This is a genomic window from Rhodococcus sp. 2H158 (assembly GCF_053764755.1).
Window position 1 is genome coordinate 55,060 of the sequence record NZ_JBSNCE010000002.1, and the last position, 115,343, is coordinate 170,402.

The window sequence follows — 115,343 nt, forward strand, 5'->3', positions numbered from 1 at the left end:
CCGACTCCGATCGGTGCCCGGGTCGGTAACGACGGGAACAGTGCTGCGCCTTCGGGTCCGCTCGCTCGGGTGCCGTCCGGTCGGCGAGGGTGGCGGGCATGAGGATCTGGATGCTCGTCGACCTCGAACCCGGCTACGAACGGCTGCACGTCGGGGACACGATCGAGGGCACGACCGAGTGGTGCCTGCCGCACATGCTGCCGCCGGAACTGATCAGCCGGAACCTGCCCGCTCGCGTCGAGCGGGTCCCGGCGAGCACGCCGGGTGGGTTCGACCGGGTCGCGCACCTCGGGGACGGGGTGTCGGCGCTGCTCCCGCCCGGATATCCGGAGGACGGGCAGGACACGGTCTCCGGCTGTCTGCTCTACGACCGCTACCTCGGTGTGTTCCACCGCACGGTGCCGACCGCGCGGGGCCGGATCGTGCGCCGGGGCTGGATCACCCAGCTCGCGAATCGCACGCCGACCCGGTATCCGGGCTGGTATTCGGTGCACCCGTCCGGGCCGCCGACGCTGTGGGAGGGCGGTGGCCGTATCCCGGCGGAGCGGACCGTCACGTGGGACTGTGTCCTCCTCGACACGCAGGGGTGCTGAGCGGCCGGTGCTACGGCTCCGGGCCGGCGACGATCTGCTCGACCCGATCGTGGAAGACCCGCCAGCGCCGCTCGTTCTCGTGCGTCAGCACCGCGCTCTGCGCCGCGAGATCGGCGGCGTGGTCGATCATTTCCGCGGCCGAGAAGACGTAACGTGGCGCGATGCGGTCCCCGGCGAGGTCCGCGCGCAGGGCGGCTGCGGTGAAGTCGATGCGTCCCAGGATCGCGACCGCCCGATCGAGGTTGCGGGCGACGAGTTGGGCCGTCGTCGCGCACTGCCAGTCGTTGGTGACGATGCGGTGCCGTTCGGCGAGCAGGTCCGCGAGGCCCGGGTAGGCCAGCAGCGCCTCGAGTACGTCCCAGGCGGTCGCCATGGCGTCGGCGAGCCACTGCCCGGTCGTCCGATTCGCCTCGGCGAGCGTCCCGAGGTCGGCCTTCAGTTTGGTGATCTCGGCGGGTTCGTCGCCGCTCTCCATGAACAGGATGCCGAGCGTCTCGGTGGCCCGATCGTCGTTGAGGTCGGGCGCGCCGGCGAACGGGCTCGGCGACGTCCGTTCGAGCGGTGCGACGACCGACCACCGCTCGGCGAGCGCCTTCAGGGCGCGTGAGCTGCGGTGCAGCCGGATCACGTCGTGGAACGGCGATTCGGAATAGAACTTCTCGTGCTCGCGGTGGAACCGGGCGAGGTTACGCACCGTGAGCAGCAGCTGGTCCCGCTCCGCCTCCATGGCACGAGCGTGACACAGCGCGAGGACGCGCTGCCGGCGAATCGGAGACCTTCCGCCGGCAGCGCGTCGTGGGTGCGGGCCTCAGCGGGGGCTGAACCGCCGCAGTCGCAGGCTGTTGCTGACCACGAACACCGAGCTGAACGCCATCGCCGCGCCGGCGATCAGCGGATTGAGCAGCCCGAGCGCCGCGAGCGGCAGGGCCGCGACGTTGTAGGCGAACGCCCAGAACAGGTTGCCCTTGATGGTGCGCAGGGTCGCGCGGGCGAGCCGGATCGCGTCGGGAGCGGCCCGCAGGTCGCCGCGCACGAGGGTCAGGTCGGAGGCCTCGATCGCGACGTCGGTGCCGGTGCCCATCGCCAGTCCGAGGTCGGCCTGGGCGAGGGCGGCCGCGTCGTTGACGCCGTCGCCGATCATGGCGACGACCCGGCCCTCGTCCTGCAGCCTCTTGACCACGTCGACCTTGTCGGCGGGCAGGACCTCGGCGAAGACCTCGTCGATGCCGACCTGCTTCGCGACGGTCTCGGCGGCGCTGCGGTTGTCGCCGGTGAGCAGCACCGGCCGCAGGCCGAGTTCGCGCAGTTCGGCGATCGCCGACGCGGAGGTGTCCTTGATCGTGTCGGAGACGACGACGATCGCCCGGATGCGCCCGTCCCAGGCGATCCACACCGGTGTGCGGCCCTCGGCTTCGGCGGCCCCGGCGCTCCGTCGCAGCGGTTCGGGCGCGGTCAGCGACCACTCGTCGCGCAGCCAGGACAGCCGGCCCGCGAGCACGGCGTGGCCGTCGACGACACCGGAAACCCCTCGTCCACCGTGGTTTTCGAAGCTCTCCACCGGCGAGAGAGCGCCGGTGGCGGCGGCCCGCTCGGCGACGGCGCGCCCGATGGGGTGCTCGGAGGCGTGCTCGAGCGACCCCGCCAGGTGCAGTGCCTCGTCCTCGGAGCCGCCGTCCGCCGCGTGCACCGCGGCCACGGCCATGCGGCCGGTGGTGACGGTGCCCGTCTTGTCGAGCACGACGGTGTCGACGCGGCGGGTGGATTCGAGGATCTGTGGTCCCTTGATCAGGATGCCGAGCTGGGCGCCGCGGCCGGTGCCGACGAGCAGTGCGGTCGGGGTCGCGAGGCCCAGCGCGCAGGGGCAGGCGATGATCAGTACTGCGACGGCAGCGGTGAACGCCGCGGTCACCGAGTTGCCCGTGAGGAGCCAGCCGGCGAGGGTGAGCAGCGACAGCCCGATGACGATCGGGACGAACACCGCCGACACCCGGTCGGCGAGCCGCTGCACCTCGGCCTTGCCGTTCTGCGCCTCCGTCACCAGCCGCGCCATCTGAGCGAGCTGGGTGTCGGCGCCGACTCGGGTCGCGCGGACCACGAGCCGGCCGCCGGCGTTGACGGTCGCGCCGACGACGGGGTCTGCGGGCCCGACCTCGACCGGCACGGGTTCGCCGGTGAGCATCGACGCGTCGACGGCGGAGGTGCCGGAGACGACGACGCCGTCGGTGGCGATCTTCTCGCCGGGCCGCACGACGAACCGGTCGCCGACGGCGAGCCGGCCGATCGGGATCCGGGTCTCGGTGTCACCGTCGCGTAGCACGGCGACGTCCTTGGCGCCCATGTCGAGCAGTGCCCGCAGGGCCGCGCCCGACTGCCGCTTGGCGCGGGCCTCGAAATAGCGCCCCGCGAGGATGAAGGTGGTGACGGCGGCGGCGACCTCGAGATAGATGTGCGGCTCGGAGCTGCCGGTGGGCAGCAGATCGAACGTCATCCGCATCCCGGTCATACCGGCGTGGGTGAAGAACAACGCCCACAGCGACCAGAGGTACGCGGCCGTGACGCCGACGGAGATGAGGGTGTCCATCGTGGCGGCGCCGTGCCGGGCGTTGGTCCAGGCGGCGCGGTGGAACGGCAGCGCCCCCCACACCACGACGGGGGAGGCCAGGGTCAAGGTCAGCCACTGCCAGTTGTCGAACTGCAGCGCCGGGATCATCGACAGCAGCACCACCGGCACGGTGAGGACCGCGGAGACGGTCAGGCGCTGACGCCAGGCGGCGGCCTCGTCCGGTTCGGGGGCGGCCTCGGTGGTCTCCTCGGCCTGCGGCGGGGCGGGGAGCGCGGCGGTGTAGCCGGTCGCCTCGACCGTCGCGACGAGGTCGTCGGGGGCGACCCCGTGCGCATAGGTGACCTTCGCCTTCTCCGTCGCGTAGTTGACGGTGGCGGTCACGCCGTCCATGCGGTTGAGCTTCTTCTCGATGCGCGCCGCGCAGGAGGCGCAGGTCATGCCGCCGATCGAGAGTTCTACCTCGTGCACCATCTCACCCGTGGTCATGGGCGGGTCCCTTCTCGAGTCGGCGGGTCACTGCGGGGCGAGGCGGTAGTCGCCGGCCTCGTCGAGCGCGGTGGCGACGGCCTCGCCGTCGATGCCGTCGACGCTGGTCACCGTGACGGTGGAGACGCCGCCCGCGACCAGTTCGACGTGTACGTCCTCGACGCCGGGCAGGGCGCGCAGTTCCTCGGTGACGGCGCCGGCGCAGTGGCCGCAGGTCATGCCGACGACGGGGAAGGCCTGGGTGTTCATTCGGGGGTCCTCACTGCTCGGTCCGGTCGGTTCGGTGGGGTGGCTGCCGCAGCGGCAGCCGCTGGCCGTGTCGGTCAGGGGCAGGAGCCGGGTCATCGCGATTCTCCTCTGCGTGGGTGCACCCCATTTATACCCCCTAGGGGTATAAAACCGCCAGGGCGGGACTTCCTCTTCATCGAATCTTCAGGAATGTCGCGTGCCGCCCGGGTGGGACAAGGCCCGGAAGCGGCGGGCCGGCCCGCCTTATCCTGAGAACCTCCGACAGGACCGACGGCAAGGATGTGAGGCGACACCGAGGTGAACGACGAGACTTCGGCCCACGCCCTGTTCCCGGGACCGGATCCCACCGCGACCGCCCACCGCCACGCCGACTGGGTGTCGACCGCGCTGGGGCCGATCGACACCTGGCCTCCCGAACTGACGGCGGCCGTGCGGACCGTCGTTCCGTCGCGGGTGCCCATGCTGTTGTGCTGGGGAGCAGAGCGGGTGCAGATCTTCAACGACGCCTTCCGGCCCTTCCTCGGAGAGAAGTTCCCGGCGGCGGTCGCCCAGCCGGCCTCCGAGTGCTGGGGCGAGATCTGGGACGTCATCGGCGCCCTCTTCGCCCAGGCGCAACGCGGTGAGCCGACCCTGTCGGAGCGGATGCAGTTGTTCATGCACCGCTTCGGCTACACGGAGGAGACGTACTGGACGTTCTCCTACAGCCCCGTCCGGGCCGCCGACGGCACCGTCGCGGGCATCTTCGTCGCCACCACCGACGTCACCGAGCAGGTGCTCGCCGAGCGCCGGGCCGCCGTCCTGCGGGAACTCGGCCAGCTCTCGATGACGGAGACCGACACCGCCGACGATGCCTGCCGGGCTGCGCTCGGCCTGCTCGCCGGCCACGAGGACGATCTGCCGTTCGGCAGTGCCCACCTGTGCCGCGACGAGGTGATGGCGACGGTCGCCGAGTTCGGCACCGCTCCCGGCGCCGCGTCGGACCTGTCGGAGGTGATCGCCCGGGTCGCCGAGTCCGGCAGGACCGAGACGGTCGCGGACCTCGGTCCCGACGGCGACACCGCGGTGGTACTGCCGCTCCCGGTCTCCGGTGGTGGCCCGGCCGGCTCTCTCGTGCTCGGCATCAGCCGGTTCCGCGAGCTGAACGAGCAGTACCGGGTGTTCCTCGATATGGTCGCGGTCCGCGTGTCCACGGCCCTGTCCGATGCGCAGGCCTACGAGGCCGAACGCCGGCGGGCGGCCGAACTCGCCGAGCTCGACGCCGCCAAGAGCCGGTTCTTCGAGAACGTCAGCCACGAGTTCCGCACCCCGCTGACGCTGCTCCTCGGGCCGCTGCAGACCCTGCTCGACGAGCACGCCGCCGCGCTGCCACCCGCCCAGGTCGACGCCGTCGCGGCGGCGCGGCGGGCCGCCCTGCGCCTGCAGCGGCTCGTCGACATGCTGCTCGACGTCGCGCGTGGGGACGCCGGCCGGCTCGACGCCCACACCGAGCCCACCGACATCGTCGCGGTGACGCGCGAGGCCGCCGAACTGTTCCGCGACGCCGCCGACCGTGCGGGCCTCGCGCTCCTCGTCGACGTCGACAATGTGCCGAGCCGGTACGTGGCGACCGACCGGGCGATGTGGACACACATCGTGCTGAACCTGCTGTCCAACGCGATCAAGTTCACGCCGGAGGGCTCGGTCGCCGTGTCTCTGCGGGGTGACGGAGCGAACCTGGTGCTGTGTGTCGCCGACACGGGCACGGGCATCGCGGAGGCCGAGCGGGGCAAGATCTTCGACCGCTTCTACCAGATCGGCGACCGGTCCGGCCGCAGCCGCGAGGGCTCGGGCATCGGGCTGTCTCTCGTCGCGCAATTCGTTGCCGCCCTGGGCGGTTCGGTGTCCGTCGACGCCGTCGCCCCGCACGGTTCGGTGTTCACGGTGACGGTGCCCGTGGTGCCGAGCGCACAGCCGGCACCACGCGCCGCGGACGACGTCGTGGCGTCCGCCGGCGCGGCGTACCTGGGGGAGGCCGAGGCGTGGCGGCCCGTCGCGACCCCCGGCGCCGGACCACGCGAGGGGCAACCGTGCCTCCTCCTCGTCGAGGACAACGCGGACATGCGTGACCATCTCGTCGACCTGCTCGCCGCGCAGGGCTGGCACGTCGATGTCACCGCCGACGCCGAGTCCGCGCTCGAGCGGATCCGGACCGAGGTTCCCGACCTGCTCCTCAGCGACGTCATGCTGCCCGGGCGCAGCGGGTTGTCGCTGCTGCGGGAGGTGCGGGGCGACGAACGGCTGGCGCGGCTGCCGGTGATCCTGCTCACGGCCCGGGCCGGATCGGAGTCCGCCGTCGAGGGACTGCGGGCCGGTGCCGACGACTACGTCGTCAAGCCGTTCCACCCCAGTGAGCTGATCGCCCGGGTCCGCGTGCACCTGGAGATGTCACGTCTGCGGGAGGAGTTGCTCGCCGCCGGCGAGCGCGAGGCAGCCTCGCTCCGGACCGCCTTGGACACACGGAGTGTCACGAGCCGGGCCGTGGGCCTGCTCATGGCGGCGCACCGGGTCGACGCGGACACCGCGTTCGCGCAGCTGTCGGCGATGTCGCAGGCGACGAACGTCAAGGTTCGCACCCTCGCGGCCGAGATCGTCGAGAACTTCACGGCGTCGCTCGCCGAGCCGGAGCCGCCACAGCCGTGACGGGGCCGCCGGCGTCGGGCCCTGCCGATTCCGGACCGGCTCGGGTCGGCCGGTAAACTGCGGGCTGTCCGGTGTCCGTCCCCGGGCGCCAGCACTACTACCGAGGAGCAGCACGTGGCTCGTGTCGTCGTCGAAGTCATGCCCAAGGCCGAGATTCTCGATCCTCAGGGCCAGGCCATTGTCGGGGCGCTGTCGCGACTGGGCTTCGCGGGCGTGTCCGACGTCCGTCAGGGAAAGCGCTTCGAGCTCGAGGTCGACGGCAGCGTCGACGACGCCGAGGTCGAGAAGATCGCCGAGGCTCTGCTCGCCAACACGGTCATCGAGGACTGGACCGTGCGGCGGATCGACGGTGACGCATGAGTGCACGCGTCGGAGTCATCACCTTCCCGGGCACGCTCGACGATATCGATGCGGCCCGCGCCGTCGAGCTCGCCGGCGGTGAGGCCGTCAGCCTCTGGCACGGCGACGCCGACCTGAGGGGAGTCGACGCGGTCATCGTGCCGGGTGGCTTCTCCTACGGCGACTACCTGCGCTGCGGCGCCATCGCGCGGTTCGCCCCGGTCATGGGGAAGGTCGTCGAGGCCGCTCGGGGCGGGATGCCGGTGCTCGGCATCTGCAACGGCTTCCAGGTGCTGTGCGAGGCCGGTCTGCTGCCGGGTGCCCTCACCCGCAACGAGGGCCTGCACTTCATCTGCCGCGACCAGTGGCTGAAGGTGGAGTCGAACACTACCGCGTGGACCACCCGCTACGAGGCCGGTGCCGAGATCCTGGTGCCCCTCAAGTCGGGTGAGGGCCGGTTCCAGGCCTCGGAGAAGGTGCTGGACGAACTCGAGGGTGAGGGCCGCGTGGTGTTCCGCTACTCCGGCGACAACCCGAACGGCTCCCAGCGCGGCATCGCGGGCATCTCGTCGGCGAACGGCCGCGTCGTCGGCCTGATGCCGCACCCCGAGCACGCCACCGAAGCGCTCACCGGTCCCAGCGACGACGGGCTCGGCATGTTCTACAGCGTTCTCGACGCGGTCGTCTCCGCCTGATTCCCGTTCGTGGGCAGGGTCAGGTCGAAGCGGGCGCCGCGCCCCGGCCCGTCGCTCGCGGCCGTGAGATTGCCGCCGTGGGCGCGGGCGAGACTGCGCGCGATGGTCAGGCCCAGGCCGCTGCCGCCGGGGCTGCGGGCCGGATCGATCCGGTGGAACCGCTCGAACACCGCGTCGAGCTGATCCGCGGGGATGCCGTCGCCCGTGTCGCGGACCCGCACCCGCACGGCCGCCCGGTCCGCGCGCTCGCACGTGACGACCACCCGGCCCCCGGCCGGCGTGTGCCGCAGGGCGTTCTCGAGCAGGTTCGCCAGGATCTGCGCCACGCGCTGCGAATCGAACCGGACCGGCGGCAGCGCCTCGGGCAGCTCCGTCTCGAGCCCGACCTGCTTGTCGGCGAACCGCGGTGCCGCGGCCGAGACCGAGGCCGTCACCGCCGCGGCGAGGTCGCCCTCCTCGGGGTGCAGGGCGAGCGCGTGCTCGTCTGCGGCGGAGAGGTCGGACAGGTCCGACACGAGACGCCGCAGCCGGTCGAGCTGGTGGTGCATCACCTGCCACGAGGTGGCGTCGGCGGGCAGTACGTCGTCCTCGATGCCCTCGAGGTAGGCCTCGAGCGTGGCCACGGGTGTGCGCAGTTCGTGGGCGAGATCGTCGAGCAGCCGGCGTCGTGAGAGCTCCGTGCTGTGCAGGCGGCCCGCCATGTCGGCGAAGGCGTTCTCGAGCCGGGCGAAGTCCGCGTCGCCGGACCGGGTGATCGGCACGTCGTAGCGGCCGCGGGCGACGTGGCCCGCGGCGTCCACCAGCCGGCCCACCGGCGCGGTGATGCGGCGCACCAGGACCACGGACGTGATCGCCGCGGCACCGAGCGCGACGGCTGCCCCGGCGGCGAGCGCGACCGCTCCGGCCTGCGCGAACGCCTCCTCGGTGTGAAGGCGGACCTGCGTGTCCTCCACGCCCGCGTGGGCGAGGTGGTAGTGGAACAGCGGAGCGGCCACCAGCGCCGCGACGACGGTGAGCGTCGCGGCCCCGACGAACAGCACGAGCAGTTGCGCGATCAGCAGCCGCCCACGCAGTCCCAGCCGGTTCACCGCGCGGCCTCCATCGCGTACCCGACCCCGCGCACGGTACGGACGAAGCGCGGGGCGGCGGCATCGTCGCCGAGCTTGCGGCGCAGCGCACGGATGTGGACGTCCACGATGTGCTCGTCGCCGAACCAGTTCGGCCCCCACACCTCGTCGATGATCTGCCGGCGCGAGAGCGCCGCCGACGGTCGAGACGAAAGTGTCAGCAGCACATCGAATTCCGTACGCGTCAGCTCCACCGGCGCGTCGTCGACCGAGACGGTGCGGGACACCGGATCGACGACGAGCCCGCCGATGCGGCGCGGTGCCTCCGCCGCGGTGCCGCTGCGGGGCCGGCGCAGCATGGCGCGCACCCGGGCGACGAGCTCCCGTGGCCCGAAAGGCTTCACGACGTAGTCGTCGGCGCCCACCGACAGGCCGATCACCTTGTCCACCTCGTCGCCACGGGCGGTGAGCATGAGCACGTACGCGTCCGAGAAGGTCCGCAGCTGCCGGCACACCTCGATGCCGTCGAAGCCCGGCAGCATCAGGTCGAGCACCACGAGCACCGGGTCCGTCTGCCGAGCCAGCGCGACGGCCGTCGGTCCGTCGTAGGCGAGCGCGACCTCGAAGCCCTCCCGTTCGAGATAGCTGGCCACCACCTTCGCCAGGGCGGCTTCGTCGTCGACTACGAGGATGCGGGGGCCGGGGGTGTGCACGCGGCCAGGGTACCCAGCACTCGCGGCCGTCCGTTCCCTGTCGCGGGTCGGGTGTACAACTGGGTGGCCCTGTCCGCCGACCGAGGAGATCGCATGCCCAGCGCGGACAGTGTGCGCGCGATGATGCTGGCGCTGCCCGAGGCACGTGAAGTGGTGGTGGACAGCTGGGGTGACCAACCCACGTACCGGGTGCGGAACAAGATGTTCGGCCTCCTGGGTTACGGTGCGGCCACGGTCTGCCTCAAAGCCACCGTGGACACCCAGGCGGCCCTGCTCCACGAGGATCCGGACGTGTTCCGCGCGGCCCCGTTCTTCGGGCGCTACGGCTGGATCGACGTGGTTTTCGCCGCGGTAGACACGGTCGAGTTGGCGGAACTGATCGAGGATGCGTGGCGGCTGACCGCGCCGAAGCGGGTCGTCGCGGCGTTCGATGCCCGCCGGGAACATCGCTGACGAGCGAGTGCCGGAGGGTGCCGACCATGCCGCGGGTGACCATGCCGCGGGTGACGAGGGCCGGGCGCACCCGGCTGCCCGCCACTCGGGTTGCGGCAGAGAATTGTTCGGTGACCCGTCGACGACGGACCGGATCGCGGTGACCCCGTGAACGCGCTGCATCGCGTATCGAGCAGGCGGATCTATCGACGCGTCCGTCGCGGGGACCGCGCGTCCAGTTCGTCGCGCAGGGCCCGGTAGGTTGCGACGTCGATCTCGCCGGAGGCGAGCCGCCGGTCCAGGATCCGGCGGGCGTCGTCGCCGGGATCCGGTGGCGCCGCCGCCCGGACCACCGCCCACACCACCACCCCGGCGAGCAACAGCCAGAACACACCCATTGCGAGGGTGGCGGCCCAGCCTGCGCCGCCGTACCAACCCATCATCGCGCACCTCCTACGACGAGTGTGCGCGCCGCCGCGTGTGGGCGGGCGTTGCGGCCGATGAAGTTTCGATGAAGGACCGGCCGGGGCGGGGCTGCGGCCCCGGACTCGGCCGATCCGGCGGGTACCGTCGAATCATGTTGTGGAACAAGAGAGTAGTAGCGGCAACGGCGGCGGTTCCGCTCGCCCTGGTGATCGTGGCGTGTGGCAGCGACGAGCCGCAGCAGCAGGCGGGGACGGCGACTCCGGGCACGTCCCAGACCTCGGCTCCGGCCGGGCAGGCACAGTTCGTCGACGCGGACGTCGAGTTCCTGCAGGAGATGTATCCCCATCACGCGCAGGCCGTGCAGATGGCCCAGGCCGTGCCCGAGCGCAGCGACGATCCGCAGCTCATCGACCTCGCCGCCCGCATCGAGGCCGCGCAGGAACCCGAGATGGAGCAGATGGTGTCGCTGCTCGACAGCTGGGGGCAGGAGGCGCCGGACGAGGACGGGATGGGTCACGGCGGCATGGGCATGCCCGGCGGGATGCCGGGAATGATGTCCGACGACGAGTGGGACTCCATGATGGGTGCCCGCGGCATGGACTTCGACCGCATGTGGCTGACCATGATGATCGTCCATCACGAGGGCGCGATCGAGATGTCGCAGACCGAACTGGCCGAGGGCGTGAACCCGGAGGCGCGGCAACTCGCCGAGTCGATCATCGCGACGCAGCAGGCGGAGATCGACGAGATGCGCGCCATGCTCGAGCGGTAGTTGGTGTCGTGACCGGATCGTGACCGCCCCACCCCTTCCATTAATACCCCCAGGGGGTATCAATGGAGGTGTCCACGGAAACGGAAACGGATCGAGGCGAGAGCCATGACAGAGCTCGCACACCACGGACACGCTGCCCACACCGCGCCGCCCGGAGCGCGCGACGCCCACCGCGCCCGGGACCGGCACGCCGGGCACGGGCCGCACGGTGAGATCTTCCGTCGCAGATTCTGGGTGAGCCTGGTCCTCGCGGTTCCGATCGTGGCGTTCAGCGCCATGTTCGCCGACCTGCTCGGCTACGCGCTGCCAGACGCCGCGTGGGCCGGATGGGTCTCGCCCGTCCTCGGCACGATCGTCTTCGCCTACGGCGGCAGTCCCTTCCTCGTCGGCGGGTGGAACGAGCTGCGGGACCGGCGGCCCGGAATGATGCTGCTCATCGCCATGGCCATCAGCGTCGCGTTCGCGGCGTCCTGGGTGACCACGCTCGGGCTGGGCGGGTTCGACCTCGATTTCTGGTGGGAACTGGCGCTGCTGATCGTGATCATGCTGCTCGGGCACTGGCTCGAGATGCGGGCGCTGGGCTCGGCGTCGCGCGCGCTCGACGCCCTGGCCGCGATGCTGCCCGACACCGCCGAGAGGGTGACCGCGGACGGCGTCGTGCAGGTCGCCCTCGCCGACCTGGCCGTCGGCGACGTCGCGCTGGTACGCGCCGGGGCGCGCGTCCCGGCCGACGGCACGGTCGTCGACGGGCGCGCCGACGTGGACGAGTCGATGATCACCGGCGAGTCCCGCGCCGTGCCCCGCGCGGTCGGCGACACCGTCGTCGCCGGCACGGTCGCCACCGACAGTGCACTGCGCGTCCGCATCTCCGCGGTGGGGGAGGACACCGCGCTCGCCGGCATCCAGCGCATGGTCGCCGACGCGCAGGCCTCGTCCTCGCGGGCCCAGGCGCTCGCGGACCGGGCCGCCGCCTTCCTCTTCTACTTCGCCACCGTCGCCGGCGTCCTCACCTTCGCGGTGTGGACGCTGCTCGGCAACGTCGACGAGGCCGTCGTCCGTACCGTCACGGTCCTGGTCATCGCGTGCCCGCACGCGCTGGGCCTGGCCATCCCGCTCGTGATCGCCATCTCGACCGAGCGCGCCGCCCGCGCCGGCGTACTCGTCAAGGACCGGCTGTCGCTGGAGCGGATGCGCGGCGTGGACGTCGTCCTGTTCGACAAGACCGGGACCCTGACCCAGGGGCGGCACGTCGTCACCGACGTCGTCGCCACCGCCGGCACCACCGAGGACGACCTGCTGACCCTGGCCGCCGCGGTCGAATCCGACAGCGAGCACCCGGTGGCCCGCGCCGTCGTCGCCGCCGCGGGAGGACGAGTCATGTTGCCGACGAAGGATTTCCGCTCCCTGCCCGGACGCGGGGTGCGGGCCGTGGTGGACGGGGCGACCGTGTTCGTCGGCGGTCCGGCCGTGCTCGCGGACCTGCGGGCGCACGTTCCCGCCGACGTCGCGGCCGCGACGGACCGCTGGGTCGCCCGCGGCGCGTCGGTGCTGCACGTCGTGCGCGACGGCACGGTGCTCGGAGCCGTCGCGCTCGAGGATGCGGTGCGCGAGGAGTCGCGGCAGGCGATCGACGCCCTGCACGCGCGCGGGGTGAAGGTCGCCATGATCACCGGGGATGCGCGGCAGGTGGCCGACGCCGTCGCCGCCGACCTCGGTATCGACGAGGTGTTCGCGAACGTGCTGCCCGAAAACAAGGACGCGAAGGTCGCCGAGTTGCAGGCCCGCGGGCACCGCGTCGCGATGGTCGGTGACGGGGTCAACGACGCGCCGGCGCTGGCGCGGGCCGACGTCGGCATCGCGATCGGCGCGGGCACCGACGTCGCCGTCGAGTCGGCCGGCGTGGTCCTGGCCGCGGACGATCCGCGCGCCGTGCTATCGGTGATCGCACTGTCGCGGGCGAGCTACCGCAAGATGTGGCAGAACCTGGCCTGGGCCACCGGGTACAACGTCGTCGCGGTGCCCCTCGCGGCCGGTGCGCTGGCCTTCGCCGGGGTGGTCCTGCCGCCTGCGGTCGCTGCCGTGCTCATGTCGGTCTCCACGATCGTCGTGGCACTGAACGCGCAGTTGCTGCGCCGGCTGGAGCTGGATCCGGCGAAGGTCGCAGCCCGGAGCTGAGACGACCGTCGCGCGACGCGACGAAAGGGGCCCCGCCGCCGTCCCGATCAGCGGCGGGGCCCCTTCTCCTGCGGTCCGGAGCGCGGCCCCCAACCGGCTCCGGCGGGCACCGCCGAATCCCCCGATCGGCCGTGCCGGGCACCACTATGCCGCACGTCGTCGCCGTTGTCTCGAGTAGCATTACGCATCTTTGCCGGGGCCGTTCGGCCGTCCCCTCCCGGGCCGGGAAGCGCGTGAGCGCGACGGCTCGCCGTGAATTCCGTCTTTCACCGGCGCGAGCGCGTCCCGGCGTGTCACGCTCGAACGATGAAGACCAAGACTGCTGTGGTGGCGGCGGTCGCCGCCCTCTTCCTTCTCACCGCCTGCGGATCCGACGACGAGACGTCCGCGCCCGAGAGCACCACCCGCCCGGCCGGCAGCGTCGCCTCCAGCGTCGTCCAACGTGCCGTCGACGCAGCGAAGTTGGGGACCTTCGTCGCAACCTTCCGGACGGGATACCCGAACCTGGCCGACGGTCGGGACGACGCCTCCATCGAGGCGATCGTCACCGAAACCTGTCCCCTGATCGACGACGGCGCACGCGACGAGGAGATCAACAGCCGGGTCGCCGAGCTGTCCGCCAACGGTGCGGTCACCCCCACCGATCAGCAGGTGGACCGCATCACCCAGCTCGTCCGCGCCGCCTGCTGACGGCGAACCCGGTGCCGTTACGGCACACCCGTGTCGGTCCCGTCCGCTACCGTCCCGGCCATGGCACTGAACATCGGCATGATCACCTTCGACAGCGCCGACCCCGGCCCGCTTGCCACGTGGTGGGCCGAGCAGACCGGCGGCCGGATCGAACAGGACAACGACGGCTGGTTCTACATCGTCGGAATGCCCGGCACCGCACAGAAACTCGGGTTCCAGAAGGTGCCGGATCCGACCCCGGGCAAGAACCGGATCCACCTCGACCTGGTGGCGCCCGATCTCGACGCCGAGGTGCGCCGGCTCGTCGAGGCGGGCGCGAACGAGGTGCACCGCCAGGACATGGGCGGGTTCCGGTGGGTGACGCTCACCGACCCGGACGGCAACCAGTTCTGCGTGGCGGGAGGGCACTGAGCGACGCCGGCAGCGCGGCCCCGGGGGCGGGATTCGATCCCGCGCCCGTCGGGGCTGTCGACGGCGTCGCATCCGAACCGACCAGGCGCCGGGCCACCGTCGCCAGGGGGATGTTCGACTGCTGCGAAACCTTCTTCAGCAACTCGAACGCGCCGTCCGCGGTCAGGCCGTGCCGCTCCATGAGGATTCCCTTGGCCTGGCCGATGGCGTCGCGGGTCTCCAGGGCACGGTGCAACTGGCGGTTCTCGGTCGCCAGGGCACGCTGTGCCTGCCGGTAGCGTGGCAACGCGGAACCGAACGCGCGCAGGGCGTGCATCTGTTCCTGCGCCGACACGGCGTCCCCGGCTGCGATCGCCCGCGACAGCGCGTCGAGTGTGTGGTCCAGTTCGGTGATGTCCTCGACGGTCTGCACCACACCGAGCACGCTGTCGCCGTCGACGACGGGGGAGTTGACCGGGCTCCAGACCCTCGGGACGAACCGGTCCGGATCCAGGGGATCGGCGATGTCGTACCGCTGCACCCACATGTTGTGTGTGCGCCGCGACCGCATTGCCCGTTCCAGGGACGTGGCCAGATTGCGGGTACCCGACGCGTCCGGGTCCCCGGGGTTGTCCGGGAACGCCTCGTACACGTAGCGGCCGAGGAGGTCGTCGCGCTCGCGCAGCGCCACCTTCTCCAACGCGGTGTTGACCGCCCGGATCCGCAGGTCGGTGTCCAGCAGCATGTGGGGCGTGGCCGACGCCTCGGGGACCACCCGCTCCGCGAGCCGAGCGAAAGACCATTGTTCGCGCACTGGGCGTCCCTTCCGGCGTCCGACCTCGTCGCCCGGTGGCCGGCAGCGGATCGGTTCGCTTCCGGACGTGTCCTGTGAGTATCCACTGTGTCCGGGACCCGGCGACGGGTCACGCCTCTCGCGGGGGACGGCCCTGGACGCGGCGCGCTCGCGGAGATGCTCCCGGTCGAGCATCACGGACTTGCCGACGCCCGGGGTGCAGGGGCGCGGCCGGGGTGTGTCGAGGCGGGTGCGGTGCGAGGATGCAGCCATGCCTACGACCACGCCTGCCGACGCCCAGGGCCTGTGCAACTTCGTCGATCTGTCGCCGTCGCCGTTCCACGTGTGCGCGACCGTCGCCGCCACCCTCACCGACGCCGGCTTCACGCAGCTCACCGAGACCCAGGTGTGGCCGAGCGAGCCCGGCCGCTACTACCTGCTGCGGGGCGGCTCGTTGATCGCGTGGAGCACCGAGGGCGCCGACGGCGACCCCGCCCGCCCGTTCCGGATCGTCGGCGGCCACACCGACAGCCCCAACCTGCGGGTCAAGCAGCACCCCGACCTCGCCTCGGCGGGCTGGCAACTGGTCGGTCTCGAACCGTACGGGGGAGCATGGCTGAACTCGTGGCTGGACCGCGATCTCGGCGTCTCCGGCCGGCTCACGGTGCGGGCCGGCAACGGTGCCGAGGACGTCCTCGTGCGCGTCGACCGGCCGATCCTGCGCGTCCCCCAGCTCGCCATCCACCTTTCGGAGGACCGCAAGGGCGTGCAACTGGATCCGCAGCGCCACGTCAACGCCGTGTGGGGAGTGGGCACCGCGCCGCGGTCCTTCCTCGCCTTCCTCGCCGAGGCGGTCGAGGTCGAGGCCGACGCGATCCTGGGCTGGGAGCTGATGACCCACGACCTGGCCCCGTCCACCCTGATCGGGGCGGACGCGGACCTCGTCAGCGCGCCGCGGCTGGACAACCAGGGCACCTGCTACGCCGGGACCGCGGCGCTGCTCGCCGCCGTCGGCCACGTCGCCGAGCACGGCGGCCCGGTGCCGCTGCTCGCCCTGTTCGACCACGAGGAGGTCGGCAGCATGTCCGACCGCGGCGCGTTCTCCGACCTGCTGAACACCGTGCTCGAACGGGTCGTGCTGGCCCGCGGCGGGGGCCGCGAGGACTTCCTGCGGACCATGGCCGGCTCGGTGGTGGCCTCCGGCGACATGGCTCACGCCACCCACCCGAACTATCCGGACCGCCACGAACCCGCCCACCGCATCGCGGTCAACGGCGGCCCCGTGCTCAAGGTCAACCAGAACCTGCGCTACGCCACCGACGCCGCCGGCGCCGCCGCGTTCGCGCTCGCCTGCGATCAGGCCGGGGTGCCGCTGCAGCGCTACGTGCATCGCGCCGACCTGCCGTGCGGCTCGACGATCGGCCCCATCACCGCCTCCCGGACCGGACTGACGACCGTCGACGTCGGGGCGCCGCAACTCGCGATGCACTCGGCGCGCGAGCTCATGGGAGCGAAGGACGTCACCGCGTACGCCCGCGCTCTCGGGGCGTTCCTCACTCCGGCGAACTGACCGGCACGGCCCGGCATCCGGTGCCAGACTGAGGGGACAATTCGCCCGACCGCGAACGGTGGTGATCCTGTGACCGGCCCGTCGTTCCCCGACCATCTGCTCACGCTCGCCGAATGGACGGAACTGCCCGAATACGAGCAGTTCCACGTCGAGGTCTGCGAAGGGGTGCTGTCGGCGTCGCCGCGGCCCGGATACCTGCACCAGCACGTCGCGTTCGGGCTCGTCGCTCAGCTCGCCGATCAGCTGCCGAAGGAACTGGCCGTGCTCGGCGACGTGGAGGTGCTGCTCACCGAGTCCCCGCTGACGGTGCGCTGCCCGGACGGCATCGTCGTCGACCGGGCGCTGGTGGACGCCGACCCCGACCGCGCGACGGCCGCCGACGTGCGGCTGGTGGTGGAGGTCATGGCCGAGGGCAGCGTCCGCACCGATCGCGTCACGAAGTTCTCCGAGTACGCCGAGGCGCGCATCCCCGCCTACTGGATGGTCGACCTCGTCGAACCCGCGACGCTGGGGGTGTTCGTGCTCGACGACGGGTGGTATCGCTACGACGGGGAGTACACGGGCAAGGTGACGCTTCCGGCCGCGGGTCACCGGGTGAGCGTGGACCTCGACGCGTTGACGGCGGTGCGGCCGCCGCGGGGCGTCGCACCGGTGGACGGTGCCGGGCGTGCACCCGGATAGACTGGCCGCGGCAGCGCGCGCCCGGCCTGCCGTTTCGATCCCAGAGTGAAGGGACCCGACGCCCAGTGTCACCGCAGGTGGATACCGTCACCCACGCCGCCGAAACCCCCGATGTCGCCCAGCCCTCCCGCGAGCTGGGGCTGAAGGACGACGAGTACGCCCGCATCCGCGAGATCCTGGGCCGCCGTCCCACGGACGCCGAGCTGGCCATGTACTCGGTGATGTGGTCCGAGCACTGCTCCTACAAGTCCTCCAAGGTGCACCTGCGGTACTTCGGGGAGACCACCACCGACGAGATGCGGGCCTCGATGCTCGCGGGTATCGGTGAGAACGCCGGCGTCGTCGACATCGGCGACGGCTGGGCGGTCACCTTCAAGGTCGAATCCCACAACCATCCGTCCTACGTCGAGCCGTACCAGGGCGCCGCGACCGGCGTCGGCGGCATCGTCCGCGACATCATGGCCATGGGCGCCCGCCCGATCGCGGTCATGGACCAGCTGCGCTTCGGCGCCGCCGACGCGCCCGACACCCGTCGCGTCGTCGACGGCGTGGTCCGCGGCGTCGGCGGCTACGGCAACTCCCTCGGCCTGCCCAACGTCGGTGGCGAGACCGTCTTCGACGCCTCCTACGCCGGCAACCCGCTCGTCAACGCGCTGTGCGCCGGAGCGATGCGCAAGGAGGACCTGCACCTGGCGTTCGCGTCCGGCACGGGCAACAAGGTCATCCTGTTCGGTGCGCGCACCGGTCTCGACGGCATCGGCGGCGTCTCCGTCCTGGCGTCGGAGACCTTCGAGGGTGACGAATCTTCTTCCGGCCGGAAGAAGCTGCCGGCGGTGCAGGTGGGGGACCCGTTCACCGAGAAGGTGCTCATCGAGTGCTGCCTCGACCTCTACCGCGAGAAGCTCGTCGTCGGCATCCAGGACCTCGGCGGCGCCGGCCTCGCCTGCGCGACCTCCGAGCTGGCCGCCGCCGGCGACGGCGGCATGCACGTCGCACTCGAGCGGGTCCCGATGCGCGCGAAGGGAATGACGCCCGCCGAGGTGCTCTCGAGCGAGTCCCAGGAGCGCATGTGCGCCGTCGTGACCCCCGAGAACGTCGACGCCTTCATGGCCGTGTGCAAGAAGTGGGACGTGCTCGCCACCGTGATCGGCGAGGTCACCGACGGCGACCGGCTCGTCATCACCTGGCACGGTGAGACCGTCGTCGACGTGCCGCCGCGCACCGTCGCGCACGAGGGCCCGGTGTACCACCGTCCGGTGCAGCGCCCGGAGTCCCAGGACGCGCTCGTCGCGGACACCACCGCCGGACTGCAGCGCCCGCAGACTCCCGAGGAGCTGAAGGCGACCCTGCTGAAGATGATCGGCTCGCCGCAGCTGTGCAGCCGCAAGTGGATCACCGAGCAGTACGACCGGTACGTCCGCGGCAACACGGTGCTCGCCGAGAACGCCGACGCGGGCGTGGTCCGCGTCGACGAGAAGACCGGCCGCGGCATCGCGCTGGCCACCGACGCGTCGGGCCGCTACACCCAGCTGGACCCGTACGCCGGCGCGCAGCTCGCCCTCGCGGAGGCCTACCGCAACGTCGCCGTCACCGGTGCCACCCCCAAGGCCGTGTCCAACTGCCTCAACTTCGGTTCGCCGGAGGATCCGGGCGTGATGTGGCAGTTCCAGCAGGCCGTGCGCGGTCTCGCCGACGGGTGCGCGCAGCTCGGCATCCCCGTCACCGGCGGCAACGTCAGCTTCTACAACCAGACCGGGGCCACCCCGATCCTGCCGACCCCGGTCGTCGCCGTGCTCGGCGTGATCGACGACGTGCACCGGCGCATCCCCACCGGCCTCGGCCTCGAGCCGGGCGAGACCCTGATCCTGCTGGGGGAGACCCGCGACGAGTTCGACGGCTCGATCTGGGCGCAGGTCGAGCACGACCACCTCGGCGGCGTGCCGCCGAAGGTCGACCTCGAGCGGGAGCGGCTGCTCGCCGAGATCCTCACCGCCGGTTCGCGCGACGGCCTGATCTCCGCCGCCCACGACCTCTCCGAGGGCGGCCTCGCGCAGGCGGTCGTGGAGGCCGCGCTGGCCGGCGAGACCGGCTGCCGGATCCTGCTGCCGGAGGACGCGGATCCGTTCGTGACCCTGTTCTCCGAGTCCGCCGGCCGGGTGCTGGTGGCGGTGCCGCGCACCGAGGAGACCCGCTTCACCGGCATGTGCACGGCGCGCAACATGCCGTGGGTGCGGATCGGGGTCGTCGACGAGGGCTCCGACTCCGTCGAGGTGCAGGGCCGGTTCTCGGTCTCGATGGCCGAACTGCGAGAGGTCTACGAGGGCACACTGCCGGCGTTGTTCGGGTGAGCGATGGTCGGATCCCAGGTCGATCGGCTGGCGTTGATCGAGGCCCGGCAGGGCCGGATCATCGACGCGGTCACCGAATTCGGTGACCGTCATCCCCACACCGCCCAGGTGTGGGGACTGCTGAGCCTGGATTTCACCGGCATCGCCTTCGCGGCCCTGTTCTTCTGCTGGTCGCTGAGCCCGTCGCTGCTGCCCCGCGACTGGTTGTTCCAGGGCATCATCGGCGGCATCAACGTCGCCATCGGCTACGGCGTGGGATGTGCCGTCGGCTGGGCCGGTTACCGGCTGCTGCTGGCGAACCGACCGTGGTGGCCGCCGCCGCTGCCCGTGCTGCGGGCGATCAAGGTCGCGGTCCCGGTCGCGGCCGTGCTCGCGTCGCTGGTGGCCCTGGTGTTCGCCTCGCGGCAGCAGCGTCAGCTCGCCGCGCTGATGACCGCCGAGGGCACCACCACCAGCGGGTACCTGCGGACCCTGGTGCTCGCCGCCGCCGTCGCGATCACCCTGATCGCCACCTGGCGGGGGCTGCGCGAACTCGCGGGGATCGTCGCGTGGCAACTGGTGCGGCGCCTGCGCATGCCGCCGGATGCGGCTCGCTCGCTCGGTGCGCTGCTGGTGGTGCTGGTGATCTTCATGCTGATCGACGGTGTGCTGGCCCGAGGTGCGTACGCGGGACTCAACGTGGTGTTCGGTCTTCAGAACAGCGAGACCCGCCCCGGCATCACGCAGCCGCTCGTGCCCGAGAAGTCCGGAAGCCCGGAGTCGTTCGCGGCGTGGGACACGCTCGGCTACCAGGGCCGCGACTTCGTCGGCCGGGGACTGAGCGCCGCGGAGCTGACCGCCATCAACGGTGCCCCGGCGAAGGAACCGATCCGGGTCTACGCCGGACTCGAGACCGCCGACACCCCCGAGGCGCGTGCCGACCTGGTGATCGACGAGCTCGAACGCACCGACGCGTTCGACCGCGAGGTGCTCGTCGTCATCCCGACCACCGGCACCGGATGGGTCAATCCGACCGCGGCGATGATGATGGAGCTCGTCCACAACGGCGACGTCGCCCTCGTCGCGTGGCAGTACTCGTACATGCCGAGCTGGATCTCGTTCCTCGCCGACCGCGAGAAGGCCGCCGCCGCGGGCGACATGCTGATCGACCGGGTGCACAACCGGTGGCTCGCCCAGGCCGCCGAGCATCGCCCGAAGCTGTACCTGTACGGGGAGAGCCTCGGAACCCAGTCGGGGGAGGGTGCTTTCGGCACGCTCGCCGAGATCCGCGACACCGTCGACGGCGTCCTGTGGGTCGGTCCGCCCAACTCGAACCGCCTGTGGCGGCAGCTCGTCACCCGGCGCGACCCGGGCACCACCGAGGTCGAGCCGGTGTACGCGGACGGCCTGGTGGTGCGCTTCGCCGACAACCGCGCGTCGATCGGGGAACCCGACACCCAATGGTTGTTCCCCCGGATCCTGTACCTGCAGCACGCGTCCGATCCGGTGGTGTGGTGGTCCCCGGACCTGATCTTCAGCCGGCCGGACTGGCTGTCCGAACCGCCCGGACCCGATCGGCTGCCGCAGATGCGGTGGTTCCCGTTCGTGACCTTCTGGCAGGTCTCGGCGGATCTGACCAACGCCGCGGGGGTGCCCGACGGTCACGGCCACAACTACGGCACCACGGTGCTCGACGGCTGGCTCGCGATCGCCCGGCCCGAGGGCTGGGCGGAGGCCGACACCGAGCGGGTGCGGTTCGCGCTGACCGTCATCGACGACCTGCAGGGACCGGAGAAGTGAGCCGGCCGGGACGGGCTCACCGCCGGCCGTGGCTCGGTCCGGCCGTCGCCGCGGCGGTCGTCGGCTGGGGTGCGGTGCTGCCGGCCACGCACCTCGGGCCGCGGGGGCGGGCCGTGCTGTCCGCAGCGGTCGGCGCCGCGGCGGTGAGCGCGGCGCGGGCCTCGGGCCTGGAACGGGCGACGCTGGGGCTGGACCCGGTGCACCTGGTGTCCGGCGCCCGCTGGGGTGCGGCCGCCGCGACCGTCCCGCTCGCCGCCTACGGGGTGATGCTGGCCGTCCCGTCGCTGCGTGCCCGGCTCGTCGACGAGGCCCGCGCCGAACGCGAGGACTTCTACGAATGGGTGGGCCTGCACATTCCCTTCGGCACCGTCGCCGCCGAGGAACTCCTGTTCCGCAGCGTTCTCGCGGCGCTGCTCGGTCCGGGCGGGGCGGGGTCCGGCCTGCACGCGGCGGCCTTCGGGCTGTGGCACGTGCGGCCCGCGAGGGACGCCGGTCACCACGTGCTCGGAACCGTGCTGGTCACCGGACTCTCGGCGGTGGTCTTCGACGGGCTGCGCCGGCGCAGCGGCAGCGTCCTCGCACCGGCACTGCTGCACCTGGCCCTCAACGCCGGCGGGGCCGTGGCCGTCCGCCTGGCCGGCCTGCCGCCCGAGGAGGACGCCGCCGCGCCGCGGCGGCGTTAGGCTGGCTCTCCGTGGCACCGCGCAGACCCGTCGACCCCGCCGAACTCCGCGCCGCCCTGCTCCGGGTCGGTCCGTGGTTGCGGGCGGAGACCGACGACGCGCCCGCCCGCACCGACCTCGCGACGGCCGTGCGCCTGAGCGCCCGCGCCCTCGAACAGGTGGCGCCCGGATCCAGCGTCGAGGTCCGGGTGCCGCCGTTCGTGGCGGTGCAGTGCATCGAGGGACCCCGCCACACCCGGGGCACCCCGCCCAACGTGGTCGAGACCGACCCGCGGACGTGGCTGCGGCTGGCCACCGGTCTCGTCGGCTTCGCCGACGCGGCCGCCGAGGGATCGCTGGACGCGTCCGGCAGCCGGGCGGGAGAAATCGCGCACTGGATGCCGCTGCTGCGGTTGTGAGTGGGGGCTACGGGACGCCGGATGGTGCCCCGGCGGCCCGTCGGCGCGGGGCACCCTCGCGCGACCCGTAGAATGGTGTTGCTTCTCTTCTGTCCAGCCCCCAGGGAGCACCCCGGTGACCAGTGCCGATCTGTCGGTCCACACACGTAATCTCCTCGCAGCCGAGGAACCTGAGAACGAACCTCGCGAGGAGTGCGGAGTCTTCGGAGTGTGGGCTCCGGGCGAGGATGTGTCCAAGCTCACGTACTACGGCCTCTATGCGCTGCAGCACCGCGGCCAGGAGGCGGCCGGCATCGCCGTCGCCGACGGCTCGCAGGTCCTCGTCTTCAAGGATCTCGGGCTGGTGAGCCAGGTCTTCGACGAGCAGACGCTCGCCGCCATGCCCGGTCACATCGCGATCGGGCACTGCCGCTACTCGACCACCGGGTCGACCACCTGGGAGAACGCCCAGCCGATCTTCCGCACCACCGCGGCCGGCACCGGCGTCGCGCTCGGCCACAACGGCAACCTGGTCAACACCGCCGAACTCGCCCAGCGCGCACGCGAGCTGGGCCTCGGCGAGGACCGACGGGCGGTCACGGCGACCACCGACTCGGACATCGTCGGCGCGCTGCTCGCGCACGCCGCCGCCGACAGCACCGTCGAGCAGGCGGCCCTCGAGCTGCTGCCGACCCTGCGTGGTGCCTTCTGCCTCACCTTCATGGACGAGCACACGCTCTACGCCGCCCGCGACCCGTGGGGAATCCGGCCGCTGTGCCTGGGCCGCCTGGACCGCGGCTGGGTGGTGGCCAGCGAGACCGCCGCGCTCGACATCGTCGGTGCGTCCTTCGTGCGCGACATCGAGCCCGGCGAGCTGCTCGCCATCGACGCCGACGGCGTCCGCTCGACCCGCTTCGCGAACCCCGAGCCCAAGGGCTGCGTGTTCGAGTACGTCTACCTCGCGCGGCCGGACTCGACGATCGCGGGCCGCTCGGTGCACGCGACCCGCGTCGAGATCGGCCGGCGCCTGGCCAAGGAACACCCGGTCGATGCGGACCTCGTCATCCCGGTTCCCGAGTCGGGCACCCCGGCCGCCGTCGGCTACGCCCAGGGCTCCGGCATCCCCTACGGCCAGGGCCTGATGAAGAACGCCTACGTGGGCCGCACCTTCATCCAGCCGAGCCAGACCATCCGGCAGCTCGGCATCCGGCTCAAGCTCAATCCGCTGCGCGAGGTGATCCGCGGCAAGCGGCTCGTCGTCGTCGACGACTCGATCGTGCGCGGCAACACTCAGCGCGCCCTGATCCGCATGCTCCGCGAGGCCGGTGCGCTCGAGATCCATGTGCGGATCGCGTCGCCGCCGGTGAAGTGGCCGTGCTTCTACGGCATCGACTTCGCGTCCCCGGCCGAGCTGATCGCCAACGGCGGCGGCACCCGCGACGCCTCCGAGCGGACCGGGCACGACTTCGACGAGATGGTGGAGATGGTGCGCCGTTCGATCGGTGCGGACTCCCTCGGGTACATCTCGATCGACGGGATGATCGGCGCCACCGAGCAGCCCGCATCGCGCCTGTGCGCCGCGTGCTTCGACGGGCACTACCCGATCGCGCTGCCGAAGGAGCACGCCGTCGGAAAGAACGTGCTCGAAGGCATGCTCGGCGGGGCCGCGGGCACCGCGCCGGTGCTCGACAACGACAACGCGGACGCGTTGAGCCGCCCCTAGACCCACCCGCCGCCGCGATGGCGGCGGCCACGGTTTCGCGTCGTCGCGCGTCGGCGGTCCGACCCGGTCAGGTACCTTGAGGTGCGCGATCGGCGGGCTTCGGCGTGCGTACGCGCGCCCGGCAGCGATGCCGACACACCTGTTCACCACAACTCGAGGCTGGAGCCGACAACCCATGACCGAGGACACAACCCCCGGAGCTTCCTACGCAGCGGCGGGCGTGGACATCGAGGCCGGCGATCGAGCCGTCGAACTGTTCGCACCGCACGCGAAGAAGGCGACCCGCCCGGAGGTGCTCGGCGGCCTCGGCGGATTCGCGGGTCTGTTCGCGCTCAAGGGTGACTACAAGGAACCGCTGCTCGCGGCGTCCACCGACGGCGTCGGCACCAAGCTCGCCGTCGCGCAGGCCCTCGACAAGCACGACACGGTGGGTCTCGACCTCGTCGCGATGGTCGTCGACGACCTCGTGGTCTGTGGCGCCGAGCCGCTCTTCCTGCAGGACTACATCGCGGTCGGTCGCGTGGTGCCCGAGCGGGTGGCCGAGATCGTCGGCGGCATCGCGGCCGGCTGCGTCCAGGCCGGCTGCGCGCTGCTCGGCGGCGAGACCGCCGAGCACCCCGGCGTGATGGCCGACGGGGACTACGACCTGTCCGCCACCGGTGTCGGCGTCGTCGAGGCCGACAGGCTGCTCGGACCCGACCGGGTGCGCCCGGGCGACGTGGTCATCGCCATGGGCTCGTCGGGCCTGCACTCGAACGGATACTCGCTGGCGCGCAAGGTCCTTCTCGACATCGGCAAGATGAGCCTGACGGCACACGTCGACGAGTTCAGCCGCACCCTCGGCGAGGAACTGCTCGAGCCGACCCGGATCTACGCGAAGGACTGCCTCGCGCTGGCCGCCGAGACCGAGGTCCGTACCTTCTGCCATGTCACCGGCGGAGGACTCGCGGGGAACCTGGCCCGCGTGATGCCGAAGGGACTCGTCGCCGAACTCGACCGCACCACGTGGAGCCCGGCTCCGGTGTTCGGGCTCATCGCCCAGCGCGGCCGCGTCGAGCGGGCCGAGATGGAGAAGACCTTCAACATGGGCGTCGGCATGGTCGCGATAGTCGCGCCCGAGGACGTCGACCGGGCCCTCGCGGTGCTCACCGCGCGGCACATCGACTGCTGGACCCTGGGCACCGTGCGCAAGTCGCAGGACCAGGACGACGTGCGGGCCGTGCTGGTGGGCGACCACCCGCGGTTCTGACCCGGCGCCGGCCCGAGTCCGGCATCCGGAAACGCTCCACCCCCGGAAACTCTTCACACCCGAAACACGCAGCGCCCGGGCCGTTCAGGACGGCCCGGGCGCTGCGCGTCGTGGTGATGAAGAAGTTTTCGGGATCGCCTCACCTCCCGACCGGGTCCGCAGTGCTGTGCGGGATCCGGTCGGCGGGGAGGGGTGCCCAGCGGGAGGGGGGAGTCGGTGGTCCGACTCCCCCCTCCCGTGCGTGAGGCTCGGGTCAGCGACGCCAGTCGTCGTCGTAGTCGTCGTCCCAGGCGGAACGACCATCCGGCCCGGAACGCTGGTCCGCAAAGACCTCGTCCCGGTGCGAGTTGGGTGTACCGCCAGACAGTTCCCGCTGGAGGCTCTCGAAGTCGGTGGCCGGTGAGCTGTACTTGAGCTCCCGTGCAACCTTGGTCTGCTTTGCCTTAGCCCGGCCGCGGCCCATGGCTAACCCCCTCGCGCTTTGACGGGGCGGCCTGGGGAATTTGGCGGCCCCGGTTAATTGAGTATTTTCCTGGCCACCACTCTAGCGTGCAAAAGTCGGTTCCGCCTCCACACACCTGGTTGCGGCAGTGTCCGATTGGTCTCACCCCCAGGCGACCTGGGCAAATGCGGTACTCCGGTGGCGCTCAGAGCACCCCGGGGATCGCCCGCACCGTGCCGACCCGGATGCCGCCGCCGAGCACCGGCTGCGAGGCGAGGTCGGCGTGGTCCTCGGACCACGTCACGCCGAGGTGGTGCAGCAGGGCGGCCGTGAGGGGGATCGCCGGGCCCGCTCGTGGCCGTCGTCGATCTTGAGGGCGAATGCGGTGCCGTCCGGCAGGGCGCCCGCGTGCACGCCGTCCGCACCGGCCTTGCACAGCAGCCCCGGCACCGCGGGCATCAGCCGGGCGTCGTCCTTGCCGCTGCCCGAGACGAGGCGCGGATGACGCCGGATCGCGTCGGCGACGGCCCGTTCCGGCGTCCCGGGCGCGGCCGTTGCCAGCCGCGAATAGGCGCGGGCGAGGTTGAACAGCGGTAGCGGCACGATCGGCAGACCGCACCCGTCGATTCCGAGATCGGTGTCCTCCACGTCGCCGGCGAGCTCGAGGATCGTCTCGACCACGGCCTGCTGCAGCGGATGGGCGGAGTCGAGGTAGCCCGGCTCGTCCTGCTCGGCGCGGACGGGCCAGCCGTTCGCGGCGCACGTCGCGAGCATCGCCGCGTGCTTGCCGGAGCAGTTCATGTACACCGTCCGCCGCGGGTGGCCGGCGGCGACGATCGTCGCGCGGGCCGGTTCGTTGCCCGGCAGGTCCGGCGGGCACTGCAGGTCGTCCTCGGTGAACCCGTGCCCGGCGAGCAGCGCCTGCACGAGCCGGACGTGGACCTCCTCGCCCTCGTGGGAGGCCGTCGCGATGGCCAGTTCCTCCGTCGACCGGGGCACGAATCCGTGGCGCAGCAGTGCCACCGCCTGCAGCGGCTTGTTCGACGAACGCGGGTAGACGGGCGTGTGGATCTCTCCGAGGGCGATCCGCACCTCACCGTCCGGCCCGACCACGACGAGCGAGCCGCGGTGCACGCATTCGCGGAATCCCGACCGCACCACTTCCACGAGTTCGACGCTCAATACTCCACCTGCACCTCTCGTCCGGCGACTCGTCTGCGAGCCTTGTCGGCGACACTAGGGGACAAGTCGGCCTGCCGTTCGAGCATCACCGCGATCCGCGCCGGGTCCCGGCCGGTGAACAGCTCCCGCACGGTCACCCCGTGCTCGGGCACGTGCACGACGGCGATCCCGTCGCCCGCCTCGACCGGGCCCTCGACGATCACCTTCAGGTACGCGCCGATGTCGCCGCGGGCCGCGAACCGCTTCACCCAGCCCGGTTCCTGCGCCCACACCCCGAACGTGCCGCACGGGGTGCGCGGTCCGGTGACCTCGAGGAGCAGGCCGGCGGAGCCGATCCGCCAGCGCTCGCCGATCACGGCATCCGACGTGGCGATCCCGCTCACGCGCAGGTTCTCGCCGAACCAACCCGCGGGCAGTTCGCGGCCGAGCTCGTCGGCCCAGCGCCGTGCCTCGTCCTCGGCGTACGCGTAGACGGCCTTGTGGCGGCCGCCGTGGTGGGCGGTGTCGCACTGCCGGTCGCCGTGCAGGCCGAGCTGCCGGACCTGCACGGGCCCGGGCACGGGACGCTTGTCGACGGCTGTGTACGGAACGCGGCGGGTGCCGCTGTCGCGGACGGCGTGCACCACGCAGACCGCCTCGACCCGGCCGGTCGGGACGTACGGGTGGCTCACCGCCCGCGGAGCCGTTCCACGGCGAGCCGGCCGGCCTGCACGGCGGCGTCGTCGGGCACCGAGTCCGGATCGATCGCCGCGGCGCAGGGTCCGGCGACGAGCGCCGTACCGACGGGAACGTTCCGCTTGACGAGGGCCAGCGCGACGGGGCCGAGCTCGAAGTGGTCGACGACGGTGCCCACCCGGCCGACGGCGCGACCGTCGGCGGTCACCGGGTCGCCGGGTTCGGGCCGGCCCTCGGCGGAACCGTCGAGGTGCAGCAGGACGAGGTGCCGGGGCGGCTTGCCGAGGTTGTGCACCCGCGCGACCGTCTCCTGCCCCCGGTAGCAGCCCTTGTCGAGATGGACGGCGCCGTGCTCGGCCGGGCCGCCGATCCAGCGGGCCTCGTGCGGGATGGTGCGCTCGTCGGTGTCGAGGCCGATGCGCGGGCGCAGCGAGACGACCCGCAGCGCCTCGAACGCCCAGGTGCCCGCCGGGCGGGCACCGGCGTCGACGAGGGCGGTGAACACGTCGGCGAGCCGTTCGCGGGGTACGAGAAGGTCCCAGGCGTCGTCGGTGGGCCAGGGCATGCGCCGGACGAGTCCGCCCCCGGGCAGCGCGGCCGCGGCGTAGACGTCGGCGGGCAGGGCGTCGATGCCCAGCGCGGCCAGGACGGGGGCATCGCCGGCGTGCGGACCGAGCAGGGTCAGCACGGCCAATTCGTTGCCGTCCCGCGGCTCGGCCTTGGACCAGAACACCATCTTCGTGAGGAACGCGAGCAGGTCCGGTCCGCGCTGCGGCTCGGTGTCGATCCAGGTGACGCCGTCGAGATCGGTCTGCACGAAGTGGTGCTCGACGCGGCCCTGCGCATCGAGGCTGAGGTTCTCCGCCGAGGTGCCGTCGCGCAGCTGCGCGACGTGCTGACTCGAGATGGTGTGCAGCCAGCTCAGGCGCTCCTCGCCGGGAACGGCGACGACGAACCGGGTCGAGCGGTCGACGACGGCCACGCCGGTGAGGGCGGCGCGCTGTTCACCGAACGGGTCGCCGTAGTGCCACGGCAGCCCCGCGTCGGGGGTGCCGGCCGGCGCAGGGACGGCGCCGGGGCGGGCAAGGAGTGGGCTGTCGGTCACGGAGGGAGTGTCGGCCACGACACCAGTCTAGGAGCGCGGGTCTGTACCGGGAGGAATGGATAGGGTGTGCGCATGGCTGAGCGGGTGCTGGTGACGCTGGACGGCGAGGTTCGGGACGCGGATGTGCCGCTGCTGCATGCGGACGACATCGGGGTGCTGCGCGGCGACGGGGTGTTCGAGACGCTCCTCGTGCGTGGCGGGCGGGCACGCACCGTCGAACAGCACCTGAGCCGGCTCGTGTCGTCCGCCGCGGCGGCGGGACTGCCGGCCCCCGAGCGCGACGACTGGCGGCTGGCGATCGAGGTCGCGATCGAGCAGTGGGACGCGGAGCGGGAAGGGGCGCTGCGCCTGGTATACACCCGCGGCCGGGAGGGCGGCAGTGAACCGACCGCGTTCCTGTTGCTGACGCCGGTGGCCGAACGGGTGTACAAGGCCCGCAAGGACGGGGTGTCCGTGGTGACGCTCGAGCGCGGTTACTCGGTGGATCTCGCGTCGAAGGCGCCGTGGCAGCTGCTCGGGGCCAAGACCCTGTCCTACGCGACGAACATGGCGGCGCTGCGGCACGCCGAGTCGCTCGGCGCCGACGATGTGATCTACATCAGCAGCGAGGGGTATGTGTTGGAGGGGCCACGTTCGTCGGTCCTCATCGCGCGCGGCCGCACGCTCATCACTCCGCCGCCGGAGCAGGGGATCCTGCCCGGCACCACGCAGCAGGCGCTGTTCGACGTCGCGGGCGACCACAATTTCGTGGTGCGGTACGAGCCGGTCCGTCCTGCGGATCTTGTTGTGGCGGAAGGTGTTTGGCTCGTCTCGAGCGTTGCTCTGGCGGCGCGGGTGCACACCCTCGACGGGCATGCTCTGTCCCGCCGTGCCCTGGTCGGCGAGGTCGAGGCGTTGGTGGACGCCGCGGTCGAGTGAGCGCCGGCTCCGCCGCCACGGACCGGCCGGGGAGGTGCCGATCGCGCGATCGCAAGCATGTGTCGGTCGACACCGTCGACGCTTCTGTCCACTTCTACTACTGTTAGTAGTAACAAGGTCTCCGGCGCGTGCGGCGGATGGTCCCTTGTGCACAGAGTCCGAGGCCCCGAGCCCGCGCCCCGGATTCGGAGCCTGTCCCTGGGCGTCACCTCGGAGTAGCCATGGATGTGTTGGACCTGTCCCGGTGGCAGTTCGGCATCACCACCGTCTATCACTTCATTCTCGTCCCGCTGACCATCGGTCTCGCCCCGCTCATCGCGATCATGCAGACCATGTGGGTGGTCACGAAGAAGGACCACTGGTACCGCCTGACGAAGTTCTTCGGCAAGCTCTTCCTCATCAACTTCGCCCTCGGCGTGGCCACCGGCATCGTCCAGGAGTTCCAGTTCGGCATGAACTGGAGCGAATACTCCCGCTTCGTCGGGGACGTCTTCGGCGCCCCGCTGGCGCTCGAGGGCCTGGTGGCGTTCTTCCTCGAGTCGACCTTCCTGGGCCTATGGATCTTCGGATGGGGCCGGCTGCCGAAACTGGTCCACCTGGCGACGATCTGGCTGGTCGCGATCGGCGTGAACGCCTCCGCGTACTTCATCATCTCGGCCAACTCGTTCATGCAGCACCCCGTCGGCGCGACGTACAACCCCGAGACCGGGCGTGCGGAGCTGACGAGCATCTGGGAACTGCTGACCAACAACACCGCGCTCGCGGCGTTCCCCCACACCGTCGCCGGGGCGTTCCTCACCGCCGGCACCTTCGTCGCGGGCATCGCCGGCTGGTGGATGGTGCGCAACATGCGGCGCGCCGCGCAGGCCGAGCCGGTCGAGGCCGACCGGCTCGAGGGTGAGGCCCGCGGGATGTTCCGCCCCGCCGCCCGCCTCGGCATGCTGGTCATGATCGTCTCCGGTGTCGCGCTCTTCGTCAGTGGCGACATCCAGGCGAAGCTCATGTTCGAACAGCAGCCGATGAAGATGGCGTCGGCGGAGTCGTTGTGCCACACCGAGACCGACCCCAAGTTCTCGGTCCTGACGATCGGCACGCACAACAACTGCGACGGTGTCATCCACGTCCTCGAGGTGCCGTTCGTGCTGCCGTACCTCGCACAGGGCGAGTTCACCGGCGTCACCCTGCAGGGCGTCGAAGACCTGCAGGACCAGTACGAGGAGCAGTTCGGCCCCGGCAACTACCGGCCCAACCTGTTCGTCACCTACTGGTCGTTCCGCGCCATGATCGGCCTGGCCGCCGGTTCGGCCGCGCTGGCCCTGGCCGGGCTGTGGGTCACCCGCCGCGGCCGCGTCCCCGACCAGAAGTGGTTCGGCTGGTTGAGCATCCTCGCCATCCCCACGCCGTTCCTGGCCAACAGCGCCGGCTGGATCTTCACGGAGATGGGACGCCAGCCGTGGGTCGTGCACCCCAACCCGACGGGCGTGGACATGATCCGGCTCACCGTCGACCAGGGCGTGTCGAACAACTCGTCCGGCGCCGTGATCGCCTCGCTGGTGGCCTTCACCGTCGTCTACGGCGCGCTCGGCGTCGTATGGTTCTGGCTGATCCGCCGCTACACCATCGAGGGCCCGTTGCCGCACGACGCCCACCCGCCGGGTGAGCACGACGACGAACCCGACGACACCGGCCGGCCCAAGCAGCTGTCCTTCGCGTACTAGGAGATCGGTCATGGGACTTCAAGAGGTCTGGTTCGTCCTGATCGCGGTGCTGTTCACCGGGTACTTCGTGCTCGAGGGTTTCGACTTCGGTGTCGGCATGCTGATGCCGGTGCTCGGCCGGGGCCGCACCGAGACGGCCGACACCCGCCGCCGGGTGTTGCTCAACACCATCGGACCGGTATGGGACGGCAACGAGGTGTGGCTGCTCACCGCGGGCGGCGCGATGTTCGCCGCGTTCCCCGAGTGGTACGCGACCCTGTTCTCCGGGTTCTACCTGCCGCTGCTGCTGATCCTGCTCGGCCTCATCGTCCGGGTCGTGGCGATCGAGTACCGCGGCAAGATCGACGACCCCACCTGGCGAAGGCGCTGCGACTGGGGCATCGTCTTCGGCTCCTGGGTGCCGGCCGTGCTGTGGGGCGTGGCGTTCGCGAACATCGTCCGCGGCGTCGCCATCGACGAGAACAAGCAGTACATCGGCGGCTTCTTCGACCTGCTGAACCCGTACGCGCTGCTCGGCGGCGCCACCACCGCGCTGGTGTTCGCGCTGCACGGCGCGGTCTTCATCGCCCTGAAGTCCGCCGACGAGGTACGCGAGGACGCCGTGAAACTCGCCGCCCGGCTCGCCGTTCCGGCGGTCGTCGTGGCCGGTGTCTTCGTGGTGTGGACGCAGCTCGCCTACGGCAAGACCTGGACGTGGCTCGTCGTCGGCGCCGCGGCGGCCGCGCTGCTCGCCGTCGTCGTCCTCACCCGCGCGGAGCGCGAGGGCTGGGCGTTCGTGTTCACCACCGTCGCCATCGTCGGCACCGTCGTCCTGCTGTTCGGCTCGCTGTTCCCGAACGTCATGCCGTCCACGCTCGGCGACAGCCTGTCGCTGACGATCGAGAACGCGTCGTCGAGCCCGTACACGCTGAAGGTCATGACGTGGGCCGCGGTGATCGTCACCCCGGTGGTCCTGATCTACCAGGGGTGGACGTACTGGGTGTTCCGCCAGCGCATCTCCACCAAGCACATCCCGAGGTCCATCGGCCTGTCGCTCGGGACGAAATGACCGCGCCCGTCGACGCCCCGGTGCGTCCGTTCGGCTCCGCCCCCGGAGCGTCGGACGCGCCGCGGCGTCGCGGGCCGATCGACCCACGGTTGTGGCGTTACTCCGCCACCGCACGCGGCTATCTGGCGCTCGCCGTCGTCACGGCCTCGATCAACGTCGCGATGATCGTCGTGTCCGCACTCGCGATCGGTGCGGTCCTCGCCGGGGTGCTCACCACCGGCTCCACCGACCTCGGCGCATGGCGGACCGAACTGCTGACCCTGGCCGCGGCCGTCACCGTCCGGACCCTCGTCACGTGGGTGCAGTCCCGGTTCGCGCACCGCTCGGCGAGCCGGGTCGTCGCCGAACTCGAGCACGAGGTGCTCGCGGCGGCGACCCGGTTGCCGCCGCGCGAACTCGAACCACGCCGCGACGAGATCGCCACCGTGCTCACCCGCGGGCTCGGCGGGCTCTCCGAGTACCTCACCGGGTACGTGCCGGCCCTCCTGCTCGCCGTCACGCTCACCCCGATCACAGTGGTGGTCATCGCCTTCCAGGACCTCACCTCGGCGATCATCGTCGTCGTGACGCTGCCGCTCATCCCGGCGTTCATGATCCTCATCGGGCTGCTGACCAAGGGCAAGGCCGACCGCACGCTCCGAACCATGACGACGCTGTCGGCCCAGCTGCTCGACCTGATCGCCGGTCTGCCCACGCTGCGCGCGCTCGGCCGCGAGCAGGGGCCGGCGCAGAAGGTGCGCGAACTCGGCGACGACCACCGCCGCACCACCATGTCGGCGCTGCGCGTGGCCTTCCTGTCCGGCACCGTGCTCGAATGGCTCGCCACCCTCTCCGTCGCGCTGATCGCGGTGAGCATCGGCCTGCGCCTCGTCTACGGCGACATGGCCCTCGAGGCGGGCATCGTCGCGCTGATCCTCGCCCCCGAGGCGTATCTGCCGCTGCGCACGGTGGGCGCGAAGTTCCACGCTGCCGAGGACGGCAAGGCCGCCGCCGAGCGCGCCTTTACAATCCTCGACCGCGCCCCCGCGACCACCTCGGGACCGGAGTGCGCCGAATTCGATGCCACCGCAGCCGAACTGACGTTGACCGGCCTCAGTGTCGCGAGCCGCGACGGCTACGCCCCGTTCCGGCTCGACGCCGTGTGCCGGCCGGGTGCCGTGACCGTGCTGACCGGAGCGAACGGCTCGGGCAAGTCGACGGCGCTGCTCGCCGTCCTCGGCCTCGCCGCGCCGGTGGAGGGCCGGGTCGAGGTCGGTGGCCGTCCCGTGGTGGCCGACGACGCGTGGTGGGGGCAGGTGGCGTGGCTGCCCCAGCGGCCCGTGCTGCTCCCCGGCACGCTGGCCGACAACCTGCGCCTCACCGGCGTGGACCTCACCACCGCCGGGATCGACGACATCTGTGCGGCAACGGGATTCGACGAAGTACTCGAAGAGCTCCCGGACGGCTGGGGCACCGTCGTCGGCGCCGGCGGCAGCGGGCTGTCGCTCGGGCAGCGGCAACGGCTCGCCCTCGTCCGCACCCTCGCCGCGGACCGGCCCGTGCTGCTGCTGGACGAGCCGACCGCCCACCTCGACGACGCGACCGAGGCCACGGTCCTGGCGACGGTGCGGGAACTGGCCCGTCGCGGACGCACCGTGGTGATCGTCGCGCACCGCCCGAGCATCCTGGCGATCGCCGACACCGTCGTCCGGGTCTGCTCCCACAGCGACGCGACCTCCGGCACGGGGGAGCGGTGATGAACGATCTGCGTCGCGCGATGGCGCTGCTCGAACTGCGCCCCGGCCGGGTCGCCGCCGCCGTCGCCGCCGGCGTCGCCACCCTGGGCAGCGCCCTCGCGCTGGCGGGCCTGTCGGCCTGGCTGATCATCCGTGCGTGGCAGATGCCGCCGGTGCTGGACCTGACGGTCGCCGTCGTCGCGGTGCGGGCCCTGGGCATCTCCCGCGGCCTGTTCCGCTACCTCGAGCGGCTCGCCGGCCACGACACCGCGCTGCGCGGCACCACGGCCGCTCGCACCCGGCTCTACCGGCGCCTCGCAGACGGCGACCCGGTCGCCTCCGCCGGCCTGCGCCGCGGGGACCTGCTCGCCCGCACCGGCGCCGACGTCGACGCCCTCGGGGACGTGGTGGTCCGGGCGCTGGTGCCCATCGCCGTCGCCGCGGTGCTCGCCCTCGCCGCCGTCGGCTGGCTCGCCCTGATCTCCCCGGCCGCGGCGGCGGTCCTCGCCGTCGCACTGCTCGTCACCGGCGTCGCGGCCCCCTGGCTGTCCGCCCGCGCCGCGGCCCGCGCCGAGGCCGACAGCGCCGCCGCCCGCGTCCGGTTCTCCCGCGACGCGGTCACCGCGCTCGACCACGCCGCCGAGCTGCGGGTCGCGGGCCTGCTCCCGCAGGCTGTCGGCCGGGCGCACCGCGCCGGCGTGGACGCGGTGCGGGCCACCGACCGCGCGGCCGTCCCCGCCGCGTACGCGGAGGCCGCCGCCCCCCTCGCGGTCGGGGCGAGCGTCCTGGGGTCGCTGCTCGTCGGCATCACGGTCTTCGCCGAAGGCGGGATGAGCCCGATGTCCCTCGGGATCCTCGTGCTGCTGCCCCTGTCCGCGTTCGAAGCCGGCGCGGCGCTGCCCGGCGCCGCCGTCACCCTCACCCGCGCCCGGATCGCGGCGCGCCGCGTCGTCGACCTGCTCGACCGCGCCGACCGGCCGGTGCCGCACGGCACCCGGCCCGTCGCGGACCCGTGTCACCTGCGTGCCGTCGATCTGCGCAGCGGCTGGCCCGGCGGACGGGACGCCGGGCCCCTCACGCTCGACCTGCCACCCGGCGCGCGCGTCGCCCTCGTCGGGAGCAGCGGCAGCGGCAAGACCAGCACGCTGATGACCCTCGCGGGGTTGCTCGAGCCCGTCGCCGGGACGGTCACCCTCGGCGGCGTGCCGCTCGCCGAGCTCGAACCGGCAGCCCTGCGCCAGAAGGCAGGATTCTTCGCCGAGGACGCCCACCTGTTCGAGACGTCCGTGCTGGAGAACCTGCGGGTGGCCCGCGGCGACCTCACCGAGGCCGAGGCGCTGGACATGCTCGGCGACGTCGGGCTGGGGGAGTGGTTGGCCGGGCTTCCCGACGGACTGCACAGCACCCTGGCCGGCGGTGCGCGGGCTGTCTCCGGGGGCCAGCGGCGCCGGTTGCTGCTCGCGCGGGCCCTCGTGTCCCCCGCGCGGGTGCTGCTGCTCGACGAGCCGACCGAGCATCTCGACGCCGTCGACGGCGCACAGTTGCAGCGGCTGCTGCTGGACCGGGACGCCGGGTTCGTCGCGCCCGAGCGCACCGTCGTCGTCGTCACGCACCAACTGCCCGGCGACACCGCGGCCGACCTCGTCGTTCGCCTGGGGAAAAACTCGTTGCCCGCGGTCTGAGCGGGGCGTACTTTCGGGCGTACACGAGAAAGGAGGTGGTCTGAATTGAAGTATCGGACACGTGAGGTGGCTGCGCGCTAGCCGCTGTCATCGACGACGGGATTGTCGACCGCTGCAGCGGCCGGCGAATACCACGCAGTCACCCGGCCCCCGAGCCTCCCGGTCTGTCCGACCGGGAATCGCCGAGACGATCCGTCCCGGCGTAGCGCTCGGGGGCCGTTCGCGTGCGTGGGCGGAGACCGTGCGCGGGCCGCGCGACCACGTCCCTCGGCTCGGGAACCGGCGGAACGGGCCGCGTGCCCGGAGGGCGGTTCCGACGGAGTGCCGGGCGGTCAGCCGATGTAGCGTGCCAGCCGCGCGGACATGTGCGGTTGCAGTTCCCCGTCCGCGGTGACGCGTTCCTCGACGTAGGCGAGGTCGCCGCCCTCGACGATGCCGTACAGGCGCTTGGCGCCGCCGACCACCTCGCCGGACTGGCTGCGGATCACCACGTCGGTCGCCAGCTCCCAGGACGACTGGGTCAGGGCGGTGCCGTAGTACAGCTCGACGACGCCGGAGCTGTGATTGAGGAGCAGCTCGAGGGTTTCCGGATCCTCGCTGCCGGGCGCGCCGGTGCCGGAGACCCGCCAGAATCCGCTCTCCCGCCGGTCCGGACCGCTGTAACCGCCCTCCTCGTCGAGGCGCCACGAACGGGCCTCCCACACGAGGTAGTTGCCGCCGTCGTGGGTGACCACGATCTGCTGGCCGAAGCGGTAGTCGCCGGTGCGGGGATCGTTGCCCTCGCCCTCGCCGCGCCACACGCCCACCATGGGCAGCAGCGCCAGCAGCTCCGGATGCATGTCCGGGCCGAGGCGCAGGTTTGCGGTGTCGTCGGGGACGGGCAGGCCGCTCAGGTTCGGGACGTTCTTGTCGGCAGTCGCCTTGGCCCGTTCGAGGGCATCCGCGACCGCCTTGTCGCCGCTACCGCGGACGACCTCCCGTTCCTCACCGGACTCGGCACTCACGGCTGATCGGTCACCAGACGGTAGAGGACGTACACCGCGAACCACGTGATGAGCACGGCCGCCAGGACAAGGAGAGCTTCGAAGAAGATGACCACGGCCATATCCTAGACGGCGCCCGGAGAGCGCGAAAACCGACGTCCCCACCGGGCGCGCGGCGCGGCGCGCGGGATAGTACCGTGCAGTGGGCCGTGCGGGCCCTTTCGTCCGGAAAGTCCGACTCGGAGGTCGTGTGCGCCCCATCCGTCTGCTGCTGCCGGCTGTCGCGGCGCTCGCGGCCCTGTCCCTGACCGTGCCCGTCGCGGTCGCCGCCCCCGGGACGGGGTCGAGCAGCGGTTCGTCCGGGCCCGCCGTCCACCCCGACAACTACGCCCTGGAGTGCCCCGACCTGCTGATCGTCGCGGTCTCCGGCGCCACCGACTCCGAGGCCGACCGCGATCCCGTGGTCGAGGAGTCGCGGCAGCTGTGGTCGAACTGGGTGGGCAACGTGACGGTCCCGGCCGGCGAGGCCACCGCGGACCGTCCGGGCTCGATCGGCTGGATGTACGTGCCGTACCCGGCCACCTACGGCCTGGGCCTGTTCGAGGACGTGCCGACCTATCAGGACTCGGTGGCGGCGGGCGTCGCGTCGACCAACCGCATCCTCGACGAACGCAAGAGCGCCTGCGGGGAGCGCACCCGGTTCGCGCTCGTCGGCTACAGCGTCGGCGCCGAGGTGATCGAACGGGTGAGCCGCGAACTCGGGCACCGGCGCGCCGACGCCCACGTCGCACCGGACGACATCGCCGGGGTCGTCCTCGTCGGTGACCCGTACCGGCCGGCGGGCGTCGACTCGATGGGCGAGCCCGGTCCGCCCGGTGGCGGGTTCATGTCCTCCGAACCCGCCGACTACGGCGCGCTGGCCGACCGGGTCGTGTACTCGTGCCGGCGCTACGACGTCGCGTGCGACGCACCCGAGGACATCGCGGTGCTGGAACTGGCCCTCGGCGTGCTCGGGCAGATGCGGTTCACGCTGCTGAACCCATTGCAGACCGTGGGCGACCTGGGCGGCGCAGTGGCGGTGACGGCGGCCCGCGCGGCCGCCCACATCGTCACCCGCGACGACTGGTGGGAGTCCGACGAATCCCTCCTCGACGTGCTGCGCAAGGTCGTCGACACGACGTACCCGGTGGACCCGAGCGCCGATGTGAGCCCCGAACGGATGCGGGAGATCCTCGACTGGGCCTTGGGACCGGGCCGGCCGATCGTGGTGGAGAAGCTGCGCGCCGAGGGAGCCGGCTTCGCCGACGACAACAGCGGCATCGTCGACCTGTTCCTCGAGCCGTACATCCTGCTGGGCTTCATCCAGCACATCGGCTACTGGAACACGAACCCGCACGATCCCTGGTACTGGGACAGTGAGCGGATCGTCGACTGGATCGTCGCTCTCGCCGAAGCCGAACGGACGGACCGGCAGCCGCAGAACTGACCACGGACGACGGCGGGCCCGTTCCCGGAGGAACGGGCCCGCCGAACGGTCTGCTACTTCGCGACCGTGACCTCGACGTGGTGGACGCCGGGGGCGGCCGGGCTCACGGCGACGTCACCGTTGCCGCGGCCGGACAGCGCGCGGACCTTCCAGTCGCCGGGCGCGGCGAAGAAGCGGAAGTCACCGGTGCCGGAGGCGACGACCTCGGCGGTGAACTCACCGGTGCCGTCGAGCAGGCGCACGAAGGCACCGCCGACCGGCTGGCCGTCGGCGTCGACGACACGGCCGGTCAGGACCGTCTCCTTCTCGACGTCCACGCCCGCGGGCAGGGTCTGGGACTGAACGGGTGCACCACACATGGTCAGCGAACCTCCAACTCGATCGGGGCTCCGACGAGCGAGCCGTATTCGACCCAGCTGCCGTCGTAGTTCTTGACGTTCTTCTTGCCGAGGATCTCCTGCAGCACGAACCAGGTGTGGCTCGAGCGCTCACCGATCCGGCAGTAGGCGATGGTCTCGCGGCTGTCGTCGAAGCCCTTCGCCTGGTAGAGGGCCTCGAGGTCGTCGTCCGACTTGAAGGTGCCGTCCTCGTTGGCGGTGGTGCTCCACGGGATGTTGATCGCACCCGGGACGTGGCCGCGCTGCTGGGCCTGCTCCTGCGGCAGGTGGGCCGGGGCGAGGATCCGGCCGGAGAACTCGTCGGGGGAGCGGACGTCGATGATGTTCTTGGTGCCGATCGCGTCGATCACCTCGTCGCGGAAGGCGCGGATCGAGTAGTCCGGCTCCTGCGCCTTGTACTCGGTGGCCGGGCGGGTGACCTCGTCCTTGGACAGCGGGCGTCCGTCGAGCTCCCACTTCTTGCGGCCACCGTCGATGAGCTTGACGTCCCGGTGCCCGTAGAACTTGAAGTACCAGTACGCGTAGGCGGCGAACCAGTTGTTGTTGCCGCCGTAGAGCACGACGGTGTCGTCGTCGGCGACGCCCTTCGCGGACAGCAGGGCGGAGAACTGCTCCCGGTTCAGGAAGTCGCGACGGACGCCGTCCTGCAGGTCCTTGCGCCAGTCGAGCTTGATCGCGCCCTCGATGTGCCCGCCGTCGTAGGCTGCGGTGTCCTCGTCGACCTCGATGAACACGGTCTTCGGTGCGTGAAGGTTCTGCTCTGCCCAGTCTGCTGAGACCAGGACGTCGGAGCGAGCCATGGAGTTTCCTTTCGGTGTTGACACTCTCGGTCGAGTGGAACGGTGCGGAGGGAACGGTGGTCAGGCGGCGACGGCCCGGAACCTGGCCACGAGCGGGTAGATCGCGCAACCGAGGCACACCCCGAACGCGGCGTTGAGCAGCGCGGCGAACAGTGCGAACCCGGTGGCGACGAGACCGGCGAGGTCGGCGCCGAGGAGGAATCCGAAGGTCCCCACGGCGGCGAACACGAACCCGACGAGCTGCGCGAACCGCAGCGGGGCGACCGGTTCCTTCTCGGTGGGCGCACTCAGCCGGGGCGCGACGAGCCGGGCGAAGAGCAGGCCGTAGGGGCTGCGGCGCGGGCCGAGGGCCGCACCGGCCGCGAACACCGCGGTCTGGACGGCGAGCAGTACGCCGGCCACCGTGGTCGAGACCGTCGCGACGGCCAGGACGACGACGAGGACGGCGGTGGTGATCCACGCCGCGAACCGGGGGCCGCGGACGTCTACCTGCTGACCCTGGCGGGCGGTGGGGGCGGTGCTGGACATGAGTGGTGCTCCTGCTGGGAGGGGACGCGTGGGGGCGAACCGTCGCGGTGGCAACCGCGGGGATCACACCGGTGACGGCAGCGGATGCCGCGGAGACGGTCGGGCGTCTCGGCCGGGGTGATCAGCAGCAGGTACAGCAGAAGCCGCCGAGGCGGCACAGATCGACTGTGCGGCGTCGGGTGAGCATGAGCTCTCGGCAGGTCGACACGGCAGGCAGCTTAGCCGACGTCTCGACGGATCGGGGCCTAGGGGGTGCGCAGCGGCACCAGCGCGGCCCGCAGGTCGGCCGCGGTCGGCACGCCCGAAACCCGGTACCTTTCGGTACCGGCGGCGTCGAACAGGAAGGTCGTCGGCAGTGACAGCACGCCGAGTTCCCTTGCCAACTGCGGGTTCTCGTCGATGTCCAGTTCGAGGTCGCGGGGTGCCGGCAGCCCGTCGCCGGTGGCCGCGAGGTCGGCGACCACCTGAGCGACGACCCGGCGCACCGCGGCGCACGGTCCGCACCAGTCCGCGGAGAAGTGCAGCACCACCGGCGCACTGCCGGTGCCCACGCCCACCGCGGCCAGCAGGGGACCGGGCCCCGGCGCCGGGGCGGCCGCGACGGCGCGGACCTTGCCCGCGCGGGCCCGCAGGACGGTTCCGGTGATCAGGGCGGCAGCCACCACCACCAGCAGTACGACGACAGCGGTCACAGGCGCTGAACCTCCTCGAGGTCGATCGTGGTCTGGTGCGCCTCACCCTCGATCACGATCGTCGAGCCGCGAGCCTCGACCGCGGTCGGTCGCACCCCGAACGGCAGGTTCTGGGGTTCGATCGTGGTGGTGAACAGGCCCAGCACCGCCGGCTTCAGCGGATCCGGCACGGTGAAGTCCGCCTGTCCCTCCGGGCCGAAGTACAGGTCCGACGCGACGATGCGCACCGTGTCGCCCTCGAGCAGGAGGTTCGCCTGCACGCTGACCTCCGCGGAGACCGGGCCGACCGGAACCGTGCCGGTGAGGACGACCCCGCCCGCGGTGGTGCGTCCGGAGCCGCCGGACCCGCCGGTGCCGTCGGACTTGTCGGCAGGGGGAGCGGAGACCTGCAGGTCGGGAATGCCGTAGAGCTGACCGAGCTCGGTCGCGTCGATCATCACGCGCCCGTACAGCAGGTCCACCGGCACCGAGCGGATCGAACCGTCGAGCAGCTCGCCCGCGTCCGCATGGGCACCGATCAGGTTGGCCTCGATCGTGATGTCGCCGAGCGTCCCGCTGGGCACGCCCTGCGCCCGGATCTCCACGTTCTCGTAGCGGCCCGCCCGGGCCTGGGTCAGGAACGGGAATCCGTGGATGGTCACCGCCGGGTCCGCCGTCAGCGCCCCACCCTCCCGCAGCGCCCGCGAGACCCGGTACTCGGACCACGCCGCCGCGCCGAAATCGATCAGGAGCGCGACTCCGACGAGCGTCACGAGAGCGAGGATGAGTTTGCGCACCGCACCATTGTGACGGACGGCTCGCACCGCTTCCCGAGTGCGGTTGCCCGGTGAACGCCGTCGTGGCGTTAATCTGTAGCGCGTCGTTTACACGAGTTTCGCGCAGCCCGCGAAGAATGGAGGCACGGTGGAGCTGTTGCTGCTGACCTCCGACCCCAACCCGGACGCGGTCCTGCCCTCGCTGTCGTTGCTCGCGCACTCGGTGCGCCCGGCACCGACCGAGGTGTCCTCGCTCCTCGAGGCCGGTTCCGCGGACATCGCCATCGTCGACGCCCGCACGGACCTGGCTGCGGCCCGCGGCCTGTGCCGGCTGCTCGGCAGCACCGGGTCGGCGATACCGGTCGTCGCCGTGCTCACCGAGGGCGGTCTGGTGGCGGTGAACCCGGAGTGGGGGCTGGACGACATCCTGCTCACCACCACCGGCCCCGCCGAGCTGGACGCGCGGCTGCGATTGCTGGTCGGCCGGTCCGGCGGTGCGGCGGGCCCCGAGAACACCGGCAAGATCACGCTCGGCGAGCTCTCGATCGACGAGGGCACCTACACCGCTCGCCTGCGCGGCCGCCCCCTCGACCTGACGTACAAGGAGTTCGAGCTCCTCAAGTACCTCGCGCAGCACGCCGGCCGGGTGTTCACCCGCGCGCAACTGCTGCAGGAGGTCTGGGGTTACGACTTCTTCGGCGGCACCCGCACCGTCGATGTGCACGTGCGGCGCCTGCGCGCCAAGCTCGGTCCCGAGTACGAGTCCCTGATCGGCACGGTCCGCAACGTCGGCTACAAGGCGGTGCGGCCCACCACCAAGACCGGGAAGGGCGGCTCCACCACCATCGAGTTCGAGGACGCCGAGCTCGCGGACTAGGCTCGCTGTCGTGGAATTCGTCAGCCGACTGTCCGCCGAGCAGGCCGCCGAGGTGCAGGCGCTCGTCGCCCGCGCCCACACCGCCGACGGAACGGCCCCGGTGTCCGAGCAGGTGCTGCACTCCGTCACCGGCGACGGCGACGTCCGGCACCTGGTGGCCGTCGATGCCGCCGCGATCGTCGGCTACGCCAATCTGGTCCCCGGTCACGGGGAGCACCCGGCGATGGCCGAGGTGGTCGTCGATCCGCCGCACCGCCGCCGCGGCGTGGGGTCGCGGCTCGTCGCCGCGGCCCTCGACGCCGGTGGTGCCGGCACCCGGGTGTGGGCACACGGCGACCTCCAGTCCGCGCGGGCACTCGCGGCGCGGCTCGGCCTGACCCCGGTCCGGGAGCTCCTGCAGCTGCGGCGCCCCCTCGGGGAGCCCGAGCTGCCGGCCCTGCAGGTCCCCGACGGGCTGATCCTGCGGACCTACCGCGGACCCGAGGACGACGCGGAACTGCTGCGGGTCAATGCCGCCGCCTTCGCGTGGCACCCCGAGCAGGGCCGCTGGACCGAGCGCGACGTCGCGCAGCGCCGCAGCGAGTCCTGGTTCGACCCGGCCGGGGTGTTCCTCGCCTTCGACGAGCAGGACCCGGACCGGCTCCTCGGCTTCCACTGGACGAAGGTGCACGCCGCCACAGCGGACCAGCCGGCGATCGGGGAGGTGTACGTGGTGGGCATCGATCCCGGGGCACAGGGGCGCGGTCTCGGCCGGCTGCTCACGCTCGCCGGGTTGCGGTATCTGGGTGAGCGCGGGCTCGGCGCCGTGCTGCTGTACGTCGAAGGGGACAACGACGCCGCGCTGCACACCTACGGCCGGCTCGGATTCGAGCGATTCCACGTGGACCTCGCATACGCGAGAGCATGAGCGGAGCACGTACCGAACGAGTCCGACCCGTGAATGTCGTGTGACGTCGACCATACGGACTGCAGGTGTACTTTTCGCGTTCACGTCACGTTCACCTTCGGGCGCCCCACCGTCAACCCGTCCTCATTAACTTTCCATTACGGGCCGCAGCATGCCGGTCCGGCGCCGGGATCACCCCGCGCCTGATGCCGCCGCCCGTGTCGCGGGCGTGCCGGTCGCGAATTCCGGAGGAGTACGAGTGAACCTCAAGCGCAATGGCGCCCTGCTCGGTGTGGTGGCTGCAGGTGCCCTCACCCTGGCCGCATGCGGCAGCGACAACAATGCCGCCTCGACGGACGTGGACGCGTCCGCGTCGGCCGCGACGTGTGAGGGCAAGGAGACGCTGTCCGCCGCCGGGTCGTCCGCGCAGAAGAACGCGATGGACCAGTTCGTGTCCACCTACATCGCGGTCTGCCAGGAGAAGGGCAAGAACGTCAACGTCGCCTACAACCCGTCGGGTTCCGGTGACGGCCGCACCCAGTTCATCGCGAAGCAGATCGACTTCGCCGGCTCCGACTCCGCCATCAAGAGCGAGCAGGCCGCCCAGGCCGCCGAGCGCTGCGCCGGCAACCCCGCCTGGAACCTGCCGCTGGTCTTCGGTCCCGTCGCCGTCGCGTACAACGTCGAGGGCGTCGACAACCTCGTGCTCAACGGCGAGACCGTCGCCAAGATCTTCAACGGCACCATCAAGCAGTGGAACGACCCGGCCATCGCGGCTCTCAACGAGGGTGTGAGCCTTCCGGATTCGGCCATCACCCCGATCGTCCGCTCCGATTCGTCGGGCACCACCGACAACTTCCAGAAGTACCTCGAGGCCGCCTCGAACGGTGCCTGGACCACCGGCGCCGGCTCCGACTTCACCGGCGGTGTCGGTGAAGGCGCCAAGGGATCGGCCGGTGTCGCCCAGGCCGTCGCCAGCGCACCCGGCGCGATCACCTACGTCGAGAAGTCCTTCGCCGACCAGAACAGCCTGAACGTCGCACAGATCGACAACGGATCCGGCGCGGTGGAGCTGACCGCCGAGACCGCGTCGAAGGCCATCGAGGCGGCGACCTTCGCTCCGACCGGTGAGGGCGACCTGACGCTCGACCTGACCTCGATCTTCGGCACGAAGCAGGAGGGGGCCTACCCGATCATGCTCGCGACCTACGAGATCGTGTGCTCCGCCGGTTACGATGCCGACACCTCCGCGGCCGTGAAGTCGTTCCTCGTCAGCGCCGCCAACGAGGGCCAGGATGGCCTCGCCGAGCAGGGCTACGTGCCGCTGCCCGAGTCCTTCAAGGCGAAGCTCACCGAGTCGATCAACGCCATCGCCTAGCCGATGAGCGCCGCGGACCGTACCGTCAATCCCCAGCAGAGAGAGATCGCGAGCGCAGATGAGTGACGCGCCCACCAAATCCGCACCTCGCACTCCCGGGTCCGGCGACGATGCCGGGCCCGGGGCGGGCGGTCCGCACGGCAACACCCCGGAGGCCACGATTACCACCCCAGCGCGCGGCGACAGCAAGCCGCTGACCAGGCCGGGCGACCGGATCTTCCGTTCGCTGGCCTCCGGGTCCGCAGTTCTCATCTCGGTGATCATCGCGGCCATCGGCGTGTTCCTCGTCTGGCGTGCGGTGCCGGCGCTGCAGCGCAACACCGTCAACTTCCTCACCAGCCGCGAGTGGGTCACCCAGGACATTGCCGCGATGGCGTTCGGCGTCCTCGACCTGTTCCAGGTGACCGTGCTGGTGTCGTTCTTCGCGCTGGTGCTCGCGATGCCGGTCGCGCTCGGCATCGCGATCTTCCTCACCTCGTACTGCCCCGAGCGCATCAAGAAGCCCCTGGCGTACGTCATCGACCTGCTCGCCGCCGTACCGTCCATCGTCTACGGCCTGTGGGGCCTGCTGGTCCTGGCCCCCGCGATCCGGCCGCTGGCGACGTGGCTCAACGAAAGTCTCGGCTGGTTCCCGCTGTTCGCGTCCGGTTCGGGCTCCATCCTCGGCGGCGGCACCATCTTCACCGCGGGCATCGTGCTCGCCGTGATGATCCTGCCGACCATCGCCGCGGTGAGCCGGGAGGTGTTCGTGCAGACGCCGACGTCCCATATCGAGGCGGCGCTCGCTCTCGGTGCGACGCGCTGGGAGGTCGTCAAGACCACGGTGATCCCGTTCGGCAAGTCGGGCTACATCAGCGGCTCGATGCTCGGTCTCGGCCGTGCACTCGGCGAGACCATGGCGCTGTACCTGATCCTGCGCACCACGTCGCAGCCGTTCTCGTGGTCGCTGTTCGACGGCGGTGCCACCATCGCCTCGAAGATCGCCCTCGGTTACGCCGAGTTCAACAACGACATCCAGGCCGGCGCGTACATCGCCGCGGGTCTGGTGCTCTTCGTGCTGACCTTCGTGGTCAACGCCGCGGCGCGTGCGGTCGTCGCAGGAAAGAAGGACTGAAGCCATGACGACCACTCTCCTCGAGACGCCGGTCAAGGGCCCCACCTTCCGGGGCGTCGGCACCCGTCGGCGCGTCTCGGATCTCACCGCCACCGTCCTGGTCACCGCGTCGGTGCTGATCGCTCTCGTGCCGCTGGCATGGGTGCTGATCACCGTGATCGCCAAGGGCCTTCCCGCCCTGACCAGCGCCACCTGGTTCACGAATTCCTTGAGCGGTCTGTCCGCGTCCGCGATGGGCGGTGGCATCTACCACGCCCTCATCGGGACTCTGCTGCAGGGCCTGGTGTGCGCGGTGATCTCCATCCCGATCGGCATCTTCGTGGCGATCTTCCTCGTGGAGTACGGCGCCGGCACGCGTCTGGGCAGGATCACCACCTTCATGGTGGACATCCTCAGTGGTGTCCCCTCCATCGTTGCCGCGCTCTTCATCTACGCACTGTGGATCGCCACCTTCGGCTTCCCGAAGTCCGCCTTCGCGGTGTCCCTGGCGCTGGTCCTGCTCATGGTTCCCGTGGTGGTGCGCAGCACCGAGGAGATGCTCCGGATCGTGCCGCAGGATCTGCGCGAGGCCTCCTACGCCCTCGGTGTGCCGAAGTGGAAGACCATCGCGCGCATCGTGATTCCGACCGCGCTGCCCGGCATCATCACCGGCGTCATGCTGGCCCTGGCCCGCGTCATGGGCGAGACCGCTCCGCTGCTGATCCTCGTCGGCTACGCGCCGTTCATCAACTTCAACCTGTTCGGCGGCGAGATGGGCAGCCTGCCGGGGGTCATGGTGGCGGAGATGAACAACCCGACCGACGCGGGCACGATGCGGATCTGGGGCGCTGCCCTGACCCTCATCCTCGTCATCGCGATCCTCAACATCGTTGCCAAGGTGATCGGCCACTTCTCCCAGGTGCGCACCAAGTAGGTCACCTCATGTACACACCCTTCGATTTCGATACACCAGTAGGGAGCCGGTAATGGCCAAGCGTCTGGACCTCAAGGACGTCAACATCTTCTACGGCAAGTTCCACGCCGTCTCCGACGTGACGCTGTCCGTGCCGCCGCGGAACGTCACCGCGTTCATCGGACCGTCGGGCTGCGGCAAGTCCACCGTGCTGCGCTCGCTCAACCGCATGCACGAGGTGACCCCCGGTGCCCGCGTCGAGGGCTCCGTGCTGCTCGACGGCGAGGACATCTACGACTCGTCCGTCGACCCGGTCGGCGTCCGCAAGACGATCGGCATGGTGTTCCAGCGCCCCAACCCGTTCCCCACCATGTCGATCCGTGACAACGTCGTCGCCGGCCTGAAGTTGCAGGGCGTGCGCGAGAAGAGCAGGCTCGACGAGATCGCCGAGCGGTCGCTGCGCGGCGCGAACCTGTGGAACGAGGTCAAGGACCGCCTCGACAAGCCCGGCGGCGGCCTGTCGGGTGGCCAGCAGCAGCGCCTGTGCATCGCCCGCGCCATTGCGGTGCAGCCGGAGGTGCTCCTCATGGACGAGCCGTGCTCCGCTCTCGACCCGATCTCCACCCTCGCCATCGAGGACCTGATCGCCGAGCTGAAGCAGGACTACACCATCGTGATCGTCACGCACAACATGCAGCAGGCCGCGCGCGTGAGTGATCAGACCGCGTTCTTCAACCTCGAGGCCACCGGCAAGCCGGGTCGGCTCGTCGAGATCGACGACACCGAGAAGATCTTCTCCAACCCCACCCAGAAGGCCACGGAGGACTACATCTCCGGCCGCTTCGGCTGAGCCGGCTGCGACTTCGGCACCGCGGACGCGGAAAGGCCCCGCCCGGAAGCTCCGGGCGGGGCCTTGTGCCGAGTCGGGTTACTGGTCCTGCGCATACACCGTGAGCTTGTCGACGCGCTCACGCATCGCCCGGAAATCCTCGTCGGTGGGGAGCTTGCCGGTGACCAGGAAGATCACGCGACGACCCACCTCGACGGCGTGGTCGGCGAACCGCTCGTAGAACCGGCCCAGCAGCGTCACATCCACAGCCGCGGCCACGCCGTGCTTCCACTCCCGGTCCATGAGCACGGTGAACAGGTGACGATGGAGATCGTCCATCGCCTCGTCCTCCTGGTGGAGCCGGGCCGCCCGCTCGGGGTCGCGCGTCTCGAGGATCTCCTTGGTCGCTGCGCCGAGCGAGACTGCGATGCGGCCCATCTCGGCGAAGTAGCCGTTGACCTCTTCGGGCAGAACATGGTTGGGGTGCCGACGGCGCGTCGCCTTGGCGACGTGCAGTGCCAGCGCACCCATCCGGTCGATGTCGGCGACGATCTGGATGCCACTGACCACAGAACGCAGATCACCGGCGACCGGCGCCTGGAGGGCGAGGAGCGAGAAGGCCTTTTCCTCGCACTGGGTACTCAGGTCGGTGATCTTGTCGTGCTCGCCGATCACGGTCTCGGCGAGCGCCAGATCCGCCTGGAGCAGCGCCTGGGTGGCCCGCTCCATCGCAAGGCCCGCAAGGCCCGCCATCTCTCCGAGGAGATCGGCGAGCTCGGTCATCTGTTCGTGGTATACGACGCGCATAATGACACAGACTACGGCGCAGACAAAGCCGAGTCACGAGCAGCGGGTGAACGCCGGGTGAATGGACGGGCTCGAGGTGCTGCTCAGGCGCAGGAATCGTCGCCCGCGTTGGTGATCGACAGGTCGACCGGTAGCTCGTTCTCCTCGGCGGCCTGGATCGGCACCGCCGGCAGGACCGATCCCACCTCGGTCGGAGCAGCGATGCTGTCGACGAACCCGGTGCCGAGGACGAGTTCCACGATGCCGCCGAGGTCCTGGGACTCCTGCAGCACGGCCCCCGGAACCGCAGAGGCCAGCGTCAACGCCTCGGCTTCCTGCCCGGGCGAGAAGCGGACGACGGTCTCCTTGCTCGTGCCGGAGTAGTTGCCGACGCTGTAGATCGGGAAACCGTAGGCGCCGAGTTCTTCCGCGGTCCGGGCCGCGAGGCCGGATTCGCCGGAGGCGTTGGACACCTGCACCGACACCGTCGAGGGGTCCATCGCGGTCTGTGCAGGCAGGGGGGCTGCCGGCGGCGCGGACGATTCCGGCTCGGGAACGTCGCGTTTCTCGCCGGGGAGCGGTTCGTCGTCGATGATCGCGTTGAAGATCGCCTTGATGTCGTCGAGACGCGGAATCTCGTTGCCCCACTCGTTGGTTCCGGCCGTCGGCACGGTGAGGAAGGTGACGGCGCCGGCTTCGACCCGCTGCAGCGAGCGGCCGAGCCGGACGAGGGACTCGGTGTCGACGTTCTCGACGAACGTGGCGCGGGTGAACGCGTTGATGAACCCGTTCAGTTTGCCGGGGTCGAACAGGACCTTGTTCGACATGGCCGAGCGCAGCAGCGACGACAGGAACTTCTGCTGCCGGGTGATACGCCCGTAGTCGCCGTTGCCCTCCGACTCGACCTTGCGGGCCCGCACGTAGTCCAGGGCACGGCGGCCGTCGAGGGTGTGGGTGCCCGCGGTCTCGATGATGGTGCCGAGTTCCCCGTCGACCAGGGGGGTGGGTGTGCACACCTCGACGCCGCCGACCTCGTTGACCATGCTCTCGAAGCCGGCGAAGTCGATTCCGACGAAATGCCCGATCTTCAGGCCGGACAGCTTCTGGATCACCTTCACCAGGCACTTGGGCCCGCCCAGCGCGTAGGTGGCATTGAGCTTGTCGCCCTCGGCGGCGGGGAACGTCTCCGACGTGTACTCGCCGGTGGTGCTGTCCCAGCCCCGGCACACGGGCCGCGTCACGTCCAGGTCGCGCGGAAAGGAAACGGCGACGACGCGACTGCGGTCGGCGGGGATGTTGACGAGGATGACGGTGTCGGCGCGTGCGCCCTCGGCGTCGGCGACGGTGCCGGCGCCGATCGCGCCGCTCGCCCCGGCACGGGTGTCGGTGCCGATGATCAGGTAGGTCTCGTCGCCGGTCTGCCCGCCGGGGTCGACGATGTCGGTGGATTCGGTATCCAGCGCGGCGATCTGGGCGAATCCGGCCTCGGTGGAACGCACGTAGCCCCACACCAGGCCGCTGCCGACGAGGGTCAGCACGGACAGCAGCGCCAGGACGGTGCGGCCCACGGTCACGAGGCGCCGGCGTTTGCGGCGCTTGTTCAGAGCCAGCCTGCTCAGGCCGTCGCCACCGACGGCCTGGGGCAGCGCGGGCGGCTGGTCGGGGTCGTCGTTCCGCCGTCCGGCCCGGTCGTCGCGCGGGGGTGGGGGCGGCGGGCTGCTCGGTGGGGCCGCGCCGACGGGCGGGATCTTCTCGGTGGGGTCGTCGTCGACCGCCGGCGTCCGCCGCGGCCGGGCCGGCTGCGGGCCCGGCACGGCCGGTTCGGGTTCGGGGTGTCGCACGGGCGTGCTGTCGCGCCCGACCTTGTTCATCAGCGCGGCGACGGTGACCTGATCGGGATTCTCGTCGGGAGCGGCCGAGCGGCGGGGGCGGCCGGTATCGGCGCCCCGGACCGACGGCGCGGGTCCGGCGTCGGCGGGCGGCACAAGATCCTCCGGACGCCGTCGCACCCGGCCGGAATGTGAGCTGCGATACCCGGAGTCGGCGATAGGACGTTCCCACGGAGCGCGACTGTCGGGCAGGCCCGAATCGTGCTCCTCACCCACCGATTCCCTCGCCTCTCCGCGGATGTTCCGCTCTCGTACGCATCCGCCACCACGGCGATCCCGTCATGATACTGGCGGCCTCGATCCGGATCGAGGCGTCCGCCGAGCGCCGGTCCGGTTCGTCCGGCCCGCACGGCGGACCCTGCGGTCAGCCGCCCGAGTGCATGACGTCGGCGCCCGCCGGCACCATGCAGTCCTCCGGGTCGTCGAGCCAGCCATCCGGCAGGGCGACGGTACCGGGGGAGCCCTGGCGCCCGCGCGGGCCCTCCGCGTCCTTCGGGAAGGGCACGGTCGGATCGAGCCGGCCGAGCAGGTCGTCCAGCTCGGCGAGGCCGGACACGCGCGCCAGGGCGTTGCGCACGTCGGATCCGGCCGGGAAGCCGCGCAGGTACCAGGCGATGTGCTTGCGAATCTCACGCATGCCGCGGTCCTCGCCGTGGTGGTCGGCGAGGAGTTCGGCGTGCCGGCGCATGATGGCCGCCACCTCGCCCAGGCTCGGTGGGGTGGGCATGGGGGTGCCGTTCAGCGCGGCGCTGAGCTCGGCGAACAGCCAGGGCCGACCGAGGCATCCGCGTCCGACCACGACGCCGTCGCAGCCGGTCTGCTCCATCATCTTCTGGGCGTCCTCGGCGGCGAAGATGTCGCCGTTGCCCAGCACCGGCACGTCGGTGACGTGCTCCTTGAGGCGGGCGATCTCGTTCCAGTCGGCCTCGCCCGAGTAACGCTGGGCGGCCGTGCGGGCGTGTAGCGCGACGGCGGCGGCGCCCTCGGCCGCCGCGATCCGGCCCGCGTCGAGGTGGGTGTGATGATCGGCGTCGATGCCGATGCGGAACTTCACGGTCACCGGGATGTCGGTGCCCTCGGTGGCGCGGACGGCGGCCGCGACGATGTTGCCGAACAGCCGCCGCTTGTACGGCAGCGCCGAGCCGCCGCCCTTGCGGGTGACCTTCGGCACGGGGCAGCCGAAGTTCATGTCGATGTGGTCGGCGAGGTTCTCGTCGACGATCATCTTCGCGGCCTGGTACGTGACGTCCGGGTCGACGGTGTACAGCTGCAACGACCGCGGCGTCTCGGTGGGACCGAACGTCGTCATGTGCATCGTGACGGGGTGGCGTTCCACGAGGGCCCGGGCGGTGACCATCTCGCACACGTACAGCCCCGACGTGCTCCCCGACCGCTCGAGTTCGAGTTCGCGGCACAGGGTGCGAAAGGCGACATTGGTGATTCCCGCCATCGGCGCGAGTACGACCGGGCTGTTCAACTCGAGCGAGCCGATGCGAAGGGGTGACATGAAAAAACCTCGAAGACGGCGTGAAGAAGAAGTGCGTGCAACTGTGCCCGGCACCGAATCCGGTACCGGGCACAGGATAGCTGTTCGGGGCCGCTGCTCCCGAATCACGGAACGGCCTGGATCAGGACGCGGCCTCGTTGCGCTCGCGGCGGGCGGCCTCGCGGGCGAGGGACCGATCGCGCATCTCCTCGAACTTCACCGCCTGCTTCTCGAGGTCCTCGAGGAAGGTGCCGAGCTCGTCGAGGATGCGGGCGCCCTCGGCACCGAAGTCCTCACGCTCGAAGATGCGCCACTTGCGGAGCACCGGCATGACCACCTCGTCGAGGTGCTGACGCAGGTCGTAGATGCCGTGCTTGGCCATCAGCACGCCGTTGCGGCGGAAGTTGGGCATACCGGCGCCGGGCATCTGGAAGTTCTTCAGCACGTCTGTGATCGCCGCGAGGGTCTGGTCCGGGGCGACGTCGAGGGCCGCTTCGCAGATGTTGCGGTAGAAGATCATGTGCAGGTTCTCGTCGGCGGCGATGCGCTGGAGCATCTTGTCGGCGATCGAGTCGTGGCACGCCCGGCCGGTGTTGCGGTGCGAGACGCGGGTGGCCAGCTCCTGGAAGGTGACGTACGACACCGAGTGCAGCATGCCGACCTCGTTGGGCGAGGCGAATCCGTTGGTCATGTGCTCCATGCGGGCGTTCTCGAGGGCGACCGGGTCGACGCCGCGGGTGACGACGAGGTAGTCGCGCATCACGATGCCGTGGCGGTTCTCCTCGGCGGTCCAGCGGCCCACCCAGGTGCCCCAGGCGCCGTCGCGCGAGAAGCTCTCGGCGATCTCGCGGTGGTAGGACGGCAGGTTGTCCTCGGTGAGGAGGTTGGTGATCATCGCGGCCTTGGCGACCTCGTCGAGCTTCGACTGCTCGGGCTCCCAGTCCACGCCGCCCATGGCGGCGAAGTTGCGTCCCTCGTCCCAGGGCACGTAGTCGTGGGGATGCCAGTCCTTGGCCATCGAAAGGTGGCGGTTGACGTTCGCCTCGGCGACGGGCTCCAGCTCGCGCAGAAGCTCCAGCTGAGTCAGAACTCGCGTCATTCCGTTTACCTCTCCATAACTGTGCGTGTCACGTACTGATTACAGCCTACGGCACCGTAGGTTCGGCACTCGTTTGTCTGTTACCTGTTCCAAGTTCGGCCGACCGGGGCCTACCCGCCGGTGGGATCGCTCACAGACGGCGACGTCGTTATCATACCGGGGCGCAAACGGCGTCCCGGGGCGACGCGCGGGGGCGGTCGTATCCCGCCGTGACCTCAGCGCTTGCCGCCGCCGAGAAGTCCGCCGAGCAGCTCGCCCAGGCCACCCCCGTTGCCGCCGAGAACGCTGCCGAGCACGTCGCCGAGACCGCCGCCGCTTCCCGTGCCGTTCGTCGCGCTGCGCAGGAGCCCGCCCAGCAGATCGCCCAGGCCGCCCTGGCCGCCGGAATTTCTGCCGACCTGCTCGGCCAGGTACGTCAGCACGATCGGGGCGAGGATGGGCAGCAGCCGTGCGACGAGGTCGTTGCCGCCCGCGCCGTCGGCCCGGCCCAGCGTCTGCACGACCCGGTCCTTGTTGTCGCCGAACACGTTCGCCACGATCCGGTCGCCGTCCGCGGTGTCCACGTCCGTCACGTCCACTCCACCGTCGAGCAGGGCCGAGTTCCGGTGCTGGTCGAGCGCGGACAGCAGGGACGAGGCGCCGTCCGGATTGCGTGTGTTCGCCTCGAGGCCGCCGACCAGCGTGGGCAGGGCGGCCCGCACCGCCGTTGCCGCCGTCTGCTCGTCCACGTCGAGCCGGCGGGCGATCTGGTCGACCGGAATCCGCGAGAGGAGATCGTCGAGGGAAGGCATGGGAACCGAGGGTAGCCACAGTGGTCGCCCGCCCCGGGATCCCGCGTCGGCGTTTCGGCTACGCGGATGCCCGCCGCCCCGCGATCACCGCGCACAGCAGGGCGACCCCCAACCCGCTGAGCAGCAGCACGAACCCCGTCTGGTTGGTCAGCGCGGTCGCGTGGTTGATCTGCACGTAGTCGCCGAACCGCTGGTAGACCCGCACCGCGAAGGCGCCGGCCGCGACGAGGCCGATCACCACCCCGGCCCAGCCGGCCACCGCCGAGTCGAACAGGGCGGCCAGGAGCAGCAGCACGGCGGCGAGCACGAGCGGCGCCGCCAGCGTCTGATGGACGGGCAGGTCGGCTGCGCCGAGGGCGGAGACGTCGCCGGCCGCGATCCCGTCGCGCAACTCGGTCAGCGGGACGTCGGTCGGCCGGGTCCCGGCCAGTACCGGAAGAAACGAGCCGATACCCAGGGCGACGGCGGACAGGAACAGGCCCAGATCCACGAAGCTGCGCACGCCACTCCCATCGATCGCCGGATCGGTTTTGTGAGCGACCACACCCTAACCACAATTCGGGTGCGGCAGCAGGGCGGAACCGACGATTCGGGCGCCGTGTCGGGCTCGCGGGTACGTAATCTGAGGGGAGCGGCACACCCGGACCCGGAAGGGGAACAACGCAATGGTGGGCAACGAGACGGTGCAGCGGTCGGGTCTTCCGCCGTGGGCCAAGAAGGCCCTGTGGAGCGTCGGGGCCCTGCTCGCGCTGGTGATCGCGTACTTCGTGCTGGCGGCATTCGTCCCCCGGTGGTGGGCGCAGCGTATCGCCGGGCTGGCCGACGCCGGCTTCGCCCGCGGGATAGCCTGGGGCCTGCTGTTCGGCCTCGTGTGCACCTTCGTGCCGTTGGCTCTGTTCGCCGCCGCGTGGCGGATCAGGACGTGGCGCCGGCACCGCGTCCTGCAGGTGGTGTTCGCCGCCGCCGCCGTGGTGGTGGCGATCCCCAACCTGATGACGTTGAGCATCGTGCTGGGCAACGGGAACGCGGCCCATGCGGGGGAGCGGATCCTCGACGTCGACGCCCCCGGCTTCCGCGGCGCGACGCTCGTCGGTGCCGTCGTCGGCGTGATCCTGTTCCTGGTGTTCGCGGCCCTGAGCTTCACGTACCGCAAACGCGGTCGTGACCTCGAGCGGGAGCGTAACGAGCGGGGCCGGCAGGAGCCGGAGTTACGAAGCGACCCGCCGGGCAAGGTGTCCGGCGCGCCGGAGTAACGAGCCGCGTCGTGCCGGTGCGCTCCCGTCCTTCCGGACGGGCGGCGATGTGGTGCCCCCACCAGGGCTCGAACCTGGGACCTGCGGATTAAAAGTCCGTAGCTCTACCAACTGAGCTATAGGGGCGTGGGCGCACAGTCTAGCTGCATCGCGCCGGACAACAGTATCGGACGCGCGGGCCGATCGAAGGCTCGGGTGCGCACCCCCTGCGGCGCACCCGAGCCGCGCAAAAGCATACCACTTGGTGTGTTCTCTGCGAAGGCCGGAGAAGGCCTGGCTGCGGCCATGGGGGCCGGACGGCGGCTACAGTGGCGTCCGGGGGGGGACCGCCGGTCACGTACGGAGGCACGAACCCCCCATGTCACGTCAGCAAGAGCGGGCGCGGCGCACACGCGCGGCGATCGTCGAATCCGCGGCGATCGAATTCGCCCGGCGTGGATACGGCGCCGCCTCGGTCAACGCGATCCTCGAGCACTCCGGGGCCACCAAGGGTGCGATGTACTTCCACTTCGATTCGAAGGAAGCGCTCGCCCGGGCGGTGCTCGCGGAGGGTCTCGAGCGCTACCGGGTGATCGTCGACCGGTGGCTGGACGCGCCGGGGCTCGATCCGTTCGAGCGGCTGCACGGCCTCGTCGGAGATCTCGCCGACGCCCTGCACGGCGACGTCATCATCCAGGCGGAGTTCAAGCTCGTGACCGAGCCCGAGTTCGACGCGGAGGCCAAGCTGCGCGGCAGCTCGGTGTGGGGGAAGGCCGGTCACCGGCTCGCCGTCGAGGCGCAGGAAGCGGGGCTGTTCCGTGCCGGGGTCGACCTCGAACGGTTCCTGGGTGTGCTCAGTGCGTGCCTGGCCGGGCAGCGCTACTTCCACGACCTCACCGCGGAGGACGTCGACGTCCGGGCCCGGTTCGCGGAATGCCTGGACGTCTGCCTCGAGGCGACGGCTGCGCCGCAGTGGCTCGAGCGGCGGCGCGGTGCGCCGGAGTTGCGCCTGGAAGGCGAACAACCGGCGTGACCTGCTGATTTGTGAATCCGGAAACCCGTGTCCTAAGCTATCCAAGCTCCCAACGGAACGCGAACCCGTTGAGGGTGCGGGTCGGAGTAATCCGGCGGGCCCCCTTCGTCTAGCGGCCTAGGACGCCGCCCTTTCAAGGCGGTAGCGCGGGTTCGAATCCCGTAGGGGGTACGCTTGCGGAAGCAGTATCACCGCATGCAGTACGGTTGACCACAAGTGAAGAGCATGGCCCTGTGGCGCAGTTGGTTAGCGCGCCGCCCTGTCACGGCGGAGGTCGCGGGTTCGAGTCCCGTCAGGGTCGCAGAGTTGGCAATTGGCATTCGGTTCGGGTGCCGTCCGGCCAGGTAGCTCAGTTGGTACGAGCGTCCGCCTGAAAAGCGGAAGGTCGCCGGTTCGATCCCGGCCCTGGCCACCACACAATTTCATACGGTAGACCCACCGCTCGGCGGTGGGTTTTCTGTGGAAACCCCTTCGGGGGTGCACACGGCCCTGTGGCGCAGTTGGTTAGCGCGCCGCCCTGTCACGGCGGAGGTCGCGGGTTCGAGTCCCGTCAGGGTCGCTTCACGGCGAAGGCCCGGTCCCGAAACGGACCGGGCCTTCGCCGTCTCGCCCGGTTCAGCCGCGGGCCCGGAGTTCCCGGCGAAGAAGCTTGCCGGACACGGTCTTCGGGATCTCGTCGATGATCTCCACCAGCCGCGGGTACTTGTACGCCGCCATTCTCTCCCTGGCGAAGGCGATCAGTTCCTCCTCGGTGACCGACTGCCCCGGACGGAGGCTGACGAACGCCTTGACCGTCTCGCCGCGGTAGCTGTCCACCACCCCCACCACCGCGGCCTCGCGCACCGCTTCGTGCTCGTAGAGCACGTCCTCGACCTCTCTCGGCCAGACCTTGTACCCACCGGCGTTGATCTGGTCCTTCTTGCGGTCGACGATGTAGAACCAGCCGTCGGCGTCCATGTACCCGACGTCCCCGGTGTGGAGGGCACCCCCGGGCAGCGCGGTCGCGGTCTCCTCGGGCTTGTTCCAGTAGCCGGCGACCACCTGCGGGCCCGACGTGACGAGCTCGCCCACCTCACCGACGGGAAGGTCGTTGCCGTCCTCGTCGACGATCCGCACGACGGTGTCGAAGGTCGGGACTCCGACCGACAGGGCGCCGGACGCCTCGTCCACCGGAGCCCGGGTGCCGAACGGAACCGCATGCGAGGGGGAGGTGGTTTCGGTGAGGCCGTAGATGTTGTGGATGTACGTCCCCGAGAACTTCTCGAACGCCGCGACGGTGCTCGGTGGTATCGGCGCTCCGCCGGAGAAGATCTTGGTCAGCGTCTTCAGCGACTCCCCGCGGGCGCCGGGAGCGTTCATCAGCGCGATGAACACGGTGATCGAGCCGACCGTGAACGTCGCCCGCTCCACCGCCACCGTTTCGAGGGTCACGCCGGGGTCGAGCCGGTACATCAATACCAGCGGCGCACCGGTCAGCAGGGCGACAGCGATGTGCCCGACGAGCCCGGTGATGTGGAACAGCGGGGCGATGCCCAGCACGACGTCGTCCGCGCCGAGTCCCACCCATTCCCGGTAGGTGCGGGCGTTGAACACCACGTTGCGGTGAGTGGTCATCGCGCCCTTCGGTGGTCCGGTCGTACCGGACGTGTAGGTGAGGAACGCGATGTCGTCCGGGCCGAGGGTGTGCGCGGGGACGGGCCGTCTCCGGAACTCGGCCAGGAGGGCCTGCAGGTCGAGGGTGTCGGGCAGATCGAGGCGTTCGATCCCGGAGAAGATCCGCTCGTCTCCGCGGGTCTGGTATTCGAGTTCGGACGTGGTGATCACGATCCGGACGGCGGTGCCGGCGACGACGTGCCGTGCGACGTCCCGGTACAGCCCCTGGAGTGCGACGAGCACGGTAGCCCCCGAGTCCAGGAGGATTTCGCCGAGCTCGCGTTCCTTGTTCATGGGGTTGACGGAGACCGGGATGCCGCCGGCCTTCCAGACACCGAGCTGCGCCACGACGAACTGCGGGACGTTCTGCAGGAACAGCGCCGCCCGCTCGCCCGGGCAGAAGCCGTGGGCCGTCAGTGCGGCCGCGAACGCGTCGGACTGCTCGTCGAGTTCGCGGCGGGTCAGGCGCCCGTCGAAGTATCGGATGATGTCCGCGTCCGGGTCGCGAGCGACGGTGGCGCGGAACATCTCCAGCGCGTCGGTGTACTCCGGCTCGATGTGGGTCGGCAGGCCCGGCGCGTAGCGTGCGAGCCAAGGCTTGCTGTCGTAGACGCCCGTGCGTGCGTCGCGGGCTCCGGCTGCGCTCATCGGATGACGACCGGATTGACCGGGGCGCCCGTGCCGCCCACCACCTTCAGTGGTGCCGCGGTGTACAGGAAGGTCCAGCGGTTGTCGGCGGCGCACGCGTCGGCGAGGTCCTCGAGCCAGGCGATCTCGGTGAGGGCGACGCCGAGATTGCGCATGAGCGCGCAGTGCAGGGGCAGCGCCACGCCACTGGCCGGGTCGGTGGTCACCTCGTTGGCGATGGTGTCCGTGACCAGGTTGGGGATCTCCCGGTTCCGGAACCATTCGACGAGTTCGCGGCTGTACGTCAGGCCGGGTTCGCAGAAGTCGGTGTAGAACTCGGTGGTGTCTTCGAGGCTGTACCAGTACTTCAGCCAGCCGGTCCGGATCACGAGGATGTCGTGCGGTTCGATGGTCACGCCCTGGGCGGCGGCGGCCGCCTCGAGGTCGTTGTGGTCGAAGGTCTCGCCGGCGCCGAGCCAGTCCTTGCCCCGGTGGCGGGCCATGTCGATCAGGATGCCCCGGCCTACGACGCCCTTCTCGGCGATCGGCAGCACCGAGGCCTTGTCCATGCTGCCGACGGTGCTGCGCGCGTCGTATCCGTTCCAGAGTTTGCCGTCGTACCAGACGTGGCCGAGGGCGTCGTACTGGGTGGAGCCCTGCAGGAAGAGGGTGGCTGTGTCGTCGGCGTAGTGCAGTCCGCCGGGGAACTGAGGAGCGTCCTCGCCGTCCCACGACGATTCGTCGAGGGTGTTGCGGCGATCGATGCCGCTGCGGCTGGGCCACAAGGGATCGCCGGGGGCCTCCTTGCGGCCCATGTGGATCTGCAGGGTGAACACGTCGCCGGACTTGACCTCGCCGATTCCGCCGAGAACCTCCTTGGTGCCGAGGAAGTTCAGAGCTCCGAGCTCGTCGTCGGCGCCCCAGCGTCCCCAGTTGCTGGGGGCGTCGTCGCCGAGCAGTTCGCGCATGGACGGGGCGTCGGACATACCGTCTCCTTTTCGGGTGAGGTGCACTCGTTGCTCACCGAGCGTTCGTACGGTAAGCGTGCGCTTATGGTGTACGTCACATCGCCGGGTGTCAACCCGCGGAGGACGAGGGCGCGCCACCGGTTCGCGAGGTGCACCGCAGGCCCGGGTCGGTGTCGTCTCGGCGGGTCTTCGACGGCGGAACGGCCCGCCACCCTGTACGTTCAGTTTGCACTGGACCTGGTGCGGTTCCGGCGCTGATCCGCAGGGCTGCGCCGGGTTGCACGTCGGACGAGAACATGTTCTAGAGTGAGTTCGATCTTCTGGACGGACCCGCTCCGGCGACACGACGAACGAGGTGATCTGTGCGAATAGCTCTGCTGTCGTACCGCAGCAAGCCGCACTGCGGTGGTCAGGGCGTGTACGTTCGACACCTCAGCCGCGAGCTCGCGGCGCTCGGCCACGACGTCGAGGTGTTCTCCGGCCAGCCGTACCCCGAGCTGGACGACGGGGTGACCCTGGTGAAGGTGCCCAGTCTCGACCTCTACCGCGAGGACGATCCGTTCCGCTTTCCGCACCCGCGCGAGATTCGCGACGGGATCGACCTCCTGGAGCTGGGCACGATGTGGACGGCGGGTTTTCCGGAGCCGCTGACCTTCAGCCTGCGCGCCGCCAGGCTGCTGCGGGCCCGGGCCGCCGAGTTCGACGTCGTGCACGACAATCAGTGCCTCGGCTACGGCCTGCTCCGCATCGCGGACGCGGGCCTGCCACTGGTCGCGACGATCCACCACCCGATCACCCGCGACCGGGAACTGGACCTCGCGAGCGCGCCGACGCTGCGCCGCAAGCTCACCCTGCGCCGTTGGTACGGGTTCCTGCGCATGCAGGCCCGGGTGGCGCGGCGCATCCCCACCCTGCTCACCGTCTCGAAGTCCTCCGAGGAGGACATCCGCACCGCCTTCGAGATCCCCGACGGGCGGCTGCGCACGATCCCGCTGGGCGTCGACACCGAGGTCTTCGCCCCGCCGACGGCCGAGCGCGTGCCCGGCCGCATCGTGTGCGTGGCCAGCGCGGACGCGCCGCTCAAGGGCGTCGCCAACCTGCTCGAGGCGGTGGCGAAGCTGCGCACCGAACGGCGGGTCGAGCTGGTGCTCGTCACCCGGCTCGCGCCCGGCGGGGTCACCGAGAAGCTGATCGAGCAGCTGGCCATCGGCGACGCGGTGCGCACCGTCTCCGGGATCGACGACCGCGAGCTGGCCGAGCTGCTCGGTTCGGCGCAGGTGGCCGTGGTCCCGTCGCTCTACGAGGGGTTCTCGCTGCCCGCGGTCGAGGCCATGGCCTGCGCGACCCCACTGGTTGCGAGCCGCGCCGGCGCGATCCCCGAGGTGGTCGGCGACGCGGGCATCCTCGTGCCTCCGGGGGACAGCGAGCAGCTGGCCGCGGCACTGGCGCGCGTTCTCGACGATCCCGCCGAGCAGACCCGCCTCGGGTCGGTGGCACGGGCCCGCGTGCTCGAGCGATTCAGCTGGGCGGCCGTGGCCGCCCGGACCGTCCGGGCCTACCAGGACACCGTGGCGGCCCAGGCAGGAAGGACGAACACCTGATGCTGACAGTCGATTTCGACCGGCTCGGGGTCAAGCCCGGCGACCGCGCCATCGACATCGGCGCGGGCGCGGGCCGGCACTCGTTCGAACTCTACCGTCGGGGCGCCGACGTGGTGGCGTTCGACCGCAGCGCGGAGGACATGAAGGCCGTCGGCGACATGTTCGCGGCCATGGAACTCGAGGGCCAGGTTCCCGAGGGTGCACTCGCCCGGGCCGAGGTGGGCGATGCCCTCGCTCTGCCCTACGACGACGAGACCTTCGACGTCGTGCTGATCTCCGAGGTGCTCGAGCACGTGCCCGAGGACGACCGTGCCATCGCCGAATTCGTGCGTGTGCTCAAGCCGGGCGGCGTCGCGGCCGTCACCGTGCCGCGGTGGCTGCCGGAGAAGATCTGCTGGGCGCTGTCCGACGCGTATCACGAGGTCGAGGGCGGGCACGTGCGGATCTACAAGGCCGACGAGCTCGCGGCCGAGCTGACCGCGGCCGGCCTGACGGTGCGCGGCCGAGACCACGCGCACGCCCTGCACTCGCCGTACTGGTGGCTCAAATGCGCTGTGGGCGTCGACAACGACGACAACCCCCTGACGAAGGCGTATCACCGGCTCCTCGTGTGGGACCTGATGCAGGGGCCGTGGCTGACGCGCACCGCGGAGTCGTTGCTGAACCCGGTGCTCGGCAAGAGCGTCGTGTTCTACCTCGAGAAGCCGACGGTTCCCGTTGCCGGCCGCTGACTTCCGCCCCGGCGGGGCACGGCCGGCGGTTCCGGCCGTGCCGGGAGTACTGTCCGAGGAACAGTGCCTGCACACCGCCCGCGCGATCGCCGACATGCAGGAGTCCTCCGGAGCGATCCCGTGGTTCCCCGGTGGTCACACGGACCCGTGGGACCACATCGAGTCCGCGATGGCTCTCACCGCCGCGGGGTTGCTCGAGGAGGCGGAGGCGGCCTTCGACTGGTCCCGTCGCACCCAGCGGCCGGACGGCTCGTGGCCCATGCAGTTCCGCGAGGAAGCCGTCGAAAACCACGACGCGGACTCGAACTTCACCGCATACATCGCGGTGGGAGTGTGGCACCACTACCTCGTGACGGGCGACGTCGACCACGTGGAACGGCTGTGGCCGACGGTGCGGACGGCCCTCGACCATGTGCTCGAGTTGCAGGCGCCCGGCGGCGAGATCTACTGGGCACGAGGCGAACACGGCGTGGCCGACGAGGCCCTGCTGACGGGGTGCTCGAGCATCCACCACAGCCTGCAGTGCGGCCTGCGCCTCTCGGAGGTGGTCGGCGATCCCCACCCGGACTGGGAGGTCGCGTGGTATCGGCTCGGGCACGTGCTGCGCCGGCACCCGGAGGCGTTCGCGCCGAAGCCGGAGTATTCGATGGACTGGTACTACCCGATCCTCGGCGGCGCGGTGCGCGGTGCGCCGGCCCGGCAACGGATCCGGGAGCGCTGGGACGACTTCGTGGTCGGAGGTCTCGGAATCCGCTGCGTCGACCACCGGCCGTGGGTGACGGGGGCCGAGACCTGCGAACTCGTGCTCGCACTGGACGCGATGGGTGAGGCGACGACGGCCCGGGATCTGCTCGCGGCCATGCAGCATCTACGCGATCCGGACGGGTCGTACTGGACCGGAATGGTTTTCACGGACGGTAAGCGCTGGCCCGTGGAGAAGAGCTCCTGGACCAGTGCCGCCGTGATCCTCGCCGCCGATGCGCTCTCACGCAGCACCGCGGGCAACGGCGTGTTCCGCGATGCCGCCGCACCCTCCGGATGGGTCGCGACCGAGAGCTGCCACGAGGACTGCCGGGTGACGGTCTGAGCCGTCAGCCCGGCAGCACTCCGACGGTGCCGCCGGTGCGTTCGAGCACCCGCAGCGACCCGGTCACCGACACCTCGGTGAACTCGCCGCTCCCGAGCGCGCGCAGGTAGACCTCGTACGGGGGTCGTCCGCCGTCCTTCGGGTCGGGGAACACGTCGTGGATGATCAGGGCGCCGCCGACGCGCACCCAGGGAGCCCAGCCCGCGTAGTCCGCCTGCGCCGCCTCGCTGCTGTGACCGCCGTCGACGAACACGAACGCCGCCGGGGTCCGCCAGAACGCCGCGACCTGGCCCGATCGCCCCAGCACCGCCACGACGTGGGATTCGAGGTCCGCGTCGGCGAGGGTGTGACGGAACCGTCCCACCGTGTCGAGCCGGCCGGTGTGCGCGTCGACGAGGGCCGGATCGTGGTACTCCCACCCGGGCTGATGCTCCTCGGACCCGTGATGATGGTCGATCGTGACGATCGTGCCGCCGGTGGCCTTCGCGGCGGCACCGAGATAGACGGTCGAGCGCCCGCAGTAGGTGCCGATCTCGACACCGACTCCGTCACCGAGATAGTGCACCGCGGCGTCGTGCAGGGCCGTGCCCTCGTCGATCGGCATGAAACCCGGTGTTGCCTCGGCGAGTTCGATCATCTCCCGGGGCAGGGTGGTACGGGTCATGACGGCGGTCTCCGTTCGCTGCGGTCCGGTGGCGGGTGCTGAAGCGGCGTGTACTGACGAGCACATTACCCATCGCCGGTTCCGGTGCGGTACCCCGCGCACGGTGGGCGCCGGTCACGCGCTGTAACCGCCGTCGACGTCGAGTGTCTGCCCGGACACGAAATCCGCGCGGTCCGAGGCGAGGAACGCGACCGCCTCGGCGATGTCATCGGCGTCGCCGAAGCGGCGCAGCGGAATGTTGTTCCGCGCGACCGACAGTGCGTGCTCGTCGAGATCGCCGGACCCGATCAGCCGGGCGGCCGTGCCGTCGGTGAGCATGCCCGGCCCCACCGCGTTCACGCGCACACCGAACCGTCCCTCCTCGGCCGCCAGGCCCCGCACGAGGGCCTCGATCGCACCCTTGGGCCCGGCCGACAGACCGTCCCGGACGGGGAACCGACGGGTCGCGGCGGTGGTCACGGCGACGATGCTGCCCCGCGACTCCCGCAGCCGGGGCAGGGCGGGATGGACGAGGTTGAAGAACGCGCCCGCGTCGCCCACGAGCTGGTCGCGAAACTGCGCGGGCGTGACCCGGCTCAGGTGCAGCATCGGCACGTGCGGTCCCGCCGCGTAGACGAGAGTGTGCAACGCACCGAAGGATTCGATCACCGCGTCCACGCCGCCGGCGACTGCGGCACTGTCGCTCAGCTCCACCTGCAGCGACAGCACCTTCGCGCCGAGCGCGGACAGCTCGGTCGCCAGGTCTGCGGCGGCCGCCCCGCTGCGGCGGAACATGAACGCGACGTCGCTGCCGCGCTCGGCCAGCATCCGGCACACCGCTCGGCCGATCCCGCCGGTGCCGCCGGCCACGAGGGCCGCGCCCGGCCGGTCCGCGAAGTCCTGCACTCGTCACTCCCTGTGTTCTCGTGTTGCACGGTGAGCCGGTGGGAAGCTCACTTCGCCGCCTTGCGGCGTTCGGCGAGCACGCCGCCGATCATCGAGTCGAGCTTGGTGCCGAGCGGCCACCCCACGTAGTGGCACAGGAACAGGGCGATCTCCTTCAGCTGCTGTTCGTCGAGTTCCTCGTTGTGGAGGGCGGCGCCGACCTGGATCTCGGCCACGTCGATCAGGCCCTGTGCGGTGAGCGCACCGAGCAGCAGCAGCCGCCGGTCGCGGATACTGAGCCCGGGCCGGGACCAGATGTCGGCGAACAGGTGGTCCGCGGTGACGGCGAAGTGGTCGCCGGGCCCGTCCTGCATCTCCCAGCCGTACACCTTCGACATCATGTCCAGACCGCGGCGGCGGCGATCGTCGGTCATGTGCGTTCCTCCTGTCGGTTCCGGCTCGCGAGGTCTCCGGTGCCGACGCCGAGCCCGGGTCCCAGGCCGGTCAGTGCCCGCGTGGCCAGGGGCAGGTCGACGCCGAGACGAGCGCCGAGGCCGAGGGCCAGCGACAGGTCCTTCTCGCCCAGGGCGCGGACGTGGTCGAGGATCGGGAACCAGAAGTCGTCCGGCGGGATCGGTGCGGTGGTGTCCCGGAGCATGATCGCCCCGGCGCCACCGGTGATCGCGTCGGTGTGGCGGACCACCGTCCCGAGCGCGGTGATGTCCAGCCCGGCCGCCTCGGCGAGGCGCTGCGCCTCCGCGGCCGCGGTGAACGACACGAAGTGCAGCAGATTCCGGGCCAGCTTCATCCGGGTGCCCGCGCCGACCGGGCCGGCGTGCACGACGAGCTCGGCGAACCGCGAGAACGGCTCGCGTACCGCGTCGAACGCCGCGTCGGAGGCGCCGACCATCACCGCGAGCCGGCCCTGCTCGGCGCCGGGGGCCCCGCCGCTGACCGGAGCGTCGACGAGTTCGACGCCGCGGTCGGCGCATTCGGCGGCGAGCTCGACGGCGGTGGTGTCGGCGATGGTCGAGTGGACCGCGATCACCGTGCCGGGCCGGGCCGTGTCGAGCAGCCCGGCGACGACGGTGCGGACCTGCGCGTCGTCTACGACGGTGACGCAGACGACGTCGCAGTCGCGCGCCAGGTCGGCGGGGTCGCCGGCGGCCCGGGCGCCGGCCGCGGTGAACGGCGCGACGGCCTCGGGCCGGGCGTCGAGAACGGTGAGCCCGCCCGGCCGGTCCAGCAGCCGCGTCGCCATCGGCGCGCCCATGTTGCCGAGGCCGATGTAGCCGAGCCTGGTCACGAGCGGATCACCTGGCCGCCGTCGACGTTGAAGATCTGCCCGGTGATCCAGTTCGCCTCGTCGGAGAGCAGGAACAGGCACATTCCCACCAGGTCCCCGGGCGTGCCCATCCGCTTCAGCGGCAGTTTGGAGACCATGTCCGCCACCATGTTTCCCGGCGTGACGGTGCGGGTGGCCTCGGTGTCGATCGGACCCGGGGCGATCGCGTTGATGCGGATGTTCGAGCCCCCGAGTTCGACGGCCAGCTGCTGGGTCAGGCCGTTGACACCGACCTTGGCCAGGCCGTAGAAGCCGGAGTACACCCACGCGGCGGTCGAGGACTGGTTGACGACGGAACCGCCGCGTTCCGTCATGTGCGGCCACGCCGCGCGGGTGATGTTGAGCGCGCCGTCCATGTTCACGCTCATGAACTTCTTGTAGTAGTCCCACGGGACGGTGAGCAGCAGGTCGAGCTTCATGCCCCCGTAGATGGCGGCGTTGTTGACGACGTGGTCGATGCTGCCGAACGTTTCGACGGTGAAGGCGGCGAGCTCGGTGGCCGAGTCGGGATCGGAGACGTCGACGGTCTTGAAGACGGCGATGCCGCCGTCGGCGACGATCTGCTTGGCGACCTGCTCGCCGCGCTCGGTGTCGATGTCCGCGACGACGACGGAGGCGCCCTCGGCGGCAAGGGCTCTGGCATACGCCTCGCCGATCCCCTGCGCCGATCCGGTGACGATCGCGGTGCGATCGGCGAAACGCGTTGTGCTGCGGGTCATGTTCGTCAGCCTCTCTGCTTCGCCGCCGGTTCGGCGACGAGCTTGGTCTCCAGGTATTCCTCGAATCCGGCCACACCCATCTCGCGGCCGATTCCGGACTGCTTGTAGCCGCCGAAGGGAGCGTCGGCGGCGTACCAGATGCCTCCGTTGACGCTCAGGGTGCCGGTGCGGACCCCCTCGACGACCCGGCGGACCCGGTCCTCGTCGGTGCCCCAGACGGCCCCGGACAGGCCGTAGGGGGAGTCGTTGGCGATGCGGATCGCCTCGTCGTCGCCGTCGTAGGGGAGGATCACGAGGACCGGCCCGAAGATCTCCTCCCGGGCGACGCGAGCGGTGTTGTCGACCCCGGCGATCAGCGTCGGTTCGACGAAGAAGCCGCGCCGGTGCTCGGCGGGGCGGCCGCCGCCGACGACGATCGTCCCGCCCTCCTCGACGGCGAGCCGCAGGTAGCCCTCGACCCGTGCGCGCTGGCGCTCGGAGATCAGCGGACCGCACACCGTGCCGGGCTCGTTCGGGTCGCCGGGCCGGATGCCGCGCAGGGCGTCTGCGGTGACGCGGACCGCCTCGTCGTAGCGGATCCGGGGGACGAGCAGACGGGTCGTGATGGCGCAGCCCTGCCCGGCGTGGGTGCACACGGTGAAGGCGGCCATCGAGCATGCGGCGCCGAGGTCGGCGTCGTCGAGCACGATGAACGCCGACTTTCCGCCGAGTTCGAGGAACACCTTCTTCAGGGTCTCCGAGGCGGCGCGCATCACCGATCGGCCGGTGGCGGTGGAGCCGGTGAACGACACGAGGTCCACGCGCGGGTCGGTGGCGAGCAGGGCGCCGACGGCGTGGTCGCTCGAGGTCACGATGTTCACGACGCCCGGCGGGATGTCGGTTTCCTCGGCGAGAATCCGGCCCACGACCGCGGCGCACCACGGGGTGTCGGGCGCGGGCTTGAGTACCACCGTATTGCCGGCGGCGAGCGCGGGACCCAGCTTGGCGAAGTTGATCTGGTGCGGGAAGTTCCACGGTGTGATCGCCCCGACTACACCGACCGCCTCGCGGAGCACGTAGCGGTGGGTGGGGATGCCCATCGGCGCAGCATTTCCGAGATCCTGTTGCCACGAGTAGTTCTCGGCCAGGTCGGCGAAGTACCCGAGATCGTCGACGGGGCCCTCGAGATGGGCGGCGGAGGTGAGGAACCGGGGTGCGCCGACCTCGGCGATGGTGATCGCCCGCAGTTCCTCGATGTGGCCGCGCAGCGCATCGCGGAGCTGACGCAGGCAGCGGGCGCGGAAGGCGTGGTCGCGGGACCAGCCGGTGGTGTCGAAGGCGCGACGCGCCGCCTCGATCGCGGCGTCCATGTCGGCGGCGGTGCCGTCGGCGGCGGTGCCGAGCACCTCCTCGGTGGCCGGGTTCACGACCTCGAACGTGCCGCCGGAGCCGGGAACCAGCTTGCCGTCGACGAGCAGAGCCGAGCTGTCGCCGGGAATCAGGGACATCGGACGTTTCCGTTCTGGAGATTGGAAAGTGTCAGGTGTAGTAGGAGATTCGGATGCGCACATGGCGGGGACCGGTCGGTACGCGATGCTGACGCCTTCGCTGTGTGCCTCGGGTGCCCCTTGTCTGGACAGTTGTCTGGACTATAGTTCGGACAAGTGCGTGACGCAATGCCCCGCGTCGCCCGGCGAAGCGGCACGCGTGCGGTGGGGCCGGACGATGGGACTGGGCACGAGTCGGCGCACGGCATGACGGTCGGTCCCCGGCGTGGGTACACCGCGGCCCCGAGCCTCTGCGGCTCCTCCGGGGCCGGCTCCCCACGGGGTCGAGTGAGCGGCCCGGAGCGGGCGGGGAACGCCCGATCGCGCGGCGTCGATGGGGAGTGGTGGTCCCGCGGGGTCTACGGGCGGGCGAGTAGCGACGGCACGACGAACGCGTACAGCTTCGCCCTCAACCGGTCGAGCGAGCCCGCACTGGCGCCGAGCGCACTGATGTAGTTCATCTCGATCTCCGACAGCCATTCGTAGAGCAGGTCCAGATCGACATCGGCGCGAAGCTCTCCGGACTCCCGGGCCTCGAGCAGAATCGGCTCCCATAGTTCGCGGGTGAGTTGGACGGCACGGCCCGAGGTCGCGAGCAGAGTTGTGGCGAGTGTTGCCTCGGCAGGGGAGACGAGGAGATGGATCATCGGGTCGCGGAGGCCTCGGCGGATATTGGCGCACAGGCCCTCGACGATCCGTTCGCCGAACGTCGGGTACTTCCGGATGCGCACTCGCCACGGCTCCATGTTCATCCGTGCGCGGCGGACGATCGACGCCACAATGAGCGATTCGCGGTCCGAGAAGTAGCGGTAGACGGTCGCCCGGGACATGTTTGCAGCTCGCGCGACGTCGGCCATCGTGGTCTTCGTGATACCGAACTGTTCGAAGCATGATTCGGCGGCGACAAGGATCGCTGCGCCGACGTCCGTGGTCTCGGTGTCCGTCTTGTGTGCCACGCATGCACCATACCGTCGGGTAATCTGGATAAGACACTAGACGCCAGATGTCTCATGTGCCACGCTGAGGTCATGCAGCGTGAAGACAAGATCGACCTCACTCGGCGCCTGATCGCGCACGTCGACAACAACAGCACCGACTACGCGGACGAGATGCTTCGTGTTCCGTTCTCCGTGTTCAACGACCCCGAACTGGCGAGCCTCGAACGTGACGCCGTGCGCCGATTCCCGCACATCGTGGCGCACATCGACGAGCTGAAGAAGACCGGCGACTTCGTCACCACCGAGCTCATCGGCACGCCGCTGCTGGTGATCAGGCAGTCCGATGGCAGCGTCAAGGCGTTCTCCAACGTGTGCCGGCACCGAGGTTCCAAGGTCGAATTCGAGGAATCGGGATGCAAGCGCCTCTTCAGTTGCCCCTACCACAACTGGGCGTACGGCCGCGACGGTGCGCTGCGGGGAATGCCTCACGCCGAAGGGTTCGACGGCCTGGATCGATCGCAGTACGGGCTGGTCGAGTTCCCATGCGAGGTGCGGCACGGGCTCGTCTGGGTCGTGCCGACCGTCGGTGCCGAACTGGACATCGCGAGGGTGCTCGGTGAGAAGCACGACGCCGAGGTCGCCGACACCGGTATTGCCACGTCGTTCCAGGTCCGCAAGGAGACCTGGAAGCTCGACATGAACTGGAAGATCGCGGTCGACGGCGTGCAGGACTCCTACCATCTGTGCCAGCTGCACACCAAGACCGTGTGCAACTTCCTCGAGGGCAACATCACGGCCTTCGATCTCGTCGACAGGTCGTGGCGAATCGTTGTGGCGCGCAAGGCGATCACGGAGGTTCGCGACGCCGATCCGGATTCCTTCGATGTCCGCGACTACTCGCTCGCGAACTACACGATCTATCCCGGCACGATGCTGGTCACCGAGCCGAATCACTTCGAGGTCTGGACCATCGTCCCCGACGTCGACGATCCCAACGTCTCGTACTGCACCATCCGGTTGCTGTCTCCGGCCGAACCCACGACTCCCCGTGAGAAGCGGGTACTCGAGAAGAACTGGGAACTCCTGATGGAGACTCTCCACGCGGAGGACTGGTTCGTCACGAAGACGATCACCGACAACGTCGCGCACGGGCAGGTGGACGAACTCGTCTACGGACGGAACGAATTGCCTGGGCAGGTCTTCCACAAGATGATCTCGGGCGATGCCGCTGCGATCGCGGAGGAGCGGCGGAAGAAGGCCGGCGTGACGACATGACCTCGCGTGAGTTGCTCGAGTCGTCTCCCGCACCGGGTGTACTGCAACTGACGTTGAATCGTCCGGAGGTGCACAACGCGATCTCGCTGTCGCTGCAACGGGCACTCGACGAGACGCTGACCCGTGCAGCATGTGACGACGCCGTCCGGGTCGTGGTGATCGCCGGGTCCGGTGATCGTGCCTTCTCGGCAGGGTACGACCTGCAGGAACTCGCGGCACTGTCGTCGGACGCGAACCTGGAGGCGATGCTCGAGCGCGAGGAGCTGCTCTGGCGGTATCTCGAATTCGCCAAGCCCACGATCGCGGCAGTTCAGGGCATGTCGTACGGCGCCGGGACACTGCTCGCTGCCTGCTCCGACCTACGGGTCGGCGGATCGTCGGCCCAATTCACCGTGACTGCGGCGAAGTACGGTGGTGCGAACCTGACCTGGATACTCGACACCTTGATCGGAGCCGGGCAGACGCGAGATCTGCTCATGACTTCGCGTGCCGTCGCCGGCGACGAGGCGTATCGCATGGGCCTGCTCACCCGATACGCGGGCGACGGTGACGTTCTCGAGACCGCGTTGGGGGCCGCGGCGCAGATCGCAGCGCAACCACCCGAGGCGGTCCGGGAGATCAAATCGCTCCTGCTCGCCGGGCATGGTAAGGATCTGCGCAGCCGCTACGACCGCGAGAACGCGGTCGCACGCACCACGCTGCGCCCTCGCCCCATCGGCGACATGTTCACGGAATTCTTCGGTGCCCGTGCGGGAACCGACTGAAAGGGGCATCATGGACGTCTCGCTACGCCCGAACGCACCGGTCGATATCTGGAATCCGGACTGGAACGATCCGTTCGATCCGACAGTCGAGGCCGGCGACGAGTTCGCCGAGCTGGTCGCCGCAGTACGTGCGGTACAGGAGGCATTCACGCGGTCGCGTCCCGACCCTGCCGCCGCGTCGAGTATCGCCGGGGCACTGCGTTCTGTTGCGCGAAGATTGGAAGAACTCGAGGTAGGCGAGGACGATCAGATCGCGGGTCATCGCTGGGATCTGGCCGGTCGGGGCCAGGCCCTGGCGCCGCCGCTGCACATCGACGCGGTGACGGAAACCACCGCTCGTGGGCGGGTCACGGTCGGGCGCTTCCATGCCGGTCGTTACGCGATGAACGGTGGTGTCACACCGCTGATCTTCGACGAGATCATGGCCCGGCTCGCCAATGATTCCGGACGTCCCTGGGCGCGTACGGCTTATCTGAACGTGAACTTCCGGGCGCCTGCCCCACTCGACGTCGAACTCCGTGTGGAGGCGGAGTACCTGCGACAGGACGGACGCAAGCGGTTCATGCGCGGAACCATGTACCACGGCGATGTGCTCGTCGCCGATGCGGAAGGACTGTGGGTGGAACTGAAACCCGAACAGACGCTCAATATTTCCGAAGGAGGAGACGTATGAGTGGTTACTCGTTGCTCGAGGGCATGCGTATCCTCGAGGTCGCACAGCTGGCGCCCGCATCGGTCGGTGGGCACCTTGCCGACCTGGGTGCCGAAGTCATCAAGATCGAATCAGGGCCGCTCGGCGATCCGGTGCGCATCGGCGGCAGCCGCGCGATCGGCGACCAGGACGGTCCGTCGTTCATGCATCTGAGGTGGAACCGGGGTAAGAAGAGCGTTGCACTCGACCTGCGATCCCCCGAAGGCGCGCAGGCTTTCCTCGATCTCGCCCGGACGTGTGACGCGGTCGTCGAGGGCATGCGCAGCGGTTACCTCGACTGGCTCGGCGTCGGCTACGACCAGCTGCGAGAGGTCAATCCGAAGATCGTCTTCTGCACGGTCTCGGGTATGGGATCCGATGGCCCGTACAGCCGGCTCGGGACCGGGGGTCCTGTGTTCGATGCGTACGCGGGGCTGCGCGATGTGCGCACACCGGGGGAACCGCCGACCGATGGGATCGCGGGGTCCACGACTGCGCCGATCGCGATGTACGCGCTGGGTGCCTACGGCGCGATGGGCCTGCTCGCAGCGGTACATCGTGCCGGTCGCACCGGTCGCGGCTGCAAGCTCGAGGTGGCGGGCATCGACGTGGCCGCGTCGTGGATGCCGGACCTGGTCGATGCCGAACTCAACAAGGAGCGATCCATCCATCGCCCCACGTGGCTGCCGGACGGACGGCTGCCCGATTGGCCGCGACTCGAGGCGTACCGCACGAAGGACGACGAGGCCGTGCTGTTCGGCTCGCACGTCGACAAGTTCTGGCGCAACTTCTGCATGGCCGTCGACCGGCCGGATCTGCTCGAGATCGATCTGGCAGGTACCGATCCGGAAGCGCCGGCGCGCGCCGACCGTGTGTACCGCGAGCTTCGCGAGATCTTCCTACAGCGCACCCGCGACGAGTGGGTCGCGCTGTTCCTCGCGCACGACATCGCGGGTGGACCGGTGAACAGCGTCCGAGACATGATCGCCGATCCACACTTCGCCGGTCGCGCGAACACGTACCGCGTCGAATACGAGGGAGTGGGTGAGCTCGAATTCGTGGTGAGCCCGGTCCGGGTACAGGGTGAGAAGTTCGCGCCGTCGCTACCGCCGGAGCTCGGGGCGGATACGGAGGATGTCCTCCGAAAAGTGTTTACACGCAGTGTATCCGACCATTCCGACGCGATGGGACCGATCTCGCGCGGGTAGGGGCGGCAAGGTCGGAATCCTCGCAGGCGGGTGTGCGAATTCGATGCCGCATTCTGTTGTGCCAACTATCTACAGATGTTAGATTAACTGCGACCTCGGTGACGGCGATCACACACCACCTCGGTGGGTGATCCGGCCCGACGGTCGCGCAGCAACTCCAGACGCGCCGCCCGACGGAGGCGCGTCCGAATCGGGTGGACGGGCCCGGCGCGGGCCGCACCCCCACCGCCGTGAGCGAGAGCGGGGCACGCCCCCACGGCGAGCATGAGGAGACGACAATGAATCTGACCGATCTGGTTCGATACTGGGGCAAGACTCGTCCCGCCCAGCAGGCGATCGTGTTCGGCAACACCTCCCAGACGTGGTCCGAGGTGGACGCAGTCACCGACGCGCTGGCCCGTGGCCTCGCCGCCCGGGGCGTTCGTAAGGGTGACCGCGTCGGGGTGATGATGCTCAATCGCCCGGAACTGGCGCACGTCATCCTCGCGACACTCAAGCTCGGTGCGATCAGTGTCCCGCTCAACTTCCGACTGCTAGGCAAGGAACTGGCTCCGATGCTCGTGGATTCGGCGCCACGGGTCGTGATCGTGGAGAACGAGCTGGCTCCGTTGCTCGAGGAGGCAGCGGCCGAAACCGAGTTCGAGATCTTCGCGATCGGGGGAAGCGACCACCGCGCATACGAGACGCTGCTCGACCCCGGAGACGTGCCGGACGTTCACATCGAGGCGTCCGATCCGGCATTCATCTGCTACACCTCGGGCACCACGGGTATACAGAAGGGTGCGCTCGTCACACATCGCAGCGCACTCGCGCCCGGTATCGCGCAGGTGCTCAGCCACGGCATTTCCCGCCGCGACCGCGTGATGTGCTCGGCGCCGCTCGTCTACACCGGCTCGGTCCTGTCGATCTTCATGCAGCTCGTGGTGTTGCCGGGATCGACGATGGTGCTGCTGCGCGAGTTCGATCCGGCGATCGCCCTGGACACGTTCGAGCGTGAGCAGGTCACCGCGACCACAACGGTGCCGGTGATCTGGGAGCGCATGGCCCAGCTCCCGGACTTCGGAACGCGCAAGCTCGCGAAGTTCACGTTCGCCGGCGCCGGTGGCGCACCCGTGAGCCTGGACCTGCTCGACTTCTACAACAGCCGCGGCGTGCCGCTCACCCAGGCATACGGACTGACCGAGGCGTCGGGAATGGTCTCGACGCTGTACTACGAGGACGCTCGTACCCGGCCTGGCTTCGCCGGCCTGGCCCTGGCCGGCACCCAGGTGCGCATCGGCAGCATCGACGGTGGCTTCGCCGCACCGAACGAGGTCGGCGAGATTCTGGTGCGCGGCGAGCACGTCATGCGGGAGTACTGGAACAAGCCCGAGGCGACGGCGGACACGCTTGTCGACGGCTGGTTGCGCACCGGCGATCTGGGCCTGCAGGACGAAGGCGGCTTCCTCAAGGTCGTCGACCGCCGCAAGGACATGCTCATCTCCGGTGGACTCAACGTATACCCGGCCGAGATCGAGAAGGCGCTGCACGGCATCGACGGCTTGGTCGACCTCGCGGTGATCGGCGTCAAGGACGACCGATGGGGTGAGGTCCCGATGGTGGTGTTCCACAGTCAACGGCCGGCGGACGACATCGTCACCGACATCGCGTCCGTCGCGAGCGGGAACCTGGCCAAATTCAAGCGCCCCGCGGTGGCGGTCGCCCTCGACGAACCGCTGCCGCGCACCTTCTCGGGCAAGCTCGCGAAGGCTGTTCTCCGAGAGCGCTTTCAGGCGCCACCGGCCCATGCGATCCCGGTGCCCCGAGAGGTGCAGTCGGCGGATGCCGCGACGTCCCGGTCCTGAGGTTCATTTCCCCTTCTCCGAGAGGACACGCACCGTGAGCAGTACCCGCGATGTGGACATCACCAAGATCATCGACGACTCGCCCCTGTCATCCCTGCAGAAGCGTGTCCTAGCCCTGTGCCTCGGTCTCGCGATCCTCGATGGCATCGACGCACAACTCATCGGGTTCGTCATTCCCGCCATGTCGGCGGACTGGGGACTGTCGCCCGCGTCCTTCGGCTTCGCGCTCGCGCTGAGTACCGGCGCGATGGTCGTGGGCAGCCTGCTGTTCGGGCCGCTGGCCGACCGCTACGGCCGCCGCAAGATCATCATGGTGTGCACCATCATCTTCGCGGTGTTCACGCTCGCCACCGCGCTGGTGACCTCCATGACGGCTCTGATCGTGCTGCGCGTGATCGCGGGTCTCGGTCTCGGCGGTGTGACACCGAATCTCATCGCGATGGTGAGTGAATACAGCCCTGCCCGTATGAGGGCGACGATGGTGACCGTGACGGTCGCGGGCATGTCGCTGGGTGGCTTCGTCGGTGGTTTCGCGGCCGCGTTCCTCATCCCGAAGTTCGGGTGGCAGGCGCTGTTCGTCGTCGGTGGCGTGTTGCCGCTGATCTTGATGGCTGTGGCGATGCGGTGGCTGCCGGAGTCTGTGAAGTTCCTCGTTGCCCGAGGCCACAACGAGGAGGCCGCGCACATCGTCGACGAGATCGCGCCCCACGCACGCGTCACCGCCACGGCCAGGTTCGTGCAGGACACGTCGACCGTGACGAAGTCGCCGGTGAGCGTCCTGTTCCAGGGCGGCCGCGCGGTCGACACGGTCCTGTTGTGGGGCGTGTTCGTCATCAACTTCCTGGTCATCTATTTTCTGCTCAGCTGGATGCCGACACTGTTCGGCGAAGGTGGTCGGAGTGCATCGACCGCGTTGCTCGCCGCGTCGCTGTTCAACCTCGGCGGGATGACGGGTGCGCTGACATTCGGCCGGATCACCGACCGGATCGGCAACGGCTTCGTCGTGGTGATGGCGGGCTACACGCTCGGAGCCGTGTTCACTGCGCTGGTCGCAATGCTTCTCGGCAGCGGATGGTTGCTGCTGCTGGCGGTCTTCTTCGTCGGATTCGGCATGTCTGGTAGTTCGGCCGGCATCATCGCGATCGCAGCCACGGTGTATCCGGTTGCGGTCCGCGCGACGGGTGTCGGCTGGGCAATGGGCATCGGGCGAATCGGCTCGATCGCGGGTCCGGCGGTCGGCGCGCTTCTGATCGCGGCGGGGTTGGGTGCGCAGAGCATCTTCCTCCTCACGATCGTGCCGACGCTGCTCGCTGTCGTGACTCTCGGGGTCATGTCCATCCGAAATCGCCGAGTGCAGAGCAACCGCCGTTCCGAGACCGCTACGACACCCCACACCATGGCTGCAGCCGAATAACCCTACGCGGTAGACGGTTATTCACCGCATGGAGTTCTGCTGGTGAATGACCGTTTGCCGTTCGTGGCCGACGCAACAGGCTCATGTTGTGCCATTTACCTACAGATGTTAGATTGCGATGATGTCGGTGACGGTCATCACATCCTGCAGAGCCCATCGCCTCTGCCGAACAGCGGACGGAGCGGACAGTGCCGGTGAAGTTGTCCTATTGCCGCCTGTGCCCCGCCTCGTGCGGGGTGCGGGTGGAGGTCGACGGCGATCGGATCCTCAGCATCGTCGGCGACGGACTGCACCCGTTGTCGGGCGGCTACTCGTGTCCGAAAGGACGTCGTGGTGGCGACTTCCATCAGGGGCCGGATCGGCTCACCACCTCGATGCGCCGCACCCCCGGCGGCAACTTCGAGCCCATCCCGGTGGAGGTCGCGATCGCGGAGATTGCCGAGCGCCTCGAAGCGATCACGGGGGAGCACGGTCCGGACGCACTGGCATTGTTCATGGGAACCCAGCAGAACTTCGCGGCGCTGACCGGCCCGATGGCGCGGGCGTGGTTCCGCACCACCGGATCCCGGAAACTGTTCTCGACCATGACGATCGATCAGTCCGCCAAGTGGATCGTGCAGTCGCGGATGGGGGAGTATCTCGGCGGGCGCCAGCGCTTCGACACCGCGGACGTGTGGCTGCTGGCCGGCACGAATCCGATGGTGTCGCTCAACGGCGGTGACGGGGACGGCGCGATCACCCAGAACCCGTCCGTGACGATCCGCAGGGCGCGCGAGCGAGGGCTGAAGCTCATCGTCGTCGATCCTCGGCGCACCGAAACTGCGGTTCGTGCGGATCTGCACCTGCAGCTCCGCCCCGGCACCGATGCCGCACTGTTCGCGGGACTGCTGCACGTGATCCTGTCCGAGGGTTGTCACGATCACGGGTTCTGCGAGCGCTTCGCAGACGGCCTCGAGGAGCTCGGCGCGGCGGTCGCACCGGCGACACCGGCGCACACCGAAACGGTGACGGGCGTGCCGGCCGCCGATGTCATCCGCGCGGCCCGGATGTTCGCGGCGGGGCGGCGGGGCATGGCGACAACGGGCACCGGGGTGTGCATGGGCCCGCATTCCAATATCGCCGAACACCTGGCCGCGTGCCTGAACGTCGTCTGCGGTCGGTACCTCCGCGAAGGCGAGGTGACACCCAACCGCAACGTTCTCGCACGGACGACCCCGTTGAAGGCGGAGGTTCGTCCGCCGTACCGGACCTGGGAATCCGGGTTCCGCAGCCGCATCGGCGGGATCGGCACGATGAACGGCGAGCTGCCGTCGGGCATTCTTGCCGACGAGATCCTCGAGCCGGGCGCCGACCGGGTGCGGGCACTGGTGGTCTCGGGCGGGAACCCGGCGCGGGCCCTGCCGGATCGGGAGAAGGTCGAACGTGCACTGAGCGAGCTGGAGCTCTTGGTGTGCGTCGACACGCGAATGTCCGACACCGCCCGGCTGGCCGACTATGTGATCGCGCCGACGATGGCGTACGAGCGACCCGACCACACCTTGCTGATGGAGTTCTTCTTCGCCCGGCCCTTCGCGCAATACACACCACGACTCGTGGCTCCGCCCGCAGGCGTGATCGAGGACTGGGAGTTCTTCTTCCGCCTTGCCTCTGCGGCCGGGCACACGGTGAAGTTCGCCGGGCGGGTGCTCGATCCGGACGCGCCGCCCACCTCGGACGAAATGCTCGCGATGTTCGCAGAACGCGGGCGCGTTTCCATGGACGAAGTGATGTCGGCACGACGCGGCACGCTCGCGCCTCCGGGGGAGAAGGTGGTCGGTCCGCCCGCAGAAGGAGCGTCCGAACATCGCCTCGCCCTGTGCCCGGACGATGTGAGCGCAGAACTCGCTGCTGCACTGGGTGAGTCGACGCCACAACGCGGGCTCACCATGCGGCTGACGGTGCGCCGCATGCGGGAGCTGATGAATTCGGTGGGCCGGGATGTCAGCGGGCTCGCACGCTTCGGCTACAACCCCGCACACGTGAATCCGCAGGACCTGCGGCAACTCGGCATCGAACACGGCGACATCGTGCGCATCCGCTCGGCCCACGGCCGCATCCGGGCTGTCGCACACACCGACCCCACCGTCCGACAGGGCACGGTCTCGATGACCCACTGCTGGGGTGCATCCGACGCCGCCGCGGACCCCCGCGGAGTCGGCAGCAATGTCAACGACCTGACCGGCTACGACCGAGTCCAGAACATCAACGCGATGCCGGTGATGACTGCGGTGCCGGTGGCCATCGAATCGGAGGTCCCCGCCGGTGCTCACTGACACTTCCGCCACGACGGTAGGCGCACGCATCTGTCCGCTGTGCGAAGCGACGTGCGGCCTGCTCTTCGAACTCGGCGGACGCACCGTGACGTCGGTGAGGCCGAACCCCGACGACGTGTTCACCGCAGGGCACAGTTGCGCGAAGGGGCTGGGCCTCGGGCAACTGGAGAACGACCCCGACGTCATCCGCACTCCGTTGATCCGCGACGGGGACGATTTCCGTGAGGCAACGTGGGACGAGGCGTTTGCCGAGATCGGTCGGCGACTGCCTCCGATCATCGCGGCGGACCCCAACAGTTGCGCTGTCTACTCGGGCAACCCGGCCGCGCACCACCTGGACCCGTCGTTCTACACGTTGCCGCTGATCTCGGCGATCGGCACCCGCAATGTCTACTCGCCCGCCAGCATCGACACCCTTCCGAAGAACTACGCGAACGCATTGCTCTACGGAACCGGGCTCGGGATTGCGGTCCCCGATATCGACCGCACGTCGTATCTGCTGATCCTGGGGTCGAATCCGCTCGTGTCGAACGGCAGCACTGTCACCGCGCCGGGAATCGGGAGGCGTTTGGAAGCGCTGCGAGAGCGCGGTGGCACCCTGGTGGTGGTCGACCCGGCGCGCACCCGGACGGCGGAGGTCGCCGACCTCCACCTCGCCATCCGGCCCGGCACCGATGCCTTTCTCCTGCTCGCACTCGTCTCGGTGATCGCGACCGAGGGGCTGGCTGCGCCCGGGCGCCTGACCGGGTACGTCGACGGATTGGACGACGTCCTTCGGCTCACAGAACAGTTCACCCCGGACGCGGTCGCGGAGATCTGCGGTATCGACGCCGACGTGATCCGCCGGATCGCACGGGATTTCGCCGCTGCCGACTCGGCCGTTGCCCATTCCCGGATGGGGTCGTGCACACAGGAGTTCGGTTCGGTCGCCAACTGGATGGTCGAGATCCTCAACATCGTGACCGGCAACCTCGATCGGCCGGGGGGCGCGATGTTCCCGGTGCCACCGGCAGGCGGTCCGACCACCTGGCCCGCCAACCCGACGGCTCCGCTCGTGTTCGACCGATGGCGGTCGCGGGTCCGGAACATGCCGGAGGCGATGGGAGAGATCCCCGCGGTCTGTTTCGCCGAGGAAGTCCTGACCCCGGGCCCGGGACAGGTGCGGGGCCTGATCACGGTCTCCGGCAACCTGGCACGGTCGTTTCCGAACAGCCACGCTGTCGAGGCCGCGCTGGCCGACCTCGAATTCATGGTGTGCATCGACGGGTACCTCAACGAGACGACCCGCTATGCCGATGTCATCCTGCCACCTCCACCGCTGACGACGCGGGGCCACCACGACCTCGCGCTCACCCACTTCCAGGTGCGCAATGTGGCCCGGTACACGGCCCCGTTGCTCGAGCCGAGTCCGGGCCAGGTCCCCGAGTGGCAGATCCTGCTGCGCCTCACGGCAATCGTCCGCGGCGAACCGGAGCGGCCGGTCACCGAACTCGACGACGAGGTCGCCACCACAGCGATCCGTCGCGCAGCGAAGCTCGCGGGCTGCGAACTCGACGACGTCGTACGGGCGACCGCGGGCCGCACCGGCCCGCAGCGGCTGCTGGACCTGCGGTTACGCAGCGGCCCGTACGGCGATCGGTTCGGTACCGTTCCCGGCGGACTGACCCTCGAACTGCTCGAACGCAATCCCAACGGCATCGACTACGGGCCGTTGCAACCGCGAATCCCCGAGGTGCTGCGCACCCCGAATGGACGGATCAACCTCGTCCCCGATGCGTTGACCGCAGACCTGCCGCGCCTGCGTGACGCGCTGGCACAACCCGTGCCGGAGCTGGTCCTCGTCAACCGGCGACAGCATCGCGGAATGAACTCCTGGCTGCACAACGCGCTGCCACAGCCCGACGCAGGTCAGTGTGCGCTGTTCATGAATCCGTTCGACGCTGCCGAACGCAACCTCGTCGACGGCGACGCGGTGCGTATCGCATCGAAGACCAGCGCTGTCGTCGCCGAACTACGCATCACCGACGCGATGCGTCAGGGCGTGGTGAGCCTGCCGCACGGGTGGGGTCACGACGGCCGTGGCCTCCGCACCACTCGCTCGGCCGCTGCACCCGGTGCGAACGTCAATGCCCTGGTCGACGACACCGTGGTCGAGCCGCTGACAGGCGCCCCGATCTTCAACGGTTTCCCCGTCGACGTCACCCGCGTGGAAAGGCCGCAGTCATGATCGGGTGGTCGGGGGCTCTGACCGGCACCACGATCGGTGTCGTCGGCGCCGGGATGATGGGCTCGGCCCTCGCGTACACGTGCGCGCGGGCCGGCGCCGACGTCGTGCTGGTTGCGCGGACCCTCGAGGGTGCGCGCCGCGGAAGGGCGTACGCCGACCGGCGCGAAATGCGTGCACTGCAGGCCGGGACGACGGATACGGCGGTCTCACAGGCGTTGCTCGCCCGCATCACGCCGACCGAGCGGGTTTCGGACCTCGCGCCGGCCTCGTTGGTGGTCGAGGCCGTGGCGGAGAACGTCGCCGCCAAACAACAGGTCCTGCAGTCGGTCGAGGCCGTCACCGACCCGAGCACCTTCCTCGCGTCGACGACGTCGACCCTGCCGATCGCAACCCTCGCATCCACGCTGGCACGTCCGGAGAACTTCGTCGGGATGCACTTCTTCTCGCCCGTCGACCGGATGTCGTTGGTGGAGACGATCACCGGTACGCGCACGTCGGAGGCCACTCTCGCGGCATCCTTGACGTACTCACGGAAGCTCGGGAAGACGCCCATCGTGGTGCGCGACAGCCGGGGGTTCTTCACCAGCCGGGTGATGCAGCCCTATCTCGACGAGGCGATGGTCGCGGTCGGGGAAGGAATCGATCCGGTCCTCGTCGAGCGTGCGGCGCTCGACGCGGGATACCCGGTGCCGCCATTGCAATTGCTCGACGAGATCACGTTGACCCTCAACCGCGCGGTACAGCGAGAGAACCGTGCCGCTGTCGGGACCGCCGGCGGCGCGTGGCGGGCGAATGATGCGGACCGTGTCCGCGACCGGATGATCGACGAGCACGGTCGAGGCGGTCGATCGGTGGGACGCGGATTCTACGAGTACGACACCGACGGCACGCGAATCGGGTTGTGGCCCGGCCTTCGCGACGTATTCGGGACGACCCGGAGTATCCCGGTCGACGACATGCGCGACCGGTTGCTCTTCGTCGAGGTGATCGAAGCGCTGCGTTGTCTCGACGAAGGTGTGATCGGTTCCGAGGCCGACGCAGACACCGGATCCGTTCTCGGCATCGGATTCCCCGCGCACACCGGTGGGGTCGTGTCGTTCCGGCGGTCCTATACCGGTGGTGCGGAGGGATTCACGGCTCGCGCCCGCGAACTTGCCGACCGCTACGGCCACCGCTTCCTCCCGCCGGAACAGAGTTCGGAAGCACACGATCAACCGGAGTATCCATGACATACGTAGTCACCCAAGCCTGCTGCAACGACGCGACGTGTGTCGCGGTGTGTCCGGTGAACTGCATTCACCCGACTCCCGACGAAGCGCAGTACGCGCGCACCGAGATGCTCTACATCGATCCGGACACCTGCATCGACTGCGGGGCGTGCGCCGACGTGTGTCCGGTGGAGGCGATCGTGCCCGACAGCGATCTCACACCCGAGACCGAGATCTACAAGGATCTCAATGCCGCATACTTCCTGGGGAACCCGACCGTGTCCGGCCCGACGGAGGTGCCGAGGGAGCCCGTCGTCGTCGCCGAGCGGCCCGGTCCGCTGCGAGTGGCGATCGTGGGTTCCGGTCCGTCCGCCTTCTACGCTGCCGAGGAATTGCTGAAACGGCGCGACGTCGACGTCGAGATCTCCATGTTCGAGCGGCTCCCCGTCGTCGGTGGGCTCGTCCGCTTCGGTGTGGCACCGGATCATCAGACGACGAAGGCCGTCGAGCGGGTATTCGCCCGTACCGCCGGCCGCAACGGCTTCCGCGCATTTCTCGGTGTGGAGGTCGGACGTGACCTCAGCGTCGACGAACTGCTCGACCACCACCATGCGGTGATCCACGCGGGCGGCGCCTCCGACGACCGGAAGCTCGGTATCCCGGGCGAAGACCTGCCGGGCAGCTTTGCCGCGCGTGAATTCGTGGCCTGGTACAACGGGCATCCGGACTACGCCGACCGTACGTTCGATCTGTCGGGGCGTCGCGCCGTGGTGATCGGCAACGGCAATGTCGCGTTGGATGTAGCGCGGATCCTGGCACGCGATCCCGAGCGGCTCGTGCCCGGCGACATCGCGGAGCATGCTCTGGATGTACTGCGCCGCAGCGCGATCGAGGAGGTGGTGGTACTCGGGCGCCGCGGCCCCGAGCACGGGGCGTTCACGACCCCGGAACTGCTCGCGCTGGGCTCGTTGCCCGAAGTGGACGTGACCGTCCACGGCGGTTACGACGCGCCGGAGGGCGCCTCGATCAAGCTGCAGACGATCGCCGAGTACGCGCATCGGCGTCCGCAACCGGGCAGGCGGAGGATCACGCTACGCTTCCAGGCCGCGCCGGTCGAGATTCTCGGCGGCAATCGCGTCGAGGGTCTGCGGATTGCACCGTACGGCCAGGCGGGGCCCGGCGAGGACCTCGACGCGTCTCTGGTGTTGCGGTCGGTGGGGTATCGCGGCCGTCCGGTGCCGGGTCTGCCGTTCGACGCGGCCCGCGGAACGATACCCAACGTCGCAGGTCGCGTCGTCGATCCGGCCCTCAACCGTCCGATATCCGGTGTCTACGTCGCAGGCTGGATCAAGCGGGGGCCGACCGGCGTGATCGGGACCAATCGATACTGCGCAGCCGAGACCGTCGAAGCGATCGTCGCTGACCACGAACGCGCCCTCCTGCCGCGGCCGAGCCGCACCGGCGACGATCTGGCGGTGATCGTCGAGACGCGCTGTCCGGACGCGTTCGGCTTCGACGGCTGGCGGCGCATCGACCGGTACGAACGTACCGAGGGGCGTCGCCAAGGCCGGGCCCGTCGGAAACTGGTCGAGGTCGATGCGATGCTCGCCGTCGCCCGTGGTGCAGACGTCCATTCGTACTTGCCGCAATAAACAACAACCTTTAGATTTGACAGGCGGGTGTGATCTGCGCCTCACCGAGGTGGGCCCGCATCGACGACACACATTCATGGAGGGCTACATGAGCGGCACCGTTGTAGACGCTTTGACCTACTGGTCTCGGTCGAAGCCGGATCTGCCCGCGATCGATTTCAACGGCGATGTCGTCAGCTACGCAGAGCTGTCGAGCTGGGCAGACGGTGTCGCGCACGACCTCGCCTCCCGCGGCGTCGCGCCGGGTGATCGAGTGGGCTTCCTCGGCGCCAACAGCCTCGAATGGGCCGTGGCCTCGCTCGGCGCCATGAAGGTCGGCGCCATCGCCGTGGGTTTCAACCAGCGTATGCTCACCGGCGAGCTCACCACCCTCGTCGACGACTGTGAACCCTCCGTGGTCTACTGCGAAGAGGCACTGCTGCCGCGACTCGAAGAGGTCCAGCAGGCGCGCAACACCTTCTCGATCGCCGTGTTCGAGAAGGATGTGCGCCCGCTGCGCGGCCGCGAACACGCGAAGTACCGCTCTCCGGTCGTCGATCTCGACACTCCCACTGCCATCGTGTTCACCAGCGGCACCACCGGGAAGCCGAAGGGCGTGATCTTCACGCACGCCACGATTGCCGGTGAGATGCACGAGTGGTCGCTGATGGAACCGATTCAGCCGAACGGTCTGCGCCCAGTACTGGTCCTGCCGCTGTTCACCGCCGCCGGCATCGTCTGGGGCATCTCGCGTGTCGTGCTGCACGGCGGAACCTTGTTCCTGCAGCCGGGATTCGACCCGTCGTCGGCGCTGCGCGTCCTCTCCGAGGACAAGGCCAACACCCTGACCGGGCCCCCGATTCTTTTCGAACAGATCGCGAAGGTGCCCGGATTTGCCGACACGGATCTGAGCCACATGATCACCGCACACGTCGGCGGTGCCCGCGTGCCTGTCGACCTGCTGCACAAGTGGCAGGCCCAAGGGGTGTCCCTGAGGCAGATCTACGGTCAGACCGAGATCGGCGGATCGGCCACCGCAATGCCGCGGGACGAAGCCGCGGAACACCCCGACAAGTGCGGGTGGGGCGGCATCTTCACGAAGATCCGGGTGGTCGACCCTGAAGGAAACGACCTCCCGCCCAACGAAACCGGTCAGATCCTGCTGCGCGGCCCAGGCATGATGCCGGGATACTGGCGCAACGAGGAAGCCACCCGTGCGACTCTGATCGACGGCTGGCTCCAGACCGGCGACCTCGGCAAGCTCGACGAGAACGGCTACCTCACGTACGTCGACCGCCTCAAGGACATGATCATCTCCGGTGGCCTGAACATCTCGCCCGCCGAGATCGAGACCGTCATCAACCAGATCCCAGGGGTCGAAGAGGTCGCGGTGATCAGCGTCCCCGACGCCAAGTTCGGCGAGACCCCGGCAGCGCTGGTCAGGACGAGCGCGCAGATGAAGGAATCCGAGGTCGTCGCCTTCTGCAACGAGCGCCTCGCCGACTACAAGGTGCCGCGCTACGTCGTCTTCATGGACGAGCCGCTGCCCCGGATGCCCAGCGGGAAGATCGCGAAGCGCCAGTTGCGCGACACCTTCGCGGATGTGCCCGACAACTACGAGAAGGTCCGGTAATCCAGTGGTGAACCCGCAGAAAGTTGCTGTCGTTACCGGCGGGGGGCGCGGCATCGGCGCGGCCATCTCGCAGCGGCTCGCCGCCGATGGATTCGCCGTCGCGGTCAACTATTCACGTAGTGCGCGCGATGCCGAGGACGTAGTCGCGAAGATCGTCGCGGACGGCGGACAGGCCGTGGCAATCCGGGCCGACATCTCGAAAGCCGCCGACGCGGAACGGCTCATCGCCGACACGACGGCCCGACTGGGTGCTCCCACCGTGCTCGTCAACAATGCGGGCATGAACAAGGCCGGTGCGGCCCGTAAGCAGTCCCCCGACGAATTCGACGAAGTCATCGCGGTCAATCTCAACGGCGCGTTCTACTGCACGCACTTCGCATTGCCCGCAATGTACGACGCAGGTTGGGGCCGTGTGGTGTTCGTGAACAGCCCGTCGGGCGGGCGCCGGCCGTCGCCCGGCATGAGTGCCTATTCCGCGGCCAAGGCCGGACTCGTAGCCATGACCAAGACGATGGCGGTGGAGGTGGCCCGTCGCGGCATCACGGTCAACTCTGTGATGCCCGGCTTCGTCGCCACGGACATCGTGTCGTCGGGAGGTGAAGCCGGCGTGGAGGCGCTGACCAGGCATTGGCCGTCGATTCCGCCCGAGTCGATCGCCTCGACGGTGTCGTTCCTGGTGAGCGACAACGCCGCCGACGTCTCCGGTGAGGAGATCGGTGTGTGGCGGGGTGGTCCGGTCGGCGTCTGAGATTCGACAACAATGCGACCCGTGCCGATTCGATCGGCACGGGTCGCATTGTTGTTGCGTCCCCCCTGCACCCGTGCGCGTTTCTGGTAGCTCTCACTACCAGAAACGCGCACGGTGTTGGGTAGGTGTTACACCGACACCGGGGCTCGGTCGTCCTCCTGCTTCACGACGGACGACGATCGGGTACGGGACAGGACGGTTGCCGCGAAGCCGAGCAACGAGACGACGCAGACCAGGAGGCTGAGCCACACCGTGGTGTCGTCGAACGCCAAGGCGACTGCGATGACCGGGACGATTGCCGCGCCGAGCGCGTTGCCGGCCTCACGACCGAGGCCGAGGCCACTGTAAGCGTGCTGCGTATGGAACAACTCGATGACGTACGCGCCCATCGGACCGAAGATGGCGGCGACTCCGACCCCGTTGCCCAGTGCCATGACGACCCAGTACAGCAACGGAGGAGTTCCTGCCCCCGACAGGAGAGAAATGCCCACCCACGCGAACACGGCGCTGTAGAGGAAGCCGAATATGATTACAGGTTGTCGTCCGACACGATCCGACAGTGCTCCGAAGAGCGGGATCAGAACGGTATTCGTGAGTTGCGCAGCAATCAGACCGACCAGTACTTCGGTTCTACCGAAACCGAGCTGGTTGGTGCCGAAGGTGCCCATGAACACGATGTAGAAGTAGCCGATACCGGTCTGTCCGATGGTCATCACAAGGACGGTCAGGAGGGCGCGCGGCTGCTGTCGGATCACATCGAGAATGGGGCTCTTCGACAGGGCATCGGATTCCTTGATCTCACGGAACGCGGGCGTCTCGGGCAGGGCGCGACGGAGCCACAGGCCATAGGCGAGGATCACGACGCTGAGCAGGAACGGAATGCGCCAGCCCCACGCGAGGAAGGCCTCTTGGGACATCAGGGCGGACACCAGGAGGAGCGACAAGGTTCCGAGCACGCCACCGAGTGCCGCGCCCATGCCGGGGAGGGAGCCGAGCAACCCACGCCTCTTCTCGGGTGCGAACTCGACAGCGACGAGGGCGGCACCGCCGTACTCGCCGCTGGCCCCGATACCCTGCAGAATGCGCAGGAAGACCAGCAGAGCCGGTGCAGCCCATCCGATCTGCGCGTAACTGGGCAGAAGCCCGACGAGGAGGGTTGCCCCTCCCATCAGCAGCATCGTGAAGACCAGGATCTTCTTGCGTCCGATGCGGTCACCGAGGCTGCCGAGAATCACGCCACCTACCGGGCGGACGAGGAAGCCGACCGCGAACGTGGCGACCGCCTGTAGTGTTCCCAGGAACGGGCTCGAGCCGGTGAAGAACACGCTGGCGAAGACAATCGACGCCGCCGAGGCGTAGAGGCTGAAGTCGTAGTACTCGAGCAGGGTTCCTACGAAGGCGGCACGGCTTGCGCGTCGTGAGTCCGCGCGGGAGGGCCCGGAGGTCGTATTCGGAGGAGGGCCTGCAGCCGCGGTCGTACGTTCGGTCATGCGAAACCTCGATGTGAGTGGTGGGCGATCTGCCCGAATGATGTAGTGACGTAAACCACTTTAAGCTATAGGTATTAGGTGTGTCTATCGGGGTCCGTTGTGCCCCCGCCGTGTGACGTCGACGTTGATACCGGTGAGGTGCGACTGATTGCTGAGGACGTCGTATCCGTCTTTCCCGTTGGGGGACAGTCTGTTCACGTTCGCACCGGGGTGGCGCCGTGCCACCTCGAGGCTGCAAGCGGAGCTCTGACCCCATCCGTGTGTCATCGCGACTACGCCCGGCTTGAGGGCCTCGTCGTATGCCAGTACCGCGTCGACCGACCCGTAACGGTTGTGGACGGTGACATCGTCACCGGCGACCAGTCCGCGCCGATCCGCGTCGGCCGGGTTCATCCACAGGGGATTATCCTGGTGCACTCCTTGTTTCAATACCGGAAGGTTGTGCAGCCAGCTGTTCACCATGTACAGGGTGCGGCGTGTGATGAGCTTGAGCTGGTCGGCACTCTCGGTGGACAACTCCTCGAGAATGTCCTCGGCGGTGCGGTATGCGCGCCGGAAAATTGCCGGGCAGCAGTCGATCAGGCCGTCGTCGTGCTGCACCGCGATGGTGAACACGTGCGACGGGACCGCCTTCGGCAACACCGCGGTCTGGCACGGCATTTCTTTCAGCCGCTCGATACTCAGGCCCGCATCGCGCATGGCGGCATCCGCGTTGGCGAGGGGGTTGGGATCGGGACTGTCGAGCAGCGTCTCCACGCCCATCTCCTGCTGAATTCGTGACAGGATCCACCAGTCGTCGCGCCGGTCGCCCCTCGGCGGTACCACCGCGGGGGTGTACTGCACGTAGGGCTCCATCGCGACGCCCATCGTGTTCAGGAAGTTGACGTCCTCGTGTTCGAGCCAATCCGTGGCGGGGAGAACGTAATCCGCCATCTCGCCGGTGACCGTGCGGTACAGGTCGATCGTCACGATCAGTTCCAGGTCTTCCAGGGCGCGGCGCAGGCGCTCTTCTCCGCCTACCGACAACAGCGGGTTACCGGAGATGACGATCAACGCTCTGATCGGATCATCCCGATTCTCGATGTACTCCGACAGCATTGCTGCGGGCAGATCCCCACTGACAGTGCGGACCTCGCCCACGCTGCTGTGGAAGAACGGATCCTCGCGCTTGCGCTTCGAATTCTGCACGACGTCGGTCATGCCGCGGGAGTAGATGTTGCCGCCTCGGCGGCCGAGGTTGCCGGAGAAGAGGCTGATCATGTTGAGCATCCAGTACGCCAGCGTGCCCTGGCGTCCCTGGTTCACGCCGGTCGCCATGTAGATGCTGGCGGTGGGGGCGGTGCAGAAGTCGTCGGCGACCTTCCTGATGACGTCGGCCTCGATGCCGGTCGCCGCCGTTACTCGCTCGACGGGATACCCCCGGACGAAATCGAGCAGCCCGTCGATGTTGCGTGCATGCTTCTCCACCGCGGTGCGGTCGTACCCGATCCGGAACACGATCTCGTGCAGGATCGCCGCGAGGAAGTAGAAGTCGGAGTCGGGTTTGATCAGCAGCACGTCACCGGTGTCCGGTCCCGACGACTCGATCCGCCGCGGGTTGACGAACAGGACGGTCCCTCCGCGCTGCTTGACCGCCTTGATCTTGGCCATCGGGTTCGAGATGTGCATGAGGGTCATGTGCGAGACGAGGGGGTTGCTGCCGAGACACAGGAAATAGTCGGTGTGCAGCAGATCCGGGATCGGATGCGCCATCGACGCCCCGTAGATCGCCTCGCTTGCAGCGTATTTTGCAGAGGTATCCTGGGTGCCGGCGCTGAAACGCATCCTGGTGTCGAAACCACGCGCGAGTGCCGCCGCGTTGGCGTAGTAGGTGCCGTTGAACGCCGACGGGTTGCCTTGGTAGACGGCGAGCGCGTTGCGCCCGTACCGCCGGCGAATGTCCCCGAGCTTGTCCGCGATCTCGCGTACCGCATCGTCCCAGTCGATCGGTACGAAGTCGCCGACCTCCTCGTGGCGAGGATTCGTGCGCTTGAGCGGGCGGTCGAGGCGGTTCGGATCGTTGTGGACCTGGAGGAAGTGCACACCCTTGTGGCAGGCGAATCCCTGGTGGATCGGGTGATCCTTGTCCGGCTGCAGTGTGACTACCTGGTCGTCCCGGACGTCTGCGACGAGACCGCACCCCGGTTCGCAGATGCGGCAGAACGTGTGGACCCGGCGCGTCGTCACCTGGTCAACCGCCCACGGCGGCTGCGCGAGTCGATGCCGCCTGCGCCTCGTCCCGATAGTTGGACGGCCACCTCTTGCCCAGGGTCAGTCCCCCGTCGACTCCGAGGGCCTGACCCGTGACGAACTCGGAGTCGTCCGAGGCGAGGAACGCCGCGGCGTGCGCGAGGTCCTCGGGTTCGCCGGCTCGCGGGATGGGCTGGAACGTCGTCAGGCTGCCCCGTACGGCGTCGACGCTGCGGTCGAGTGCTTCGTCCTCGAGTCCCGCACCGTGGCCAACGATGCGGGTGGCGACTCCTCCGGGGACCAGTGCATTGACGCGGATCCGGAATTCGGCCAGCTCCACGGCCGCGGTCCGGGTCAGTTGGAGCACGGCGGCCTTCGCGGCGCTGTAGGGATGCGGTCCGAATCCGGTGCGCACGCCCGCGACGCTCGAGACGTTGACGATGCTGCCCGAGCCCTGGTCGCGCATCACGCGCGCGGCATGCTTGGTTCCGAGGAACACGCTGCGTGCGAGCACGGCGAACCCGTCTTCCCATTCCTCGAGGGAGGTGTCCTCGAGGAAGGTCCAGGCACCGACGCGGCCCGCGTTGTTGACCATGCAGTCGAGCCGTCCGAACCGGTCGACCGCCAGCGCGACGGCGGCCTCGACCTCGGATTCGGTGCGTACATCGGTGTGCAGGTAGGTGCCGCGGGGACCGAGGGCGGCAGCAACGGTCTCCCCGCGAACGTCGTCGATATCCGCGACGATCACACGCGCCCCGCGCTCGACGAACACGTGAGCAGTGGCTGCGCCGATTCCGCTCGCGGCTCCCGTCACCACGGCAACCTTGCCGTCGAGGTTCGTCATGGTGGACTCCTTCGGTTGTGCTCGCCGGTTCCTCGAGCTTTAATCTAAAGCCATTAGTCTTCTTCTGTCGAGTCCTTCGTCCCTGGGGAGAGCCATATGTCCGATGCGACACCGATCCTGACCGAGCGGCCGCGGCCGGGTATTCTCCTGATTCGCCTCAATCGCCCGGACGAGCTCAATGCCATGAACGTCGACCTCATCGACGCGCTGCACGAGGTGCTCGCGGAGGTGCGGGACGATTCGACCACCCGCGCGATTGTGCTCACCGGTGAAGGACGTGCCTTCTGCGCAGGTCTGGATCTGCGCGGATACGGAATCCCGCAGGGTGCGACCGAGGGGGAGGGTCGCGCGCAACTCGGACTGCGGGTGCAGAAGCACATCGCGGGTCTCGTCGATGCATTCCGCGGTGCGCGGCCACCGATCATCGCGGCGGTCAACGGGGCCGCGGCGGGCGGCGGAATGTCGCTCGCCCTCATGTCCGACATACGCATCGTGTCCGAATCCGCGGTGTTCCACGCCGCGTTCATTCGCCGCGGCCTGTCCAACTGCGACATCGGAATGAGCTGGCTCCTGCCCCGCATGATCGGCTTCTCCCGGGCTGCGCAGATCATGCTCACCGGCAGGTCCATCGACGCCGCCGAAGCCGAACGGATCGGGCTCGTCTCGTCCGTCGAACCCGCCGACAAGCTGCTCGACGTCGCGCTGGACACCGCCGGGGCCATCGCGCAGAACAGCCCGTTCGGCGTCTGGATGACCAAGGAAGTGATGTGGTCGAACCTGGAGGCGCCCAGCATGCGCGCCGCAATCGACCTCGAGAACCGTACGCAGATCCTCGGCTCGTTGACGCGCGATCACAAGGAAGCCGTCGTCTCGTTCCTCGAGAAGCGGCCGCCGGAGTTCCAGAATCACTGACCGGCACCGATTGATTCGACGACACACCGAAGAGGCAGTGAAAGCAGCATGAGAGTTGGAATCGCCGCAGGGTATTGGGGTTCGGGCCCGCCGCGCAATGTCGAACGGATGCTCGCCGAGGCCGAAGCGCTCGGGGTCGACAGCTTCTGGACCGCCGAGACCTACGGGTCCGACGCGCTGACACCCCTCGCGTGGTGGGGTGCGCAGACGTCGAGGATCAAGCTGGGGACGTCGGTGTGCCAGATGTCGGCGCGCACACCGACGGCGCTGGCGATGGCCGCGCAGACCCTCGATCACCTCAGCGGTGGTCGCGTGATCATCGGCATCGGCGCGTCCGGGCCGCAGGTCGTCGAGGGCTGGTACGGGCAGCCCTACCCGCGACCTCTCGAACGCACCCGCGAGTACATCGAGATCATGCGGCAGGTGTGGGCGCGTGAGGAACCGGTGACCTACTCGGGACGGCACTACCAGCTGCCGCTCCGGGGCGGCTCCGGACTGGGGAAGCCGCTCAAGTCGATCGTCCACCCCCTGCGTAACGACGTCCCCGTCTACATGGGCGCCGAGGGCCCGAAGAACGTGGCGCTCGCCGCCGAGATCGCCGACGGCTGGACGCCGCTGTGGTTCTCGCCCAAGAGCGACGAGTTCTACCGCACGGCACTCGCCGAAGGCTTCGCGCGTGAGGGAGCGCGCCGCACCGCCGACGACTTCGAGGTTGCGAACGTGTGTTGGCTCCTCGAGAACGACGACGTGGAGAAGGCCGCCGCCCGGCTCAAGCCGACGGTCGCGCTCTACGCCGGCGGTATGGGGGCCAAGGGTGCCAACTTCCACAACGACGTGTTCGCCCGCATGGGGTGGGGCGAAGTGTGCGCCGAGATCCAGGAGCTGTACCTGAGCGGGCGGCCCGAGCTCGCCGCACAGGCCGTGCCCACCGAGATGGTCGAGGACGTCGCCCTGGTCGGTCCCGCGGACAAGATCATCGAAGAGATCGAAACCAAGTGGAAGTCCACGTGCCTGACCACCCTCATCCTCGGTGGGTGGCCGAAGCCGGAGAACCGCGAGCGCATTCTGGAGGCAGTGCAGTCGTGACCCTCGATCCGAGAACCCCGATCCTGGTCGGCACCGGCCAGGTCGACGAACGCGGCGGCGGTGTGGAGCCCGTCGATCTCATGGTGCGCGCGGCGCGCGAGGCCGCTGCCGATGCCGGGTCCGCGCGCCTGCTCGAACTGGTCGACTCCGTCCGCGTGGTCGGGCTCCTGTCCTGGCGTTACCGCGACCCGGGCGCACTCGTCGGCGAGCGCATCGGCGCGAGCGTACGGCACACCGGTTACTCCGGAAACGGTGGGAGCACGCCGCAGGTGCTGGTCAACGGTGCCGCCGAGGACATCGCCGCTGGCCGCGCCGACGTCGTGCTCATCGGTGGCGCCGAATCCTGGCGGACCCGCATGAAGCTGCGGGCGCAGAAGCAGCGACCCGAGTGGAGCGTGCAGGACGAGTCGGTGCCCGCCGCCGAGATCATGGTCACCGATGTGCCGATGGTGGACGAGAGCGAACGCCGGATCGGTCTGGACCGGCCCTCGTACGTCTATCCGCTGTTCGAGCAGGCGCTGCGGGTCTCGGCGGGACGCTCCCTCGAGGAGCACCGCGAGTTCATCGGGGGCCTGTGGTCGCGGTTCAGCAAGATCGCAGCAACGAACCCGAATGCGTGGGTGCAGCGGGAGTACACCGCGGCGGAGATCGCGACACCGTCGCCCGAGAACCGGATGATCTCCACGCCCTACACCAAGCTGCTGAACTCGAACAACATGGTCGATCAGGGCGCGGTGCTGCTGATGTGCTCGGTCGAGACGGCCGCCCGGCTCGGTATCCCGCGGGAGAACTGGGTCTTTCCGCAGTCCGGCACCGAATCGCACGATACGTATGCGATCGCCGAACGGGGTGCCCTCGACGGGTCACCGGCGATTCGCATTGCGGGGGCGCGGGCTCTCGAGCTCGCGGGTATCGGGCTGGACGATGTCGCGCACGTCGATGTGTACTCGTGTTTTCCGTCGGCGGTACAGGTTGCGGCGAACGAGCTGGGGTTGGCGCTGGATGATCCGGGTCGGCCGCTGACCGTGACCGGTGGTCTGACGTTCGGTGGTGGCCCGTGGAACAACTACGTGAGCCATTCGATCGCGACCATGGCGAAACGGGTGCGTGAGTCACCGGGTTCGTACGGTCTGGTGACCGCCAACAGCGGCTATCTCACGAAGCACGCCATGGGCGTGTACCGGACGGAACCTCCCGCCGGAGGATTCCGGCGGCTGGACGTGCAGGCCGAGGTGGCGGGGCAGCCCACGACCGTCGCGCTCATGTCCTACGCGGGCACGGCGTCGGCGGAGTCGTGGACCGTGGTGTACGGCCGCGACGGTTCGCCAGAGCGTGGTTTCCTCGCGGCACGCACTGCGGCAGGGGCGCGAACCCTCGCGGCGACCACGGACGCCGAGGATCTCGCGCGCCTCACGGAGGGCGATGTTGCAGGTCAGCACGTTTCGATCACGGAGGACGGACAGTTCCACTTTGCGCGGCGTTGACGGCATTTATCTAACGACATAAGGTTATTGCACTGACGGACACGACAGGCTCGTGTCACGAATCGAGGAGTTCACAGATGTCTGTCGAAGACTTTCGTGCACTGTACGAACAGCATGTCGGCTACGTTGTCGCCGGAAACATGAAGGCCGCTCTCGCCGACATGGTGCGAGAGAACATTCCGGAGGTCTTCGACGGAATCGACACCCCCCGCGAGGCCACGAAAGGCTTCGAGATCAAGGACGTGCGCGCCGAGGGCGACCGGATGGTGGGCGAGACCGTCTACGACATGGGCGACCGTTCGATCGGGCTGCGCTCCATCTGGGAGCTCCACGACGGACGCTGGCTCGCGGCGAAGCTCGAGAACTTCCCCGCCGGAACGGAGGCGAACGCATGACCGCAACAGAACTCGCGACCGAACCGTGGGGACCCGCGCCGGACGGACTCGATCAGCCGTACTGGGACGGTCTCCTTGCCGGTGAGCTGCGCCTTCAGCGCTGCAGCGATTGCCGCACGTGGATCTGGGGTCCGCAGGCCATTTGCGGTCACTGCCACAGCTTCGACCTCGGATGGGAAACCGTCGAGCCGGCCGGCACCGTCTACAGCTGGAATCGCAGCTGGTACCCGTACATGGACGAATATGCCGATCGGTTGCCGTACGTGACGGTGCTCGTCGAACTGCCGCACGCCGGTGGCCGGCGGGTGCTGGGCATTCTCACCGACGACATCGACGCGAACCCCGAGATCGGCGACCGGGTCGTCGGAGTCTTCGAGCGGACCGAGGGCGCCGCCTGGCCGTTGCTGCGCTGGCGCCGGGCCGATTCGATCGTAGAGGGAGAAATGCGATGAGCGCCAACATCATGCGCGGCGCGACGGCCGTCGTCGGCGTCGCCGAACAGCATTACAAGCGCGGCGAAGCCCCGCACAGCGAGAAGCGCATGACTCTCGAGGTCATCCTCCGGGCGTGTGCCGACGCGGGTATCAACCCCCGCGAGATCGACGGCTTCGTCTCCTACGCGGGCGGCGCCAACGACGGCGCCATCATCGGCGGCGCACTGCTGATCGACGAACTGCGTTGGTCGAACATGATGTGGGGTGGGGGCGGCGGCAGCGTCGCAGCGGCCATCACGAATGCGGCCACTGCGATCGCCACCGGTCAAGCCGAGTGTGTTGTGGTCTATCGCGCGATGACGCAGGCGGATACGGGTCGGCTCGGATACGCGAAGTACCACTACGGCAGTCACTTCCTCGCGCACGGCATCGGCTCGCCCGCGCAGATCTGCGCGATGCGCACCCAGCGGATGCTCGAGCACGGCGGGGTGCCGCGGTCGGCCATGCGCTCGCTCGTCCTCGCGTCGTACCAGCACGCGCAGAGCAACCCGACGGCGCAGGGTTACGGACGCCCACTCGACGAGGAGACCTACGAGGATTCGCGATTGATCGCAGAGCCGTTCCACCTGTTCGACTGCTCCCGTGAAAGCGACGGTGCGGTCGCGCTGGTGCTCGTCTCGGCCGAGCGGGCCAAGACCTTGCGTCCCGACCCGGCGTATCTACTCGCAGGCGCGCAAGGTGCACCGGGCGGATACTCGGAACTGATCGACAACGATCTCGGCGAGCAGTACATGAGCGCCGGATTCGGCCCGGCCAACAACGGAAAACCCGGTGTCGCCGAAAGACTCTGGTCTGCAGCCGGTCTCGGACCGGATGATGTCGACGTGGTCCAGGTCTACGAGAATTTCAGTGGTCCTGCTGTCGCGGCATTGATCGATCACGGCCTGTGTCCGCCGGGGGAAGCTGCCGGCACCTTCATGACCGTCGAGAACCTCACCGCGCCGCACGGCAAACTGCCCATCAACACCAGCGGCGGCAACCTCGCCGATTCGTTCATCAACGGTCTGAACCTCGCGGTCGAAGCGGTCCGGCAGATCCGCGGCACGTCGACCAACCCGGTGGAGGGCGCGAAGACATCCCTGTTCATCGGCGGCCCGATGGCGCCGCTGGTGAGCTCGGTGCTGCTCGGCCACGAAGACACCCTCTGACCGCCACGTCCGAAAGGCACGACATGAACGACCGTGACACCAATAGTCTGGACCGGAGCGAGCTGTTCATCGGCGGACGGTGGGTAGCGCCGAAGTCCGGTGGCAGCGTGGACGTCATCGAGGCGGCCACCGAGAAGGTGCTGGGTACCTCCGCTCTCGCGTCCGACGCCGACATCGATGCGGCCGTCGCGGCCGCGCGTACCGCCCTGACGGGTCCGTGGAGCAGGCTGACCAACGTCGAACGGGCCGACCTGCTCGACACGTTCGCGGCCGCCCTCAAGTCACGTGGTCGCGACACGTCCCGGCTGGTGAGCCGCGAGAACGGCATGCCGATCGCGCTGTCGGGCGGTGTGAACGGTTTCGGCCCCGCGGCGATGCTCTCGTACTACGCAGGTCTGATCCGCGAAGCGTCCAACGAGGACGTGCGGCCGAGTGCATTCGGCGGTCGCACCGTCGTGCGCCGCGAGCCCGTGGGCGTGGTCGCGGCAATCACGCCGTGGAACTACCCGCAGCCGCTCGCTGCGATGAAGCTCGCTCCCGCGCTCGCGGCGGGATGCACGGTGGTGCTCAAGCCCGCCCCCGAGACCGCACTCGATGCGTTCGCCTTCGCCGACGCCGCGCTCGAGGCGGGTCTGCCCGACGGTGTGGTCAACGTCGTCCCCGCCGACCGCGACGCCGGTGCCTACCTGGTTTCGCACCCGGGCGTCGACAAGGTGGCGTTCACCGGGTCCACCGCGGCAGGTCGCGCGATCGGGGCGGTCTGCGGTCGGCTGCTGCGGCCGGTCACGCTCGAGCTCGGCGGCAAGTCCGCGGCGATCGTCACCGAGCACGCCGATCTCGACGTCTTCGCGAAGAACCTGCTCGAGGTGTCGCTGGTCAACAACGGCCAGACCTGCCACGCGAGCACCCGGATCCTCGCCCCGCGCTCGCGGTACGACGAGGTCGTGGACGCGGTCACCGAGACCGTGCGGGCACTGACCGTCGGTGATCCGCTCGACAAGGCCACCAACGTGGGTCCGCTGGTCTCGGCCGCGCAGCGCGACCGCGTCCTCGGCTACATCGCTTCGGGCCGCGCCGACGGCTACCGCATCACCACCGGCGGCGGCGTCCCTGCCGACCAGCCGCTGGGGTGGTTCGTCGAGCCGACCGTGTTCGCCGATGTCGACAATTCCGCGCGCATCGCGCAGGAGGAGATCTTCGGTCCGGTGCTGACCATCACCGCGTACGACGGTGAGAACGAGGCAGTTGCCATCGCCAACGACTCGGAGTACGGACTCGGCGGCACGGTCTGGACCACGGACGAACAGCACGGCCTCGACCTCGCGGCGCGGATTCACAGCGGCACAGTCGGAGTGAACTACTACGCCCTCGATCTGGACGCGCCGTTCGGCGGTGTCAAGTCGTCGGGGCTGGGCCGCGAGCTCGGCCCGGAGGGACTGGCACCGTACTTCACCGCGAAGTCGGTGTACTTCGGAACTCGCTGACCAGAGCCAGGTCTCGCGGCGATCACACACTATTGGAGCACAAGATGGCACTACCTCTGCATGGTGTCCGGGTACTGGAACTGACGGACGGATTCGGCGACACCGCGGGCCGGTTCCTCGCCGACCTCGGGGCCGAGGTCGTCCGAGTCGAATTGCCCGGAGGCTCGCCTTCGCGCTCGGCGCAACCGGTCCGGAACGGCGTGAGCGTTCCGTTCGCGCTGCGAAACGCGAACAAGCTCGGCGTCACGCTCGATCTCGAGGAGGACGAAGGCCGGGAACGGTTGCGCGCCCTCGCGCGGCGCTCGGACATTCTGCTGGAGTCGTTCCCGCCGGGCTTCCTCGCTGCGCGCGGCGTGGGTACTGCGGACCTGTGCCGGGCCAATCCCGCGCTCGTGGCCGTGTCGATCACCGGTTTCGGTCAGGACGGTCCGTATCGCGACTGGGCGGCGACTGAGCCGGTCCTGTATGCGCTCAGCGGTGTATTGTCGCGCTCCGGTGAGCCGGGGGAGCAGCCGCTGCTGCCGCCCGATGGGCTGATCGACGAGTCGGTAGGCGTGCACACGGCGTGGTCAGCGCTACTCGCCTACTTCGACCGGTTGCACACCGGACGTGGCCAGACCGTCGACATCTCGGCGTTCGAGGTCATCGTGCACGGCTTCGATCCCGGATTCGGTGTGCAGGGCTCCGCTGCCGCCGGCCGTTCCGAGGACTTCCCGCGGGGCCGGCCCGACGCCGCCAACTTCTACCCGGTCTATCGCTGCGGCGACGGGCAGGTGCGCATCTGCCTGCTCGCGAAGCGGCAGTGGCGGGCGATGTTCGAATGGCTCGGTGAGCCGGAGGAATTCGCGGATCCGACATACGACACCATTCCCACGCGATTCGCTGCGTCCGCTCGCCTCAATCCGCTCATCGAGCAGTTGTTCAGCACCTATACCCGCGACGAACTCGTCGTCGAAGGTGCGGCCCGGGGCATCCCGATCGGTGGTCTCAACACCGTGTCGGAGGTCTTGACGACCGAGCATTTCGATGCGGCCGGTACGTTCGTCGATACCGAGATCTCACCCGGCGTCACCGCGCGAGTCCCGTCCGGGTACGCGAAGGTCGACGGGCAGAGAGCCGGAGTGCGCATGCGTGCGCCAGAACTCGGTGAGCACAACGACACGGTGTTCGGGTCCGACATCGACGGGGATCACGATCCGATTCCCGCACTGCAGCGCGAACCGGGTGGGCGGCCGTTCGAGGGTCTTCGGGTCCTCGATATGGGTGTCGTGGTGTTCGGTGCTGAACTCGGGCGCCAGTTCGCGGACAACGGCGCCGACGTCATCAAGATCGAGAACTCGAACTTCCCGGACGGATTGCGCCAGTCCAAGCGGGGTGCGGCCCTCGCCGCGTCCGTGGCGTGGGGCCACCGTAACCGCCGCAGCCTCGGACTGAACCTGCGCAGTCCCGAAGGCATCCGCATCTTCAAGCGGCTGGCCGCCGAAGCGGACATCGTGCTCGCCAACTTCAAGCCCGGCACTCTCGCCTCGATGGGGCTCTCGTACGGCGAGCTCGCCGCGATCAATCCGCGCATCATCGTGTCCGAGAGCAGCGCCTTCGGCAGTGTCGGCCCGTGGAACAAGCGGCTCGGCTACGGACCGCTGGTACGGGCAGCCTGTGGTGTCTCGGCGCTCTGGCGGTACTCGGACACCACTGATGGACTGTGCGACGGCTCGACTGTCTACCCCGATCACATCGCCGGACAGGTCACCGCAACCACGATTCTCGCCACGCTGATCCACCGGCTGCGGACCGGGCGTGGCGCCGCGATCGAGGTCGCTCAGGCCGACACCGCGATCGTGCAACTGGGTAGCCAGCTCGTCGCGGAACATCTCGAGCCTGGGTCGATCGGCGCACCGGGAAATTCCGATCCGTACTCGGCGCCCTCCGGGGTGTACCCGTGTGGAGGTGACGACGAGTGGTGTGTCGTCAATGTCCGCGACGACACGGACTGGGCGAGGCTGTGCGGTGTAGTCGGCCGGCCCGACCTCGCCGACGACCCTCGTTTCGCCACCGCCGAGCTCAGGATCGACCACCGCGCCGAGGCCGACGAGGTGCTGGCGGAGTGGCTGCTGCGGCACACGCCGACCGAGGCGATGGAGACTCTGCAGGCGGCTGGAATACCGGCCGGGGCCATGATCCGGTTGCCGGAGCTGCTCACCAACCCTCAGCTGATCGCGCGCGGTGCGTACACCGAGCTCGAACACGAGTTGCTTCCGGCGCCGCTCCCGACCGCGAAGCAGGTGGCGCACTTCGCGACGTTGCCGGACTGGCCGCTGCGGCAGGCGCCCCTGGCCGGTCAGCAGACACGTGAGATCTGCGCGAGCGTGCTCGGGCTGAGCACAGTCGAGATCGATTCGCTCGTGCGCGACGGCGTGCTGCAACCGCCCGCCGACGATCCGGCGCTGTCGCCGGTTCCCTCCACGGTGTGACACAGCCGAGAAGGTCCCCGGAGCTTGCTCCGGGGACCTTCTCCTGTTCGGACCGACTTCCTGCGACCGGGTCGAGCGGGATCAGCGCGTCGACGGCGTGAACATGATCGGCAGCTTCTCGCATCCACGGACCTGGGACGAATGGAAGACCGCGGGATTGTCCGGAACGAGCGCGTAGTCGGGAATCCGCTTGTGAATCTCCTCCATGGCGAGCCTCAGCTCGAGCCGCGCGAGATGGGAGCCGAGGCAGCGATGCGGGCCGGCGCCGAACCCGATGTGGCGGTTGGGGTGCCGTTCGATCTGTAGCTCGTCAGGGTTGTCGAACTCGTCGTCGTCACGGTTGGCGGAGGTCATCAACACCAAGAGTTGGTCGCCGGCCTTGATCGAGACACCACCGATCTCGGTGTCTCGGGTCGCACGCCGGCCGCCGCTCGTGGCAGTCTCGATCCGCAGGATCTCTTCCACCGCCGACGGAATCAGCGTCGGGTCGTCAAGGATCGCCTCGCGCTGCTCGAGATTGCGAGACAGGTGGATGAGTCCCCAGGCGAGAGCGCCTTGGACGGTGTGGAGTCCCGCGACGAGAAGCAGGAAGAACATCCGGCACAGTTCCTCGTCGGTGAGCTGCCTGGGTGTTCCTTCGACGTCGAGTGGGGTGTTGATGATCTGCGCCGTGAGACTCCCGGAGTTGTCGTCGCCGGAGCGGACCCGGGCGACCACCTGCCCGAAGTACTCGTAGATCTCACCGGCGGCCTTCGCGCGGGCCTCGGCCGATTCCTCCTCGCTCGCGCCGGGGATGCCCTGGAGCGTGATGTCGGTCCACTCCGTGAATTGCGGTGCGTCGCTCAGTGGCCACCCCATGAGCGCAAGGAAGATCCGCGTCGGCAGTTCGTGTGCGAACTCGGAGATGAACTCGCACTCGCCCTTTTCTGCGAAGTCGTCGATCAGCGCGGTGATGATGCCCCGGATCTCGGGCTCGAGCGCCTTCATTTGCTTGGGACTGAACAGCGGCTGAAGTGCCTGCCGATAGTAGCTGTGTTCGGGCGGGTCGAGTTCGAGTGGAAGGAATTTGCCCTGCGCGGCATTGAGCAGGTTGTTCGGGAAGCTCGAGAACGTCTCCGGATCCTGGAGCACCTGGAGTGCCTCGCTGTATCGGGTGACGACCCAGTGTCCGCCGTGATGTGGGGAGTAGAGGACCGGCCCTTGCTTGCGTAACGCAGCGACACGCTCCTGGAACACATCGGCCGGCACGGCCAGGGACGGGTCGTACACATCGAAGTCGGTGATCAGATGTGCGGGAAATTCGATCTGTGTCGTGATCATCGGCGATCCTTCGCGAGGGGAGTGATCCGGAGAGCACCTCGGCGGGGAGGGGTCTTCCGGGGAGCCAGGTGATGTGGCGCTGTGACGAGCGCGGGCTGACGTGGGGAGGGACGATTGCCTTGGGACGACGGTAGATCAGTCGTTTCCGACCGGTCAACAGCGTATGTGCTCATGTCTGCGTTTCGCAGGGGAATTGCTGTCGCGCAGTCGGTGCCCGCTTGACCGATTAACCGATAGTATTTAGATTGATCGGTGTGATGCGCAGCACTCGCGTGCTGCGGGTGGGGCGCGTATCACACGTAGCACGCGGTACTTCCCTGTTCGTGTCCGTGAACTGAAATCTGTTGTGGGACAGAACGTACTGCCTGCCATCCCGGCGCCGTTCGTCGTCACTGAATTGTCTCCCGGAGGGGCAAACATGGGCTTTCGTCGCGTAATCGCAGTCGAACGCAAGGGCGCGGCCGTGCTCGTCGCCGACGAGCAGATCGAGAGGCTGGACGCCGCCGGCATCGACCCCATCTGGCGAACCGACTCCGATCCCGAGGTCCCCAATTCCGGTGAAGTACCGGACGCCGTCGGATTTCCGGATCCGGGCGGAGTGTGGGTGATCGGCTGGGTGCTCGAGCCTGGTCGCATCGGCGACAGCGACAACGGAATCGTCGTCATGGACGACGAGGATCCGGGGTTTCATCGGACGGATTCCGTGGACGTGCACGTCCTTCTCGAGGGTTCGCTCGTGCTCGAACTCGACGACGGTGTGGAGATCGAGCTGAATCCCGGCGACACGGTGGTGATCAACGGGAACAGGCACCGATGGCACAACCGCGGAGAACGGACCGCTCGGGCCATCGTCACCATCTGCGGCGCGTCACGCAATGACCGACAGGAGAACTGAAATGGAATCGGAAACCGAGAACACCGGGTCGAACGTGAACTATGCGCCGGCTGCGAGGAAGGCCCCGCTCCGGTGCGGAGTGTTCCTTCCGCCGTACCACAATCCCCGCCGTAACCCCACGATGGCAATCGAACAGGATCTCCGCCATGTCGAGGATCTCGATCGGCTCGGTTTCCACCAGGTGTGGTTCGGCGAGCATCACAGCGGTGGATACGAGGTCGGTCCGTCGCCGGAACTGATGATCGCGGCAGCTGCACAGCGCACCGAGCGCATCGAGCTGTGCAGCGGTGTCATCTCTCTCCCGTACCACCATCCGTTGATGGTGGCCGACCGAATCACGTTCTTGGATCACATGACTAGAGGACGCATCAGGATCGGTGTCGGGCCGGGCGCGCTCGTGGCCGACTCGCAGATGATGGGCATGGATTACAACCTTCTGCGGCCGCGGATGGAGGAATCCCTCGACGCCATCCTGGAACTGCTCGAGACACCGGGGCCGGTCGACCGGAAGACCGAATGGTTCTCCCTCGAGGATGCCCGAGTGCAGCTGGGCCCCTATTCGTACCCCGGCGTGCCGATCACCGTCGCGGCGGCGATGTCCCCGTCCGGGCCCAAGCTGGCCGGCAAGTACGGACTCGGTCTGCTGTCCATCGGTGGCACCAGTGACAAGTCGTTCGAATTGCTCGAGCAGACGTGGGGTATCACGACCCACGAGGCGAACGAGCACGGGCAGACGGTCGACCGCGGTGACTGGGCGATCGTCGGCAACGTCCACATCGCCGACACATTCGAACAGGCCGTCGAGGACACCCGGTACGGGCTGCGCGACTTCATGGATTACCGCCACGTCGTCACCCCGATGAAAATGATCGAACCCGGCGAGGAAGTCGCGCACGAGGAACTGGTCCGGCGCGTCAACGAGTCCGGATACGGCTGCATCGGCGATGCGAACGACGCCATCGACTACATCCAGACGATCATCGACCGCACCGGCGGCTTCGGCACCTTCCTCGCGACAGCACACGACTGGGCCGACACCGAGGCCACCTCACGCATGTACCGCATCCTCATGCGCGACGTCATGCCGCGCTTCACGGGCACCTGCGAACCGCTGCTGAACTCCTATCACTGGACCCAAGCGCGCAAGGACGGCTTCAGTGAGCGATTCGCGACCGGCATCAGCCAAGCGACGCAGGACTACGAGCGCGTGAAGAGCGCACGGTAGTCGATCCGGCAAGACCCCGCTCAACACCGTTATTCGAAAGCAGGAGAATCGATGACCTCACTCGACGGAAAAGTAGCAGTCATCACCGGCGGAGCTCGCGGCCAGGGTCGCTCCCACGCGCTCACGCTTGCCGCTGCCGGCGCCAGGATCGTGGTGTGTGACGTCGCCGCACCGATCAAGGATGTGCAGTACGCACTCGCGACACCGGGGGATCTCGAGGAGACGATCCAGTTGGTCAAGGAAGCCGGGGGTGAGATTGCCGGCATGCAGGCGGATGTGCGAAGCAGTGCGGACATGAAGGCTGTCGCAGATCTGGCGGTATCGCAATTCGGACGGATCGACATCCTGCTGGCGAACGCCGGTATCCACGATCACTGCGAGTCGACGATCGAGATCGAAGACGACGCGTGGCAGACGATGCTCGACGTCAACCTCACCGGAGCGTGGAAGGCGTGCAAGGCTGTCGTACCGGTGATGATCGAGGGTGGTCGAGGCGGATCGATCGTGATCACCTCGTCGGTCGACGGACTCGGCGCTTCTCCCTCGTGGGGGCACTACGGCGCCGCGAAGCACGGACTCCAAGGCTTGAAGGACACACTCGCGTTCGAGCTCGCCGATCACAACATCCGCGTCAACACGGTCAACCCCACAGGGGTCAATTCGCCCATGGCGGAAGGACTGTCGAATGTGTTGCCACACGTGGTGCGGAAGTGGCGGCACAACGACCGCACGAATCTGCTGGACGTGGTGATGCTCGAACCACAGGACATCTCCGACGCCGTGCTGTGGCTCGTGTCCGACGGCGCGAAGTACGTGACCGGGATCGACCTGCCGATCGATGCGGGCTACCTGACCAAGCACTGACCGACCAGACTTCTGCGACACCCGCCCGTAGGGCGAAGGAGCGATATGCCGATTCACGAAAGCGGTGCGATCCGATGACACCGGGTCCCGGGGTGGCCCGCGAGTTCCCGGCCACCGTCCTGGCCGGTCCGTACGCGGACGGCCTGGACCTGCCGTACTGGGAAGGTCTGCGGGCGGGTGAGCTGCGGCTGCAGAGATGCGGCCGGTGTGGACTGTGGATCTGGGGACCACGCTGGATGTGCGGACAGTGCCGGGCGTTCGACCCGGCATGGGTCGCCGTGGAACCGGTCGGACGGGTCTTCTCGTGGTCGCGGACCTGGCACCCCTTCATCCCGGAGCTGGCCGGCGAACTGCCGTACGTCACGGTTCTCGTCGAGCTCCCGCACGCCGGGGGGCGACGAGTGCTCGGTCTGCTGGCCGAGAACGACGATGCAGATATCGCCATCGGTGATTCGGTTGCGGGAATCATCCAGCAGCCTGCCGATTCGGCTTGGCCGGTGCTCCGCTGGCGCCTCGCGAGCACTGCGAACGGGACCGAACGGGGAGACGGGCGATGACCGGCTCCTTTCTCCGCGGTGCCGCAGCCGTCGTGGGCGCCAGCGAATTCCACTACAAACGAGGCGAATCGCCCGACAGCGAACTTCGGATGACGTTGCGCGCCATCGTCGAGGCTGCTGCCGAGGCCGGGGTGTCGCCCCGCGAGATCGACGGTTTCGTCTCGTACGGCGGCGGCGACAACGACGGCACCGTCGTGGGTGCGTCACTGATGTCGCACCGGATCCGCTGGTCCACCATGATCTGGGGTGGTGGCGGTGGTGGTGCCGCCGCGGCGATCACCAACGCGGCGGTGGCCATCGCAGCGGGCCAAGCACAGTGCGTGGTCGTGTACCGCGCCATGGCACAGCGGGATTCCGGCCGCCTCGGATATGCCAAGCACCATTTCGACGGTCACATGCTCCCGCACGGAGTAGGATCCCCCGCCCAGGCCTGCGCACTGCGCACCCAGCGGATGCTCGAGCACGATGGCGTCCCGGAATCCGCGATGAGGTCCCTGGTTCTCGCCGACTACCTACATGCGCAGCAGAATCCGGGTGCCGCGGCGTTCGGGCGTCCTCTCGACGAGTCGACCTACGAAGCCTCGCGGATGATCGTCGAGCCGTATCGGCTGTACGACTGTTCTCGTGAGAACGACGGAGCCGTTGCGCTGATCCTGGTCGCTGCCGATCGCGCCGAGAAGCTCCATCCGAATCCGGCCTACGTGCTGGCCGGCAGTCAGGGCGCGGTAGGGGGCTACGCCGTCGACATGGAGAACGATCTCGACTACACCTCGGCGGGATTCTCCGGGGCGGCGGGGGTCGCGGAGAGTCTGTGGGCAGATGCCGACCTCGGTCCCGACCAGGTCGATGTCGTCCAGGTCTACGAGAACTTCAGTGGTTCCGGGGTGGCCGCGCTGATCGATCACGGGCTGTGCCCACCCGGTGCCGAAGCCGGCAAGGTCATGACCCTCGAGAATCTGACGGCTCCGCACGGACTGCTCCCGGTGAATACCAGCGGGGGCAATCTCGCAGATTCGTTCGTCAACGGGATGGGGCTGGCAGTCGAGGCCGTGCGCCAGGTGCGCGGAAGCTCGGCAAACCAGGTGCCCGGCGCGAAGGTGTCCCTGTTCATCGGCGGGCCCATGGCCGCACTCTCGAGTTCGGTCCTTCTCTGCACGCGCGACGTGCTGTGAGCTGAAAGGAAGCAGGACATGAGCACCGACACCGACACCGACATCGATGGCGTCTCGATCGCCCAGCGGATCGTCGGGGCCTGGGAACTCGTCGAGTACTCGACAACCTCCGATACGGGAAAGGTCGACTACCCGCTGGGTCCCGAGGCTCGCGGACTGATCATCTACTCGGCGGACGGGTTCATGTCGGCACAGATCATGCGTTCCGGCCGAACCCTGTACCGGTCGCGCAACGTGCACAGCGGCGAGATGGGCGAACGAAGCGAGGCCGCCGGGGGATACCTCGCCTATTCGGGTCCCTACCGTGTCGACGAGGACAACTCCGCTGTCTGGCACGAGGTGGCGGTATCGCTGTATCCGAACTGGATCGGCGACGACCAGAAGCGGTACGTGCGCTTCGAGGGTGACGTGATGACCCTGTCGTCGGATCCGCTCGTGTTCCGCACCACCACCACGCTGTCTCCGGCACTGGTCTGGCGACGGATCACACCCCGCGCGGTACGGACGGCGCCATGAGCCCGATGCAGCTCGTTCCTGCAGGCGAGATCCGGGTGCACATCGCACCGGGCGAATGAGAGGACGACACGTGTCGACGCGATTGGACAGCAGCACCGGCCCGGCAACGGACACTCGGGCGCTCCGCGACGTCTTGGGACATTTCTGCTCCGGTGTGACGGTGGTGACGGCGATGGTGGGCGACGAACCGGCCGGATTCACCTGTCAGTCGTTCTCGGCGCTGTCGCTGGATCCGCCCCAGGTCCTGCTGTGCCCGAGTCGACGTTCGACGAGCTGGCCGGCGATTCGTACCGCCGAGACGTTCTGCGTCAACGTACTTTCCTCGGGCCAACACACTCTCAGCGACCGCTTTGCGAAATCGGGGGGGCGGAAATTCGACGGAGTGCATTGGCGCCCGGCCGAGCGCGGCGCGCCGATTCTCGAGGGTGTGGCGGCGTGGTTCGAGGTGGCGCTGGCTGCGGAGCACGACGGTGGCGATCACCTCATCGCGGTTGCCGATCTCCTCGACTTCGGGTCCGATTCGACCACGCAGCCACTGGTATTCCATCGGAGTCGATACGGCGGGGTTGTGGAACTGAGTCTCGGGTCGATCGAAAGTGGGAAGTGATGGGACGACCGGCAAAGCCTCTGATCAGCCGGAGCTCGACGATCGCGGCAAGCATCGAGATCATCGACACCGAAGGTATGGCTGCGTTCAGCCTGCCGCGCGTGGCCAAACACCTGAACGTGAAAACCTCGTCGCTGTATCACCACTTCGCCGATCGCCGTGAGCTCATGACAGAGGTGGCGAAGGAGCTCATGACCGGGGCCACGGTGCCCGAGTATTCGTCGGGTACCGACTGGGTGGAATGGTTCGTCGAACTCAGCCTCAACTACCGCGACGCGATTCTCCGCCATCCCAATGCCGCTCTCGTGCTGGTGCAGTTTCTTCCGCGCGACGTCCTCACGAGAACGTACGAAATGTGTGCCCGAATCCTCGAGGACGGGGGCGTACCGGCGCGCCTGCACGTGGTGATACTGGACGGACTGGAGAAACTGGCACTCGCCACCACTCTGAGCGATCTCATGCGCGACCCGGTCGGCAGCACGGAGGTCTTCCCGAATGTCGACGAGCGGAGACACCCGACGCTCACCCGCGCGCTGGCAGCCAACCGATGGTCGTCGCGCGAGCTCTTCGTGGTAGCAATCCGAGGATTCCTCGCCGGTGTGATGGGTGTGGCCACCGCACCGGTCAGCGACGAAGGTCTGCGGGACCTCGTCGGATCGTAAGCGGTAAGCCGTTGCTTCTTATGCCTTCTCGGTGACCGAGCAGCTCGGTGTACCGGTGAATTCTGTCAACTCGATGATACGGAGTAAGCCATCGTGACCCTTGATCTGTACGTGGACGGCTCGTGGAGTGCCTCCACGAGCGCGGAGCGTATCGACGTCGTCAACCCGACCACCGAGGAACGCATAGGGGCCGTCCCCGCCGGTTCCTCCGAAGATGTCGATATCGCGGTGGCTGCGGCGAGACGGGCCTTGGAGCAGTGGTCGCACACTGCGCCGAGTGCACGGGCCGAGCTCGTTTCCCGCTTGGCCGACGAACTGGAACGGCGACAGGAGGAGATCACCGATATCGTCGTCGCCGAGGTCGGCACCCCACGCAGGGTGGCGCGTTGGGCCCAGGTCGGACTGGGTATCGTCGACCTGCGTGAGGCCGTGACCGCAGCGAAGGACTTCCCGTGGGAAGAACAGCTCCGCAACTCCCTGATCGTGCGTGAGCCTGTCGGGGTGATCGGGTGTATCACGCCCTGGAACTACCCGTTACACCAGATCACCGCCAAGATCGGGGCTGCGCTCGTGACCGGCTGCACGGTGGTCGTCAAGGCCAGCGAGGTTGCCCCGTTCACCGCCCACGCCCTGGCGGAAGCGGTCGACGCTGCCGGAGTTCCGGCCGGCGTATTCAATCTGGTTCACGGGTACGGTCCGATCGTCGGCGAGGCCATCGCCGTTCATCCGGACATCGATATGGTCAGCTTCACGGGATCGAACTCGGTCGGCAAGCGAGTCCTCGAACTGGCCGCCGGGACAGTGAAGCGGGTGTCGGTCGAACTGGGTGGAAAGAGCGCCGCTGTGCTGCTCGACGACCTCAGCGACGAGGAGTTCGCGAAGGCCGTGCCGCACACCGTGCGTGCCTGCTACATGAACGGCGGACAGTCCTGCAATGCGCAGACTCGTTTGGTCGTACCGCGCTCCCGCCTGGCCGAGGCGGAGAAGCTCGCCGCGAAGGCGGCCGCGGCCTACGCGCCCGGCGATCCCGCCGACGGCGACACGAAGCTCGGACCCATGGTTACCGGAGCTCAGCGTGAGCGGGTCCTCGACTACATCCGTGCCGGCGTCAAGGAGGGCGCAAAGCTCGTCGCCGGGTCGGTCGACGCACCGGCCCGTACCGGATTCTTCGTCGAACCGACCGTGTTCTCGGAGGTGGACCCGGACGGCACGATCGCTCAGGAGGAGATCTTCGGTCCGGTGCTGTCGATCATCGCGTACGACACACCCGAGCAAGCGATCGAGATCGCGAACGGCACGATCTTCGGTATCGCCGGCGCTGTGTGGTCCGGCGACCCCGAGCGCGCGAAGTCGGTTGCGCGCAGGATGCGTGCAACGCAGATCGAGGTCAACGGTGGAAAGTTCAACGGCGCTGCGCCTTTCGGCGGATTCAAGCAATCCGGCCATGGGCGTGAGGGCGGGGCATTCGGCCTAGAGGAGTTTGTCGAAGTCAAGAGTCTGCAGCTCTAGCGACGTTCTTGCGGGGACCGCCGCGGTCCCGCGAAGGAGTGAGCACGATGGTCTACACCGATCTTCCGTACGACGAGGCGACGAAAGCGGGTTTTGCCCGGGCGTTGTTCGATCACCTCGACCACGACACCACCGATATGGCGCCGGAGATCCTCGAGATCGATCCGCGCGTCTACACCGATCCGGAACTGGCGGCCCGCGAGCGCAGAGAGCTGTTCGGATATGTGCCGATCATCGCGGCGCACAGCACCGAATTGCCCGGCAACCACGACTTTGCGACGGTCCAGTTGCCGAACAACGAGATTGTTCTCGTCCGGCAGGCGGACGGTGGGGTTCGTGGGTTCGTGAACACCTGCCGGCATCGAGGCGCCCGGCTCGTTCCCGAGGAGAGGGGTTCGAAGCGCATCTTTTCGTGCCGCTACCACGGGTGGGCGTATGGGAGCGATGGCAGTCTGCGGTCGATCGCGGACGAGCCGACGTTCGGGAGGATCGATCGTCGCTGCATGAGCCTGCTGGAGGTTCCGGTCGAGGAGCGGCACGGTTTCGTCTGGGTCGTCGACTCCGCCGCGGGTGATCGCACGATCGACATCGCGGAGTGGCTCGGCCGGGAGTTCGACGAGTCCCTCGCCGCCATGGAGATGGACAAGTACCACTGCCATATCGCCCAGAACTTCGATGTGGACATCAACTGGAAGGTCTTGATGGATGCCTTCGTCGACGGCTACCACATCACCTCGACCCACGCCGGAACTGTTGCGCCGTACTTCTACAACAACGCGCAATCCTGGGAACCGATGGGCAGGCACGGACGAATGGTCACGGCACGCAAGAGCATCGACACGGTGCGAGATGTAGCGCCCGAGGACGCCCCGATCGACCGGCACATCACCGTTGCGCACTTTCTGATGCCCAATATGTCGGTGCTGCGTCAACCGGATCATCTGGAGGTGCTCAACTTCGTCCCTGCTCCGGGCACGCCCGTCGGGACTCGGATGCAGATGCGTCTTCTCGCTCGGGAACCTGCCGTGACGGTCGAGCAGAAGGCGCGTTGGGACAAGAACTGGAACATTCTGATGGCCGTACTTCGAGACGAGGATCTCGTCGTCAACGAGGGCCTGCAGAAGGCCGTTACGAACACGGACATCGGACCGATCTACTTCGGACGAAACGAGATTGCCAACCAGCATTTTCATCAGTGGATGGCGCGTGCGTTCGAGGATCCGAGGAAATGGGGCTGAGCTCCGAAGTGCTCATTCCGGGCTTGTCGCTAGTACCGATAGGCATTAGATTATTGCCCGTGTGATGTACGGCATACCGCGGTGGTAAGGGACGTATCCCGCAGCCCCGCACCTCGACGGTCGCGATGAGCTTGCAATCGAACGATTCTGCCCCGTTGTCGACACACGTTGACAACCGCCACTCGCGCGTTCACCGGCATCGAACCCAGATACCCCACAACCCGAAGGAACCAACATGTCGCAGATCTCCGGCCTGGGGAAGGAAAGGGCCGTCTCGGGTGCCCGATCCGTGGTCCTCACCTGCTTGGCCATCACCATCCTCGATGGTGTCGACCTCATCATGTTCGGCGCAGTACTTCCGACGTTGCTGGAAATCGAACAGTGGGGGATCACCACCGCCTCGGCAGGGTTGATCGGCAGCCTGTCGCTGTTCGGAATGATGGCCGGCGCAATGCTGGCCGGCTACCTTACGGACCTCGTCGGCCGGCGACCGATCGTGCTCGCCTGCATTGTGAGCTTCAGTCTGTTCACCGGGTTATGTGCCATTGCGCCGAATCTGGAGACCTTCGGCCTCTTCCGGTTGCTTGCCGGCCTCGGCTTCGGCGGAGCCCTCCCCACGCTGATTGCGCTCACCCAGGAATACGTCAAGGTCGACCGGCGACAGTTCTACAACGGCGTCATCCAAACCGGTTTTCCCATCGGCGGGTGCGTGGTTGCCATCGCCGCCATCTTCATGATCCCTGCCTTCGGCTGGGAATCGATGTTCGCAGTGGGTGGCCTCCTTGGGGTCGTGTTGTTTGTCATCGCATACCGAAGCCTGCCCGAATCGATCGCTTTCCTCGTGAGCAAGGGCCGGCACGATGAGGCCCGCGCGTTGACGCAGCGCTACTCGGTTGACGACGGTGCCGAATCCGGCCTGGCCCTGGAGGAGTCGAAAACCGCGAATTCCGGTTCCAAGTCGGGTCTGAAGCTCCTGTTCGCACCCGGATACAGGATCGCGACGATCATGTTCCCGCTCATCACCTTCTTCGGCCTTCTCGTCTCGTACGGCATGAACACCTGGATTCCTCAGATGCTGAGGGCCTCCGGCTACGATCTCGGGTCCGCGTTGACGTTCCTGCTCGCCTTCAACATCGGTAGCGGGTTCGGCATGGTGGTCATCACCGGTCTGGCGGATCGACTGGGATCGCGTCCGGTGATCTCGGTGGGCTTTGTCGGGGGAGCGATCGCAGTGTCCGCCCTGACCCTACAGCCGGCACAGGCACTCGTGTTCGGGTTGGTTCTGCTGATCGGCTTCTGTGCGTCCTCCACGACGGGCGTTTACGGATTCGTCGGGGTCTTCTACCCGGCCGCCGCGCGTGGCACAGCGCTCGGACTGGCGGTGGGACTGGGCCGGTTGGGTGGTGTCTGCGGGCCCATTCTCACCGGAATGATCATGAGCTCTGCGCTCGGAGCGGACTGGGCCTACTACGCCTTCGCGTTCGCCGGAGTGGCTGCCGCAGTGCTGGTGTCGTTGGTTCCCCGAAGGACCAATGCCATGCATCGGACGGACGCGCCTGTCGAAAAGACCGCGGAGCCTGCCTGAGCGATTCCGATACGTGAGGGGACTGGGAGACGGAGGCGCGCACGTAGCCTTCATCTGCGACCTGAGCTTCGCGACGTTCCTGCTGTGTCGCACTGGGCGGCTCTATCGACAGCAGACGACCGGCATCAGGGCTCCGGCGGTTGTGTAACCTACGTACGTTAGATATTGTGGTGTGATGTCGCCCACATCCGGCCCGGCGCTCCCGAGCCTCTCGGTCGACGAGGGCGGACAGGGGTGTCACCGACCGTACCGATGGCGCAGAAGGGCCGACCGCTATGAGAATGAAGACGAGATTGACCTGCCCGTGTGGAGCCGTGGTCACGGGCACGGATGAAGACGACCTGGTTGCGAAGGCCCGGTCGCACCTGAGCGAGTCACATCCCGGAATGGAGTACTCGCGCGATGAGATTCTCTTCATCGCGTACTAGCAGTGTCGCGTACCAGCAGTGTCGCGTACGGGCAGTGTTTCGCGAATGGTCAAGCGGCTGTTCATCAACGACATCCATGCGGTGAAGAGTCGATTCCGGCGCAAGGGTCCTCGACACGTCGATCCGGCTCGGCTGATTTACAAAGAACGATTGACGTATCACTTCTCATGTATGTAAGCTGGATCACATGACGGTGCGAACCCTGTAGGGAAGTCGCCGTCCTCCAGCATCTTCCATCCCTCTGTTACATGTTCGAGCTGAGGAGCTTTGATGAAACTTGAAGGTAAGGTCGCGCTGATCACCGGTGCCGGGTCCGGATTGGGGCGCGAGGCGTCGCAGTTGTTCGCGTCGGAGGGCGCAAAGATCGCGGTGGTCGATATCGATCCGGAGCGTGCGAAGGGCACGGTCGAGTTGGTCGAGCAGCAGGGTGGTTCGGCGATCGCGGTCACCGCGGATGTGCGGGTCGAGCAGCAGGTGGTCGATGCGGTGGCGGCGACGGTGGCGGCGTTCGGCAAGCTCGACATCGCGTGGGCCAATGCCGGGATTGTCTCGCGCGGTGGTGTGCCGTCCGTTGCGGGTGGTGAGCAGGTCGAGTTCCAGGATCTGACGGACGCGGACTGGCAGGACGTCATCGGGGTGAACCTGTCCGGCGTGTTCTACACCGCGAAGGCGGCGGTGCCGGCGTTGCGGGCCAATGGTGGCGGTGTCATTCTGGCGACCTCGTCGGCGGCGTCGTTCGTGGCGTACCACAGCATCGCAGCGTATTCGGCGACGAAGGCCGGTGTGAACGGGATGGTTCGCGGTCTGAGCCTGGATCTGGGCAAGTACGGGATCCGGGTGAATGCGATCGCCCCGACGCACGGGATGTCGCCGAACTTCCTGGCGCCGGCCGGTGCTCCGGTGGTGGGGCAGTCGTACGAGGAGGTTGCCGGTCCGTGGGACCCGAGTGTCTCGCCGATTCCGCTCAAGCTCAATCGTCCGCCGTCGCTGAAGGACAATGCGCGGGCTGCGTTGTTCCTGGTGTCGGACGAGTCGGCATACATCTCCGGTGTCACCCTGCCGACCACCGACGGCGGCACCTTGTCTCGTGTGGCGATGATGTTCCCCGAAGACGGGAACAATCCGCCGCCGATGGTCACCGGCGAGGACTGACGATGACTGCCCACGACACGGAAGCGCAGTCAGGCACGCGCCGACTCGTCGTGGATCGGTCGGCGTGCGCCGGGCACGGCCTCTGTTACGGCCGCGCACCCGAGCTCATCGACTGCGACGATGCCGGATACCCAGTGCTCGTGCAGGAAACGCTAGGGACCGAGGAGCACATCGTGGCGGCCGAGGAGGCCGTCGCGATGTGCCCCGAACGAGCCCTGAGCCTCGAAACACTCTGACTTCTCGAGCAACACAGACCCTTCGAACGGGGCGATCAGCATGACCATCACCGACGAAATGTCGACACCTGTCGTCGACTTCGACATCTACGACCCGTCGCTCACGGACCCGGTGGACACCGTGCAGGAGAAGGTCGCCGAACTCGCGGCCAACGGCCCTGTCGTCTACTCGACCGCGCACGGCGGCCACTGGATCGTCACCCGGTACAAGGAGCTCCACGAGGTCCTCCGCGACCCGGAAACCTTCTCGAGTTACCCGAACAACCTCGTCAATGCCGGGGACGGCAAGTTTCTGCCGCTCGAGCTCGACCCGCCGGAGCACACCGGATATCGGGTGGCCCTGCAGCCGCTGTTCTCCCCGAACCGGATGAAGGCGCTGTCCGAGCAGATCCGGGGCGTGGTCAACGAACTGATCGACAGATTCGCAGGCAAGGGTGAGGCGGAGTTCATCGCCGATTTCGCGCACGAGCTGCCCACCCGCGTCTTCCTCGCGTTGATGGACTGGCCACTCGAGGACGCCCCGATACTCACCGAGGCCACCGACACCGCCCTGATGGGCAAGCCCGGCGCCAGCGAGGAAGAGTCGGCGAAGGCACGCGCCGAGGCAGCCCAGCAGATGTTCGCCTACTTCCAGAGGATCGTCGACGAGCGTCGCGCGAACCCCGGTGAGGATGTCACCTCCGCACTCATCCGCACCGAGGTCGACCTCGAGGACGGCAAGCGACTGCTCACCGACGAAGAGCTGACCCGCATGTTCTTCCTCCTGCTCATCGCAGGTCTGCACACCGTTCAGGGATCGCTGGCCTGGGCCGTGATCCACCTGGTGAACAATCCTCGTCAGCGCGCCGCGCTCATCGAGGACGACTCGCTGATCCCGAACGCCGTCGAGGAGGTCCTGCGGATCGAGGCTGCAGTGAGTATGGGCCGCCGTGCGACCCGCGACGTCGAACTCGGCGGGGCGAAGATCAAGGCCGGCGACCAGTTGCTGCTGATGCTCTGTTCGGCCAACCGCGACGGAAGCGAATTCGAGGATCCCGACGAGTTCGTGATCGACCGGTCGCCGAATCGGCACCTGACATTCGGTGCCGGTCCGCACCGGTGCCTGGGCTCACATCTGGCCCGCATCGAACTGTCGATCGCGCTCGAGGAACTGCACCGCCGGATTCCGGACTACGAACTCGTCGAATCCGATCCGCCGATCCTGCACGCAACGCAGGTGCGGGGCTGCTTGCGGCTTCCGATCAGGTTCACGCCGGCGACCTGAGCGTCGGATCGGTAGGTTCCATGGATTCAGAAGGGTGCAACGCGTTGACTGCCAGTAACGTATCCGAGGATCTGCTCGTCGACTTCGACGTGTACGACCCAGCTCTCGCCGCTCCGGTCGATGTCTTCCAGGAAAAGGCCGCCGAACTCCGTGCCCGCGGACCGATCGTCTACTCCCCGCACTACGGTGGGCACTGGATCGTCACGCGCTACGCGGACATCTTCCGCATCCTGCGCGATGCCGAGACGTTCTCCAGCTATCCGAACAACCTGGTCGATGCGGGCCAGGGCAAGTTCATCCCGGTCGAGATCGATCCGCCCGAGCACACGCAGTATCGTCAGGCGCTCCAGCCACTGTTCGGTCCGGCGCGGATGAAAGAGCTCGAGCCGAGGATCCGCGAGATCATCAACCAACTGATCGACGGCTTCGCGGCCTCCGGCCGGTGCGAATTCGTTGCCGAGTTCGCGCATGCGCTGCCGACTCGTGTCTTCCTCAGTCTCATGGGCT

At 68.8% G+C, this 115,343-nt stretch carries 105 protein-coding genes, 5 tRNA genes and 1 pseudogene (1 of these 111 running past the window's edge); 74 read left to right on the forward strand and 37 right to left on the reverse strand.

Annotation, left to right across the window (positions count from 1 at the left end; translation table 11 throughout):
• The first annotated feature begins 98 nt into the window (after positions 1–98).
• Positions 99–593: a hypothetical protein gene (locus ACWPOB_RS02040; protein ID WP_455399745.1), complete on the forward strand. Its 495-nt coding sequence runs from the start codon at positions 99–101 to the stop codon at positions 591–593.
• A 10-nt stretch (positions 594–603) separates the two neighbouring features.
• Here ACWPOB_RS02040 and ACWPOB_RS02045 read toward each other — a convergent pair whose 3' ends face one another.
• The 3 genes from ACWPOB_RS02045 to ACWPOB_RS02055 form a co-directional block, all read right to left on the reverse strand.
• On the reverse strand, positions 604–1,320 hold the full coding sequence (locus tag ACWPOB_RS02045) for a hypothetical protein (protein ID WP_100057452.1): 717 nt from the start codon (positions 1,318–1,320) through the stop codon (positions 604–606).
• A gap of 81 nt (positions 1,321–1,401) precedes the next feature.
• Positions 1,402–3,642 (reverse strand): heavy metal translocating P-type ATPase, encoded by a 2,241-nt coding sequence (locus tag ACWPOB_RS02050; protein WP_455399746.1) that lies wholly within the window; start codon positions 3,640–3,642, stop codon positions 1,402–1,404.
• Between the two features lie 27 nt (positions 3,643–3,669).
• On the reverse strand, positions 3,670–3,987 hold the full coding sequence (locus ACWPOB_RS02055) for a heavy-metal-associated domain-containing protein (protein WP_455399747.1): 318 nt from the start codon (positions 3,985–3,987) through the stop codon (positions 3,670–3,672).
• Positions 3,988–4,188: 201 nt separating this feature from the next.
• Here ACWPOB_RS02055 and ACWPOB_RS02060 point away from each other — a divergent pair, with 201 nt between their 5' ends.
• The 3 genes from ACWPOB_RS02060 to purQ all read left to right on the forward strand — a co-directional run bounded on the left by ACWPOB_RS02060 (position 4,189) and on the right by purQ (position 7,604).
• Positions 4,189–6,570: a response regulator gene (locus tag ACWPOB_RS02060; protein WP_455399748.1), complete on the forward strand. Its 2,382-nt coding sequence runs from the start codon at positions 4,189–4,191 to the stop codon at positions 6,568–6,570.
• A gap of 114 nt (positions 6,571–6,684) precedes the next feature.
• On the forward strand, positions 6,685–6,930 hold the full coding sequence (gene purS / locus ACWPOB_RS02065; RefSeq protein ID WP_006940332.1) for a phosphoribosylformylglycinamidine synthase subunit PurS: 246 nt from the start codon (positions 6,685–6,687) through the stop codon (positions 6,928–6,930).
• A complete protein-coding gene (purQ, locus tag ACWPOB_RS02070; protein ID WP_455399749.1) occupies positions 6,927–7,604 on the forward strand; it encodes a phosphoribosylformylglycinamidine synthase subunit PurQ in 678 nt (225 codons plus the stop codon). Before purS ends, purQ begins: the two co-directional genes overlap by 4 nt.
• On the opposite strand, the gene ACWPOB_RS02075 is transcribed toward purQ, so the two are convergent.
• On the reverse strand, positions 7,571–8,692 hold the full coding sequence (locus ACWPOB_RS02075) for a sensor histidine kinase (RefSeq protein ID WP_455399750.1): 1,122 nt from the start codon (positions 8,690–8,692) through the stop codon (positions 7,571–7,573). The genes purQ and ACWPOB_RS02075 overlap by 34 nt on opposite strands.
• On the reverse strand, positions 8,689–9,384 hold the full coding sequence (locus tag ACWPOB_RS02080; RefSeq protein WP_100058518.1) for a response regulator transcription factor: 696 nt from the start codon (positions 9,382–9,384) through the stop codon (positions 8,689–8,691). The genes ACWPOB_RS02075 and ACWPOB_RS02080 overlap by 4 nt, the downstream gene beginning before the upstream one ends.
• Before the next feature lie 93 nt (positions 9,385–9,477).
• On the opposite strand from ACWPOB_RS02080, the gene ACWPOB_RS02085 reads away from it, so the two are divergent.
• On the forward strand, positions 9,478–9,837 hold the full coding sequence (locus tag ACWPOB_RS02085; RefSeq protein ID WP_006940324.1) for an MmcQ/YjbR family DNA-binding protein: 360 nt from the start codon (positions 9,478–9,480) through the stop codon (positions 9,835–9,837).
• A gap of 182 nt (positions 9,838–10,019) precedes the next feature.
• On the opposite strand, the gene ACWPOB_RS02090 is transcribed toward ACWPOB_RS02085, so the two are convergent.
• The gene (locus tag ACWPOB_RS02090) at positions 10,020–10,259 is read right to left on the reverse strand and encodes a hypothetical protein (RefSeq protein WP_455399751.1); all 240 of its coding nucleotides are present in this window, start codon (positions 10,257–10,259) and stop codon (positions 10,020–10,022) included.
• A 134-nt stretch (positions 10,260–10,393) separates the two neighbouring features.
• On the opposite strand from ACWPOB_RS02090, the gene ACWPOB_RS02095 reads away from it, so the two are divergent.
• The 4 genes from ACWPOB_RS02095 to ACWPOB_RS02110 all read left to right on the forward strand — a co-directional run bounded on the left by ACWPOB_RS02095 (position 10,394) and on the right by ACWPOB_RS02110 (position 14,290).
• Positions 10,394–11,014: a DUF305 domain-containing protein gene (locus tag ACWPOB_RS02095; RefSeq protein WP_455399752.1), complete on the forward strand. Its 621-nt coding sequence runs from the start codon at positions 10,394–10,396 to the stop codon at positions 11,012–11,014.
• A 105-nt stretch (positions 11,015–11,119) separates the two neighbouring features.
• Positions 11,120–13,189, forward strand: coding sequence for a copper-translocating P-type ATPase (locus tag ACWPOB_RS02100; RefSeq protein WP_455399753.1), 2,070 nt, complete (start codon positions 11,120–11,122; stop codon positions 13,187–13,189).
• Between the two features lie 324 nt (positions 13,190–13,513).
• Entirely contained in the window at positions 13,514–13,879 is a 366-nt protein-coding gene (locus ACWPOB_RS02105; protein WP_100057370.1) for a hypothetical protein, read from the forward strand.
• 60 nt (positions 13,880–13,939) lie between these two features.
• Positions 13,940–14,290 (forward strand): VOC family protein, encoded by a 351-nt coding sequence (locus ACWPOB_RS02110; RefSeq protein ID WP_100057371.1) that lies wholly within the window; start codon positions 13,940–13,942, stop codon positions 14,288–14,290.
• Here ACWPOB_RS02110 and ACWPOB_RS02115 read toward each other — a convergent pair.
• Positions 14,244–15,083, reverse strand: a complete 840-nt coding sequence (locus ACWPOB_RS02115) for an ANTAR domain-containing protein (RefSeq protein ID WP_100057372.1) — start codon at positions 15,081–15,083, stop codon at positions 14,244–14,246. The two genes, ACWPOB_RS02110 and ACWPOB_RS02115, sit on opposite strands and share 47 nt — an antisense overlap.
• Positions 15,084–15,333: 250 nt before the next feature.
• Between ACWPOB_RS02115 and ACWPOB_RS02120 the strand changes: the two genes are divergently transcribed.
• The 8 genes from ACWPOB_RS02120 (at position 15,334) to purM (ending at position 25,472) form a co-directional block, all read left to right on the forward strand.
• On the forward strand, positions 15,334–16,632 hold the full coding sequence (locus ACWPOB_RS02120; RefSeq protein ID WP_100057373.1) for a M18 family aminopeptidase: 1,299 nt from the start codon (positions 15,334–15,336) through the stop codon (positions 16,630–16,632).
• A 69-nt stretch (positions 16,633–16,701) separates the two neighbouring features.
• Complete coding sequence (locus ACWPOB_RS02125) at positions 16,702–17,313, forward strand: Uma2 family endonuclease (RefSeq protein WP_100057374.1); 612 nt, start codon at positions 16,702–16,704, stop codon at positions 17,311–17,313.
• A gap of 65 nt (positions 17,314–17,378) precedes the next feature.
• Positions 17,379–19,661 (forward strand): phosphoribosylformylglycinamidine synthase subunit PurL, encoded by a 2,283-nt coding sequence (purL, locus tag ACWPOB_RS02130; protein ID WP_100057375.1) that lies wholly within the window; start codon positions 17,379–17,381, stop codon positions 19,659–19,661.
• A gap of 3 nt (positions 19,662–19,664) precedes the next feature.
• The gene (locus ACWPOB_RS02135; RefSeq protein WP_455399754.1) at positions 19,665–21,440 is read left to right on the forward strand and encodes an alpha/beta hydrolase; all 1,776 of its coding nucleotides are present in this window, start codon (positions 19,665–19,667) and stop codon (positions 21,438–21,440) included.
• The gene (locus ACWPOB_RS02140) at positions 21,437–22,123 is read left to right on the forward strand and encodes a CPBP family intramembrane glutamic endopeptidase (protein WP_455399755.1); all 687 of its coding nucleotides are present in this window, start codon (positions 21,437–21,439) and stop codon (positions 22,121–22,123) included. Before ACWPOB_RS02135 ends, ACWPOB_RS02140 begins: the two co-directional genes overlap by 4 nt.
• Positions 22,124–22,134: 11 nt before the next feature.
• Complete coding sequence (locus ACWPOB_RS02145) at positions 22,135–22,521, forward strand: sterol carrier family protein (RefSeq protein ID WP_006930223.1); 387 nt, start codon at positions 22,135–22,137, stop codon at positions 22,519–22,521.
• A 115-nt stretch (positions 22,522–22,636) separates the two neighbouring features.
• Complete coding sequence (gene purF, locus ACWPOB_RS02150; protein WP_100056893.1) at positions 22,637–24,223, forward strand: amidophosphoribosyltransferase; 1,587 nt, start codon at positions 22,637–22,639, stop codon at positions 24,221–24,223.
• Between the two features lie 175 nt (positions 24,224–24,398).
• A complete protein-coding gene (gene purM, locus ACWPOB_RS02155; RefSeq protein WP_006930215.1) occupies positions 24,399–25,472 on the forward strand; it encodes a phosphoribosylformylglycinamidine cyclo-ligase in 1,074 nt (357 codons plus the stop codon).
• Positions 25,473–25,725: 253 nt separating this feature from the next.
• Here the strand turns inward: purM and ACWPOB_RS02160 are convergent, their stop codons facing one another.
• The 4 genes and pseudogenes from ACWPOB_RS02160 to ygfZ all read right to left on the reverse strand — a co-directional run bounded on the left by ACWPOB_RS02160 (position 25,726) and on the right by ygfZ (position 28,894).
• A complete protein-coding gene (locus ACWPOB_RS02160) occupies positions 25,726–25,935 on the reverse strand; it encodes a DUF3073 domain-containing protein (protein ID WP_006930206.1) in 210 nt (69 codons plus the stop codon).
• Between the two features lie 184 nt (positions 25,936–26,119).
• Positions 26,120–27,096, reverse strand: a pseudogene (locus ACWPOB_RS02165) (asparaginase).
• Complete coding sequence (locus ACWPOB_RS02170; RefSeq protein ID WP_100056895.1) at positions 27,093–27,767, reverse strand: MOSC domain-containing protein; 675 nt, start codon at positions 27,765–27,767, stop codon at positions 27,093–27,095. The pseudogene ACWPOB_RS02165 and the gene ACWPOB_RS02170 overlap by 4 nt, the downstream one beginning before the upstream one ends.
• Positions 27,764–28,894, reverse strand: a complete 1,131-nt coding sequence (gene ygfZ, locus ACWPOB_RS02175; RefSeq protein WP_100056896.1) for a CAF17-like 4Fe-4S cluster assembly/insertion protein YgfZ — start codon at positions 28,892–28,894, stop codon at positions 27,764–27,766. Before ygfZ ends, ACWPOB_RS02170 begins: the two co-directional genes overlap by 4 nt.
• Positions 28,895–28,948: 54 nt before the next feature.
• On the opposite strand from ygfZ, the gene ACWPOB_RS02180 reads away from it, so the two are divergent.
• From ACWPOB_RS02180 to cydC, 5 genes are all read left to right on the forward strand, one after another.
• A complete protein-coding gene (locus ACWPOB_RS02180; RefSeq protein ID WP_029541472.1) occupies positions 28,949–29,794 on the forward strand; it encodes an aminodeoxychorismate lyase in 846 nt (281 codons plus the stop codon).
• 221 nt (positions 29,795–30,015) lie between these two features.
• Positions 30,016–31,512 (forward strand): cytochrome ubiquinol oxidase subunit I, encoded by a 1,497-nt coding sequence (locus ACWPOB_RS02185; RefSeq protein WP_100056897.1) that lies wholly within the window; start codon positions 30,016–30,018, stop codon positions 31,510–31,512.
• A gap of 10 nt (positions 31,513–31,522) precedes the next feature.
• Positions 31,523–32,560 carry a cytochrome d ubiquinol oxidase subunit II gene (cydB, locus tag ACWPOB_RS02190; RefSeq protein ID WP_455399756.1) on the forward strand — a complete coding sequence of 346 codons (1,038 nt, stop codon included), beginning with the start codon at positions 31,523–31,525 and terminating at the stop codon, positions 32,558–32,560.
• Positions 32,557–34,296 (forward strand): thiol reductant ABC exporter subunit CydD, encoded by a 1,740-nt coding sequence (gene cydD, locus ACWPOB_RS02195; protein WP_455399757.1) that lies wholly within the window; start codon positions 32,557–32,559, stop codon positions 34,294–34,296. Before cydB ends, cydD begins: the two co-directional genes overlap by 4 nt.
• On the forward strand, positions 34,296–35,957 hold the full coding sequence (cydC, locus tag ACWPOB_RS02200; RefSeq protein ID WP_455399758.1) for a thiol reductant ABC exporter subunit CydC: 1,662 nt from the start codon (positions 34,296–34,298) through the stop codon (positions 35,955–35,957). The genes cydD and cydC overlap by 1 nt, the downstream gene beginning before the upstream one ends.
• Positions 35,958–36,289: 332 nt before the next feature.
• Here the strand turns inward: cydC and ACWPOB_RS02205 are convergent, their stop codons facing one another.
• On the reverse strand, positions 36,290–36,961 hold the full coding sequence (locus tag ACWPOB_RS02205) for an FABP family protein (protein WP_100058170.1): 672 nt from the start codon (positions 36,959–36,961) through the stop codon (positions 36,290–36,292).
• Positions 36,962–37,190: 229 nt separating this feature from the next.
• On the opposite strand from ACWPOB_RS02205, the gene ACWPOB_RS02210 reads away from it, so the two are divergent.
• Positions 37,191–38,426 carry a cutinase family protein gene (locus tag ACWPOB_RS02210; RefSeq protein WP_100058169.1) on the forward strand — a complete coding sequence of 412 codons (1,236 nt, stop codon included), beginning with the start codon at positions 37,191–37,193 and terminating at the stop codon, positions 38,424–38,426.
• Positions 38,427–38,479: 53 nt separating this feature from the next.
• On the opposite strand, the gene ACWPOB_RS02215 is transcribed toward ACWPOB_RS02210, so the two are convergent.
• From ACWPOB_RS02215 to ACWPOB_RS02235, 5 genes are all read right to left on the reverse strand, one after another.
• Positions 38,480–38,785 carry a DUF1416 domain-containing protein gene (locus tag ACWPOB_RS02215; RefSeq protein WP_029541490.1) on the reverse strand — a complete coding sequence of 102 codons (306 nt, stop codon included), beginning with the start codon at positions 38,783–38,785 and terminating at the stop codon, positions 38,480–38,482.
• Between the two features lie 2 nt (positions 38,786–38,787).
• Positions 38,788–39,624: a sulfurtransferase gene (locus ACWPOB_RS02220; RefSeq protein ID WP_100058168.1), complete on the reverse strand. Its 837-nt coding sequence runs from the start codon at positions 39,622–39,624 to the stop codon at positions 38,788–38,790.
• 60 nt (positions 39,625–39,684) lie between these two features.
• A complete protein-coding gene (locus tag ACWPOB_RS02225; RefSeq protein WP_455399759.1) occupies positions 39,685–40,152 on the reverse strand; it encodes a DUF4395 domain-containing protein in 468 nt (155 codons plus the stop codon).
• Between the two features lie 245 nt (positions 40,153–40,397).
• Positions 40,398–40,844 (reverse strand): thioredoxin family protein, encoded by a 447-nt coding sequence (locus ACWPOB_RS02230; RefSeq protein WP_263507812.1) that lies wholly within the window; start codon positions 40,842–40,844, stop codon positions 40,398–40,400.
• The gene (locus ACWPOB_RS02235) at positions 40,841–41,620 is read right to left on the reverse strand and encodes an LmeA family phospholipid-binding protein (protein ID WP_100058985.1); all 780 of its coding nucleotides are present in this window, start codon (positions 41,618–41,620) and stop codon (positions 40,841–40,843) included. Before ACWPOB_RS02235 ends, ACWPOB_RS02230 begins: the two co-directional genes overlap by 4 nt.
• A 127-nt stretch (positions 41,621–41,747) precedes the next feature.
• On the opposite strand from ACWPOB_RS02235, the gene ACWPOB_RS02240 reads away from it, so the two are divergent.
• From ACWPOB_RS02240 to pstB, 6 genes are all read left to right on the forward strand, one after another.
• A complete protein-coding gene (locus ACWPOB_RS02240; protein WP_006936407.1) occupies positions 41,748–42,476 on the forward strand; it encodes a winged helix-turn-helix transcriptional regulator in 729 nt (242 codons plus the stop codon).
• Between the two features lie 10 nt (positions 42,477–42,486).
• Positions 42,487–43,383: a mycothiol synthase gene (gene mshD / locus ACWPOB_RS02245; RefSeq protein ID WP_455399760.1), complete on the forward strand. Its 897-nt coding sequence runs from the start codon at positions 42,487–42,489 to the stop codon at positions 43,381–43,383.
• Positions 43,384–43,621: 238 nt separating this feature from the next.
• Positions 43,622–44,740, forward strand: a complete 1,119-nt coding sequence (pstS, locus tag ACWPOB_RS02250) for a phosphate ABC transporter substrate-binding protein PstS (RefSeq protein WP_455399761.1) — start codon at positions 43,622–43,624, stop codon at positions 44,738–44,740.
• 58 nt (positions 44,741–44,798) lie between these two features.
• Positions 44,799–45,854, forward strand: a complete 1,056-nt coding sequence (pstC, locus tag ACWPOB_RS02255; protein WP_455399762.1) for a phosphate ABC transporter permease subunit PstC — start codon at positions 44,799–44,801, stop codon at positions 45,852–45,854.
• Positions 45,855–45,858: 4 nt separating this feature from the next.
• Positions 45,859–46,767, forward strand: coding sequence for a phosphate ABC transporter permease PstA (gene pstA / locus ACWPOB_RS02260; RefSeq protein ID WP_455399763.1), 909 nt, complete (start codon positions 45,859–45,861; stop codon positions 46,765–46,767).
• A gap of 52 nt (positions 46,768–46,819) precedes the next feature.
• Positions 46,820–47,596, forward strand: coding sequence for a phosphate ABC transporter ATP-binding protein PstB (gene pstB / locus ACWPOB_RS02265; RefSeq protein ID WP_455399764.1), 777 nt, complete (start codon positions 46,820–46,822; stop codon positions 47,594–47,596).
• Between the two features lie 78 nt (positions 47,597–47,674).
• On the opposite strand, the gene phoU is transcribed toward pstB, so the two are convergent.
• The 6 genes from phoU to ACWPOB_RS02295 form a co-directional block, all read right to left on the reverse strand.
• Positions 47,675–48,382, reverse strand: a complete 708-nt coding sequence (gene phoU / locus ACWPOB_RS02270) for a phosphate signaling complex protein PhoU (protein ID WP_455399765.1) — start codon at positions 48,380–48,382, stop codon at positions 47,675–47,677.
• 83 nt (positions 48,383–48,465) lie between these two features.
• Entirely contained in the window at positions 48,466–50,466 is a 2,001-nt protein-coding gene (locus ACWPOB_RS02275; protein WP_455399766.1) for an LCP family glycopolymer transferase, read from the reverse strand.
• A gap of 148 nt (positions 50,467–50,614) precedes the next feature.
• Positions 50,615–51,757: a tRNA dihydrouridine synthase DusB gene (gene dusB, locus ACWPOB_RS02280; RefSeq protein WP_455399767.1), complete on the reverse strand. Its 1,143-nt coding sequence runs from the start codon at positions 51,755–51,757 to the stop codon at positions 50,615–50,617.
• 121 nt (positions 51,758–51,878) lie between these two features.
• Entirely contained in the window at positions 51,879–52,835 is a 957-nt protein-coding gene (locus ACWPOB_RS02285; RefSeq protein WP_006936396.1) for an acyl-ACP desaturase, read from the reverse strand.
• 215 nt (positions 52,836–53,050) lie between these two features.
• Entirely contained in the window at positions 53,051–53,626 is a 576-nt protein-coding gene (locus tag ACWPOB_RS02290) for a DUF937 domain-containing protein (RefSeq protein ID WP_455399768.1), read from the reverse strand.
• Between the two features lie 58 nt (positions 53,627–53,684).
• Positions 53,685–54,128: a hypothetical protein gene (locus tag ACWPOB_RS02295; RefSeq protein ID WP_455399769.1), complete on the reverse strand. Its 444-nt coding sequence runs from the start codon at positions 54,126–54,128 to the stop codon at positions 53,685–53,687.
• 163 nt (positions 54,129–54,291) lie between these two features.
• Between ACWPOB_RS02295 and ACWPOB_RS02300 the strand changes: the two genes are divergently transcribed.
• Positions 54,292–54,879 (forward strand): hypothetical protein, encoded by a 588-nt coding sequence (locus tag ACWPOB_RS02300; protein WP_455399770.1) that lies wholly within the window; start codon positions 54,292–54,294, stop codon positions 54,877–54,879.
• Positions 54,880–54,929: 50 nt separating this feature from the next.
• Here ACWPOB_RS02300 and ACWPOB_RS02305 read toward each other — a convergent pair.
• A tRNA-Lys gene (locus ACWPOB_RS02305) sits at positions 54,930–55,005 on the reverse strand.
• Between the two features lie 232 nt (positions 55,006–55,237).
• Between ACWPOB_RS02305 and ACWPOB_RS02310 the strand changes: the two genes are divergently transcribed.
• The 5 genes from ACWPOB_RS02310 to ACWPOB_RS02330 all read left to right on the forward strand — a co-directional run bounded on the left by ACWPOB_RS02310 (position 55,238) and on the right by ACWPOB_RS02330 (position 56,450).
• On the forward strand, positions 55,238–55,891 hold the full coding sequence (locus ACWPOB_RS02310) for a TetR family transcriptional regulator (protein WP_455399771.1): 654 nt from the start codon (positions 55,238–55,240) through the stop codon (positions 55,889–55,891).
• 98 nt (positions 55,892–55,989) lie between these two features.
• Positions 55,990–56,062, forward strand: a tRNA-Glu gene (locus ACWPOB_RS02315).
• A gap of 56 nt (positions 56,063–56,118) precedes the next feature.
• Positions 56,119–56,192 (forward strand) — tRNA-Asp (locus ACWPOB_RS02320).
• 37 nt (positions 56,193–56,229) lie between these two features.
• A tRNA-Phe gene (locus tag ACWPOB_RS02325) sits at positions 56,230–56,306 on the forward strand.
• 70 nt (positions 56,307–56,376) lie between these two features.
• Positions 56,377–56,450: transfer RNA gene (locus ACWPOB_RS02330), tRNA-Asp, on the forward strand.
• A 56-nt stretch (positions 56,451–56,506) separates the two neighbouring features.
• Here ACWPOB_RS02330 and ACWPOB_RS02335 read toward each other — a convergent pair.
• Together ACWPOB_RS02335 and ACWPOB_RS02340 are read right to left on the reverse strand one after the other, a co-directional pair.
• On the reverse strand, positions 56,507–58,192 hold the full coding sequence (locus ACWPOB_RS02335; protein ID WP_455399772.1) for a class I adenylate-forming enzyme family protein: 1,686 nt from the start codon (positions 58,190–58,192) through the stop codon (positions 56,507–56,509).
• Positions 58,189–59,157, reverse strand: coding sequence for a cyclase family protein (locus tag ACWPOB_RS02340; RefSeq protein WP_100056558.1), 969 nt, complete (start codon positions 59,155–59,157; stop codon positions 58,189–58,191). Before ACWPOB_RS02340 ends, ACWPOB_RS02335 begins: the two co-directional genes overlap by 4 nt.
• 344 nt (positions 59,158–59,501) lie before the next feature.
• On the opposite strand from ACWPOB_RS02340, the gene ACWPOB_RS02345 reads away from it, so the two are divergent.
• From ACWPOB_RS02345 to ACWPOB_RS02355, 3 genes are read left to right on the forward strand one after another with little or no spacing between them, the layout of a single operon-like run.
• Positions 59,502–60,740, forward strand: coding sequence for a glycosyltransferase family 4 protein (locus ACWPOB_RS02345; RefSeq protein WP_100056557.1), 1,239 nt, complete (start codon positions 59,502–59,504; stop codon positions 60,738–60,740).
• A complete protein-coding gene (locus tag ACWPOB_RS02350) occupies positions 60,740–61,471 on the forward strand; it encodes a class I SAM-dependent methyltransferase (RefSeq protein ID WP_455399773.1) in 732 nt (243 codons plus the stop codon). Before ACWPOB_RS02345 ends, ACWPOB_RS02350 begins: the two co-directional genes overlap by 1 nt.
• Positions 61,458–62,558, forward strand: coding sequence for a prenyltransferase (locus tag ACWPOB_RS02355; protein ID WP_455399774.1), 1,101 nt, complete (start codon positions 61,458–61,460; stop codon positions 62,556–62,558). The genes ACWPOB_RS02350 and ACWPOB_RS02355 overlap by 14 nt, the downstream gene beginning before the upstream one ends.
• Positions 62,559–62,562: 4 nt before the next feature.
• On the opposite strand, the gene ACWPOB_RS02360 is transcribed toward ACWPOB_RS02355, so the two are convergent.
• The 7 genes from ACWPOB_RS02360 to ACWPOB_RS02390 all read right to left on the reverse strand — a co-directional run bounded on the left by ACWPOB_RS02360 (position 62,563) and on the right by ACWPOB_RS02390 (position 68,632).
• A complete protein-coding gene (locus ACWPOB_RS02360) occupies positions 62,563–63,222 on the reverse strand; it encodes a class I SAM-dependent methyltransferase (RefSeq protein WP_455399775.1) in 660 nt (219 codons plus the stop codon).
• A gap of 114 nt (positions 63,223–63,336) precedes the next feature.
• Positions 63,337–64,107, reverse strand: a complete 771-nt coding sequence (locus tag ACWPOB_RS02365) for an SDR family NAD(P)-dependent oxidoreductase (protein ID WP_455399776.1) — start codon at positions 64,105–64,107, stop codon at positions 63,337–63,339.
• Between the two features lie 47 nt (positions 64,108–64,154).
• The gene (locus ACWPOB_RS02370; RefSeq protein WP_006936371.1) at positions 64,155–64,520 is read right to left on the reverse strand and encodes a carboxymuconolactone decarboxylase family protein; all 366 of its coding nucleotides are present in this window, start codon (positions 64,518–64,520) and stop codon (positions 64,155–64,157) included.
• Positions 64,517–65,392, reverse strand: coding sequence for an NAD(P)-dependent oxidoreductase (locus ACWPOB_RS02375; RefSeq protein WP_455399777.1), 876 nt, complete (start codon positions 65,390–65,392; stop codon positions 64,517–64,519). Before ACWPOB_RS02375 ends, ACWPOB_RS02370 begins: the two co-directional genes overlap by 4 nt.
• Positions 65,389–66,150, reverse strand: a complete 762-nt coding sequence (locus tag ACWPOB_RS02380) for an SDR family oxidoreductase (protein WP_455399778.1) — start codon at positions 66,148–66,150, stop codon at positions 65,389–65,391. Before ACWPOB_RS02380 ends, ACWPOB_RS02375 begins: the two co-directional genes overlap by 4 nt.
• A 5-nt stretch (positions 66,151–66,155) precedes the next feature.
• Positions 66,156–67,637 carry an aldehyde dehydrogenase gene (locus tag ACWPOB_RS02385; protein ID WP_455399779.1) on the reverse strand — a complete coding sequence of 494 codons (1,482 nt, stop codon included), beginning with the start codon at positions 67,635–67,637 and terminating at the stop codon, positions 66,156–66,158.
• 398 nt (positions 67,638–68,035) lie between these two features.
• A complete protein-coding gene (locus ACWPOB_RS02390) occupies positions 68,036–68,632 on the reverse strand; it encodes a TetR/AcrR family transcriptional regulator (RefSeq protein WP_043799780.1) in 597 nt (198 codons plus the stop codon).
• Between the two features lie 72 nt (positions 68,633–68,704).
• On the opposite strand from ACWPOB_RS02390, the gene ACWPOB_RS02395 reads away from it, so the two are divergent.
• The 12 genes from ACWPOB_RS02395 (at position 68,705) to ACWPOB_RS02450 (ending at position 85,569) form a co-directional block, all read left to right on the forward strand.
• Positions 68,705–69,889 (forward strand): aromatic ring-hydroxylating oxygenase subunit alpha, encoded by a 1,185-nt coding sequence (locus ACWPOB_RS02395; protein WP_006936358.1) that lies wholly within the window; start codon positions 68,705–68,707, stop codon positions 69,887–69,889.
• Positions 69,886–70,653 carry an enoyl-CoA hydratase/isomerase family protein gene (locus ACWPOB_RS02400; protein WP_100054997.1) on the forward strand — a complete coding sequence of 256 codons (768 nt, stop codon included), beginning with the start codon at positions 69,886–69,888 and terminating at the stop codon, positions 70,651–70,653. Before ACWPOB_RS02395 ends, ACWPOB_RS02400 begins: the two co-directional genes overlap by 4 nt.
• A 10-nt stretch (positions 70,654–70,663) precedes the next feature.
• Positions 70,664–71,326, forward strand: coding sequence for a PaaI family thioesterase (locus tag ACWPOB_RS02405; protein ID WP_100055040.1), 663 nt, complete (start codon positions 70,664–70,666; stop codon positions 71,324–71,326).
• Entirely contained in the window at positions 71,323–72,552 is a 1,230-nt protein-coding gene (locus ACWPOB_RS02410; protein ID WP_100054998.1) for a CaiB/BaiF CoA transferase family protein, read from the forward strand. Before ACWPOB_RS02405 ends, ACWPOB_RS02410 begins: the two co-directional genes overlap by 4 nt.
• Before the next feature lie 278 nt (positions 72,553–72,830).
• Positions 72,831–74,396 carry a class I adenylate-forming enzyme family protein gene (locus ACWPOB_RS02415; protein WP_455399780.1) on the forward strand — a complete coding sequence of 522 codons (1,566 nt, stop codon included), beginning with the start codon at positions 72,831–72,833 and terminating at the stop codon, positions 74,394–74,396.
• 34 nt (positions 74,397–74,430) lie between these two features.
• Positions 74,431–75,810 carry an MFS transporter gene (locus ACWPOB_RS02420; protein ID WP_455399781.1) on the forward strand — a complete coding sequence of 460 codons (1,380 nt, stop codon included), beginning with the start codon at positions 74,431–74,433 and terminating at the stop codon, positions 75,808–75,810.
• Between the two features lie 188 nt (positions 75,811–75,998).
• Positions 75,999–78,122 carry a molybdopterin-containing oxidoreductase family protein gene (locus ACWPOB_RS02425; RefSeq protein ID WP_455399782.1) on the forward strand — a complete coding sequence of 708 codons (2,124 nt, stop codon included), beginning with the start codon at positions 75,999–76,001 and terminating at the stop codon, positions 78,120–78,122.
• On the forward strand, positions 78,112–80,349 hold the full coding sequence (locus ACWPOB_RS02430) for a molybdopterin-dependent oxidoreductase (RefSeq protein WP_455399783.1): 2,238 nt from the start codon (positions 78,112–78,114) through the stop codon (positions 80,347–80,349). Before ACWPOB_RS02425 ends, ACWPOB_RS02430 begins: the two co-directional genes overlap by 11 nt.
• Complete coding sequence (locus ACWPOB_RS02435) at positions 80,346–81,578, forward strand: 3-hydroxyacyl-CoA dehydrogenase family protein (RefSeq protein WP_100055002.1); 1,233 nt, start codon at positions 80,346–80,348, stop codon at positions 81,576–81,578. Before ACWPOB_RS02430 ends, ACWPOB_RS02435 begins: the two co-directional genes overlap by 4 nt.
• Entirely contained in the window at positions 81,575–83,209 is a 1,635-nt protein-coding gene (locus ACWPOB_RS02440) for an FAD-dependent oxidoreductase (protein WP_455399784.1), read from the forward strand. Before ACWPOB_RS02435 ends, ACWPOB_RS02440 begins: the two co-directional genes overlap by 4 nt.
• Positions 83,210–83,297: 88 nt before the next feature.
• A complete protein-coding gene (locus tag ACWPOB_RS02445; RefSeq protein ID WP_100055041.1) occupies positions 83,298–84,821 on the forward strand; it encodes a class I adenylate-forming enzyme family protein in 1,524 nt (507 codons plus the stop codon).
• Between the two features lie 7 nt (positions 84,822–84,828).
• Positions 84,829–85,569 carry an SDR family oxidoreductase gene (locus tag ACWPOB_RS02450; protein WP_029541609.1) on the forward strand — a complete coding sequence of 247 codons (741 nt, stop codon included), beginning with the start codon at positions 84,829–84,831 and terminating at the stop codon, positions 85,567–85,569.
• A gap of 128 nt (positions 85,570–85,697) precedes the next feature.
• Here the strand turns inward: ACWPOB_RS02450 and ACWPOB_RS02455 are convergent, their stop codons facing one another.
• From ACWPOB_RS02455 to ACWPOB_RS02465, 3 genes are all read right to left on the reverse strand, one after another.
• Positions 85,698–87,059 (reverse strand): MFS transporter, encoded by a 1,362-nt coding sequence (locus ACWPOB_RS02455; protein WP_455399785.1) that lies wholly within the window; start codon positions 87,057–87,059, stop codon positions 85,698–85,700.
• Between the two features lie 84 nt (positions 87,060–87,143).
• Positions 87,144–89,285 carry a molybdopterin-containing oxidoreductase family protein gene (locus ACWPOB_RS02460; protein WP_455399786.1) on the reverse strand — a complete coding sequence of 714 codons (2,142 nt, stop codon included), beginning with the start codon at positions 89,283–89,285 and terminating at the stop codon, positions 87,144–87,146.
• A 4-nt stretch (positions 89,286–89,289) separates the two neighbouring features.
• Positions 89,290–90,132: a glucose 1-dehydrogenase gene (locus ACWPOB_RS02465; RefSeq protein ID WP_100055004.1), complete on the reverse strand. Its 843-nt coding sequence runs from the start codon at positions 90,130–90,132 to the stop codon at positions 89,290–89,292.
• A gap of 96 nt (positions 90,133–90,228) precedes the next feature.
• Between ACWPOB_RS02465 and ACWPOB_RS02470 the strand changes: the two genes are divergently transcribed.
• The 8 genes from ACWPOB_RS02470 to ACWPOB_RS02505 all read left to right on the forward strand — a co-directional run bounded on the left by ACWPOB_RS02470 (position 90,229) and on the right by ACWPOB_RS02505 (position 99,606).
• Positions 90,229–91,044: an enoyl-CoA hydratase/isomerase family protein gene (locus tag ACWPOB_RS02470; RefSeq protein WP_100055005.1), complete on the forward strand. Its 816-nt coding sequence runs from the start codon at positions 90,229–90,231 to the stop codon at positions 91,042–91,044.
• Between the two features lie 48 nt (positions 91,045–91,092).
• Positions 91,093–92,130, forward strand: coding sequence for an LLM class F420-dependent oxidoreductase (locus ACWPOB_RS02475; RefSeq protein WP_455399787.1), 1,038 nt, complete (start codon positions 91,093–91,095; stop codon positions 92,128–92,130).
• On the forward strand, positions 92,127–93,614 hold the full coding sequence (locus ACWPOB_RS02480; protein WP_455399788.1) for an acetyl-CoA acetyltransferase: 1,488 nt from the start codon (positions 92,127–92,129) through the stop codon (positions 93,612–93,614). The genes ACWPOB_RS02475 and ACWPOB_RS02480 overlap by 4 nt, the downstream gene beginning before the upstream one ends.
• Before the next feature lie 77 nt (positions 93,615–93,691).
• The gene (locus ACWPOB_RS02485; protein WP_455399789.1) at positions 93,692–94,009 is read left to right on the forward strand and encodes a hypothetical protein; all 318 of its coding nucleotides are present in this window, start codon (positions 93,692–93,694) and stop codon (positions 94,007–94,009) included.
• Complete coding sequence (locus tag ACWPOB_RS02490) at positions 94,006–94,461, forward strand: Zn-ribbon domain-containing OB-fold protein (RefSeq protein WP_455399790.1); 456 nt, start codon at positions 94,006–94,008, stop codon at positions 94,459–94,461. The genes ACWPOB_RS02485 and ACWPOB_RS02490 overlap by 4 nt, the downstream gene beginning before the upstream one ends.
• Positions 94,458–95,651: a thiolase C-terminal domain-containing protein gene (locus ACWPOB_RS02495; protein WP_455399791.1), complete on the forward strand. Its 1,194-nt coding sequence runs from the start codon at positions 94,458–94,460 to the stop codon at positions 95,649–95,651. The genes ACWPOB_RS02490 and ACWPOB_RS02495 overlap by 4 nt, the downstream gene beginning before the upstream one ends.
• A 23-nt stretch (positions 95,652–95,674) precedes the next feature.
• Positions 95,675–97,135, forward strand: a complete 1,461-nt coding sequence (locus tag ACWPOB_RS02500) for an aldehyde dehydrogenase (RefSeq protein ID WP_455399792.1) — start codon at positions 95,675–95,677, stop codon at positions 97,133–97,135.
• A 44-nt stretch (positions 97,136–97,179) separates the two neighbouring features.
• Positions 97,180–99,606, forward strand: a complete 2,427-nt coding sequence (locus tag ACWPOB_RS02505) for a CaiB/BaiF CoA transferase family protein (protein ID WP_455399793.1) — start codon at positions 97,180–97,182, stop codon at positions 99,604–99,606.
• An 81-nt stretch (positions 99,607–99,687) separates the two neighbouring features.
• Here ACWPOB_RS02505 and ACWPOB_RS02510 read toward each other — a convergent pair whose 3' ends face one another.
• On the reverse strand, positions 99,688–100,926 hold the full coding sequence (locus ACWPOB_RS02510; RefSeq protein ID WP_455399794.1) for a cytochrome P450: 1,239 nt from the start codon (positions 100,924–100,926) through the stop codon (positions 99,688–99,690).
• Between the two features lie 418 nt (positions 100,927–101,344).
• Here ACWPOB_RS02510 and ACWPOB_RS02515 point away from each other — a divergent pair, with 418 nt between their 5' ends.
• The 16 genes from ACWPOB_RS02515 to ACWPOB_RS02590 all read left to right on the forward strand — a co-directional run.
• A complete protein-coding gene (locus ACWPOB_RS02515) occupies positions 101,345–101,821 on the forward strand; it encodes a cupin domain-containing protein (RefSeq protein WP_006936304.1) in 477 nt (158 codons plus the stop codon).
• Position 101,822: 1 nt separating this feature from the next.
• Positions 101,823–103,046, forward strand: a complete 1,224-nt coding sequence (locus ACWPOB_RS02520) for an LLM class flavin-dependent oxidoreductase (protein ID WP_100055010.1) — start codon at positions 101,823–101,825, stop codon at positions 103,044–103,046.
• 51 nt (positions 103,047–103,097) lie between these two features.
• Entirely contained in the window at positions 103,098–103,910 is an 813-nt protein-coding gene (locus tag ACWPOB_RS02525; protein WP_455399795.1) for a mycofactocin-coupled SDR family oxidoreductase, read from the forward strand.
• A gap of 74 nt (positions 103,911–103,984) precedes the next feature.
• Complete coding sequence (locus ACWPOB_RS02530; RefSeq protein ID WP_455399796.1) at positions 103,985–104,467, forward strand: Zn-ribbon domain-containing OB-fold protein; 483 nt, start codon at positions 103,985–103,987, stop codon at positions 104,465–104,467.
• A complete protein-coding gene (locus ACWPOB_RS02535) occupies positions 104,464–105,639 on the forward strand; it encodes a thiolase C-terminal domain-containing protein (RefSeq protein WP_455399797.1) in 1,176 nt (391 codons plus the stop codon). Before ACWPOB_RS02530 ends, ACWPOB_RS02535 begins: the two co-directional genes overlap by 4 nt.
• An 18-nt stretch (positions 105,640–105,657) precedes the next feature.
• Entirely contained in the window at positions 105,658–106,155 is a 498-nt protein-coding gene (locus ACWPOB_RS02540) for a lipocalin-like domain-containing protein (RefSeq protein WP_455399798.1), read from the forward strand.
• A gap of 70 nt (positions 106,156–106,225) precedes the next feature.
• Positions 106,226–106,762 (forward strand): flavin reductase family protein, encoded by a 537-nt coding sequence (locus tag ACWPOB_RS02545; RefSeq protein WP_100055014.1) that lies wholly within the window; start codon positions 106,226–106,228, stop codon positions 106,760–106,762.
• Positions 106,762–107,424, forward strand: a complete 663-nt coding sequence (locus ACWPOB_RS02550; RefSeq protein WP_168580527.1) for a TetR/AcrR family transcriptional regulator — start codon at positions 106,762–106,764, stop codon at positions 107,422–107,424. Before ACWPOB_RS02545 ends, ACWPOB_RS02550 begins: the two co-directional genes overlap by 1 nt.
• A 93-nt stretch (positions 107,425–107,517) precedes the next feature.
• A complete protein-coding gene (locus ACWPOB_RS02555; protein WP_455399799.1) occupies positions 107,518–108,933 on the forward strand; it encodes an aldehyde dehydrogenase family protein in 1,416 nt (471 codons plus the stop codon).
• Between the two features lie 47 nt (positions 108,934–108,980).
• Positions 108,981–110,171, forward strand: coding sequence for an aromatic ring-hydroxylating oxygenase subunit alpha (locus ACWPOB_RS02560; protein ID WP_455399800.1), 1,191 nt, complete (start codon positions 108,981–108,983; stop codon positions 110,169–110,171).
• 235 nt (positions 110,172–110,406) lie between these two features.
• Positions 110,407–111,756 (forward strand): MFS transporter, encoded by a 1,350-nt coding sequence (locus ACWPOB_RS02565; protein WP_455399801.1) that lies wholly within the window; start codon positions 110,407–110,409, stop codon positions 111,754–111,756.
• Positions 111,757–112,037: 281 nt separating this feature from the next.
• Complete coding sequence (locus ACWPOB_RS02570) at positions 112,038–112,184, forward strand: DUF1059 domain-containing protein (RefSeq protein ID WP_065923532.1); 147 nt, start codon at positions 112,038–112,040, stop codon at positions 112,182–112,184.
• Between the two features lie 270 nt (positions 112,185–112,454).
• Complete coding sequence (locus ACWPOB_RS02575; RefSeq protein ID WP_072634455.1) at positions 112,455–113,336, forward strand: SDR family NAD(P)-dependent oxidoreductase; 882 nt, start codon at positions 112,455–112,457, stop codon at positions 113,334–113,336.
• 2 nt (positions 113,337–113,338) lie between these two features.
• On the forward strand, positions 113,339–113,572 hold the full coding sequence (locus ACWPOB_RS02580; RefSeq protein ID WP_100055019.1) for a ferredoxin: 234 nt from the start codon (positions 113,339–113,341) through the stop codon (positions 113,570–113,572).
• A 40-nt stretch (positions 113,573–113,612) separates the two neighbouring features.
• Positions 113,613–114,836, forward strand: coding sequence for a cytochrome P450 (locus ACWPOB_RS02585; protein WP_100055020.1), 1,224 nt, complete (start codon positions 113,613–113,615; stop codon positions 114,834–114,836).
• A 20-nt stretch (positions 114,837–114,856) separates the two neighbouring features.
• Positions 114,857–115,343: the beginning of a cytochrome P450 gene (locus ACWPOB_RS02590; protein ID WP_455399899.1), read on the forward strand. Its footprint extends 773 nt past the window's final position; 487 of the gene's 1,260 nt are visible here — the first part of the coding sequence; the start codon lies at positions 114,857–114,859; its stop codon lies off the right edge, out of view.

Coding starts and splice junctions, on each gene's coding strand:
- ACWPOB_RS02040 (WP_455399745.1), top strand. CDS start 99: ATGAGGATCTGGATGCTCGTCGACCTCGAACCCGGCTACGAACGGCTG.
- ACWPOB_RS02045 (WP_100057452.1), bottom strand. CDS start 1,320: ATGGAGGCGGAGCGGGACCAGCTGCTGCTCACGGTGCGTAACCTCGCC.
- ACWPOB_RS02050 (WP_455399746.1), bottom strand. CDS start 3,642: ATGACCACGGGTGAGATGGTGCACGAGGTAGAACTCTCGATCGGCGGC.
- ACWPOB_RS02055 (WP_455399747.1), bottom strand. CDS start 3,987: ATGACCCGGCTCCTGCCCCTGACCGACACGGCCAGCGGCTGCCGCTGC.
- purQ (WP_455399749.1), top strand. CDS start 6,927: ATGAGTGCACGCGTCGGAGTCATCACCTTCCCGGGCACGCTCGACGAT.
- ACWPOB_RS02085 (WP_006940324.1), top strand. CDS start 9,478: ATGCCCAGCGCGGACAGTGTGCGCGCGATGATGCTGGCGCTGCCCGAG.
- ACWPOB_RS02090 (WP_455399751.1), bottom strand. CDS start 10,259: ATGATGGGTTGGTACGGCGGCGCAGGCTGGGCCGCCACCCTCGCAATG.
- ACWPOB_RS02095 (WP_455399752.1), top strand. CDS start 10,394: ATGTTGTGGAACAAGAGAGTAGTAGCGGCAACGGCGGCGGTTCCGCTC.
- ACWPOB_RS02100 (WP_455399753.1), top strand. CDS start 11,120: ATGACAGAGCTCGCACACCACGGACACGCTGCCCACACCGCGCCGCCC.
- ACWPOB_RS02110 (WP_100057371.1), top strand. CDS start 13,940: ATGGCACTGAACATCGGCATGATCACCTTCGACAGCGCCGACCCCGGC.
- ACWPOB_RS02120 (WP_100057373.1), top strand. CDS start 15,334: ATGCCTACGACCACGCCTGCCGACGCCCAGGGCCTGTGCAACTTCGTC.
- ACWPOB_RS02135 (WP_455399754.1), top strand. CDS start 19,665: ATGGTCGGATCCCAGGTCGATCGGCTGGCGTTGATCGAGGCCCGGCAG.
- purM (WP_006930215.1), top strand. CDS start 24,399: ATGACCGAGGACACAACCCCCGGAGCTTCCTACGCAGCGGCGGGCGTG.
- ACWPOB_RS02160 (WP_006930206.1), bottom strand. CDS start 25,935: ATGGGCCGCGGCCGGGCTAAGGCAAAGCAGACCAAGGTTGCACGGGAG.
- ACWPOB_RS02180 (WP_029541472.1), top strand. CDS start 28,949: ATGGCTGAGCGGGTGCTGGTGACGCTGGACGGCGAGGTTCGGGACGCG.
- ACWPOB_RS02185 (WP_100056897.1), top strand. CDS start 30,016: ATGGATGTGTTGGACCTGTCCCGGTGGCAGTTCGGCATCACCACCGTC.
- cydB (WP_455399756.1), top strand. CDS start 31,523: ATGGGACTTCAAGAGGTCTGGTTCGTCCTGATCGCGGTGCTGTTCACC.
- cydD (WP_455399757.1), top strand. CDS start 32,557: ATGACCGCGCCCGTCGACGCCCCGGTGCGTCCGTTCGGCTCCGCCCCC.
- cydC (WP_455399758.1), top strand. CDS start 34,296: ATGAACGATCTGCGTCGCGCGATGGCGCTGCTCGAACTGCGCCCCGGC.
- ACWPOB_RS02215 (WP_029541490.1), bottom strand. CDS start 38,785: ATGTGTGGTGCACCCGTTCAGTCCCAGACCCTGCCCGCGGGCGTGGAC.
- ACWPOB_RS02220 (WP_100058168.1), bottom strand. CDS start 39,624: ATGGCTCGCTCCGACGTCCTGGTCTCAGCAGACTGGGCAGAGCAGAAC.
- ACWPOB_RS02225 (WP_455399759.1), bottom strand. CDS start 40,152: ATGTCCAGCACCGCCCCCACCGCCCGCCAGGGTCAGCAGGTAGACGTC.
- pstC (WP_455399762.1), top strand. CDS start 44,799: ATGAGTGACGCGCCCACCAAATCCGCACCTCGCACTCCCGGGTCCGGC.
- pstA (WP_455399763.1), top strand. CDS start 45,859: ATGACGACCACTCTCCTCGAGACGCCGGTCAAGGGCCCCACCTTCCGG.
- pstB (WP_455399764.1), top strand. CDS start 46,820: ATGGCCAAGCGTCTGGACCTCAAGGACGTCAACATCTTCTACGGCAAG.
- phoU (WP_455399765.1), bottom strand. CDS start 48,382: ATGCGCGTCGTATACCACGAACAGATGACCGAGCTCGCCGATCTCCTC.
- dusB (WP_455399767.1), bottom strand. CDS start 51,757: ATGTCACCCCTTCGCATCGGCTCGCTCGAGTTGAACAGCCCGGTCGTA.
- ACWPOB_RS02285 (WP_006936396.1), bottom strand. CDS start 52,835: ATGACGCGAGTTCTGACTCAGCTGGAGCTTCTGCGCGAGCTGGAGCCC.
- ACWPOB_RS02290 (WP_455399768.1), bottom strand. CDS start 53,626: ATGCCTTCCCTCGACGATCTCCTCTCGCGGATTCCGGTCGACCAGATC.
- ACWPOB_RS02300 (WP_455399770.1), top strand. CDS start 54,292: ATGGTGGGCAACGAGACGGTGCAGCGGTCGGGTCTTCCGCCGTGGGCC.
- ACWPOB_RS02310 (WP_455399771.1), top strand. CDS start 55,238: ATGTCACGTCAGCAAGAGCGGGCGCGGCGCACACGCGCGGCGATCGTC.
- ACWPOB_RS02335 (WP_455399772.1), bottom strand. CDS start 58,192: ATGAGCGCAGCCGGAGCCCGCGACGCACGCACGGGCGTCTACGACAGC.
- ACWPOB_RS02340 (WP_100056558.1), bottom strand. CDS start 59,157: ATGTCCGACGCCCCGTCCATGCGCGAACTGCTCGGCGACGACGCCCCC.
- ACWPOB_RS02350 (WP_455399773.1), top strand. CDS start 60,740: ATGCTGACAGTCGATTTCGACCGGCTCGGGGTCAAGCCCGGCGACCGC.
- ACWPOB_RS02360 (WP_455399775.1), bottom strand. CDS start 63,222: ATGACCCGTACCACCCTGCCCCGGGAGATGATCGAACTCGCCGAGGCA.
- ACWPOB_RS02370 (WP_006936371.1), bottom strand. CDS start 64,520: ATGACCGACGATCGCCGCCGCCGCGGTCTGGACATGATGTCGAAGGTG.
- ACWPOB_RS02380 (WP_455399778.1), bottom strand. CDS start 66,150: ATGACCCGCAGCACAACGCGTTTCGCCGATCGCACCGCGATCGTCACC.
- ACWPOB_RS02385 (WP_455399779.1), bottom strand. CDS start 67,637: ATGTCCCTGATTCCCGGCGACAGCTCGGCTCTGCTCGTCGACGGCAAG.
- ACWPOB_RS02395 (WP_006936358.1), top strand. CDS start 68,705: ATGCAGCGTGAAGACAAGATCGACCTCACTCGGCGCCTGATCGCGCAC.
- ACWPOB_RS02400 (WP_100054997.1), top strand. CDS start 69,886: ATGACCTCGCGTGAGTTGCTCGAGTCGTCTCCCGCACCGGGTGTACTG.
- ACWPOB_RS02405 (WP_100055040.1), top strand. CDS start 70,664: ATGGACGTCTCGCTACGCCCGAACGCACCGGTCGATATCTGGAATCCG.
- ACWPOB_RS02410 (WP_100054998.1), top strand. CDS start 71,323: ATGAGTGGTTACTCGTTGCTCGAGGGCATGCGTATCCTCGAGGTCGCA.
- ACWPOB_RS02415 (WP_455399780.1), top strand. CDS start 72,831: ATGAATCTGACCGATCTGGTTCGATACTGGGGCAAGACTCGTCCCGCC.
- ACWPOB_RS02435 (WP_100055002.1), top strand. CDS start 80,346: ATGATCGGGTGGTCGGGGGCTCTGACCGGCACCACGATCGGTGTCGTC.
- ACWPOB_RS02440 (WP_455399784.1), top strand. CDS start 81,575: ATGACATACGTAGTCACCCAAGCCTGCTGCAACGACGCGACGTGTGTC.
- ACWPOB_RS02445 (WP_100055041.1), top strand. CDS start 83,298: ATGAGCGGCACCGTTGTAGACGCTTTGACCTACTGGTCTCGGTCGAAG.
- ACWPOB_RS02455 (WP_455399785.1), bottom strand. CDS start 87,059: ATGACCGAACGTACGACCGCGGCTGCAGGCCCTCCTCCGAATACGACC.
- ACWPOB_RS02465 (WP_100055004.1), bottom strand. CDS start 90,132: ATGACGAACCTCGACGGCAAGGTTGCCGTGGTGACGGGAGCCGCGAGC.
- ACWPOB_RS02470 (WP_100055005.1), top strand. CDS start 90,229: ATGTCCGATGCGACACCGATCCTGACCGAGCGGCCGCGGCCGGGTATT.
- ACWPOB_RS02475 (WP_455399787.1), top strand. CDS start 91,093: ATGAGAGTTGGAATCGCCGCAGGGTATTGGGGTTCGGGCCCGCCGCGC.
- ACWPOB_RS02485 (WP_455399789.1), top strand. CDS start 93,692: ATGTCTGTCGAAGACTTTCGTGCACTGTACGAACAGCATGTCGGCTAC.
- ACWPOB_RS02490 (WP_455399790.1), top strand. CDS start 94,006: ATGACCGCAACAGAACTCGCGACCGAACCGTGGGGACCCGCGCCGGAC.
- ACWPOB_RS02495 (WP_455399791.1), top strand. CDS start 94,458: ATGAGCGCCAACATCATGCGCGGCGCGACGGCCGTCGTCGGCGTCGCC.
- ACWPOB_RS02500 (WP_455399792.1), top strand. CDS start 95,675: ATGAACGACCGTGACACCAATAGTCTGGACCGGAGCGAGCTGTTCATC.
- ACWPOB_RS02505 (WP_455399793.1), top strand. CDS start 97,180: ATGGCACTACCTCTGCATGGTGTCCGGGTACTGGAACTGACGGACGGA.
- ACWPOB_RS02510 (WP_455399794.1), bottom strand. CDS start 100,926: ATGATCACGACACAGATCGAATTTCCCGCACATCTGATCACCGACTTC.
- ACWPOB_RS02515 (WP_006936304.1), top strand. CDS start 101,345: ATGGGCTTTCGTCGCGTAATCGCAGTCGAACGCAAGGGCGCGGCCGTG.
- ACWPOB_RS02520 (WP_100055010.1), top strand. CDS start 101,823: ATGGAATCGGAAACCGAGAACACCGGGTCGAACGTGAACTATGCGCCG.
- ACWPOB_RS02525 (WP_455399795.1), top strand. CDS start 103,098: ATGACCTCACTCGACGGAAAAGTAGCAGTCATCACCGGCGGAGCTCGC.
- ACWPOB_RS02530 (WP_455399796.1), top strand. CDS start 103,985: ATGACACCGGGTCCCGGGGTGGCCCGCGAGTTCCCGGCCACCGTCCTG.
- ACWPOB_RS02535 (WP_455399797.1), top strand. CDS start 104,464: ATGACCGGCTCCTTTCTCCGCGGTGCCGCAGCCGTCGTGGGCGCCAGC.
- ACWPOB_RS02540 (WP_455399798.1), top strand. CDS start 105,658: ATGAGCACCGACACCGACACCGACATCGATGGCGTCTCGATCGCCCAG.
- ACWPOB_RS02550 (WP_168580527.1), top strand. CDS start 106,762: ATGGGACGACCGGCAAAGCCTCTGATCAGCCGGAGCTCGACGATCGCG.
- ACWPOB_RS02560 (WP_455399800.1), top strand. CDS start 108,981: ATGGTCTACACCGATCTTCCGTACGACGAGGCGACGAAAGCGGGTTTT.
- ACWPOB_RS02565 (WP_455399801.1), top strand. CDS start 110,407: ATGTCGCAGATCTCCGGCCTGGGGAAGGAAAGGGCCGTCTCGGGTGCC.
- ACWPOB_RS02570 (WP_065923532.1), top strand. CDS start 112,038: ATGAAGACGAGATTGACCTGCCCGTGTGGAGCCGTGGTCACGGGCACG.
- ACWPOB_RS02575 (WP_072634455.1), top strand. CDS start 112,455: ATGAAACTTGAAGGTAAGGTCGCGCTGATCACCGGTGCCGGGTCCGGA.
- ACWPOB_RS02580 (WP_100055019.1), top strand. CDS start 113,339: ATGACTGCCCACGACACGGAAGCGCAGTCAGGCACGCGCCGACTCGTC.
- ACWPOB_RS02585 (WP_100055020.1), top strand. CDS start 113,613: ATGACCATCACCGACGAAATGTCGACACCTGTCGTCGACTTCGACATC.